Raw genomic sequence first — 113,635 nt, 5'->3', positions numbered from 1 at the left:
GAGGCCGGCGATCTGTTCGCCGATCGCCTTGCGGTTCGCCGCGTTCAGCGTGCCGGTCTTGGCCTGCGTCACCAGCTCGGTCGCGCTCTGCAACTGGTCGGTGATCGCGGAGAGGCTGGTGTCGCCCTGCTTCAACACCGATTCTGCGGTGCCGAGATTGGCGGCATAGGCCTTGTCGTCAACGGCATCGCGCTTGATCCCGGCGAGCCGCTGATACGCGGCGCTGTCCGACGACGGCGCCGACAGCTTGGTCCCGGTCGAGATCTGGTTCTGCAACGCATCCGCCTTGGCGCCGAGCGAAGTCATCGACGCCGAAGCGCGGTCGTAGAAGAGGCGAGTCGCGATCTGCATGGGCGTTACCGTAGATCGAGGATGGTCTGGAGCGTATCGCGCGCAGTCTGGATCACGCGGCTCGACGCCTGATAGGCCTGCTGGAAGCGCAGCAGGTCGACCGCTTCGCTATCGAGATCGACGCCCGACGACGACGCGAGTGAGTTCACCGCACCGTCGCGGATTGCGGCCTGCGCGTCGGCGACCACCTTGCGCTGTTCGAGCGCGGCGGCGTTGCCGGCGATCAGCGTCGTGGTGCGCGTTTCGAAGCCACCGCTGGTGCGGGCTCCCTGCAACGCGGAGAGATTGGACGCATCGCGCTTGCCGCCGGTCGCGCTCGCCGAAGCGATCCCGCGCCCGTCGGCGAGTGCAACCGAGATGTCGGTCGGCGTAGTGCCGGTCGCGAACATCGCAACTCCCGCATTGCCGTCGAGATCGCGACCCTGCGCCTGCACCGCGTTGATCTTGCCCGTGAAGTCGGTGGCGATCGCATTGAGCGATCCGCGCGCCGCGGCGATCCGCTGTGCGCCTTCCGCGAACCCGGCGAGCGCGCCACCGGTTGGCGACAGCGCAGACGTGACATTGCCGCGCGTCACCGCGAACTGGACCGCACCCTCGTCGTTGCGCGCATAGGACGCCTGCGCGCTCTCGCCGCCCGCGACGAAGACCGAGCCCGCCGCGCCGCCGAGCCGCACGGTGGTCCGCCCGAGATCGTCGAACGACGTATTGATGTCGGTGATCGTGCTCATCTGTTCGAGCATCTGGTCGCGCTGGTCGGCGAGTTGCGCCGCAGTCGACGATCCCGGCGCGGTGCGCGCGATGCCGTCGTTGATCTTGGCGAGCGCGGTGCCGAGCGCATTGAGCGACTGCACCGCCTGCGATGCGGTCGAATCGAGATCGGCGGCCGCGGTATCGAGCGCCGCGCCGGTCGCCGTGAACGCCGCCGCCGCCGTACCGGCCGATTCAAGCATCACCGCACGCGCGGGCTCCGAAGTCGGATCGGCGGCGAGTTTCTGCGCGGACGTGAAGAAGCTGGTGAGCCGGTCACCGAGCTGGTTATTGCCCAGCGCCGTCTCGATCCGGTTCATCCAGGTGACGCCGGCTTCGGTCTTGGCGAGATCGGTGCCTGCCGAGCGAACCGCCTGCGACCGGTATGCATCGGCGCTGCGGCCGATCCCCGTGATCGTGACGCCGTTGCTGCTGACCGACTTTTGCGCGTTCAGCCCGCCATTGACCGACGACACTTCGGAAAGCGTCGTCGTCCGCCGGGTATAGCCCGCATTGCCGGTGTTCGCGATGTTCTCCGACACCGTGGACAGCGCGGTCTGGTACGCGCGCACGCCCGAAGCGCCGATCGAAAGGAGATCGCTCATGGCGGCGAGTCTGCCGCGCCCTGGTTAAGATCGGATTGAGATTTGGCGAGAAAATCGGTCATCGCCTTGCCGATGCCGAGCGGCGTATGCTCGGCCATCGACTTCGCGATCAGCCCGTCCTGCATGTCGGTGAAGGTGTCGATCGCCTTCGAATCGAACAGCGGGTCCGCCAGTTTCGCCTGGCGCATGCTCTTCAGCATCATGCCGGTGAAGACCGCCTCGAACTTCTCCCCCGCCTTGTCGAGATTGTCCTTCGACTTGAGGCGGCTCGTATCGGTCGAGATGCCGGTCGTAGGTGCGACGGCTGCGGGTGCGTTGAGCGGGCTCACAGGACGATCAACTCGGCCTTGAGCGCGCCGGCTTCCTTCAGCGCCTCGAGGATCGCGACCAGATCGGCCGGCGACGCGCCGATCGCGTTGACCGCCTTGACGATGTCGGCGAGCTTGGGACCGGGGTTGAGCAGGAACATCGGGCGACGCTCCTCCTCGACCGCGACGCGGCTGTTCGGGGTGATCGCGGTCTGGCCCTGGCTGAACGGCGCGGGCTGGCTGACCTGTGGCTTCTCGTCGATCCGCACCGTCATCTTGCCGTGCGTGATCGCCGCAGGCCCCACGCGGACTGCCGAGTTGATGACGACGGTGCCGGTGCGCGCGTTGACGATCACCTTGGCGGACGGCTCGGCGGAGACGACGTCGAGATTCTCGATCGTCGACATCAGCGTTGCACGGATATCGGCGCCGATCGGCGCACGCACCGCGACGGAGACCGCGTCGATCGCCTGCGCGCTGCCGAAGCCGAGCTTCGAATTGATCGCACCGGCGACGTTCTGCGCGGTCGTGAAATCGGCACGCGCGAGGTTGAAGGTGAGAGTCGGCGCGCTGTCGAACCCGGTCGCGACCGCGCGTTCGACGGTCGCACCCTCGGGAATGCGGCCGGTCGAGGGCACGTTGACGACGATCTTCGACCCGTCCGCGCCTTCTGCTCCGAGCCCGCCGACCGCGAGATTGCCCTGCGCCATCGCATAGATCTGGTTATCGGCACCGAGCAGCGGCGTCATGATCAGGCTGCCACCGCGGAGCGACTTGGCCTTGCCCATCGACGCGACGGTGATGTCGAGGCGCTGGCCGGGCTTGGCGAACGGCGGCAGTTCGGCGGTGATCATCACCACCGCCGCGTTCTTCATGCCTGGGTTCGCGGTCGGCGGCAGCTGGAGACCGAAGCGCGATGCGACGGCCTTCAGCGACTGGACGGTGTATTCGAGATTGTCGTCGCCCGTGCCTGGCAGGCCGACGACGATGCCGTAACCGGTCAGCTGGTTCGAACGGATACCCTGGAACCCGCCCAGGTCCTTGATCCGGTCGGCCGAGGCCGGCGCGGCGATCAGGAGCGATGCAAGAAGGGTCGTGAGGAGACCTGCGAAAGTACGAAACACGGTCTTTAGTCCTTTGCCGTTCGTGCTGAGTAGCGACCGAGTAGGCGCGCAGCGGCGTATCGAGGGTGCGTATCGAAGCATGGGTTTCGCGCGCCAACCTATCCTTCGATACGAGCCCTCGATACGCGCCTTCGGCACTACTCGGTCTCTACTCAGGACGAACGGGTTGGCGCTGATACGCGTGCCCTCACCCTTCGCCGCCTTCGGCGTCTCTCCCTCTCCCCTGAGGGGAGAGGGAAGGGGCCCGGCCGGCGCTTGCCGGGTGGGAAGGGTGAGGGCACGGGTCAACGAACGCATCAGAACGGGCTGACGACGGAGAAGAAGCGGCTGAGCCACCCCTGGCGGCCGGCGCGGGCGACGTCGCCCTTGCCGGTGTACGAGATCTGCGCGTCGGCGACGCGGGTCGACAGGACGCGGTTGTTCGCGTCGACGTCGGCGGTGCGGACCAGGCCCTTGATCTTGAGGAACTCGTCGCCGCGGTTGAGCGTGACGCGCTTCTCGCCTTGCACCAGCATCGTCCCGTTGGGATAGACTTGCGCCACCGTGACGCTGACTTCACCCGACAGCGAGTTGGTCTGGTCGGCCGCCCCGGTGCCATTGAAACTACGCCCGCCGCTCAGCGTCGCGTCGCTTTTGTTGAACAGATTGAGGAAGCCGGTGGTCGGCGGCGTGATGCTGCCCGAGCCGTTGCTGTCGAGCTTCGACCCCGACGACTTCGACGCAGCGGTCCGCTCGACCAGCACGATCGTCAGCGGATCGCCGACTTTGCGCGCGCGCCAGCCTTCGTACAGCGCGGCGTAACCGTCCTGCGCCTGGAAGATCGAACCGGTAGCGACGACCGGCACCGGCTGGACCGGCAAGGGCCGCGCGACCGAGAAATCCTCGGGCGGGGCCTTCTTGCCGAACAGGCTGGCGTCCACCGGGGACGCGCCGAGCCCGGCGATGAAAAGCGTGCCGACGAGCGCGGCGATAGGGGCGTTACGCATCACAGGTTCTGGTTGACGTATTTGAGCATGTCGTCGGTCGCGGAGATCATCTTCGAATTGACCTCGTACGCGCGCTGCGTCTCGATCATGTCAACCAGCTCCTCGACGACGTTGACGTTCGATGCCTCGAGCATGCCCTGCTTGATGCCACCACGACCGTCCTGCCCCGCAACGCCGACGTTCGCCGCGCCGCTCGCTGCGGTCTCGACGAGATAATTGTCGCCGGTCGCCTGGAGCCCTGCCCCGTTCGGGAAGCTCGCGACCTGGATCTGGCCGATCTGCGACGCCTCGGTCTGGCCGGGGACCATCGCGGACACGGTGCCGTCGCGGCCGATCGTGATCCCGGTCGTCCCCTCGGGCACGGTGATGCCGGGCTGCACCTGATAGCCCTCACTGGTGACCAGCAGGCCCTCGGCCGAGCGCGAGAAATTGCCGGCGCGGGTGTAGCCGAGCGTGCCGCCGGGCATCTGCACCTGGAAATAACCGTCGCCGTCGAGCGCGAGATCGAGGCTGTTGCCGGTCGTCTGCATCGCGCCCTGCGTGTCGATCCGCGCGGTGCCCTGGATGCGGACGCCGGTGCCGAGGTTGAGCCCGGTCGCGTATTTGGTCTCGGCGGTGCTCTGCGTGCCGGGCGTCGTGACGGTCTGGTAGGCGAGCGTCTCGAACGCCGCACGGTCCTTCTTGAAGCCCGTCGTGTTCACGTTGGCGAGATTGTTCGAGATGACGCGCATGCGCATGTCCTGGGCGTCGAGCCCGGTGCGCGCGATATGCATGGCTGCGGATGACATTCGTCTGTTCCTTCTAGCTCGGCAGGCGCATCAGCGATGCACCGCTCTCGTCGATTTCCTTGGCGGATTTCATCATGTTGGCCTGGACTTCGTAGCTGCGCTGGTTCTCGATCATGTCGACCAGCGCCTGCGTCATGTTGACGTTCGATCCTTCGATCGCGCCGCCCTGAACCTTCGCGTCCATGTCCTCGGGCAGCGCCCCGCCGCCCCGCACGCGCAGCAGATTGTCGAGGCCCTTCACGGTATCCGACCCCTTGGTGTCGGCGAGCTTGAGCTTGTCGATCACCTGCGTATCCTTCGCATCGCCACCCAGCGGCACGATCGAGATCGTCCCGTCGGAGGAGATAGTCAGCGACTGATAGGGCGGCAGGGTGATCGGCCCCCCCGAACCGATCACCGGATGCCCGTCGCCGGTCTGCAGCACGCCCGACGGCGCGACCTCCAGGTCACCGCGGCGCGTATACGCCTCCGACCCGTCCGACGCCTGCACCGCCAGCCATGCGGTGGTGCCGGTGATCGCGACGTCGAGCGGACGCCCGGTCAACTGGATCGCGCCCGGCGAGCGGTCGGCGTCGGTTACCTCTTCCGAGGTCGGCGCGCGCGCCTCGATCGTCGAGCCGTCGCCCTTCAGGTTGAGCCGGTCGAACACCACGCGATCGGCGCGGAAGCCGGTGGTCGACGCGTTCGCCATGTTGTTGGCGATCGCCGCCTGCGCCGCCATGTGCGCGCGCAGGCCCGTCGCCGCGGTGTAGACCAGCTTGTCCATTCAGAATCCCCTGCTCGCTCTTGCTTAGCTGCGGATGTTGAAGATGGTTTCGGAGATCTGGTTGGCCGTATCCAAGGCCTTCGAGTTCGCCTGGAAATTGCGCTGTGCCGCGATCAGGTTGACCAGCTCCTCGGTGATGTCGACGTTCGATCCCTCGATCGTTCCCGACATCAGCTTGCCGAAGCCGTTGGTGTCGGCCGAGCCGAGCTTCGCCGAGCCGGAGATGCCGGTCGACTGCCAATAGCTGCTGCCGAGCTGGCGCAAGCCTTCGGGATTGGAGAAATTCGCGAGCATCACCTGGCCCAATGCCTGCGTGTCGCCGTTCGAGAAGCTTGCCTGCACGACGCCCTTCTCATCGACCGTCACGCCCTGGATCTGGCCGACCGCCTTGCCGTCCTGCGTGCGCGAGGCGACGCTGAACGCGGTCGACAACTGGGTCGTGCCGGTGCCGAAGGTAAAGTCGATCTGCTGCGGCGCGGTCGAGTTCGCGGTGGTGAACTCGTCATATTTGATCGTGCCGGCGGGCGCGGTCATCCGGCCCGACCCATCGAACGTCATCTTCGTACCCGCGGTACCGCCGGCGGTCAGTTCCTTGTCGCCGACGAAGCTGTGGACTTCCCAACCGCTGTCGGCGTTGCCCGTCGTCGGGGCGGACACGCGCTTGAAGTAATTGGTCAGCGTCATCGCGTTGCCGGCGGCGTCGTACACAGTGGTCTGCGCGGACTGGTTGTAGCTCGACGGATCGAACCGGTCGAACGTCGCGGTCTTCGGAATCGCCGAATTGGCGTTGAGGTTGAGCGTCATCCCGACCGCCTTGGTCGGTAGCGGCACGCCGCTCGTCTCGGGCAGGCGAAGGCTGAGCGCGGCATCGACGCCGGTCGCGACCACGGTGCCCGAGCCATCGACCGGGAACACCTGGAGGTGCGAGCCCTGCGCGTCGACCACGTAGCGATTGGCGTCGACCAGGAAGCCGCCGTTGCGCGTGTAGTTCACCGTTGCCGATTCCGCGTTCGGCTTGACCGCAAAGAACCCGTCGCCCGACACGGCGAGGTCGAGGCTGTTCGACGACTGGATCAAATTGCCTTGCGCGAATTGCTGGCGGTTTGCCTTGACGACCGTACCCGAGCCGACCTGCTGCGACGGCGCAAGCGACACGCTCGACGCGATGACGTCGGCAAATTCCGTGCGGCTCTTCTTGAAGCCGTTGGTCGCGACGTTCGCGAGGTTGTGCGAGATCGTCGACATCTCGGTCTGAGACGCCTGGAGACCGGAGAGCGAAGTGTAGAAGGACATGGCGATTTAGCTCCTGGAAACTCTGGGTTCAGCCGATCTGGCGGACGGCGCTGGCGGGGATTTCGCCGAGGCCGGGAAGCGTGAGGATGGCGGCACCGGTGGTGGTCGACACCGACTGGACGGGCGCCCAGACCAGGCTGGTCGCACCGACCGTGGTGCCGGCGTTCTGCGCGGCGACCTGCACGGTGAACGGCCCGCTGCCGGCATCCGCACCGGCGGCGTCCTTGCCGTCCCAGTCGTAGCCGATCGTGCCTTTCGCTTGCTTGCCGAGCGACATGGTCTTGAGGACCGCACCGTTCGCATCACTGATCGTGACGTTGACGTCGGTCGCAGCGCCGGCCAGCTCGACCGATCCGGCGATACCGCCCGCCGCGCGACCGTAAGCGGTGCTGCCCTCGGTGAGCACGGTCTTGCCGACATAGCCCATCGCCTCGCCGGTGCTGGTGATGCCGAGCTTGTCGGCGATCGCCTTCATCGTCGTGTTCATCTCGGAGATGCCCGAGGTGGTCGAGATCTGCGCCATCTGCGCGACCATCTGGGTGTTGTCGACCGGGTTGAACGGGTCCTGGTTCTGCATCTGCGCGGTCATCAGCTTCAGGAAGTCGGACTGGCCGAGCGCGGTGGACGACTTGGTCGTGGTGGTCGCCGCCGCGGCGGCCGAGGAGCGCGTGATGCCGAGATTGGACAGCGTGGTATCGAACGATGTTGCCATGATCAGCGGCCTAGCTTGAGGGTATCGATGATGAGCGACTTGGCCGTGTTCATCACTTCGATGTTGTTCTGGTAGCTGCGGGCGGTCTCCATCATGTCGACCATCTCGCGGGTTTCATCGACCGCCGCCTCGAAGATGTTGCCATCCTTGTCGGCCATCGGATTGTCCGGGTCGTACCGCTTCGTTGGCGCTTCACCGGCCGTGACGACGCGCTCGACGTCGACCGTCGACATGCCGCTGGCGGCGTCGAAGCTGGTGCGGAACACCGGCTTCATCGTCTTGTACGCGGTCTCCGCGGAGCCGGTGGTGCCGCCGGCGTTGGCGAGGTTCGAAGCAGTCGTGTTCATCCGGACTAGCTGCGCGGACATCGCGCGGCCGGCGACCTGGAATATCGTCATGGGCTGGTTGGACACGGCTTACTCCCCCTTCAGCGCGCGGGTGATCTGGCCGATCCGCCCGTTCAGGAACGACAGCGTCGTCTGGTACTGGACGGCGTTCTCGGCGAACGCGGTCTGCTCCTGGCTCAGCTCGACGGTGTTGCCGTCCATCGAGGTCTGCGTCGGGATGCGGTACTTGGTCGCCGCATTGGTGCTGCCGTCGTTCTCGACCGAGGCGAGCGCCGACCGGAAGTCGATGTCGCGCGCCTTGAAGCCGGGCGTCGAGGCGTTGGCGATGTTCGACGCGAGCACACCCATGCGCTGCGAGCGCACCTCGAGCGCCGCCCCGTGAACTCCGAAAAGCGTGTCGCCTGACACAAGCCCGTCTCCTGGCGCACCGATTGCGCATCGAGACATTAGCAATGGGCGTGCCAGTTTTGGGCGCGAGGGTGGGGGATGGTGGTTTGCCGGGTGGTGGAGGGCGGGCGGCAAGGTAGGCGGCAAGAGGTTGCCGGTGTTGCAGGGGTGGGCGGCAAGGGGGTTGCCGGTTGGTGCGGTGCCCTATTGAAAGCGGCAAACCGAACTGCCGGCCCGCACGGCCACTATGTTTCCCCGCGAAGGCGGGGACCCAGACTGGGCTCCCGCCTTCGCGGGAGAACAAGGAAGCAGGCGCCGCCGCTCACCCACTGCCCCCACCCCGGCGAAGGCCGGCCCAATTGAAGAGGTCGCAGTCATGGAGCGCCCGCGCAGTTAGCGACGTCACCCAATTGGGCCCCGGCCTCCGCCGGGGTGGTGCTAAGTGCCTACAAGCATGACCCTTCTTCCCCCCTCCCTCGTGAAGGGGGGGCCGGGGGTGGGTGGGCCGCTTGGCGAACTCCAGCGCCTGCAACGAACCCACCCACCCCTAGCCCCTCCCTTCACGAGGGAGGGGAACAGAAGAGTGAGCCCCAGGCATGACGAAAGGCGGCGTTCCCCCCGACAACTGGCCCACCCCTTGCATCACCCCACGCACATGATCACGCTCGCCCAATTCCTCGACCCCGCAGCGCTCGCCATCGTCGCCGGCGGAACGACGCTCGCCGTCGTCCTCCGCACCCCCCTCCGCGACCTCGGCCGAGCCCTCGCCGCCGTGACCACGCTGGGCCGCGGCCGGTTCGACGCGGACCCGCTCCTCCTCCAGATCACTGCCCTAGCCCGCATCGCCAAGCGCCACGGCGTGATGGCACTCGATCGCTCGGTCATCACCGACGCCGATATCGCCGCCGGAATCGCCGCGATCGTCGACGGCGACTCCGCGACCGACGTCGCGACGCTGGTCCAGCATCGCCGTCGCGCGCGGATCGAGCGCCACGTCGCCGCCGCCGACGTCTGGGCGGGCGCCGCAGAGATCGCCCCCGCGATGGGCATGGTCGGCACGCTGATCGGCCTCGCGCAGATGTTCGCGACGATGAGCGATCCGGGCGCGATTGGCGGTGCGATGGCGGTCGCGCTGCTCGCCACGCTGTACGGCGCGCTGTTCGCAAACCTGCTCTTCATGCCGATCGCCAACCGCCTCCGCGCGCAAGGCCGTAACGAAGCGTTCGAACGCGCGCGCATCGAAGCACCGCTCGTGGCCCTCGCCGAACGCGAGACGCCGCGCGGCTATGTCGCACCCAGTTCGCCGCCGACGCTGGCCACCGTCGCGTGAACGCCAGCGAATATCCCGACGCACCGACCGGCAAGCCGCTCTGGCTGATCACGCTCGCCGACCTCGCCTTGTTGCTGGTCGGCTTCCTCGTACTCCTGCAGGCGACACAGCATATCGGCGGCAAGGATCTGGCAAAGGGCATCCGCGAGGGCTTCGGCGCAAACGATACCGAGCCGACGCCGATGCCCGTCGCGGCCGCCGGCATCCTCGATTTCGCGCCCGGCTCGGCAATCCTGCCGACGACGCCGGGCGCGCTCGTCGCCTGGGCGCGCGAGGCGGCGCGCGATCCCCGCGTGATGCTCACCGTCACCGGCTCCACCGACGGCACGCCCGACGATACCGACCGCGTCACCGGTAGCGCCGCGATCCTAGCCGCCGACCGCGCGCGCACCGTCGCCGCCGCGCTCGCCGCGGTCGCGCCGTCTCGCGTGGCGATCGTCACCGCGACCAAGCCCGGCCGTCGTGCCGCCATCGTCTCCGTCGCCTTTGTCGGCGAAGCCCCGAGGACCGCTCAATGATCATCCCGTTCCTGCTCATGGCCGCGAGCTTCCAGGATACCGCCGCGCTCGACGCATCGGTCGCCGCGTTCACCGGTCGCCCTACCGGCGCCGAGGGCGGCGCGCGTACGCCGGTCGATGCGCGGTTGCGGCTCGCGACCTGCCCGACGGTGTCGCTGTCGTGGCGCTCCGAACAGCATGACGCGGTCGTCGTCTCATGCGCCGGCCCCGCGTGGCGGATCTTCGTGCCGGTCATCCGCCCGGCCAATGCGCCGGCCGCGGTGGCGGCCTCGTTCGTGCCAGTCGCGAAGGCCGCACCCGTCATCAAGCGCGGCGATCCGATCGTGATCGAGGCCGGCACCGAGGGCTTCTCGATCAGCCGCGAAGGCGTCGCGATGGGCGATGCCGCGCCCGGCGGCCGCTTCATGGTCAAGGTCGACGACACGCGTACGCCGGTCCAGGCGATCGCGGTCGACGCCGGTCGCGCGACGCTTCCCGGCTGGTCGAACTAATTTCGGACGAACAGATTAATTTTGCTAAAGGTTTTCCGCGTGCAGCCGTTTCTCCTGATGTCAGCGCAAACCAGAGGATGCGGACATGGTGGACTCGATCGGCGCGAAGCCGTCAGTAGCAGGAGATCGCTCCGTCGCGCGCATCGCCGCGGCGGCGCCGACGACGGTCGTACAAACGCCGGTTCTGCCCAGGCAGACGTCGGTGGTGCCGGAATCGATCGCGCTCGCCAAGTCGATGGCCGCCTCGCCGCCGATCGATGCGAGCCGCGTCGCCGCGATCAAGAAGGCGATCGCGGCGGGCACCTTCCCGATCCTCCCCGCGACCATCGCCGATCGCCTGATGGCGCTTCGCCTGGACTGGAATTCCAATGAAACGGCGTGATGCCCTGATCCGCGTGATCGACGCGCTGCACGCCGAGATCGCCGCGCTGAAGTCGAACGACGTCGCCAGCCTGGAGCGCGCGACCGCGGACAAGCTCGCCGGGATCGAACAGGTGGCATTGCTCGGCACCGGGCCTGCGGGTACCGAGATTCGTGAGCTGGCGGACGAGGCGAACCGGCTCAACGAGACCTGCCGGATCTACACCAATTTGATGGCGGCAAATGTTCGCCGCCGCCTGCAAACCCTGACCGGCGATGGTGCCGTTGCCGGCTATCGGCCGGGTCTGCGCGCGGCGTACGCTTAAGTAGCGCGCTTACCCCTCCCCATCTCCGTCATCCTGACGAAAGTCAGGATCCAGGGTAAAGGGGGACGGCGCTACATGGCTCTGGATCCTGACTTTCGTCAGGATGACGGCGTTACGGGAACCAAACACTAAAACTGGCACGCCCCTTGCTGAGCATCCCCTGAACCAGGGGCACCGCACACGGGCATGACCGTCAATCCTATCACTACCGGCCGGATCCAGTCCGCGATCGCGCTTGCGAGCAGCAAGACGGGCGTGGATTTCGACTATCTGCTGGGACAGGCGAAGCTCGAGAGCGGGCTCAACGCCAATGCCAAGGCCGGCACGTCGAGCGCATCCGGTCTCTATCAGTTCATCGAACAGAGCTGGCTCTCCGTCGTCAAGAAGCACGGCGCGGAGCACGGCATGGCCTGGGCTGCGAACAGCATCGGCCAGTCGTCGAGCGGCCGCCTCTCGGTCGGCGATGCCGGCACCAAGGCGGCGATCCTCGCGCTGCGCAATGATCCCAATGCCGCCTCGCTGATGGCCGCCGAATACGCGTCGGACAACAAGGCCTCGCTCGAAGGCACGCTGAACCGGCCGGCCTCGGGCACCGACCTGTATATGGCGCACTTCATGGGGCTCGGCGGCGCGACCAAGTTCCTGAAAACCATGCAGGCCAACCCGCAGGCGAGCGGCGCCGCGCTCTTCCCCGCCGCCGCGCGCGCGAACCACAACGTCTTCTACGATTCGAACAACCAGCCGCGCACGCTGTCGGCGATCTACGACCGCTTCGCCGACAAGCTCGGCGGTGCCGCCGCGGGGGCAAGCGCGACCGCGACGCCCGCCAATTACGCCGCGCAGGCGCTCGACATGAACGGCAATACGGTCATCACCGGCAACAACGAAAGCGCCGACGACGCGCTCGCCTGGGCGACGACGGCAATGGGCACCGCGATGGGCAGGTTCACCGGCAAGACGACGCAGGCCGCCGCGAGTATCCTGCGCCCGACGCCCGACACCGCGCGGCTCGCCTACATGATGCTCGCACGGTTGGGCGGCTAAGCCATGAACCGCATTCTCTCCAACGCGCGCGCGTCGGTCCTGCCGCTCGCGATCCTGCTGCTCGTGCTCGTCATGGTCGTGCCGATCCCGGCGTTCATGCTCGACATCTTCTTCGTGGCGAACATCGCGATCAGCCTGGCGGTGCTGATGGTCGCCTTGAACGCGCAGAAGCCGCTCGATTTCTCCGCCTTCCCGACCGTCCTCCTATTCGCCACGCTCTTCCGCCTAGGCCTCAACGTCGCCTCGACCCGCATCGTGCTGGTCCACGGCCACGAGGGCGAGAGCGCGGCGGGCCACGTGATCGAGGCGTTCGGCACGTTCCTGATCGGCGGCGATTACGTCGTCGGCATCTTCGTCTTCGCGATCCTGATGATCATCAACATGATCGTCGTCACCAAGGGCGCCGGTCGCGTCTCCGAAGTCAGCGCGCGCTTCACGCTCGACGCTTTGCCCGGCAAGCAGATGGCGATCGACGCCGACCTGAACGCCGGCCTCATCACCCCCGACGAAGCCAAGGCGCGCCGCGTCGAAGTCTCCACCGAAGCCGATTTCTACGGCTCGATGGACGGCTCGTCGAAGTTCGTGAAGGGCGATGCGGTCGCGGCGATGCTGATCCTCGCCGCCAACATCATCGGCGGCCTGATCCTCGGCCCCGTCAGCCACGGCATGACGATCGCGGATGCGGCGCACAATTACATCCTGCTCGCGATCGGCGACGCGCTGGTCGCGCAGCTGCCGAGCCTGATGCTGTCGATCGCCGCCGCCTCGATCGTCACGCGCGTCACCTCCGACAAGGACCTTGCCGGCCAGATCGGTGGCCAGTTCGGCTCGCCCCGCACCTGGACCCCGGTCGCGGTCATCCTCGCGCTACTCGGCATCCTGCCCGGTATGCCGCACATGGTGATCCTGCCGGCAGCCGCGATCGCCGGGTTCGCCGCGTGGAAGCTCCGCCAGATCGAACGCCGCCCCGCCCCCGTCGTCGTCGTCCCCGTCGAGACGATCGACCAGTCGAAGATCGGCTGGGAGGAAGTCACCGACGGCATGCAGGTCAATCTCGACATCGGTTACGGCCTTGTGCCGCTCGCCGACGAGCGTCGCGGGTCGCCGCTGATGGGCCGGATCACCGGCGTCCGCCGCCAGTTGTCGAAGGAACTCGGCTTCGTCGTGCCGCAGGTCCGCGTCCGCGACGACATCAATTTGGCCCCCTACGTCTACCGCATCCTCGTCAACGGCGTCGTCGTCGGCGAGGACACCGTGTCGCCCGACGAGATGCTCGCGCTCGACACGGGCCAGGCGTTCGGCGATCTGTTCGGCAAGAAGGTCAAGGACCCCACCTTCGGGCTCGACGCGACCTGGGTCGACGCGGGCGATGCCGATGCTGCGACCGGCGCGGGCTATCTCGTGGTCGATCCCGGCACGGTGATGGCGACGCATCTCAACCATCTGCTCGGCCAGAACGCGGCCGAACTGCTTGGCCAGGACGAGGTGCAGGCGCTGCTCGACGGCCTCAAGGAGCGCGCCGCGCAACTGGTCGCCGCACTCGCGCCGCTGCCGATCACGACGCTCACGCAGGTCCTGAAAGGCCTGCTCGCGGAGAACGTGCCGCTCAAGGAATTCCGCCGCATCGCCGGCGCGATCGCGGTCGCCGCGCAGCGTACGCAGGACGCCGAGGAGATCATCGAGACGATCCGTCCCGAGCTCGGCGCGCTCATCATCCAGAAACTGTGCGGCGTGCGCGAACCGCTGCGCGTCATGACGTTGGAGGGTCAATTGGAAGGTCTGCTCGGCCAGGCGATGCGCGCCGATCAATCGCGCCGCCACGTCATCGAACCCGATCTCGGCCGCCGCATCGTCGAGGCGCTGCAACGCGCCGCCGAACCGCTGATCGCCGAGGCCAAACCCTTCGCGCTGGTCGTCCAGCCGACCATCCGCATCGCCATCCGCAAGCTGGTGCGGACGTGCCTGCCCGACACGCCGGTGATGTCGTTCTTCGAAGTGCCCGAGGAGAAGGCGGTCGAAGTCGTCGCGGTCATCGGTGCCTCGCAACAGGCGCTCGCAGCATGAGCGCCCTCCCGATGCGCGGCGCGTTCGACGATGCGCAGCCCTTCACAGGCCAACCCCTCACTTACCGCCCGCATCAACGCCCCGGCGGCGACGCGGACCAGCTCGTCAAACAGCATCTCCCGCTCGTCCGTCGGATCGCCTGGCATGTCCACGGCAGCATGAGCAGCAGCGTCGAGGTCGAGGACCTGATCCAGGTCGGCCTGGTCGCGCTGGTCGAAGCCGCCGCGAATTTCGACGAACGGGGGATGCCGTTCAAGACCTACCTCATCACCCGCCTCCGCGGCAGCATGATCGACGAACTCCGCCGCCAGGCGACGTCGACGCGCGGCGCGATGCGTCGCCGCCGCCAATATGCCGAGGCGATCTCGACGCTCACCGCCCGCACGGGCAAGGCTCCCGGAGAAGACATGATCGCAGAGCATATCGGCGTCACGATCGAGAAACTCCGCACCGACTACGTCACCGCCGACTCGATACGCTTCGACTCGATCGACGAGATGTACGCCGACGACCTCCCCTGGTTCGCCGACGACACGCCCGACGCATTCGAGCAACTCGCCGACAGCGACATGCGCGAAGCCCTGATCGCCGCGATCACCGCCCTGCCGGAACGCGAGGCGCAGGTGATCCAGCTTTATTACGTCGAGGAACTCAACCTCGAGGAGATCGGTGAAGTCTTCGGTGTCGGCTCCGCGCGCGTGTGCCAGATCAAGGCGTCGGCGCATGCCAAACTCAAGAAGGCGCTCGCCCGCCAGGTTTAGCGGCAGGCCAAGGCCGCGTAAGACGATAGCTCAATCAGGTTCCCATCCGGATCGCGGACATAGACAGACCTGATAGGGCCTCGTGCGCCGTTTTTGGTAACTGGTCCGACCTCGATTTCGACGTCGCACACCTGCAAATGTGCGACGACCGCGTCGGGGGTGAAGCTTGTCAGGAAACATAGATCCTGGCCGCCAGCGCATGGCGTCGCCCCTGTGAACCATTCGTCCTGTGATGCATCGATCGGCCGCAAGTTTATCTTGTTACGCCCGAACGTCACGCTGGTGCGCAACGCTCCACTGTCCGACGGCGCATCGATGCGTGCCATGCCCAGAACCTGCTCGTACCATCTTGCCGACGCTTCCACGTCACGTACGTTGAAGACGATATGGTCGATGGCATCAACGATCACGATCCGGTCTCCGACAAAGTGCGCATATGCAGGAACGCACAGGCCCAAGTTTCGCGCCATACGCCACCACATACAGGCGTTCGCTCCTCGACCGGTCCGTGAAGTCGGGTAACGCCATGAAGCTATCGGCCAGTAGCCATGTGCCGTTGCTACTTTCAACCCGAGGCTGGCGACGCAGTCCTGAACGCGTTCCGCCTCTTGTACGGAAACGCAAAAAACCCCGGCAGCTTGCGCCACCAGGGTTTTCTCCGCCCCCGCTTTCAGGAAGCGAGGCGGGTCCGACCGGCACCGTCACCCTGCGGGGGGCTGGTGCCGGTGCCGGTCCGGATTAGCCGAGCAGCTTCAGCACGCTCTGCTGGCTCTGGTTCGCCTGGCTCAGCATCGCGGTCGATGCCTGGCTCAGGATCTGTGCCTTGGCGAGCGCGGTGGTCTCTGCCGAGAAGTCGGTGTCTTCGATGCGGCTCTTGGCGTCCGACAGGTTGGTCGCGTTCGAGGTCAGGTTGTTGACCGCCGACTGCAGCTGGTTCTGCGATGCGCCGAGCGATGCGCGACGGTTCGAGACGAGCGCGATCGCGTTGTCGTAGTCCTTGAGGATGCCATCAGCCGAACCTTCGGTCGATGCACTCGATACGTCACCAACAACCTTGACGACATTGCCGATGCCGCCGCTTGCGGGAGCGTTACCGACTCCAGCGGTATAGGCCGCAGTTAAATCGCTACCCAGATCGAGCGAGATCGCGTCGCTCTTGTTCGCACCGGCCTGGATCGACACGGTAAATGCCTCTCCGTTGATCTTCATTGCACCACGTGCCTTTACTGCGGCGGCCGCAGCAAGCGCGGTCGAATTCGCGGTTTCAGTCAAGCCTGCAGTCTTAGTGTCGTCCTGATTGGCCGCAAGTGCATCGGCGGCGGCTTTCGCAGCGCCGTTTTTCGTCGCCACGAGATCAGTTGCGTCTTTTACGTCCTTGCTATCAGCCGCGAGACCGCCAGTCGTGCCCTTGAAAAGCGACGTGTTGTTGAACTTGGTATTGCTCAGCACATTGGTAATTTGCTTGGCGAGCGCGTCCTGCTCTGACTTGATGTTGGCCTTGTCGGTCTCCGAGTAAGTACCGTTACCCTTCTGAACTTCCAGCTCGCGCATGCGCTGCAGATTGTTGCTGACCTCGTCGAGCGCACCTTCTGCGGTCTGCGCCATCGAGATGCCGTCATTGGCGTTGCGGATGCCCTGGTTCATGCCCTTGATCTGCGACGTCATCGACGACGTGATCGCGAGGCCGGCTGCGTTGTCCTTGGCGGAGTTGATGCTCTTGCCGGTCGACAGGCGCTCCATCGAGGTGGCGAGCATGTTCGAGGCCTTGGTCGACGCGTTGGTCGCGCGCAGCGCCGAGATGTTGGTACCGATGACAGTCATTGCGAAATCTCCGTGATCTTCGACGATCCGCGCCGCCCCCATGGCGAAGTGCCGATCCGTCAATGTGGGTAACGGCCGGTTCGGGACGGACTTAAGCGAAAAAATGCAGCCGGGGCCGGGCTTCGCACACGCCCGTACGGGAGCCCGCGCGCGCGATCGTGCGTCCGAGCGAGCGCCAGTGTGCCCGCGGAGACGCGCCCGGAAATAATCTGCCGGGAGCGGCAGGGTTTAACCGCGCGTTTACCACCAATACCGCATTCCCCGAATCGTTCAGGGGGAACTCAATGCGTTCAATTTTTCCATCGGCCGCAGTCACTTCGCGGAAATATGCGCTCGTTTCGTCGCTGCGCGCGCAGGGCTTCGGTGTGGGCTCGTTCGAGACCACGCAGCCCGGCGCGAACGACCTGTTCCTGGTCGCGGATGGCGAGGGCGTAACCGCCCCCGCGCGCACCGTGGTGATCGGCTGCGAAGGGCGTGAAGTGACCCCCTCGCGCGACGGTTCGCCGGCGCGGATCAGCTTTGCCGCAGAGGACACCGCAGTCGGCAACGGCTTCGCGCGCGCCCTGATCGGTGGCGCCGACATGCCGACCGCTGCCGACCCCGAATCGCTCGCGCTGCTCGCGCTTGCGGAACGCGTCGCCGCCGCCGACATCACCGTGCTGATCAACGGTCCGACCGGCACGGGCAAGGAGGTGCTCGCCCGCGCGATCCACAACGGCTCCGCGCGGAAAGACAAGCCTTTCATCGCGATCAACTGCGCCGCGCTCCCCGAATCGATGCTCGAGGCTCTGCTGTTCGGGCACCAGAAGGGTGCGTTCACCGGCGCATCGAGCGGTGGCGACGGGTTCTTCCGCGCGGCTAACGGCGGCACGATCCTGCTGGACGAGATCGCCGAGATGCCGCTCCAGTTGCAGGCAAAGCTGCTCCGCGTGTTGCAGGAGCGCGAGGTCGTGCCGCTCGGTGCTTCGGTGCCGCAGCCGATCGACGTGCGCGTCATCGCCTGCGCCAACCGCGATCTTCACGCCGAAGTCGCCGCCGGCCGGTTCCGCGCCGATCTCTATTACCGCCTCGCCGTGTTCCCGCTCGCGACCAAGTCGCTGGCCGAGCGCCCGCAGGACATCCCCGCGCTCGCCGCGACGCTGATCCTGCGTCATGCCGGCAACCGCAACGTCATTCCCTGGCCGAGCCACGCCGCGATCGAGCAGCTGATGCTGCACGACTGGCCGGGCAACGTCCGCGAGCTGGAAAACGTGATCCAGCGCGCGCTGCTGTTCTGCGGCGGCGACACGATCGAGGCGAACCACATCGTGTTCGACCGCCCGGTGACGATGACCTTCCAGCGCACTGCGGTAGTGACGCCGATCACGCCCGTCGCAGCGCCTGCGGAGCCAGAGACGCCCCCCGGGACCTTGGGCAACATCGTCCAGATGAGCGAGTTCGCGGCGATCCGCGAGACGCTCAAGGCGTGCAACGGCAGCCGGATCGAAACCGCAAAGCGCCTCGGCATTTCCGAACGCACGCTGCGCTACCGCCTCGCCAAGGCGCGGGAGCAGGGCGACGATATCGGCAGCGTCCATAACTGGGCGGCCTCGGCATGAGTGGCATCTCAGGCATTGGCGGCGGCGCGATGAGCGTCGACCGCGTCATGGCGCTCAGGTCGCAGATCCTCGAACGCAACCAGGCGCTCTCGCGTGCCGGGGCGTCGGGCAATGTCGCACCGACCGATACGGTCAAGCCGACCAGCTTTGCCGACACGATGGAAACCGCGCTGAAAAGCGTCAACGACGGCCAGACCCAGGCCGCCAAGCTCAGCGAAAGCTATGAGCGCGGCGAGACGGTCGACATCGCGAAAGTGATGCTCGCCCGCCAGCAGGCGTCGGTCGGGTTCGAGGCGACGTTGCAGGTCCGCAACAAGCTGCTGTCCGCCTACAAGGATATCATGAGCATGCCGGTCTGACATGAGCACCGCACTCATCCCCACATCCGGCGCGACCGAACGGTTCGCCAATCCCCTCCAGCAGATCAAGGGGGCGTTCGCGCAGCCCGCGGTCCGCCGTTCGCTGCCGATGGCGCTGATGGTCGGCCTCATTGCGGCCGCCGCGCTTGCGTGGATGAGCCTGTCGACGCCGACGCAGAAGACGCTGTTCAGCGGCCTGCCCGATTCCGACAAGGCCGCGGTCACGTCCGCGCTGACGACCGCCAACATCAAGAGCCATATCGACGAGGGCACTGGTGCACTGACCGTCGGCGAAGAGGATTACAGCCGCGCAAAGATGCTGCTTGCGGGCCAGGGCCTGCCGAAAGCAGCGCCGGGTGGATATGCGATCCTCGACCAGCTGCCGATGGGCGTATCGCGCGCGGTTGAAGGCGAACGCCTCCGCCAGGCGCGTGAATCCGAGATGGCGAAGTCGATCGAGGAGATCGACGCGGTCGCCGAAGCGCGCGTGCATCTCGCGATGCCCGAAGCCTCGGTGTTCGTCCGCGACAACGCCGCGCCGTCGGCTTCGGTGATCCTGAAGTTGCAGGGTGGCCGGTCGCTGAGCGATGCGCAGGTCAGCTCGATCATCAACCTCGTCGCCTCGTCGGTGCCGGGGATGAAGCCCGAGGCGGTGACGATCGTCGACCAGATGGGCGCGTTGCTCACCAAGGCCGGCGGCAACGACGGCGCGGGTGCAGCCAGCGACGCGCGGATCGACATTCAGCGCCGCGTCGAGGACAAGTATCGCACCCAGCTGATCGCGCTGCTTACGCCGTTGGTCGGCGCGGGCAATTTCACCGCGGAAGTGCAGGCCGATGTCAATCTCGACGAGAGCCAGGCGACGCGCGAAAGCTATGAGAAGCAGGGCGTGCTTCGCGCCGAGACGGGTAACTGGACCGGTAACCAGAAGGACGGCGCGGCTAGGGCTCCGGGCGGTATTCCGGGTGCGTTGAGCAATACGCCACCGGCGGCAAGCACCTTATCGACGCCGCAAGCCGCTAACGGCGCGTCGGGCAGCGCTCAGCCGGTCGCTGGCGGCGCTGCACCCGATGCGATGAAGCAGTCCGACCAGTATCAGCGCGCCTACGACCTCGGCCGCGAAGTGTCGGTGACGCGCGCCACGCCGGGCGGGGTAAAGCGCCTGTCGGTCGCCGTTCTCCTGCGCGATCCCGACAAGGGCCGTCGCACCGCGATGGAGATCAACCAGATCAGCGATCTCGTGAAGAGCGCGGTCGGCTTCGACCAGGCACGCAACGACAACGTGACGGTCATCAGCCGCAAGTTCGCTGGCGCCGATGCGACCGCGACGAGCGGCCCGGCGTGGTACGACAATGCCTGGCTGCCGGTGCTGGCACGCAATGGCACCGCGATCCTGATCGCACTGCTGGTGCTGCTGCTCGGCGTCCGCCCGATCGCCAAGGCACTGATGAAGAAGCGCGACGACGCCGGCACGCGCCCTGCGCTCGGCCAGCCAAGCGGCGCGGCGAGCGGAGACGGCATGGCGGTCGCCGCCCCCGTAAGCCTCGACCAGCTCGAGAACACGCGCGGCTATGACGACCGGATCGGCGCGGTCCGCGGCTTCACCCGCGACAATCCGACTCGCGCAGCTCTGGCGGTGCGTGACATGATCAAGGCCGACGCCAAGTGAGCGACGTTGCGATCCGCACTTACACCGGTGTCGAGCGCGCTGCGGTGCTGATGATGCTCGTCGGCGAGGAGGAGGCTGCGGCCATCCTCCAGAAGCTGGAGCCCGAGGAAGTCCGCCAGCTCGGCGCGGCGATGTTCAAGGTCGCCGACGTGTCGGAGCAGGAGGTCGAGGACGTGCTCGACGATTTCGTCGGCCGCGCCCGCGAGCGGACCGCGATCGGCTTCGACCCGCGCCCGCAGATCGAGGCGGTGATGAACCGCGCGCTCGGGCCTGAGAAAGCGGAAAGCGTACTCGCGCGCATCACGCCGCCCGAGGCCGCGTGCGAACTCGAACTGCTCGACTGGCTCGACGCGCCTGAGATCGCGGCGATGATCGAGAAGGAGCATCCACAGATCGCGGCCGTGCTGATCGCCAATCTCGACGCGTCGATCGGCGGCCAGGTGCTCGAACTGCTGCCCGACGCGGTGCAGCCCGACATCCTCCACCGCATCGCGCGGCTGGGTCCGATCACGCCCGAGGCAGTCGAGACGCTGAAGATCGTGCTCGCCAACCGTACCACGGCCGCGCCCGGGTCGGTCGGCGTCACGCTCGGCGGCACGCGCGAGGCCGCCAAGATCCTGTCGGGCGCGCGCAAGGCCACCGAACAGCGCGTCATGCCGAAGCTGTTCAAGATCGACCGCGAAGTGGCCAAGGCGATCGAGGAGGCGATGTTCGTCTTCGACAATCTGCTCGCGCTCGACGACAAGAATCTCGGCGCGCTGATTCGCAACGTCGACAGCGAGATTCTCACCAAGTCCTTGAAGGGCGTCGATGAGGGCGTCCGCAACCGCTTCCTCGGCTGCATGTCGGCGCGCGCCGCTGACGGCATCCGCGACGAGATGGAGGCACGTGGGCCGATGAAGCTCGCCGAAGTGCTCGAGGCGCAAAAGGCGATGATCGCGATCGCGCGTGGCCTCGCGAAGGACGGCACGATCCAGATGGGCGGGGGGGAAGACGATTATGTCTAACGGCTTCACCGCGGGCTTCGCGTCGCGCCACACGACGACGGCCAACGTCCTGGCGAGCGCATTTGCACCGCCCGCCGGGTTTGCGGCTGCGGATATTCGAGAGCGTGCGACTTTGCGGCCCGCGAACTTCGCGGCGCCGAACTTTTCCTCGGAGCCAAGCGCGCCACGCCACTTCAGCCCGGCGGACAAGGACGTGAACCCGACCGCCGGCTGGGATCCGCTCGATCCGGTGAGTGAATCGTCGTTCATCGATCCGCTCGCCGACGCGCATGCTGCCGGTTATGCGGAGGGTCTCGCCGCTGCGGCCGCGGCCGCACAGGAGACGGCTGCACGCGATGGCGCGTTGCTCGGCGACCTTGCCACCGCGCTCGGCAACGACCGGATCGACCGCGATCGCGTTGCGGCGCAGCTTCGCCAGACTGTGCTCTTCCTCGTCTCGAAACTCGTCGGCGAAGTCGGCATCGCGCCCGACGTCCTTGCGGGCCGGATCGAGACCGCCGCCGAACTCCTGTCGGACTCTGCCGAATCCGCGCTGCTCCGCGTTCATCCCGACGACGTCGCATTGCTCGAAGGCCGGTTGCCCAAGACCATTTTCGCCGCAGGCGATCCCGGCGTCGCGCGCGGCAGCTTCGTGCTCGAAAGCGCGTCGACCATCGTCGAGGACGGCCCGGAACTCTGGCTCGATCAACTTGCGCAGGCGATCGACCGCGTGCCGGTGCCCAAATGCTGAACCGCTTCACCGCTGACTATCTCGAAACCCTCTCCAACGCCGATTTCACCGCCAAGCCAAAGGTCTCCGGCCGCCTCGCCTCGTTCGACCGGCTCCTCATGGAAGCAGTCGGCCTCACGCTGCCCGTCGGCACCGTCTGCCAGGTCGGCGAAGGCGCGGCGAGCGTCGAAGCGGAAGTCATCGGCTTCCGCAACGGCCGCACGCTGATGATGAACCTCGGCGGCGCCGCCGCGCTCCTCCCGCGCGCACCGGTCAAGCCGATCGGCGCGCCGGGCGAGGCCGAAGTGGGCGCGGCCATGCTCGGTCGCGTCGTCGATGGCGCCGGCAAGCCGATCGACGGGCTCGGCCCGATCCGCGGTGCCGGGCGCTGGCCGCTCGCCGGCAAGCTTCAGTCGCCGCTCGATCGTGGCCGCGTGCTCGAACCGCTCGACGTCGGCGTCCGCGCGATCAACGGCCTGCTCACGATCGGCCAGGGCCAGCGCGTCGGCATCATGGCCGGCTCGGGCGTCGGCAAGTCGGTGCTGCTCGGCATGATCGTCCGCGCAGCACAGGCCGACGTGATCGTCATCGGCCTGATCGGCGAGCGCAGCCGCGAAGTCGCCGACTTCCTCGAAACCAAGGTCGCCGGCGCTGCGCGAAAGCGTTCGGTCGTCGTTGCGGTCCCCGCCAACCACTCCCCCGTCCTCCGCATCCGCGGTGCGTTGCGGGCGCACGCGATCGCCGAATCCTTCCGCGACGAGGGCAAGAAGGTCTTGCTGATCATGGATTCGCTGACCCGAGTAGCGCATGCCGGTCGCGAGATCGGCCTCGCGCTGGGCGAACCCGCGTCCGCGCGCGGCTATCCGCCCAGCGCCATCGCGATGCTCCCGAACCTGATCGAACGCGCGGGCGTCGACGTCCACACCGGCGGTTCGATCACCGCGATCTACACGGTGCTGGCGGATGGCGACGACGGCAACGACCCGGTGGTCGACTCCGCCCGCTCGATCCTCGACGGCCACATCGTCCTCAACCGCCACCTCGCCGAGCGCGGCGTCTATCCCGCGATCGACATCGGCCCGTCGGTCAGCCGCGTAATGACCGACATCGTCCCCCCGCACCACGCCAAGGCCGCGCGCACGCTGCGCCGTCACCTCGCGACGTACGAGGAAAACCGCGATCTCGTGCTGATGGGCGCGTACCGCCACGGCGCCGATCCGGCGATCGACGCCGCCATCGCCTGCCACCCGGCGGTCATGGAATATATCCGCCAGGACGCCGACGAGAACGTCTCGCTGAACGATGCGGTCGCCGAACTGACCGGCGTGTTCGGCGGCTGACATGGCGGATGCCCGCGGCAAGACGCTGGCGCGCATCCACCGCGTCCGCACGCTGCAGCTCGGTTTGACCCGCGCCGACGAAGCGCGCGCGCACGACAAGTTCGCCAGCGAACAGGCGTTGTCGGGCCGCATTGCTCTGCTCGCCGAAGCCGTCGCGCCGGTGCACGAAACGCAGGTCGCCGTGTCGCTCGGCGCCGCTGCACATTACCGCGATCGCCTGCAACAGTCCGCCAACGCCGCGGTCGAGCGCGTGCAGGCGGCCGAATATCATGTCGAGCGCGCTGCCGAGGCCACGCGCGCCGCCAAGCGCGACCAGACCGCCGTCGAGAAGCTGCTCGCCCGCGCCGACGCCGATGCCGTGCTGAAAGCGATCCGCGCAATGGAAGACGCACCCGCCTTCCGGAAGGTTCGGCACGATCCTTGCTGAGCGAGGAGCATGAGCCCGAACGCGAGTGTCAGAATGATCCAGACCGCGACCCTTTCCCGTACCGTCCCCCTCCACCCTCGCGCCTCTGCTGCAAAGAGTGGCGGCGAGTCGGGCGATTTCGCGGGTACCTTCGAGCAGGTCAGCGACGAGGCGAAACCCGAACCTTCCGCCGCAGCGCCGGAAGACGAGCCCCGGCAGGACGACGCCGCGACCGGCAACGCCTTGCCGCCGCCTGTCATCGCGCCCGATCCCGCGTTCGTGTGGCAGCCGATCGTCGCGACGCCCGCCCCTGCCCTGGAGGTTTCCCTTCCCGGTGCACGCATCCTTGATGCAACCAGCAACCAACCAACTAGCGTGCAGCGACCGACATTCGCGCAATCGCAGCCGCAGGCCGGCACGCCTCCTCCGGCCGAGCCACAACCACCCCTGCCCTCCGCACCCGCCCAAGCCGGCGGCACACCCGCAACGCAGCTCGCCGCTGCGATCATGGCTGCGATGCCACCGGTAAAGACGGCCGTGCAGACGCCGGTGGACACGCCGACGACCGACGCGCCGCGTTGGGCCACCCTGGATACGGCCCCCGTCGCCCTCGCCATCGCACAACCCGACATCGTCCAGCCGCAACTCGGTACGGTCGCGTCGGCGGCAATGGTGTTCGGCGCAGCGATTCAGGCGGCGACCAAGAAGCGCGACGAGTCCGATACCCCCGCCGCCCCATCCGATACGCCACTGACTCCGGTCGGCGCGACCGCAACGCATGAAATCAAGGTCGCCGACTCGCAGCAGGCGCCACTCGACATGCGCCAGGAGCGATGGCCGCACGCGATGATCGAGCGGATCGAGATGCTCCGCGACGCCGCCGACGCGGTCGACACGCGTATCCGCCTCGTCCCCGACGCGCTCGGCGCGATCGACGTATCGGTAAAGACCGATGGCGACACGGTGCGCGTCCACTTCATCGCCGAGCAAGCCGCGACGCGGACGTTGCTGGCGGACGCGCAGCCACGGCTCGCCGAACTCGCCGAAGCACGCGGGTTGAAACTTTCGCAAGGCTCGCTCGGCGACAGCGGCGCTCAACAGCAGCGCGCGCCCGCGACTCCGCAAACCCCGAGTCGCACCGCTCCGGTCTCGACCGTGATCGCGGACGCCCCCGACGACATCCGAATCGCTTGAACCGAAGGACCCTGAAATCATGAGCGACACAAAAGAAACGCCCGACGCCGCCCCGAAGAAAAAGGGCAAATTGAAGACGATCCTGATTGGCGGCGTAGCGCTGCTGGTGCTGGTCGGCGGTGGCGTCGGCGCGGGCGTCTATGCGTCCAATGCAGGGCTGCTCGGCGGTGGCAAGCACGCGACCGAAGCAGAGGACGGCAAGCCCAAGCTCGTGCCCAAGAGCGAGCAGAAGCACCCGACCGAGGGCGGCGAGGGCGGTGGTCATGGCGGCGAGGAAGCAGCCCCCGAAAACCATGGGATGAAGCCCCCCGCAGGGCAGGGCGGCGACAAATACGCCTCGACCTATTACCCGCTGGAGAAGGATTTCACCTCGAATCTCCAGGACTCGGTGCACTTCGTCCAGGTGGGCGTCGCGGTGTCCACACCGTACGACGACACCGTCATCACCAACCTGAAAACCAACGATATCGCGGTCCGGTCGGCGATCCTGATGGCGCTCGGCGACACCACCGAGGAGCAGGTGATGAGCAGCGACGGCAAGCGCCAATTGCAGGTCCGGCTGGCGAAAGCGATCAACGATACGCTCAAGCAGAAGGAAGGCTTCGGCGGCATCGGTAACGTTTACTTTACCAGTTTCGTTGTTCAGTGAGGCATGGTTAACGAGGCCTCAGCAAAGACACGCGAGCGACGCGACCGGGACCGCTCCGGCGCGCCCAAGGACGGCGTGCTGCACCAAGGCGTGCTCGGCGCGGCCAAGCTCAATCCGTTCGGCGATCTGCATTCGTTGCAGCATCTCTCGGCACGCTTTGCCCGCGGTTTGCGCGGCGTGTTCGAGCCGTTGCTGCGCCAGGAAGTCCGCTGCTGGGCCGAGCCGCTGGTGGTCCAGCGCTTCACCGATTACCGGGCGGAACGCAGCGATGCGCTGACCGCGTGGCTACCGCTGATCATGACGCCGGGGATGGCGCAGGCGCTGTGCATCATGGACGGCAAGTTCGTGCTCGAGATGCTCGACATGTTCTTCGGCGGCACCGGTGCCGCGCCGCACGTGCTGCCGACCGAATTCTCGCCCGCAGCCGAGGCGATGGTCGCGCGGATCGGCCAGATGATCGCCGCGCCGCTGAAGACCGCGTGGGAGCCGATGGCGCGGTTCGACTTCTTGCCGACCCGCGTCGAGGTGAACCCGGCGATGATCGCCGATCTCGACGGCGAGGACGCGATGATCGTCACGCGCTTCGGCATCGCCGCGGGCGCGGGTTCGAACGGGGGCAAGCCGGTGTTCCTCGACCTCGTCTACCCCGTCTCCGCGCTGAAGCCGCACGCACCGTCGCTGACCGCGAAGGTCGTCGGCAAGTCGGCTGAGCCCGATCCGGCCTGGCGCACCGAGCTGACTCGGGCCGCGATGAACGTGCGCTTCCCGATCCGCTCGGTACTCGCCGAGCCGGTCGTCAAGCTGACAATGCTGATGGACCTGAAGCCCGGCGACGTGATCCCGATCACCATCTCGGGCGACGTGCCGGTGATGGTCGGCAACAACCGGCTCGGCTGCGGTACGGTCGGCACGTCCAACGGCTTCGCCGCCATCCAGCTTACCTCGATTACCCGTTTCGACGAAGGAATTGCAGCATGAACGACATGACCGGAGGCTTCCCCGTAGATGCTGCCGTCGCCGCCAATTTTCGGCTGCTCCAGGATGTCGACGTCAAGCTGACCGTCGAGATAGGCTCGACCAGCCTGACGCTGCGCGAGCTGCTCGCGCTCGGCGAATCCAGCGTGATCGAGCTCGATCGCCAGGCCAACGAACTGCTCGACGTCTTCGTCAACGGCACGCTGATCGGCCGCGGCGAAGTGGTGACGGTCGGCGAGCGCTTCGGCGTGCGGATGACCGAACTCGTGTCGCCCGACAAGCGCGGCTGAACCCGATGCTCTGGACGTACATCCTCAAGCTCGTCATCCTGCTGCCACTGGTGTGCGGACTGATGTTCGGCTGCCTGTATCTGTGGCGCAAGTTCGAGAGCCGGATCCCGGGCAAGCCCTCGACGCGGCTGATCGGCGTCAAGGAAACGATGATGATCTCGCCGGGCCTGCGCCTCGCGGTGATCGATTTCGAGGGCCGCCGGCTGCTCGTCTCAGTCGGCCGCGGCGGCGTGCACCTGATCGACAAGGTCGACGCATGAGCGCGGTCGCTCGTCCGACGGTGACGCGCAAGGGCTCGGGTCCTTCGCTGTTCCTCGCTCCCAAACCCTCCCTGTTTTCCCGCGAACGCGGGAATCCAGGAGCCACGAACGGTGCGCTCCGTAACCCTGGATCCCCGCGTTCGCGGGGAAACAGCTTGGTGTGGATAGGCCTCGCGATCCTGCTCGCCCTCTTCCTCGCGATGCCCGCCTTTGCGCAGGCCGTCCCCGCCCCGACCAACCCCGCCGTCGGCGACGCGGTCGATCGCGCGCTCGGCCAGCTCGGAGGTCAGGCCGCGGGCAATACCGGCCAGAGCGGCTCGCTGTCGCTCAGCCTGCAAGTCCTCATCATCATGGGGCTGCTCACGGTCCTGCCGGGCATCCTGCTGATGATGACCAGCTTTACGCGGATCATCATCGTGCTCGCGATCCTGCGCCAGGCGCTCGGGCTGCAACAGACGCCGCCGAACCAGGTGCTGCTCGGGCTGTCGCTGTTCCTGAGCTTCTTCATCATGGCGCCGACGATCAGCCAGATCAACACGACCGCGATCCAGCCCTATGCCGCGGGGCAACTCGCCGGCACGCAGATGATCACCACCGCTGGCGTCCCGCTGCACGCGTTCATGGTCAAGCAGACGCGGATCAAGGACGTCACGATGTTCGCGCAGATCGCGAAATCCGGCCCCTACGCGACGCCCACCGACATCCCGTTCTCGGTGCTGCTCCCCGCGTTCGTCACGTCCGAGCTGAAGACCGCGTTCCAGATCGGTTTCCTGATCTTCTTGCCCTTTATCGTCATCGATCTGGTCGTCGCGACCGTGCTGATGTCGCTGGGCATGGCGATGCTGAGCCCGACGATCATCTCGATGCCGTTCAAGCTGCTGTTGTTCGTGCTGGTCGATGGTTGGGCGCTGACGATGGGCAGCCTCGCCAACTCGTTCGCGACTTGAGAGCATGGACGCGCAATATTTCCTGACCGTCGCCAATCAGACGATGTGGGTGCTCGCGCTCGCCAGCGCGCCGATCCTGATCCCGGCGCTGCTGGCGGGGCTGATCCTCGGGATGATCCAGGCGGCGACGTCGATCAACGAGCAGACCTTGTCGTTCGTGCCAAAGCTGGTGGTCGTGGCCGTGTCGATCCTGATCTTCGGGAGCCTGATTCTGGGGTTGCTGAGCGATTTCACTATCGGAATCTTCGAGCGCATTCCGGACTTGGTTAAGTGAGGCGCAGCCCCAGCGCGGCCACGTCCGCGCTGCCAGCGCAAGCCCGGCCGGCCTCGGCACGGCCGAGGTCCGACGACGCGGCTTTGCCGCGGCGGGACCATGCTGAACACGCGACCACACTTACTGCTCCCCTCCCGCTTGCGGGAGGGGTCGGGGGAGGGGCGTGCCCCACCGACCGGACGCCAGTACGTACGTCGCGCCCTCCCCTGACCCCTCCCGCAAGCGGGAGGGGAACTTACTGATGCTAGGCTTCGGCCTTTCTATCGAGCCACAGCTCTGGGCGCTCGTGTTCGTGATGATCCGCATCGGTGCGACGTTCATCGCGGCACCGGTGTTCGGCAACGTCTCGGTGCCGCTCACCGTACGCGTCACGCTGTCCGGCGCGATCGGGTTCCTTGTCCTCGCAGCCCACCCGATCACCCCACCGCAGAACATCTTCGCGGTCACCACGATCCTTTCCGCGGCCGCCGAAGCGCTGGTCGGCCTCGCGCTCGGCTTCGTGCTCCAGATCGCGTTCGCCGCGCCGATGATCGCGGCCGAAGTGATCGGCGGCGCGATGGGGCTCGGGTTCGCGTCCTCGATCGATCCGCAGAACGGCAAGTCGTCCCCTGCCCTCGGCCAGTTCTTCTCGATCATGCTGACGCTGCTGTTCCTGTCGGTCGACGGCCACCTGATCCTGATCGACCTGCTCGTGAAGAGCTACGACGTGCTCCCCCCCGGCGCCGCGTGGATCGGCGTCGAGCGCCTGAAGGCGATCGCGTTCTTCGGCGGTTACGCGTTCCTCGCCGGACTGTTGCTCGCGCTCCCGGTCGGCTTCCTGCTGCTCTGCCTCAACATCGTCGTCGGCATGCTGAGCCGCGCCGCGCCCTCGCTCAACCTGTTCGCGGTCGGCCTGCCCGCCAGCCTCGCGGTCGGCGTCGTCACGCTGGCGATCGCGTTCCCGACGATGGGCGACTACATGCTCGTGATCGTCCGCGAAGGCCTCGCCGCCACCGAAAACCTGGTGCTCGGCTGATGTCGGAAGATTCGGGCGAAAAGACAGAAGCACCAACCGCCAAGCGCAAGAAGGATGCGGGCGAGAAAGGCGACATCCTCAAATCGCGCGATTTCGCGACCGCTTTGAGCATGCTCGCCGGCGTTGCCTGGCTGATCTACGCGGGGCCGACGTTGATCACCGCCTGCAAGGCGATCATGACGTCGAGCTTCCAGTTCACGCATGCCGATGTCGAGGATTTCTCCCCCTGGCACCCGCTGATGGAAGCCGGCGGCAAGCTCGCGCCATCGCTCATAACCCTGTTCATCGTCAGCATCGGCGCCGCGATCCTGAGCCAGGCGGGGCTAGGCTCACTCGGCTTCAACGGCGGTCTGCTCGCGCCCAAATACAGCCGTGTCGATCCAGCGGCTGGACTCAAGCGCATCTTCGGCGCGAACGGCTGGATCGAACTTGGCAAGTCGTTGCTGAAGGTGATCCTGCTCGGCACGATCGGCGGCTGGATGCTGTGGAACGCGGCGCATTCGACGATGGGCCTAGCCTCGTCCGCCGATCTCAACCAGGCGCTGTCGACGCTCGGCGGGATCTTCAAGGGCATCCTGATCGCGATGGCGTTCGGGCTGTGTGCGATCGCCGGCATCGACCTGCCGATCCAGATCATCCGCCGGCTGGGCAAGATGCGGATGTCGAAGCAGGAGGTGAAAGACGAGCACAAGTCGACCGAGGGCAACGGCGAGGCGAAGGGCCAGATGCGGGCCAAGATGCGCGCGATGGCGAGCGGCGGCTTGCGGAAATCGGTCGCGGAGGCGCATGTCGTGCTGACCAATCCGACGCACTTCGCGGTGGCGCTGCGCTATGATCGTGGCAAGGACCAAGTGCCGGTGGTGGTCGCCAAGGGGCGCGGCGCGACCGCGCTGGCGATCCGCGAACTGGCCGGCGAAGGCCGCGTGCCGATCCTCGAATATCCGACGCTCGCCCGTGCCGTCTATTACACGAGCAAGGAAGGCCAGGAGGTCCGCGACGACCTCTACACGGCGATCGCGACCGTGCTGGCGTTCGTCTTCGGGCTGAACGCGGCGGCGGGCGGCACGGCCGGCGGGGTTCAACCCTTCGTCACCGTGCCGAAGGATGCGCGGTTCGACGAAAACGGCATGAAACAGGCCTAAACATTCGCGCCGCATGGCCGTTCTAACAGACGAGCGCGCACGTGCAGGGATTTCACGATGGTAACTTCGACCACCAGCACGACCGCCACGCCGACACCGACACCCACTCCTACCGCGCAAAGTGCCGTCAACGACGCGACGCAGGCACTGCTGAAGGGGCTGAGCGCGGGCTCCGGCGTCGATACCGGCACGTTGGTCACCTCGCTGGTCTCCGCACAGTTCGCCGCGCGGACGGCCGCGTTGAAGACCAAGTCCGACACGCTCACCGCGCAGATCTCGGGCGTCGGTACGCTCAAGAGCACGATGACCGGCTTTTCGACCGCGCTCGCCAATCTGGTGAAGGGCGGCAGCTTGCAGACCCAGCCGACCAGCTCGAATGCCGCGATCCTGTCCGCCACCGCGACCTCGGGCGCGAAATTGTCAGGGCTGTCGTCGAGCATCACGGTCACCCGCCTCGCCACTGGACAGGTCGCGCGGACGACGACCGCCGTCGCCGCTGCGGATCGCGCCACATCGCTCGGCACCGGTGCGCTGACGCTGACCGTCGGCGGCAAGGACACCGTAATCGACGTCGGCGACGGCAGCATCGACGCCGTCGCCGCCGGTATCAACGCGTCCAAGACCGGCGTCACCGCCTCGGTCGTGACCGACGCGAACGGCGGCGCGTATCTCTCGGTCAAGGGCGCGACCGGCAGCGCCAACGCCTTCACGCTTAAGGGAGAGAAGGGCGACGCGCTCGACATCGGCGGCAGCACGGCGACGAAGACCAGCCTCGTCTCCACCGCGCAGAACGCGCAGCTGACCGTCGACGGGATCGCCGTCGAGCGCCCGAGCAACACCGTCAGCGACCTGGTGACCGGCGTGACGCTCCAGCTCAACGGCATATCCACCGTCCCCGTTTCGCTTACCAGCACGCCCCCGACCGACGCGCTGACGCAAGCGGTCAACGATGTCGTCACGACCTATAACGAGGTCCTGAAGACGATCACCGAACAGACCGATCCGATCACCGGCAACCTTCGCGCGGACCCCGCCGCGAAATCGCTGCTGCGGTCGTTGCAGGCCCTGGTGTCGAAGCCGCTGGTCGGTGGCGCGATCGCCGGGCTTCCGCGATCGTTGTCGGAGATCGGCGTCGCCACCAACACCGACGGGACGCTGCGGGTCGATTCCGCGCTACTCGCCAAGCAGCTTGCGGCGAACCCCGACACGATCGAGGCGATGTTCGCTCCGTCCGGCACCAATGCGCTCGGCCTGTCCGCGACGCTGACGGCGTTGACCACCAGCGCGACCAGCACGGTGACCGGCCTCGGCGCATCGACCGTGCGCTACACCGCGGCGGAGGCCGATGTCGCCAAGCAGCAGGACAAGGTCACCGACCAGTCCGCGCAGCTGACCACACGCCTGACGCAGCAATATGCCAGCATGAATTCGCGCGTGTCGGCGTATAAATCGACGCAGACCTTCCTCACCAACCAGATTGCCGCGTGGAACAAGGATTCGTGACCTACGCCAGCACGTTGATGCGCGACCCGTTCGCGACCTATCGCCAGATCGACGCGGTCGGCCAGACCGCTACCGCCGACGGCCCTGCGCTCGTCCAGTTGCTCTACAAGGAACTGGTCGCCGCCCTGCGCGCTGCCGCCTGGGCCTGCGAAAAGCGCAAGTTCGCGATCAAGAGCGAGCGGATCACGCGCGCTACCGCGATCCTGTTCGCACTCGAAGCCGGGCTCGACTTCGAGAAAGGCGGACAAGTCTCGGAAACGCTCGCGCGACTATATGGCGGCGCGCGGAAAACCGTGATCAACGCCTCGCTCGGCCACGACCCGCAGCCGTTCCGCGACTCCGCCGACATGCTCGACGAGATCGCGCAGGCGTGGCGGACCGCCAGCGCCGCGTAGACGCTACCGCTTGAACCAGTGGCGCATGGAGAAATAGGCCACGACACCGACCGCGATCAGCACGCAGGCTCCGGCGATCGCGTCGAAGGCCCACGGCTCCTCGGCATAGGGCAGGCCCTTCACGTTCATGCCGTAGAGGCCGGTGAGGAACGTCAGCGGCAGGAACACCATCGCCGCGATCGAGATGATCAGCGAGCGGTTGTCGATCTGTTCGGCGCGCAGGTCGGTCAGCGTCTCGTGGATTAGCGCCGAGCGTTCGCGGATCGATTCCAGCTCCTCCGCCATCCGCGCGGCGCGGTCCGCCGCCGCCGCCAGATGCAACCGGTCGTCGTCAGCGAGCCAGTCGCCGGGTAGCGCGGCGAGCTTCTCCAGCGCCGCGCGTTGCGGGCTTAGGAAGCGTTTGTAGCCGATCGCCGCGACGCGCACCTTGCTGACCGCGCGGCGCAGTTCGAACACGCGGTTGGCGTCGAGCTGTTCCTCGCAATCGTCGAGTTCGTCACCGAGCGTCGCCACATCGGGATCGAGATCGGTGGTGATCGCGGTGGCGAACGCGGCAATCAGGTCGCCCGGATCGCGCACCTCGTGACGCTCGACCATCTTCTCGACCTCCGCGACCGCGATCAGCGGCTTCCGCGTGACCGAATAGACGCGGCCCTTCACCGCCCAGATCCGCACCGACGCGAGCAGGTCGGAGGTGTCGAGTTCCTCCTTCGATCGCCCGCGCAAATTGAGGAACGCGCCATCGCCAACCGCCTCGCAGCGCGGTCGGGTCTCGGTCGCGGTGAGCGCGTCGACGACATAGTCGAGCAGCTTCGCCTCGTCGCGGAGCCAAGCCTGCGCATGCTCGGCGGTGGTCGACAAATGCACCCAGACGAGGTCGGCGGTGCAGGTGAGCGCTTCCTTGACGTCGACGCGCGTCGCTTTCCCATCGACGATCCGGAATGCGAAACCGCTCATCGTGCCATCTCGACTTCGACCGACAGGCCGGTGCCGGGATCGGCGGGCATCGCCTCGCACAGCCGCGCGGCATCGGCACGGGCGCGGTCGAGGATCGCCGCGGGTACGTCGGGGCGGTGATAGACCCGGTCGGCGCTGGCGAGAGCGCGAGCCTGGCGGAGCGTCAGGTCCTCGGGATCGTCGGACAGGAGAACGAGGGTTATCGCTACGTCGCGCTTTCCAGCGGGCGCAGCAGTCGGGGCCAGCCATGCGTCCACGTCATGCGTCGGCGACAGCGGGTCGAGCATGCCGCCCGCCCCCATCGCCGTCGCCAGCGCACGGCGACGCTCCCCCATATCGGGCCAGCGCTTGCGCAAGGCCCCCCGCGCAGCCTGCAACGCCAGTGCCAGCTTGCCGAGATCGGCGGGGATCAGCGCCTCCAGCCGCTGCCGCAACGCCGCCGCCAGCCCGGCCGACACGCCGCTGGTGCCGATCGCGATGAGCACCGGCGCGCGATCGACGATGGCGGGCAGCGTGAAGTCGCACAATGCGGAACGATCGACCGCGTTGACCAGGATGCCGCGCGCCTTAAGTCGCGCGACCGCCGCTAGAGCTTCGTCCTCGTCGTCGATCGCGACGATCGCGAGCGACGCCAGAGCATCTTCGCCGACGACATCCGCGCCGGCACGATCGAGCAACCGCCGCTTCGCATCCGCCGCCTCGCCCTCGCCCAGCAGAATGACCGGGCGCCCTGCCAGCCTCACGAACAGCGGCAGGCTCTGGAGTATCACCGCTTGAGCCATTCCGGCACGCGCTCGGCAGCCAGGATCGTCTCCGGGTGGATGCGGTCGGCGACCACCGCGAACCGGTCGCCATCGACCAGCACTTCGGGCACCAGCGCGCGGCTGTTGTAAGTCGACGCCATCGTCGCGCCGTACGCTCCGGCGGTACGGAAGATGCCGAGATCGCCCGACTTCACCGCGTCGATATCGCGGCCCATCGCGAAGGTGTCGCCGGTCTCGCACACCGGCCCGGCGATGTTGGCGATCATCCGATCGCCGCTCGGCTCGACCGCGACGAAGTCGTGATACGCGTCGTACATCGCGACGCGCGCGAGGTCGTTCATCGCCGCATCGACGATCACGTACGGGTTCACGACGCCAGGCTTCACCCAGATCACCTCGGTGAGCAGCACGCCGGCATTGCCCGCGATCACGCGGCCGGGCTCGAACATGAGTTCGACGTCCCAGTCGGCGGTCGCGCGTGCGACCATCGCGCCATAATCCGCCGGGCTCGGCAGCACGTCGTCGGGCTTGTAGGGCACGCCGAGACCGCCGCCGAGATCGACGCGGCTGATCGTGTGCCCCGCCGCGCGCAATTCCGCGACCAACTCGCCGATCCGCGCATACGCAGCCTCGAGCGGCGCGAGGTCGGCGAGCTGGCTGCCGATGTGGATCGCGACACCGCGCAGGTCGAGCCCGTCATGCTTCGACAGGCGGTCGAACATCGCTACAGCCTGGTCGATCGCGACGCCGAACTTGTTCTCCTTGCGCCCGGTCGAGATTTTCGCATGCGTGCCGGCGTCCACGTCGGGGTTCACGCGCAGCACCGCCGGCGCGCGTTCACCGCGCGCATGGGCCAGGGCGGCGAGGACTTCGCCCTCCTCCTCCAGCTCGAGATTGAACTGGCCGATCCCCGCGTCGAGCGCCTGCGCCAGTTCGCGCCGCGTCTTGCCGACCCCCGAGAACACGATATCCGAGGCCGGGATCCCCGCCGCGAGTGCGCGCTGCATTTCGCCCGCGGAGACGACGTCGGCGCCGTAGCCCTCGTCGGCCAGTACGCGCAGCACCGCGACGTTGGGGTTCGCCTTGATCGCATAGGCCAGGTGCACGCGCCCGGCGCCCTTCAGCGCGTCGCGGAACACCTGCGCGTGGCGGCGGAAGGTGGCGGTCGAATAGACGTAGACGGGCGTGCCGACGGCCTCGGCGATCGCCGGCAGGGCGACGTCCTCGGCGTGCATGACACCGTCACGATAGGCGAAATGATCCATGGTTCAGGTCTTCAATTCGGCGGCGGCAGGTCGAACTCGTCGCTGCGGCGCGGCTGGGACGTGGTGAGCAGCTCGTCGCTGCGCTGCGGGCGCTGCTGCGTCGTGGGGGTCAGCAACTGCTCGGGAGTCGGCGGCGTTTTCGCACCGTAAGGCGCAATCGGGAGCGTCTTGCCCTCCGCCGGGACAAGCCCGTCCGCTGCGCCGCAGCCCGACAAAGCCAGTGCCAGTCCCACGATGCCAAAAAGCCGTTTCATGCCGTTTCTCCCCCCGCCGTCTCTGCACGCGCTGCACGGATCGCAGCGCGCACATTGTCGGGCGCAGTGCCGCCGAAGCTGGTCCGGCTGGCGACCGACGCATCGACCGAAAGCACGCCGTACACGCGTTCGTCGATCCGCGCATCGATTGCCTTCAGGTCCTCGATCGGCAGCGCATCGAGCGCGACCTTACGCTCCTCCGCGAGCTTCACCGCGCGGCCTGTCACGTGATGCGCCTCGCGGAACGGCAGCCCGGCCTCGCGCACCAGCCAGTCGGCGAGATCGGTCGCGGTCGCGAAGCCGCTCTCGGCCAGCCCGCGCATCCGATCGGTGCGGAACGTCGCGCTCTCGACCATGCCCGTCATCGCCGCGATCGACAGCGCGAGCAGGTCGTGCGCCTCGAACACCGGCGGCTTGTCGTCCTGCATGTCCTTCGAATAAGCGAGCGGCAGGCCCTTCATCGTCACCATCAGCGCGGTCATGCAGCCGAGAATGCGCCCGGCATGCCCGCGCACCAACTCGGCGGCGTCAGGATTGCGCTTCTGTGGCATAATCGAGCTGCCAGTCGACCATTGATCGCTCAGCGCGACGAAGCCGAACGGCTGCGACGCCCACAGCACGAATTCCTCGGCGAGCCGCGAAAGGTGAAGCGAGGTCTGCGTCGCGGCGGTCAGATACTCGATCGCGAAGTCGCGGTCGCTGACGCCGTCGAGCGAGTTGGTCATAGGCCCGTCGAACCCGAGCGCCTCGGCGGTCATCGCGCGGTCGATCGGAAACCCCGTGCCCGCCAGCGCCGCCGAGCCCAGCGGCGATCGGTTCATCCGCCCCCGCGCATCGGCAAACCGGCCGATATCGCGCGAAATCATCGCATGATACGCCATCAGGTGATGCCCGAGCGTCACCGGCTGCGCGGACTGCAAGTGCGTGAAGCCAGGCATCACGCTAGCCGCATGCTCTTCCGCCCGCGCAAGCAATGCCGTCTGGAACCCCGCCAGCGCCGCCAGCGCCTGGTCGATCGCATCGCGCACCCACAGCCGGAAGTCGGTGGCAACCTGATCGTTGCGCGAGCGTGCGGTATGCAGCCGCCCCGCCACCGGCCCGATCGCATCGGCCAGTCGCGCCTCGGTCTGCATGTGAATATCCTCGAGGACCAGATCCTCCGCGACGCCGTGCTCGGCATAATGCGCCGCGACCGTATCGAGCCCCGCCGCGATCATCGCGGCGTCCTCCGCCGAAACGATGCCCTGCTTGCCGAGCATTGCGACATGCGCCTTCGAGCCGGCAATATCCTGCTGCCAGAGGCGCTTGTCGAAGGGAATGGAGGCGTTTATCTCGCGCATGACCGCTGCCGGCCCTTCGGCGAACCGCCCGCCCCACATCGAATTGGAACCGTCCATGTTCTCGAATCCTGTGTTCAATTCGCTGTTAAAGTCTGGGCCGATCGCCGCCGTGATGGGGATGGGCCTGCTGGTCGCCGGCTGCGATAGGAAATCGCCCGCCCCGGAGCAAGCAAACGTCGTCGCCGCAAACGCCGTGTCCGCCGACGAGGTTACGTCCGGACCAACTCCCGACGAAGCCACCGGCCCTGCCGCCAGCACCGAAAAGCTCGACCGCAGCCACAAGGGCGAGACCGGCCCGACGGTCGCCTTCACCGCGCCCGACGGCAAGCCGGTCACGCTCGCCTCGTTCAAGGGCAAGCCGTTGCTGCTCAACATGTGGGCGACCTGGTGCGCGCCGTGCGTAGCGGAAATGCCGACGCTCGATGCCGCCGCCAAGTCGCTGGAGGGCAAGGTCCAGGTGATCGCGGTCAGCCAGGACATGCAGGGCGCGGAGAAGGTGACGCCGTTCTTCGCCGAGAAGAAGTTCACGACGCTCAAGCCGTATCTCGATCCGAAACTCGGTCTCAGCCTCGCCTATCAGGCGAACCTGCCGACCACGATCCTGTACGATTCGGCGGGCAAGGAAGTCTGGCGGATGACCGGCGGCTATGAATGGAACACGCCCGCCGCCGCAAAGCTGATCGCCGAGGCATCGTAACGCCCTGATCTTGCGCTTGTTGGCTCTTCCATTTTGCGACCGTCTCGCATTCATCCGATGTCTGGAATGGGACGGAAAGCGGACCGTCCGCTTTGGGCGCCACACCGCAGGAAACCGACCACTGAACGGGTATCCTAAATGCATCAATATTTTCCATCGCTGGAGCCGTCGGTTCCTGCCGTTTTTGGGCCGACGCGAAATCCGTGAATTTTGCATCACGAACGCGGAAAATTGGTGGGGAGCGGACCTGACCGCTGGACTGCGAAGGAGGGCTTGTGAAGCCCGCTTCGGCGTGAGACGGTTACGAAATGCTCTTTCGCTCGGTCCTTTTGGTGGCGATTTCCGCCTTCGCGTTGCTCTACTGGCAAATGGTCTGCGACGTGACTGGTGCCAACGAGCCTTGGGACGCTGCGGACTTCTTGACCAAATGGTATCCCGTCGCGTTAGCCGCTTCCGCCGTCAGCGGTTTCTGGCTGCGGTTGTGGGGATGGTCTGCCGGTGTGATCATAATATTGGCGCAGCTTCCAGTGACACTGCTAAATTCGGGGACCGGCCCGCTCTTGGTAGTTGGTCTGTTCTTTCTCGTCGGACTCGCCTTTCCCGCTGTTCTACTTTCAGCCGCTGCCGGTCAGATAGCTACGTTGGTCGCGCCGACCAATAAGGAAGTGTTTTAGGGCCGGCTGTTGGGCGGAAGCGGAACGGCCTGAACGGAGCGGAGAGCGGAACGGCGGCTTTCGAGAGCGGGCAACACGGGCCGACTGTCAGTGCGGAGCGGAAAGCCGACCCGTTATAGCGTGTATGGATATTGGTAAGCACGCCGGACCTGCCCGGATTTATCCACTTCGAACAAGAGAGAGCGGTCCGATACCCCCCAAATGCCGAAGGCAAGTAGGTATGTGGATGCAGTAAGATCCCGTGCGTCCTCAATTTTAAGTTGCCGCATTGTAGTTTGCGCTGGGTATGTAGCCCAGCAACGATAGACTTCTGCTATCACAACTGGAGGTATATTGCCTTCCATCACAGGCAGTCGGCTAATGTAGCCTTTGTAGGTCGGAATATTCCCAGCCAAATATTTACAGGATTGAGCGCGCCGCAAAGTTTGGGCTTTCCAACCCAACAAGGCGGAGCAGGAAGAAAGCAGCACGCCAGCGATAATTAGCCGCACCATCGTGGTTACATCCTTCGCTGCTTGGAAGGCCAGAAGACTGAACGAATGACCGGAGTAGGGCAAGCGCCGCGAAACGCTGAATGACCGCAAGTGGGCGTTTTCAGACATTGGCGTATCACGGTTCACACCTTGCATACCAACAGCAGGTTGTGCCGACCCGCCTTGGTGACGAGCCAAAGGTTTATGGCGGGCCGGCACGCTCCCTTAACGCCTCGATCGATGCCAAAGGTGTAAACAACATCGAAATGCGATGAACCGACTGGAAATCTACTGATGGCGAAGGCAGACACGACATCTTGCGGTGGCCTACCAGTAGCGGCTGCCGGGCACGCCCTTGAACGGTCCGGCGAGATCGGCCGTGATCCAGCCGCCGTAGAATGCCCCGGGCTGAGGGATGACGCGTTCGCCATCGACGAAGCATCCGTCGAACGGGCCTGCATAGAACGCTATATGGTCGCGCAGGGTAGCAAACGCAGCGTTCGGCGTCGGATAGCTCCAGGCGACGTCGCGCATAACGTCACCCGCGATCTCGACGTCGTAATAGACCGCGTTGCCCTTCCATTCGCAGAAGGATTGCCGCGTGGAGCGCCGGAGCGCCGACATCAGGATATCGGAGGGCGGGATATAATAGCTCGGCGGATGGCTCGTCTCGATCGTGCGGACGCTGTGCCGCGTGTCGGCGAACGTAACCCCGCGGTGCTCGATCAAGACATGACGATCGCTGCGCTGCGCGATCGCCGGACGCGGATAATCCCAGACGCTCTCCTGGCCCGGTCGCGCGGTATCGGGAACGGCCGGCCTCATGCGGTGCGATCCACCTTCCGGGCGAACGACTGCAAGCGAGGCCGGACGTGGAGAAACGCCCGATACACCCGTTCGAGGCCAGCCAGGACGACCGGGTTGCGCGCTGCCAACCCCAGCGGTCGCAGCAGCGGGATGGCGCGCCACATCGCTGCGAAGGCCGCGGCGCCGGACAGCATCCGGTCCCCTTCGCGCGCATGGAACCGCGCCAGCATCGCAGCTCGATCGATCGGGCAGCTCGTGTCGCCGTCGCTGGCATCGACGAAATCGATCGCACCCCGACGATCGAGGCGACGCATCAGCGCGATCTCGCGTCGGCACAGCGGACATCCGCCATCGTGCCAGACCGTCAGGCGAGTCATGCCTTGTCCGGGCCGTCGGACCGGTTCCGCGCCCAGATGCGCTCAGCAAGCACGGTCGCGAACCCGAGCCAGGCTACGAACGGGACCGCAGTGGCCGCCGCGGTGCGATCGACCTTGGCCGCGGCCGCGACATATCCGGCGCCGCTGGCGATCATCGCACCCGACGCGACCGCGCTGGGGCCGAGTGCCTTGCGTCGAAAGAACAATTCGGTCCAGCCGCCGACCATCCCCGTGTTCAGCAACCAAAGTCCGACCGCAAGGTTGCGCGGCGCATCGGCGGGGCGGCGCAGCAACCGGTAGCCGCCGACCGCGAGGCCGGTTTCAAGCACCGGCCATACCGCCCCGAACGCGGCGTCGGGCGGCGTGTAGGCTGGTTTGTCGAGCCGTTTGTACCAGCGGCGAATACCGGGATGCGACGGATCGGGCGCGTTACGGCGCCCAAGCACCGCGCTGGCGCCGAGCACGACTGCAACGACCGCCAGGGCGGCGGGTCGGGACAAACCGCCACCGCGCTCTTGCGTGATCGCATCGCGTACGTCCTGGGTCATGCTCGCCGTCCTCATCCTGGGCCCGCTGCCCGCTCCGACCATAGCGAAGCAGCGCCCCCGACGTTCCGCACAGACGGTCCGCGCGACGCGATCGATGTGGGTTAGCGGCGCGTCGTTCGAGAATATCCGTCCGAGCCCGCCTCACGCACTGGGGGCTAGGCTGGCAGATCGTCCTCTATGTCCGAAGCGTTTGCGATAATCGCTGGGACTGAGCCCGGTCTGCTTCGTGAACGTCGTCCGGAAAGAGGTCGGGTCGGCATAGCCCGACTCCCATGCGATCTGGCCGATCGGCGCGACAGTCGTCTCGAGCAGTTCGCGCGCTTTCTCGATCCGCAGGCGCTGATGATATTCGTTGGGTCGCAAACCGGTAGCACCGTGGAAGCGGCGACTGAAAGTCCGCGCCTCCAGCCCCGACCAGGTCGCCATATCCGCGACCGTCGACCCGACCGGACCGCGCGCCTGCAATTGCCGCTGCGTCTTCAGGATCGCTGCGTCGCCGTGGCCCATGTCCGGCGAGAAGGTCTTGTAGAAACGCTGCTCCCGCCCCGGTGGATCGATCATCATGAACCGTGCCGTCTCCATCATCGCGGCGGCGCCCAGCAAGCGCCGGACGACGACGAGGCCGAGATCGGTCCACGCCATCACCCCGCCGACCGTGATCAGATCGTCCTCTTCGGTGAGCAGCGCATCGAGATCGACGTGGACAGCCGGAAACATGGTCGCCAGGTCGGGCGCGCAGAGCAGGTGCGTCGTCGCTCGACGGCCATCCAGCAGGCCGGTCTGCGCCAACAGGAAGGTGCCGCCACAGATCGACCCGAGCACCGCCCCCTCGGCATGGCGGGCCGTCAGCCAGTCCGACCATTTACTGTTACCCTCGATGCCCAGCGCGGCGGTTTCGCACGGCGGAATGATGATGACGTCGGGAACGTCCGACCGCTCCCGGCTGGTTTCATCGGGCGCAGTATCGAAGATACGCATGACTCCGCCGGCGCCAGTATCGGCGAAATGGCTGAGCCGGACGACAGGCGCATCCGTGCCGAGGCGTACCCGGCTGAGATCGTCGGTGATGCGAAACAGGTCGGTCAGGCCGTGGACGATGCCGAGCATGACCTTGTCGCGCAGGACGATCGCGATCTCTACGGGCCGGCGTGGCGGGATGGGCTCGGCGTCCATTTGTCAGTTTTCCCCCGAAGTTTGTCCGTTCGGCCGATCACTCTGCCGATAGATGCAAGTTAATACTCTCATGGCGGCAACAAAGCCGACACTATTCGGGGGTCAGACCATGCCGGAGTTCAATAATTCCGAAATACAGCCACTTATCAGTGGTTCGCGGCGCGATATTCTTTTGGGTACCGCGATCGTAACCGCGCTGGCACTTGGTGGCGAAAGCCTGGCTGGTCCGCCGAAACCTGTTCGACACTCGCTGGGAGACAAGACCATGAGCACGATAACCGTCAAGGATGGCACCGAAATCTTCTACAAGTCGTGGGGCGCGGGTCAGCCGATCGTCTTCCACCACGGCTGGCCGCTGAGTGGCGACGACTGGGATTCGCAAATGATGTACTTTTCCGAGCGCGGCTACCGCGTCGTCGCGCACGACCGCCGCGGCCACGGTAGGTCAAGCCCCGCGTCACAGGGCAATGACATGGACACCTATGCCGCAGACGTCGCCGCTGTCACCGCGCATCTTGGCCTGCGCAACGCGGTCCATATCGGTCACTCGACCGGCGGCGGCGAGGCGATCCGCTACGTCGCCAAATACGGCAGCAACGGCCGCGTCGCCAAGGCGGTGCTGATCGGTGCGATCCCGCCGCGGCTGACGCGTTCGCCGACCAATCCGAACGGCGTGCCACCCGAGGCGATCGACGGCATCCGCGCCGGTACCGCCGCTAACCGCGCGGACTTCTACAACGGCTTTGCGACCGGACCGTTTTACGGCTTCAACCGCGCCGGCGCGAAGGTGCTGCCCGCGGTCTCTGCCAACTGGATGCGGCAGGCGATGGTCGGCGACATCAAGGCGCAATATGATTGCATCACCGCCTTCGCCGACACCGACTTCACCGCGGACCTGCAATCGATCGACCAGCCCGTGCTGATCCTGCACGGCGAGGACGATCAGGTCTGTCCGATCGACACGACCGGGCGGCTGGCGGTGAAGCTGCTCAAGCACGGCTCGATCAAGACCTATCCCGGCTACCCGCACGGCATGGCGACGATCCACGGCGACGTGTTGAACCCGGATATCCTGGCCTTCATCCGGAGCTGACGCTCTAGCGATCAAGGCGGTGGGCGGGAGTATCTCCTGCCCACTGATCTTCGGGCGCTTTCCTTTCACTCGCGACGCAATCCGCGCGCGCAACGTGAATCCAGGGCGGATTGACGAAGTCTCTCGACGCAATACACTTCCGCACATCTCCACCGCGCAAACGTTTACCCGCGTCGGGTGCAATCATCGCAAGTATCAATTGCCGGATGGTAGCGCTCACCTTAGCATCCTCCCTAATAACGATAAACAGGGAGAGCGAGCATGATTCGCATGATGAGCGTTACGGCGGCGTGTCGGTGGCTGCGCGCCTGCATTTCGCCGCTGGGGGTGGCTGCGGCCATGGTATCGGCAACACCGGTCTGCGCACAAACCGACAAGATGGTACCGATCGCCGTCCCCGCACAGTCGGACGCGGTCGAACTGGGAACCGGCAAGCTGCCCGGCGCGACGGCCCCTGAAGCGTGGCATAGTCAATATGGCAGCGTGTTCGCCCGCAACGTTACCGTCGCGACGCTGACGCCGTTCCTGCCCGATCCCGCGAAGGCAACGGGAACCGCCGTCATCGTTGCACCGGGTGGCGGGTTTCGCACGCTATCGATGGAAAATGAAGGCTGGGACGTGGCACGCGCGTTGGCCGCGAAGGGCGTGGCGGCGTTCGTGCTGAAATACAGGCTGAACCCGACACCGGTCGAGATGCCCGCGTTCGAACGATCGATGACCGCGATGTTCGCCCCCGGTGCCGCGCCGCCGCGCCCGAAGCCGGAGGCGATGATGGCCGGTCTCGCACCGCAGATCGCGGATGCGCGCGCCGCCTTCGCGCTGGTGCGCAAGCGGTCTGCGGAGTGGCACGTCGATCCGACGCGTATCGGCATGGTCGGCTTTTCCGCTGGTGCCATGCTGACCCTCGCGACGACGGTTGCGGGCGGTGATGCGAAGCCCGCGTTCATCGGCAACATCTATGGCCCGCTCGCGGCCATGACGGTGCCGGCGGACGCCCCGCCGATGTTCGTGGCCCTAGCCGCGGACGATCCGTTCTTCGGTAACGCCGGGTTCGGCCTGATCGAAAGCTGGCGCACGGCGAAGCGTCCGGTCGAGTTCCATTTGTTTGAGCAGGGCGGCCACGGTTTCGGAATGTATCCAAAGTCGACCACGAGCACGGGATGGTTCGAGGAGTTCACCCGCTGGATGGCGATGCATGACTTGCTGAAGCCAGCGCACTGAGGAGCGGCGCGTGCCAAAGGCCGGCTTCGCCAACGGGAAAGCGGTCGGGGGGAGGCACCGTTTTCAGGACTTTTCGGCCCCTGCCCGCTTACCTCGTAAAGCGGTTCAAACTGAAGGAATCAGGATCAATGCGTCGACTGTTCGCCTTCGCGGCGCTGATGGTTGCGACACCGTTGGGTGCGCAGGCTCCAGCATCACAGGCCGATCCCGCACCACAGGCGGTCGCCAGCTATACGTCGATCCCGTTGTGGCCGAACGGTGCGCCCGACTCGGCCGCGCGTCGCAGCGAGGCGGAAGTCGGGCGTGATTACTGGGTCCGCAACGTTCACGAACCGTCGCTGATCGCGTTCCCGGCGGCGCCTGCGCACCGCAACGGTGCGGCGGTCGTCGTCATACCTGGAGGCGGTCACAAGCTGCTGGTCTGGACCAACGAGGGCACGAAGGTCGCGACCGCGCTCAACCGAATGGGCGTGACTGCCTTCGTGCTCAAATACCGGTTGGCGAACGAACCCGGTTCTTCCTATTCGGTCGATGGCAATGCGGCGGACGACGCGCGCCGTGCCCTGCGCTGGGTCCGCGCGCACGCCGCCCAATACGGTATCGATCCCGCACGCGTCGGCGCGATGGGGTTTTCGGCCGGCGGCGAACTCGTGTCGCTCATCGCGGACAATCCCGAACCTGCCGGACGTCCCGTGGTGGACGCGATCGATCGCCAATCGGCACGCCCGGATTTTCAGGTCCTCGTCTTTCCGGGACCACGCGGCATTCCCGCGACCGCGATCAATTCTGCGCCACCGGCGTTTCTGGTCGCGGGCAGCCTCGACCCGTGCTGCGCGGCACCCACCGTCACGCTGTACGAGCAGCTGCGGAAGGCCGGCATTTCTGCCGAACTCCACATGTATGCCGATAGTGGACATGCGTTCAATCTGGACGAGTCGGACCGGATCTCTGTTTTGCACTGGCCCGACCGGCTGAACGACTGGCTGGCGGACGGTGGATGGCTGTCCCCAAGATCGGCCGGCACCGTGGCGATACCGAAGAGCAAATGAACGCCGCCCGGGCCGACCTCACGCGGCCTCGTACGCCCCCCGCCGCATGACGTAATCGCGCGTCTCGTACGGGGCGGCGAGACCCTCGACCCACGCGCCATGCGCGTGCGTCAGCGCGACCAGTTCCATCGCCCGATCGCCCAGCCAACCGCGGACACGGACCTCATGTCGGTGGAGATCGCGGTTGGGCTCCATCATCACCCAGCCGAGCGGCCTTTCGACCGTCGCCCGCGCGCCTGCCGCCTCCATCGCGATCCGGATCCGCTCGCGGGAGGTCGCCGGCAGATACTGCCACACCACCGAATGCATCAGCACGCGCGTGACGCCCTCGGGCTGCGGCTCGGCCAATTGCGCTTCGACCCAGTCGGCTGCATCGCCTTCGACCAGATCGACGCCGCCCTCGCGCACCATCGCGATCGCCGCCGCCAGCCGCGCCTGTCGCTCAACCGCATCGACCCAGACATACGCCTCGAGCCGTGCCGCCGCGACCGGATCGGCGACGTCCACCGGGTGGATATCGACGCCGCGTGTCGACTTGATCTCCACCAGCGCGCTTGGCGGCGGCGCGCCCCGCCATTCGGGCCGGATCGTCACCGGCGATGTATCCGGCCCGACCGTCACGTCGCCAAGGTCGAACCGATAGCGATCGATCAGCAGATTGAGTCCCGCGCTCGATCCGATCTCCAGCACCTCGAACCGCGGCCCGTACCGCTCGGCCAGGTGCAATATGCCGGTCATCATTCCGGCGGACCGCGCAGCCTCGTTGGTCTGCGGCGGTCCGTCGAGCCAGGGCAGCAACGCCGCATCGTGCGTGACGAGCGTTCCCTTCAACGTCGCCGACACAGGCGATGGGTCGGTCTCTGCGCCGGAGAATACGGCAGAAAGCGCCGGATCGACACCCGCGCGGTGAAGCGCATGCAGCCCGCCGACCAGCCGCAACGCCAGCGCATCCGCGACCGGCTCGCCCGGCCAGTCGAGCACCCGCCGCCCCGTCTCGCTGTCACGCTCAAGCGCATCCGCCAGCGCGGTGCAGACGCGAGCCGTGATGGGCGCGTCCATCGCGGTGCAATAGCCCGCCTGGATGTCGAACGCCGCGCGGTTCTCTGCTTCGTTTGCCATGCGCAGGTTGTTGCACCTGCCAAGCCCCCCCCGTAAAGCCCGGCGCGTGCCAGATTCTCAGATCATTATCGCCGTCCCCAAGGGACGCATCCTCGCCGAGGCCCTGCCGTTACTCGCGCGCGCGGGGGTGCATCCCGAAGCTTCGTTCTCGGACGAGAATTCGCGCGCGCTCCGGTTCGCGACCAACGATCCGGCGATCTCGCTGATCCGGGTGCGCGCGTTCGACGTCGCCACCTTCGTTGCGCACGGTGCGGCGCAGTTGGGGATCGTCGGGTCGGACGTGATCGCCGAGTTCGGCTATTCGGAACTGTATGCGCCGGTGGACCTCGGCATCGGCCACTGCCGGCTGTCGGTTGCCGAGCCTGCCGAGATGGCAGCGCAGGACGACCCACGCGGCTGGAGCCACGTCCGCGTCGCGACCAAATATCCGCATGTGACGGCGGCGCATTTCGCCTCGCGGGGCGTGCAGGCGGAGTGCGTGAAGCTCAACGGTGCGATGGAACTAGCGCCGACGCTGGGGCTGGCACCGCGCATCGTCGACCTGGTTTCGTCCGGCCGCACGCTGCTGGAGAACGGCTTGGTCGAAGTAGAGACGATCATGGAAGTCACCAGCCGCCTGATCGTCAACCGCGCCGCGATGAAAACCCGCAGCCGGGTGGTGCCGCTGGTCGAGGCGTTCCGCCGCGCGGTAGAGCAGGAGATCGCAGCATGACGGCGCTCTTCTGCTCCCCTTCCCGCAAGCGGGAAGGGGTCGGGGGTTGGGCTCGCGCCATCCTCAGCCGTAACGCTGGAGGTGAGCGCGTGCCCACCCCCAGCCCCTCCCGCATGCGGGAGGGGGGCAAGTGATCCGCCTCAACACCTCGGACGCGGATTTCGCCCCCCGCTTCACCGCGCTCGTCGAAGACCGCCGCGAATCCGACGCCGGCGTGACGCAGGACGTCGCCGCGATCATTGCCTCGGTACGCCGCGACGGTGAAACCGCACTCCGCGACCTCACGCAGAAACACGACCGTCACGACCTCGAAACCACCGGCTGGCAGATCGACGTCGCCGACTGCAAGGCCGCGTTCGATGCACTCGACCCGGACCTGCGCACCGCGCTGGAACTCGCCGCCACCCGCATCCGCGCGTATCACGAAAAACAGCGCCCGCTCGACAGCGACTCGGTCGACTCCGCAGGCGTCAGGCTCGGCGCACGCTGGTTGCCCGTCGATGCCGCCGGCATCTACGTTCCCGGTGGACGCGCCGCCTACCCATCGTCGCTGCTGATGAACGCGATCCCCGCCAAGGTTGCGGGCGTTGGCCGTCTCGCGATGGTCACGCCGACCCCGGATGGCCAGATCAATCCGCTGGTCCTCGCAGCGGCGCACCTCGCGGGCGTCGATGAAGTCTGGCGGGTCGGTGGGGCACAAGCCGTGGCAGCGCTCGCCTACGGAGCAGGCCGGATCGAGCCGGTCGACGTCATCACCGGCCCCGGCAACGCGTGGGTCGCCGAAGCCAAGCGCCAGGTCTACGGCGTCGTCGGCATCGACATGGTCGCGGGCCCGAGCGAGATCGTCGTCGTCGCGGACACGCTCAACGACCCCGAATGGACCGCCGCCGACCTGCTCAGCCAGGCCGAGCACGACGTGACCACGCAATCGATCCTGTTCACCGACGATGCCAAGTTCGCCGACAAGGTGGCGGACGCCGTGGATCGCCAGTTGCGCGACCTCGCCACCGAAGCCGTCGCGCGCGTCGCGTGGGACACCAACGGCGCGATCGTCGTCGTCGATACCTTGGTGGACGCGATCCCGCTGGTCGACCGTCTCGCCGCCGAGCATCTCCAGCTGGCGATCCCCGACCCACAAGGGTTCTTTGACCGCATCCGCCACGCCGGGTCGGTGTTCCTCGGCCGCTACACCCCCGAAGCGATCGGCGATTACGTCGCCGGCCCGAACCACGTCCTCCCCACTGGCCGTCGGGCGCGGTTTGCCAGCGGACTGTCGGTGCTCGACTTCATGAAGCGCACCAGCTTCCTTGCGCTCGACGAAGCGGCATTGCGCGAACTCGGCCCAGCCACCGTCGCTCTTGCGAATGCAGAGGGACTGCCGGCTCACGCAAAATCGGTGGCGCTGCGGCTGCGGCTCAACAGCTAGATTGTTCACGCGGAGACGCGGAGGCGCGGAGGTGTTGCGTACGGCGCAGCCGCGTCGACTTCGTCATCGGCCGATGATTGGAGGGCCGCTTCGCGGCAAGGTCGACACCTACGCGGCTCCGCGTCTCCGCGTGAACCATTCTTCTTCGACTCCCCGCACCGAAACGCAAAGGGCTGACACACACGCCCCCCGCGCCTACAGGCAACCGCTTATGACTCGAACCGCCCCCCGCACCAAGGCGCGTGCCGCCGCTCGCCTCGCCGCCGTCCAGGCGACTTACCAGCACGAAATGGAGGGCACCGCGATGCCCGTCCTGCTCAACGAATTCCACCAGCATCGCCTCGGCGCGACGATCGAAGACGTCGAATATGCCGAGGCCGACGTCGATTTCTTCGACGACCTGGTGACCGGCGCCAACGCGCGCGCTGGAGAAATCGATGTGCTGATCGAGGGCAAGCTCGCCAAGGGCTGGACGCTCGCGCGGCTCGACAAGCCGATGAAGGCTATCATCCGCGTCGGCACCTACGAGTTGCTGGCGCGCAAGGACGTGCCGGTCGCCGCGGTGATCAGCGAATATGTCGACGTGGCGCACGCGTTCTATGACAAGCGGGAGTCTGGCTTCGTGAACGGACTGCTCGACGGTATCGCCAAGGAAGTGCGGGCCTGACGGACTCCCTCTCCCCTCCGGGGAGAGGGTCGGGGTGAGGGGCAGCCAAGCAGTGCGGCGCCTGGAACAGCCCCCCACCCCCAGCCCTCTCCCCGGAGGGGAGAGGGAGCAGATAGTGACTGAGGCCGAGTTCATTGCTGCACTACGTCGGCTTCCGCTCCATCCTGCCGCGCGTGGTCTCGACGACGATACCGCGTTGCTCGACGCGGGTGCGCTCGTCGTAACTACCGACACGCTGGTCGAAGGCGTGCACTTCCTCCCGACCGACCCCGCGCAGGACGTCGCGTGGAAGCTGGTCGCTACCAACCTCTCCGATCTCGCCGCCAAGGGCGCGAACCCCGAGGGTATCCTCCTCAACTACCCGCTCGGCGACGACACGTGGGACCGTGCGTTTCTCGAAGGGCTCGCGGGAGTTCTGACGGCCTTCGATACGCGCATCATCGGCGGTGACACCGTGACGCTTCCACCGCATGCGCCGCGAGTCCTGACGGTCACCGCGTTCGGCAGCGACGCCGCCGCCCCTGCCCGCAACGGCGCACGGGTAGGCGACGCGCTCTACGTCACCGGCACAATCGGCGATGCCGGTGCGGGGCTAGCCATCGCACTGGGTGCGCAAGGCCCAGCGGAACTGCTCGCCGCATACCGGCGCCCGCAGCCACGGCTCGGCGACGGCCGCATCCTCGGTCCCCAGGTCCATGCTATGATGGACGTCTCCGACGGGCTGCTCATCGACGCGTCCCGCATGGCGCTCGCCAGTGGCCTCGCCGTCAGCATCGACATCTCGCGCATTCCCCTCTCCGACGCCTATCGCACCTTCTCCGGCGACCGGCTTGCAGCGACTACTGCGGGAGATGACTACCAACTCCTTTTTGCTGCACCGCAAGATTTCATCACTGACGCTGTTCGTATCGGTGGGTTTTCTACCGGCTCCGGCCTTAGCCTTCACGACTCCGGCAAACCCGTCCCGCTCCCGCCAAGTCTAGGCTATGAACACAGCCCCCGAGGATAACTTGCGCAATGCCCCTGCACTGATAAGTTCCTTACATCGGGACTCGGCAAAGCCGGGACCGGAGAGGACCTGACAAGAGGGATAGCGCCGTATGACGACCGTCTATTTGGCCATGATCTGCGGCGTCATCGCCGTCCTATATGGTTTCGTCACCAGTCGACAGGTGCTCGCCGCCTCACCCGGCAACGAGAAGATGCAGGACATCGCTGCCGCCATCCAGGAAGGCGCGAAGGCCTATCTCGGGCGCCAGTACACCACCATTGCCATCGTCGGCGTCATCGTCGCGATCATCTTGCTGGTCACGCTCGGCTACATCTCCACCATCGGCTTCGTCATCGGCGCGGTGCTGTCGGGTGTCGCGGGTTATGTCGGCATGAACATCTCGGTCCGCGCCAACGTGCGCACCGCCGAGGCCGCGCGGACGTCGTTGCAGGCCGGGCTGACGATGGCGTTCCGATCGGGCGCGGTGACCGGCATGCTCGTGGCGGGTCTCGGCCTGCTCGCGATCAGCGCGTTCTTCTGGTACCTCACCGGCCCCGCGGGCCACGCGCCCAACGACCGGATCATCGTCGAGGCGCTGACCGCACTCGCGTTCGGCGCGTCGCTGATCTCGATCTTCGCGCGGCTCGGCGGCGGTATCTTCACCAAGGCGGCGGACGTCGGCGCGGATCTGGTCGGCAAGGTCGAGGCCGGCATCCCCGAGGACGACCCCCGCAACCCGGCCGTCATTGCGGACAATGTCGGCGACAACGTCGGCGATTGTGCGGGCATGGCCGCCGATCTGTTCGAGACGTACGTCGTCACGCTGGGCGTCACGATGATCTCGATCGCGCTGCTGATCCAAGCGAGCGGCGCCGAACTGATGCGGCTGATGACTCTCCCGCTGCTCGTCGGCGGGGTGTGCATCGTTACCTCGATCATCGGCACGTACATGGTCCGACTCGGTGGCGGCAGCATCATGGGCGCGCTGTACAAGGGCTTCTTCACCTCGACGATCCTGTCGATCCCGGCGATCTATCTCGCCACGCAGTATGTGCTCGGCGACCTTCACCGCGTGATCGGCGGCGCGGGGTTCCTCGATCCCGCGACCGACGACCTGACCACGCAGGCGGCACCTTCGCTGACGCAGAGCTTCACCGGCATGGACCTGTTCTGGTCGATGATGATCGGCCTCGTCGTCACCGGGCTGATCGTATGGATCACCGAATATTACACCGGCACCAACCACCGCCCAGTCCAGTCGATCGCGAAGGCATCCGAGACCGGCCACGGTACCAACGTCATCCAGGGCCTCGCGATCAGCTTGGAATCCACCGCGTTGCCGACGCTGGTCATCGTCGTCGCGGTGATCGTCGCGTACCAGTTGGCAGGGATCATTGGCATCGCCTTCGCGGCGACCGCAATGCTCGCCCAAGCCGGCATGGTCGTCGCGCTCGACGCCTATGGCCCGGTCACCGACAACGCCGGCGGCATTGCGGAAATGGCAGGCCTGCCCGACGACGTCCGCCAGCGGACCGACGCGCTCGATGCGGTCGGCAACACCACCAAGGCGGTGACGAAGGGCTATGCGATCGGCTCGGCCGGGCTCGCCGCGCTCGTGCTGTTTGGCGCGTATACCACCGATCTCGCAACCTACTTCCCCGACGTCACGGTCGATTTCAGCCTCAGCAACCCGTACGTGATCGTCGGCCTGCTGCTGGGCGCGCTGCTCCCGTATCTGTTCGGGGCGTTCGGCATGACCGCAGTGGGTCGCGCAGCTGGCGCGGTCGTCGAGGAAGTCCGGGAGCAGTTCCGCAACAACCCCGGCATCATGCTCGGCACCAGTCGTCCCGACTACGCGCGCACCGTCGACTTGGTCACCAAGGCGGCGATCCGCGAGATGATCGTGCCCTCGCTACTACCGGTGCTGTCGCCGCTCGCGGTGTACTTCATCATCACCGCGGTCGCAGGTCAGGCCGCCGGCTTCGCCTCGCTCGGCGCGATGCTGCTGGGCGTGATCGTCTCCGGGCTGTTCGTCGCGATCTCGATGACCTCGGGGGGCGGCGCCTGGGACAACGCCAAGAAGTACATCGAGGACGGCAACCACGGCGGCAAGGGTTCCGAGGCGCACAAGGCTGCGATCACCGGCGACACCGTCGGCGATCCGTACAAGGACACCGCCGGCCCCGCGGTGAACCCGATGATCAAGATCACCAACATCGTGGCCCTGCTGTTGCTCGCGGCGCTCGCCGGCGGCGGGGTGGGCTGATCTGCAAGCGATCGCCGAGCGGCCAAATTACGCTGGCCGCTCGGCGATGCGGGCATTGTCCGGTCCTCGAATATTTCCGTCTAGTTTGGCAGCCTGGTAAAATTCGCGGAATGTGCGCGAACTCAGTTCAAACTTGATCGACTTCGGGCGCGCGCCAATACGTAACGGCGCGGCACCTCTTGTACCGACTGGCGAACGCGATACTCTGCACCGACCGGTCGTTGGGGAATGGCCGGGGGGGACTGATAATGATGTGGCGTATGGGCCTGCTGGCCGGTGCAATGATACCGGCGATCGCGGTCGCGCAGACTGCGCCGCCGCCCGCTTCCGCGCCGAAGGCGAACGCCACGCTCTCGGACCGGGTGCCGGTCGAAACCTTTGCCAAACTGCCCGGCATCGCCAATCCCAAGCTGTCGCCCGACGGCACGCGTATCGCCGCGAAGATGGCGATCGACGGCGTCCAGGTGCTGGTCGTTGCGCCGCTGTTCCCCGGTGGCAAGCTTGCCGCGATCAAGGTCGGGGCGACGGTCGACATCAACTGGTGGCGCTGGGTCGGCGACGACTGGCTCGCGGTCGGCATCGGATCGCAGGACATGCTGTACGGTGAGGACATCTACGTCACGCGCACGCTGGGCGTCAAAGCCGACATGACCAAGATCAACCGGATCGACTGGAAGAATTCGGGTGTTCGTGCAGACGAAATCCTTTGGACGGCGCGCGACGGGACGCCGCGTGTCTTGCTGTCGCGCCAGACTGGGATCGAGAGCGAAAGCCAATGGTATCCCGCGGTCGCCGAAGTGGATCTGTCGACCGGAAAGACCAAGACCGTCGCCGGCGGCCAGACGAACGTCTTCGACTGGTATGCGGATGGCGCAGGCGTCGTCCGGATGGGCTATCGCTACGACGACGACACCCGCAAGAGTTCGCTTCTGTATCGCAGCGCCAATCGCGATCCGTTCAAGGTCATCGCATCGGCACGCGGCAAGCAGGATATCGTCATCCCGGTGACGTTCCGCGCCGACGGCACGGCCATCGCCACGGACGATTCCGGCGGTCGCGACGAGGTGTTCGAGGTATCGATACCCGACCTGAAGCTCGGCAAGAAGCTGTACAGCGCGGATGGCTACGACGTCGATGGCGTGATCGAGAACGCGACCGGCGACGACATCGACGGCATCACCGTCACCGATCGCTTCGGTCATATCGTCTGGCTGAACCCCAAGCTGAAGGAAATCCAGGACGCGGTCGATAAGGCGGTCGGCGAGCGACGCGCGCGTATCGTCTCGTGGGATCGCACCCGGTCGAAGTTCCTGGTGCAGGTCGGCTCGCCGTCGCAGGCGGGGGCTCTGTATTTCTACGATCCCGCGAACGGATCGATGCAGCGCTATTCCTGGCAGAACAACGACTTGAAAGCGCGGACGTTGTCGCCGGTGTCGACGATCCGGTACAAGGCACGCGACGGCGTCGAGATCGAGGCGCTGCTGACGCTGCCGCGCGGACATAGCCCAAAGAACCTGCCGCTGATCGTGTTGCCGCACGGCGGCCCGTTCGCGCGCGATTCGGAAGATTGGGACTGGTGGACTCAGTATCTGGCGGAAACCGGCTATGCCGTCGTCCAGCCCAATTACCGCGGGTCGTCGGGGTACGGCACCAGTTTCGCCAAGCTCGGCGAGGGGCAATGGGGCCTGAAGATGCAGGACGATCTCGACGATGCGATCACGCATCTGGCCAAGCAGGGGATCGCCGATCCGAAGCGCGTCTGCATGGCCGGCGCATCCTATGGTGGCTATGCGGCTATGCGCGCGGCGCAGCGGAACGGCACCGGCGACGCCGCACCCTATCGGTGCGCGATCTCCTACGCCGGCGTGTCCGATCTGCAGGCGATGCAGCGCTATGACGGCAAGTTCCTGTACGGCAAGACCCGCGGCGACTGGCTGAAGAAGCAGGCGCCCGATTATCGCAGCGTCTCGCCGCGTTTCGGTGCACAGACCTTCTCGATCCCGATCCTGATGCTGCACGGCAAGGAAGACAAGCGCGTCCCCGTTAAGCAATCGCGGATGATGGCAGCGGCACTCAAAGAATCAGGCAAGCCGTTCGAATATATCGAACAACCGTTCGGCGATCATCATTTCACGCGCGGCGAGGACCGGCTCGAATTCCTGAAGGCAATGGGTGCATTCCTGACAAAGTATAATCCAGCATAACGCACGGATACTGCCCGCCAAAACTCCATAATGGAGTATATACGCCGACTGTGGATGCATCTTGTTTGGACGAACGGAGTTTTGTCTCCGCATCATCACCGGATGCGCAACCGTCCTGAGAATCACCTCTTCTACGGCGACAACCTTGCCGTCCTGCGCAAGGAGATCGCCGACGAGAGCGTCGACCTGAGCTACCTCGACCCTCCGTTCAATTCGAACGCCAATTACGGCATCCTGTTCAAGGAGCCCGACGGCAAGTCCTCCAACGCGCAGATCGAGGCGTTCGAAGACACCTGGCACTGGAACGAGACCGCCGAGGACGCCTTCGACCAGGTCGCGCGGAGCGGTAGCACCAAGGCGTTCGACCTGCTCAACGCGATGCGCGGCTTCCTCGGCGACAACGACATGATGGCGTATCTGGCGATGATGGCGGTCCGGCTGCTGGAGTTGCACCGCGTGCTGAAGCCGACCGGCAGCCTGTATCTCCACTGCGACCCGACCGCGAGCCACTACCTGAAGCTGCTGCTCGACGCGATCTTCGGCAAGCGCCAGATCGCGAACGAGATCATCTGGTGCTACCGGCGCTACACCGCGGCCAGCAACCGGTTCCAGCGGCTGCACGACACGCTGCTGTTCTATGGCAAGTCCGATCAGAGGCGCTTCAACGACATCCGCATCCCGTATGGCGAAACGTCGGGCAAGAAGGACTCGCACTATCGCCAGGACGGCGACGGCCGCTGGTTCCGCTGGCAGAAGCGCAAGGACGCCGAACCCTACCGCATCTATCTCGCGGACGGGGTCAGGCTGGGCGACTGGTGGGACATTCCGATCATCAACGCGTCATCGAAGGAGCGTCTGGGGTATCCGACGCAGAAACCGTCCGCGTTGCTGGAGCGGATCATCGCCGCCTCGTCGAACGAAGGCGACGTCGTGCTCGACCCGTTCTGTGGCTGCGGCACCGCGGTGCACGCGGCGGAGAAGCTCAAGCGGCAATGGATCGGGATCGACGTCACGCATCTCGCCATCTCGCTGATCGAGAAGCGGATGAAGGACGCGTTTCCCGGCGTCACGTTCACCGTCGAGGGCACACCGAAGGATCTCGCCTCCGCCTATGATCTCGCGCTGCGCGACAAATATCAGTTCCAGTGGTGGGCCGTCTCGATGGTCGACGCGCTGCCGTACGGCGGCAGGAAGAAGGGCGCGGATGGCGGGATCGACGGGCTGATCTACTTCAACGATCATGATCAGGCGTCGGGCAAGATGGTGACGCACCGCGCGATCGTGTCGGTGAAGGGCGGACTGAACCCCGACAACGCGATGGTCGAGACGCTCGCCGCGACGATCGCGCGTGAAAAGGCACCGATCGGCATCCTCATCATGAATGCCAAGCCGACACGCGAGATGGAGCGCCGCGCCGCCGCGGTCGGCATCTACCGCGCGGGCGTCGAGGAGGCGTTTCCGAAGCTCCAGATTCTGACGCTGGCGGACCTGTTCCAGGGCAAGCGCCCACGCATACCCAATGTCGACCGGGCAGCATTCCGGCGTGCGGCGCGCGAGGCCACCGCGCTCCAGCCCAGCCTGTTGTGATAGCGTCCCAATCTATCGCTCTTGTTCAATGGCTGTCGAAGGCCGATATACGGAACACGCAAGCGGGTTCGGGCATCACGCCCGTATCCGCCTTCGGCCGTGCTTTCCTTTTTCGCGAACCTGCGGTAAGGGCGCTCGTCCCGAAATTCCCCCAATTCAGAGATTATATTTGGCCAAGGAAGAACTGCTCGAGATGCGCGGCCGCGTGGTGGAACTCCTCCCCAACGCGATGTTCCGGGTTCAGCTCGAAAACGACCACGAGATTCTCGGTCACACCGCCGGCAAGATGCGCAAGAACCGCATCCGCGTGCTGGTCGGCGACGAGGTGCTGTGCGAACTCACGCCGTACGATCTGACCAAGGGTCGCATCACCTACCGCTTCAAATAAGCGCCACGCGCCGTTCGTACGGTGCGTAGCCCAAGCATCGAGGCACCAATGCTGGTCCTGGCCTCCTCATCGCCCCGCCGCCGCGACCTGCTCGCGCGGCTCGGCGTCGTGCCGTCGCGCGTGGAATCCCCCGACATAGACGAGAAACCGCGCAAGGCTGAACCGCCCCGCGCTTATGCACTGCGCCTCGCGGTCGATAAGGCGAGTGCCGTTGCTCGCGCGGAGGGCGAGATTGTACTCGCTGGCGACACCACAATCGCGCTTGGCAGCCGCATCCTGCCGCCCGCCGATACGCTCGAAATCCAGCGCGACCTGCTCGGCAAGCTGTCGGGTAGACGCCACCATTGCCTGTCCGCGGTCTGCGTGATCGACGCGACCGGCAAGGTCCGGACGCGGATCGCCGGCACGATCGTCGCGTTCAAGCCGCTCTCCCCCGCCGAAATCGACGATTATCTCGCGTGCGGCGAAGGCCTCGGCAAGGCGGGCGGCTACGCGATCCAGGGCCGCGCCGAGGCGTTCGTGCGCTTCCTGTCGGGCAGTCATTCGGGTGTGGTCGGCCTGCCGCTATTCGAGACGCGGGCGCTGTTGAAGACGGCGGGCGTCGCGCTTGCCTGAAACCGGCCTCACGTGGCTTTATGAGGCTGGCATCGGCGAAGCGCGCGCCGCGCTGGTAGACGATGACGAGATTGTCGAAGCCGCGATCGAGCTCGACGACGGAAACGCCCTGAAGGTCGGCCTCATCGCCCGCGCGCGGCTCGTTGAGCTATCACCCGGTCGTCGTGGCCGCGTGACGCTCGACGGCGGCGAGGCGTTGATCAACCACCTCCCCCCCGGCATCACGCAGGGCGCCAGCCTCACCGTCGAGATCGTCCGCGAAGCCCTCCCCGAAGCGGGCCGTGCGAAGCTCGCCAAGGCCGTCCCCAGCGACCTGCCGCCCTGCCCCGCCCCAACACTGTACGAGCGCCTCGTGGCGACCGGCCTGCCCGTCCGCAGTCCGCGCGCCCACGAACCCGACGCGCTGGAGGCGGCGGGCTGGTCCGAACTGCTCGACGAAGCCGTGAGCGGCGAGATCGTGTTCCCGCTCGGCGCGCTCCGCCTCTCACCGACGCCGGCGATGACGCTGTTCGACGTTGACGGCGCACCACCGCTCGACGCGCTCGCAGTCGCCGCCGCGCATGCCGTGGCGCGGGCGATACGCCGACATGGCATCGGGGGTTCGATCGGGATCGATTTCCCGACGATCGCCGGCAAGGCGCAGCGCAACGCCGTCGCGGTCGCGATCGACGAGTCCCTGCCGCAACCGTTCGAGCGCACCGCGATGAACGGCTTCGGCTTTCTCCAGATCGTTCGGCCAAGGCCCCGCGCGTCGATCCCCGAGATTCTCCTCGCCGATCCGGTCGGTGCCGCGACCCGAGCAACGCTCCGCACGCTCGAACGCACGCCGCCGACCGCCTCGCGCCGCCACACCCTGCCCGCAGCCGTCCATGCACGTTTGATGACGCGCCCCGACTGGCTCACGGAACTCGCGCGCCGTACGGGCGTCGTCCACGAACTGGAGAGCGCCCGATGACCGCTACCGCCCCGACCATCAAATGCCCGATCTGCGACCAGCCTGCGGTCGCCGACTTCAAGCCGTTCTGCTCGAGCCGTCACCGCGACCGCGACCTGCTGCAGTGGCTCGGCGAAGGCTATCGCATTCCCGGCCGATCAATTGCGCAAACGGGGCTGGACAGCGCCGAAGACCCCGACTAAATGCGCCCTTCCGATCGCAAGGTCGGACGCTTCTCCGGTCCCAGACCGGACGTGCCCGGATAGCTCAGTTGGTAGAGCATGCGACTGAAAATCGCAGTGTCGGCGGTTCGACCCCGTCTCCGGGCACCACTTTCTTATTATACCGATCGCGCTGACTGTGCTCAGATCAGCCTAGTCGGAGCGGCGCGCTTAACTCGCTGCCGACGGTCAAAGTTTCCCCACTCCCGTTCGTGCTGAGTAGAGACCCAGTAGCTCCGTAAGGAGCATATCGAGGGCTCGTATCGAAGCATGGGTTCCGCGCGCCAACCTGTCCTTCGATGCGCCGTCTCGATACGTCGCCTGCGGCGACTACTCGACGGCTACTCGGGACGAACAATGCGGTCAAGATGACGTCAAGTTCGGTTCAACGGACGATCCGCGTGACGTGGCCCATTTTGCGCCCCGGTCGCGCGGTGCCCTTGCCGTACAGATGCAGGTGCGCGCCTGATTCGGCTAGCAACTCCGCCCAGCGATCCGCGTCGTCGCCGATCAGGTTTTCCATCGTCGCTTCACGGCCGGTCAGCGTTGTCGCGCCCAACGGCAGACCGCAGATCGCGCGGATGTGGTTTTCGAATTGCGAGCATTCGGCGCCTTCGATCGTCCAGTGGCCGGAATTGTGCACGCGGGGGGCCATCTCGTTGAAGACCGGGCCGTCGGCGCCGACGAAGAACTCGCAGGCCAGCACGCCGACATAGTCGAGTTCAGCCGCGATCCGCTGGGCCAGCGCGGCGGCTTCGTCGGCCTGCGCCAGCACGACGGCAGGTGCGGGGACGGTCGAGTGGCGGAGGATCGCGTCGCGATGGACGTTGAGTGGTGGATCGTAGCGCGCGATGCTGCCGTCTAGACCGCGGGCGATCAGGATCGAAAATTCGTGCTCGAACGGGACGAACGCTTCTAGCACTGCGGGCCCGCCGATCGTGTCCCAGGCGGCCTGCGCGCCATCGGGCGTGTCGATCTTGACCTGGCCCTTGCCGTCATAGCCGAAACGGGCGGTCTTGAGGATGGCGGGGGTGCCGATCGCTTTCAGGCCCGCCTGCAGGCTTTCGAGGCTGTCGACCGCGGCCCAGGGTGCAGGGCGGCCGCCGACGCTTTCCACGAAGCGTTTTTCGCCGATCCGCTCCTGGGCGACGCGGAGCGCGCGCGGGCTTGGGTGGACAGGGACGCGGTCTGCGAGCCATTCCACGGGCTCGACCGCGATGTTCTCGAACTCGTAGGTGATGACGTCGCAGGCGTCGGCGAAGTCGGCGAGCACGATGCGGTTGTGGTAATCCGCGCGCGTCATCGTCGAGGCGGACTGGGCGGCGACGCTCTCCTGGTCGGGCGCGAGGACGTGCGTGTGATAGCCGAGCTGGGCCGCGGCGGTCGCGAGCATGCGGCCGAGCTGACCTCCGCCGAGGATGCCGATGGTCGATCCGGGGGGAAGCGGCGTCATGTCTTGGCGTCCTTGAGGCGGGCTTCAGGCGGGGTCGGTGGCGACGGCGTCGGTCTGTGCGGCCCGCCAGGTTTTCAGGCGCTCCGCGAGTACGTCGTCCGAGGTCGCGAGGATCGCGGCGGCGAGCAGGCCTGCGTTGATCGCGCCGGGTTTGCCTATGGCCAGCGTGCCGACCGGGATGCCGCCGGGCATCTGAACGATCGATAACAGGCTATCCATGCCCTTCAGAGCCTTCGATTCGACGGGGACGCCGAGTACCGGAAGGTGCGTCATCGAGGCGGCCATGCCGGGGAGGTGCGCCGCGCCGCCGGCACCGGCGATCACAACCTTGAGGCCGCGGTCGGCGGCGGTCGTCGCATAGTCGTAGAGGCGTTGCGGGGTGCGGTGCGCGGAGACGACCTTGGTCTCGTAGGCGACGTCGAGCGCGTCGAGCGTCTCGGCGGCGTGGCGCATCGTCTCCCAATCGGAGGTGCTGCCCATGATGATGCCGACTAGAGCCATTTCCGTCCCCGGATCAAAGGAGCGCCGTGCCTAGCGACGTGGGGGGGCTAGGGCAACGTTGTTGGTGGGCAGTAGGCGCTACGTAAAACCGCACCTCCCCGGCGGAGGCCGGGGTCCAATTGGGAAACGGAGCTAACCGGTGGCGGCGCTCCGTTACTGCCACCTTTCCAATTGGGCCCCGGCCTTCGCCGGGGTGGTGCTACTTGAGGACGTCGTCAGCGCTCGCTGAGGTAGTAGCGGTCCGTCGCGGTCAGGTCGGCGTCGAGTTCGTAGACGATCGGCTGGCCGGTCGGGATCTCCAGGCTGGTGATCTCGTCGTCGGGGATGTTGGAGAGGTGCTTGACCAGCGCGCGGAGCGAGTTGCCGTGGGCGGAGATCAGGATGCGCTGGCCGTCCTTGAGCGCAGGCGCGATCCGCTCGTCCCAATAGGGGAGGACGCGGGCGATGGTGTCCTTGAGGCTCTCGGTCCTGGGGATCGCGATGCCGTCGTAGCGCCGGTCCTTGGACAGGTCGAACTCGCTGCCGTCGTCGAGTACGGGCGGCGGGACGTCGAAGCTGCGGCGCCAGATATGGACCTGCGCTTCGCCGTGCTTGGCGGCGGTCTCGGCCTTGTCGAGGCCGGTTAGGCCGCCGTAATGCCGCTCGTTGAGGCGCCAGTCCTTCTCGACCGGGAGCCAGAGCCGGCCCATCGCCTCCAGCGCGATGTTGAGCGTCTTGATCGCGCGGGTCTGGAGGCTGACGAAGGTCTGGTCGAAGTCGAGGCCCTTGGCGGCCATCAGCTCGCCGGCGGCCTTGGCCTCGGCCTCACCCTTGGCGGTCATGTCGACGTCCCACCAGCCGGTGAAGCGGTTCTCGAGGTTCCAGGTGGACTGGCCGTGGCGGATCAGGACTAGGGTCGGCATTCGGGCTCCTGCGATGGCGAAACTGAACGGAAGCGTTCAAAGGTTAGGATAAAGTTGGGCCAACGCACGGTCCGCAGCGCTTGAACCCAAGCCTCCAGACCATGCCAAGCCGTTGTTATCAGGTCAGATTTCGTCGATCATGCCGGCGAGCGTCTCGAGCATCGCATGCGCGAGCTGTTTCGAGCGCTCGGGCGACCAGCCGAACTCGGGGTCGGCGTTGGCGTCGTGATCCTTGAACGGCATCTCCAGCGTCATCGACACCGCGCCGAAGCGCTCGGCGAGCTGGTTGGTCGACATCGACAGGTTCGCCGAGCCCGGTGCGGACTTGGGATAGCCCTTCTCGGTCTGGAAATCCGGCGTGTGCGCCGCGAGCCGCCGGCCGTATTCGTAGAATTTCTCACCGTGCGCATCGGTCCAGGAGGGGATGCCTTCGAACCCGGCGATGAAGTTCGCGGGGATCGCCTCGTCGCCGTGGATGTCCATCGCGACGTCGACGCCGGTCAGGTCCATCGCGTTGCGCACGCACAGGACCTCGGGGCTCTTCTCCGGCGTGGGCGTGTGCCATTCGCGGTTGAGGTTCACGCCGACCGCATTGGTGCGCAGGTGACCCCGGCGCGTGCCGTCCGGGTTCATGTTGGGAACGACGTTGAAGGTCGCCTTCGCCAGCAGGTCCGCCGTAATCGGATCGGCCGAATCGGTCAGCCGCTCCAGCGCGCCTTCCATCCACCATTCGGTCATCGATTCGCCGGGGTGCTGGCGACCGTAGATCCAGACCTGCTTCGGGCCCGACCCGATCGTGAAGCAGTCGATCGCCTGCCCGTCGAGCGACTGGCCGAGTTCGCGGTGCGCAACGCCCGGCAGCAACGCGGTCCGCGCCACCAGAGCCTCGTGCATTTCCATCGTGTAGGGCGCGAAATAGGCGAACCAGGCGAGATCGGTATCGGCGGTGAACTCGAATTCGAGCACGCCATTGTCATAGCGCGTATCGATCATCCGCCACGCCTGACGATCGGTGCTGGCACGCGTCTTGTAGCCCGGCCAGCCGAACGGATAGGCCGACTTGCCCGCATTGAGGATGCGATAGGTCAGCGTGCGGCCGGCTGCGCCCGCCACGCGGAAGTAGAACCACTGGAAGAAATCGGACTGCAAATCGGTGACGATCTCCAGGTCGATTCGGTCTCCCTCGACGGCGACAACACGAATGTTGCCGCCATCGAAGGCTGCGTTGACGGTCGGGCTCATGGTTTGCGCGTTCATTTCACCTGAATAGTGCGACCGGACTCGCCGGGGAACCCCATGAACAATGCGCGCGCGAGCTTGTCGGCCTGGATATCAGTCCGGGCATCCTCCTTGCGAGCGTCGGCGAACGACTGGGCGCGGCCTTCCCAGACGGGCGACTGATCGGCGGTGCGCTTGATCGTCACCGACAGCTCGGAGACGAGGATCGCGGTGCTCCCGCCGCCGCCGATCGGGAAGCCGACCCCGCCGCCGAGCCCGACGCCACCACCGCCACCACGACGACCACCGCCACCGCTGAAGCCTCCGCCACCGATGCCGATGCTGATCGGCGACTGCTTGGGCGGCCCTGCCTGCGTGGTGCGGGTGAAGCCTACGGTGGCGACCAGCAATGGCTTGGCGCCGGGTGCGGGGACGCTGTAGCCGGCTTGGAGCAACTGACCCTGCACGGCAGCTGCATAGGTCTTGAACTCGATGCTAGCCGGGCCGCCGGCGGTCAGCGGCTGGACGGCGATGGTGCCGCGGTCGATCGGCTCGCCGAGATGATAGCGCAGCACTTCGGTCGGCGGCAGCGACGGGCCGGTCGCGCACGCGGTGAGGGATGCGCTTGCCAGCGCCAGGACCAGGATCGAACGAACCGCCATCGGTACTTCCTTAGAATGTTGCGCTATAGTAACGCTCCGACCAGCCGAGTGGGTTCCCGGATGGCATGAGCGTGTCCGTTGCTTGACTTGGACACACCCCGCCATTAGGCGATCCCGTCTTTCCGCACACCTAGAATTGAAAAGAAGCGAATCGATCATGAAGATCCGCAATTCCCTGAAGTCGCTCAAGGATCGTCACCGCGATAACCGCGTGATCCGTCGTCGTGGCCGTACCTACGTCATCAACAAGACCAACCGTCGCTTCAAGGCACGCCAGGGCTAACGCCCTGATTACCGCCGTCATTTTCGACGTCGGTCGTGTCCTGTACGACTGGGATCCGCGGATCCTGTACGAGCGCCTGATCGACGACGATCGGGCGCTCGACGCGTTCCTGCGCGACGTCGTGACGATCGACTGGCACTTCCAGCACGACGCTGGCCGCGACTTCGCCGACACCTCGGCGGAGCTGGCCGCGTTGCATCCGCAGCATGCCGACCTGATCGCTGCCTGGGGGCCGCGATTCAACGAGAGCATCGGTGCGCGAATCGCGGGAATGCAGGAGATCGTCGAGGAACTGGACGCGGCGGGCGTACCGCTGTTCGCGATCACGAACTTCAGCCATGAGTTCTGGCCACCCTTCCGCACGCGTGAAGCACAGCTGTTCGACCGGTTCCGCGACGTGGTCGTGTCGGGCGAGGAGAAGATGGTGAAGCCGGATGCGGCGATCTATCGGCTGGCGCTGGAGCGATTCGGGTTGGCGGCGGAGGAGGCTGTGTTCGTCGACGATAACGCGGCGAATGTGGCGGGCGCGCAGGCGTTGGGGATCGAATCGGTGCTGTTTACCGATGCGGCGGATTTTCGTGCGCGGTTGGTCGAGCTTGGACTTCCGATCGCCCAGCACCCGTCATCCTGACGAAAGTCAGGATCCAGAGCCACTAGCGCCAGGGTCCGTTACTCTGGATCCTGACTTTCGTCAGGATGACGGGGTGGCGTTGCTCACTGCTCCAGCGAGATCGACTGGCGCAGGTTCGCCACCGCCGTCTCCTGATCCGCGACCGGCGCCTCCGGCATCACGCCACCCTCGAAATCGTCCGTCACCGTCACGGTCGTCCCCAGCGTCGTCACCCCGAACAACTGCTTGGCAAAGCCGAGCGGGACGCGGATGCAGCCGTGCGAGGCGGGGAAGCCCGGGTTGCGGCCCGCGTGAATCGCGATGCCGTCCCAGGTCAGCCGCTGCATGAACGGCATCGACGCATCGTCATATAGGCTCGACTTGTGGACCGCGTTCTTCTGCAGGATCGGATAGGTGCCGACCGGCGTATCCTTGCCACCCTTGCCACTGGAGATCGTCGTCGCCGCGATCATTACCGACCCGCGATAGACGAACGCGCGCTGCTCCATCAGGCTGACGACGACGCTGACGGGTTCGCTGGAGCCATTGTCCTTCCAGACGAACTGGTTCGGCGAGAGTTCGGTCGCGGCCTGTTCGATCGGCATCGCGGCGATGGCGGCAGCCGATGCGGCCTGCGCGGGATTTGCACCCGCGAGGATCGCAAAGGTCAGCCCCATTGCCATGAAAGACCGCGCCGTCCCGTTCGCCATCTTGCCCATCGTCGCGTCCTCGAATCCCGATATTTTCGCCCAACGCGCGATTCTCGAAAACGTGCCGTCGGAGGATTGAGTCGACGAACCGACCCCAAGCCGGGGTAGTTCGAGGGAACGGACCCACAACCAGTGGAAATGGTTGCAGAATATTCACGGAAAATCGGCTATAGGATGTTCCAAGAAACGGGGCAATTTCGGGAAAATCGATGCACGACGAGCAAGGTCTTGTGCGCGAACGACGCGCGCTTCTGAAGAATGGTTTGGTATTGGCGGGGGCTCTGGCGGTGCCGGGGGCAGTGTCGGCGACGACGCGTCTCGGACGTCCGCTGACCGCACGTGATTTGAAGCCGATGACGCAGCCGCCGCTGCCGCGCACGACGGTCGCACTGACGTCGCCCAAGGTGGTTCGTCCCGACCTGCTGCGCCAGGCGATGGCGTCGCTCAGCCGTCACGGCAGCCGCATCCAGCATCACGACCGGATCGCGATCGCCGATTTCGCGGCGCCGTCGGGCAAGCCGCGGTTCCACTTCATCGACCTCGCCAGCGGGCGCAGCACGTCGCTGCTGGTCGCGCACGGCAGCGGCTCGGATCCGGCGCATACCGGCTATCTCGAGCGCTTCTCGAACCGCTTCGGCTCGAACGCCTCGTCCGAGGGCGCGTTCGTCACCGACGATTATTATGTCGGCAAGCATGGCCGCTCGCAGCGGCTGATCGGGCTCGATCCGACCAACGACAACGCGCTCGATCGTGCGATCGTCGTGCATTCGGCATGGTACGCGAACAAGGACATGATCGAGAGCCACGGGATGCTCGGTCGCAGCCAGGGCTGCTTCGCGGTCGGCGAGCGCGATCTCGACCAGGTGTTCGCGCGGCTTGGTGCCGGCCGGATGATCTACGCCGCGAAGGTCTGAAATACCGGCCCGGACCGCGCTACTCCGCGGTCTGGGCCATGCGGCTCTGCTGCATCCTCCGGCGGGCGCGACGTACGCCGCCGATGAGCCCCGACCACAACAGCGCTTCGACGCCGGCATAGCCGAGCCCGAGATGATCGGGGCGCACCGCCAGCACGTCTTGCAGGCTGACCGTTCCGGCACGCAGCCCTGCGCGGCCGATATCGCCCCAGCGTCGCGCGGTCTCCCAGCGGATCAGGCGGATGTCGTGTGCCGAGCAGTCGTGCGTCGCCAGGAAGTCCGCCTGGATGACGCTCAGCGCACTGCCGAGCGTGGCCAGTGCGGCGCGATCGGGAACTGGGCGCTTGGCCATGTTGTGCAGCATGATCAGGCGCGCAATCCGCTCCGCGCGATCGTCGAACAGCCGGGCATAGCGTTCGGTCAGGACGCGGACCGATGCCGCCTCCATCGTATCGACGAACCGCTTCGAGACGCCGCCGGGGTGGACGCGGTACAGCACCAGCGCTTCGTCCAGCCGCGCGATCGCGCCGAAATGCTGGATCCGCTGATACAGGTCGAAATCCTCGGCATACAGGAGCTCCGGCCGGGTCACCGGGTCGAGCTGTCGTGCCACCTCGGTCCGCATCATCGTCGACGACCAGACGAGCGGGTTCTCGATACAGGTGAGCCATGCGACCAGCGCGGGCGTGGTGGTCGGCGCATAGCTGGACGGGCCGACCACGCCGGCGGTCAGGAGTTCGGCGGCGGTGCCCAGCAAGACGGTGTTTGGATGCGCGTCGAGATACGCCACTTGCCGCTCGAAGCGATCGGGGCGGCAGATATCGTCATGGTCGAGCGCGGCGATGTAGCGGCCGCGTGCTTCTGCGAAGCCGCGGTTGCGGGCGAGCACCGGGCCGCCGTTCTTCGCCATCTGGACCAGTCGCACGCGGGGATCGCGCCAGGCGCGCACCACCTCGCGCGTGTCGTCGGTCGAGCAGTCGTCGACGACGATCACCTCGAAATCGGTGAAGGTCTGTGCCTCCAGGCTGGCGAGCGTCTCCTCGATCAGCCCGGCGCCATTATACGCGGCCATGACCACGCTAACGACGGGGCTAACGGCGGGGCTCACGGCGGGATCAGCCGTTCGATCGTCCGACGTCACGCTGCTGCCAGTGCCTTCGATGCCATCACCTGATCGATTATCATCAACCCCACGTCGTTCTGCCAGAGCCATAAGCCATTGGCTTGCCCGGAGAAACTGGATTCGCCACCGAGAGCACCCCAGGGCACGAAGCCGGCGGCCAGGCCGAGCCCGTACAGGCCTGGGATCGGCGTGCCCTGATCGTCGACGATCCGGCAGTGGCGGTCGACCATCGGCTTTCCGTCATGCGCCGCCAGCGGCATCTGCGCGCCATCGCGGTCGGCGATCGGCATCGCGATCGGGCGATAGCCGAGCGCCGCGATGACGAGATCGGCGTCCGCGATCGTCGTCCGTGCGACCGTATCGTCGTCGCCCGTGATCCGGTGCGGTGCCACGCGGGGATCGGGCGTGCGACCGTCGATGGCGAGCATCCGCAACACGAGGTCGCGCGCTTCGAGGCGGAAGCCCGCGAGGCGGTAGACGAAGCCGGACACCGCGCAGATGTCGTCGGGGCCGAAATCGGTGAACCCCTCGCCATGTGCGGCCTCGACCGAATGATAGAAGGGACGCAGCGGCTTGCGGTGCAGGAGCGTGATGGCCCCTGCCCCCAACGGCAGCGGGGGCTGGCTCTTCAGCAGCAGCGCGATCGTGGTCAGTGCGCTGGTCGAACCGCCGACCACCGCGATCTTCGGCGCGCGCTTGCCGGTCAGGATATCGGCGACCTTCTCGAACCCGCCAGTCGTCAGCACGTCGTCGGACTGGAGCAGGCGTCCGCTTGCCAGCTCGATCAAGCCGGCCCCCGCGACCCGCTGCGTGGCGAGCCGGTCGAGCGGCTGGTGACCGCCGGTCGCGACGACGATGTTGCGCGCGAGTTGCTCGAAGACATGGCCGTCGGCGAGGCGCCGGACCTGCACACTCCACAGGCCTTCGCCGACGCGTTTTGCGCCCAGCGCCTCGTGCCCGGTCAGCACGACGCCGCCATTGGCGCGGACGATATCGGTCAGGCGGTCGCCGGTCGCGCGCAACAGCGGCCCGACCTCGGTCAGCGGCACGCCGAGCGCGCCCTCGTGCGCCGCGACCGCACGTCCGGCGGGATGATCGACCAGCCGCGCGAGTTCGGGGTGCACATTGTCTCGGACCGCGGTCAGGAACGTCTGTGCGGTCGAATCCGACGTGATCGCATAACGCCCGAGCCGCCCGCCACCGATCGCATTGCCGCGCTCGATCACCATCAGCCCCGACCCGGCGAGATCGGGGAGCAGGCCGCGCTTGGTCGCCGAGGTGAGCATCGCCGTCCCCGCGGGGCCGCCGCCGATCACGATGACTGAGGCGATCTTGCCGCCCGCCCCTCGCACCGACGCACGCCGGTCGCGCGGCCGGACGATCGCGGCGCAGGCGTTCGCGAGCGCCTCGGCAGCGCGCCGCGCGTCTTCGACCGACATCGCATCGGTGATCGGTAGCGACAGCATCCGCCCGGCGATCCTGTCGGCGACCGGGGTGGGCTCGATCATCGCGGTCGCCTGGAACCAGGGCTGTTCGCCGAGGTGCGGGCTGAAATAGCGGCCGCAACCGACGCCGTCCGCCTCGATCGCCTCGACGATCGCATCGCGATGGTGCGCGATGTGCTCGGGGAGCAGCACCGGCATGAACTGCATCGAGCGACGCCGGCCCGACACTGCCTGGAACTGGAAATCGGGGAGCGTGGCGCGGTAGGTTTCCTCCAGCACGGCGCGGTGGTCGGCGATTCTGTCGATCTCGGCCAGCTTGGTCTGCGCCATGATCGCGGTGATCTCGGGCAGCTTGGCGTTGATGCCGGGCAGCGTCGCGTTGCGGCTGCCTTCGAACCCGAAATTGCCCATCGAGCGGAGCGTGGCGATCAGGTCGACGTCGCCGCTGTGGATCAAGCCGCCCTCGCCGACTGCGAACGTCTTCGTCGCGTGCATCGAATGGACCACCGCGAACGGCGCGCGTGCGCCGAAGCCGAGCCCTGCGTCGTCTAGCGTGCCGAGCGAGGAGGCCGCGTCGATCACGATTCCGACGCCGTAGCGCCGCTGGAAATGGACGTAGCGGTCGAGGTCGATCGCGTTGCCGAACGTCGCATAGGGCACGACCACGCCGATCCGCTCGCCGTGGCGTTGCAGCAGCCGCTCTTCCTCGAGCGCGCATGCACCCCAGTCGTTTGCGTCGATGTCGCAGACCAGCGGCGTCAGCCCCGCCCATGCCGCCGCTTGCGCGGTCGCGGCGAAGGTGAGTGCAGGCATCAGCGCGAGCGTGCCCTGCTTGGGGTTCAGACCACCGGTTCGCATCCCCGATGCATGGCGGATCGCGAGCATCAGCCCGAGCGTGGCATTGCCGACGGCGAGGCTGGCGCCGTGGCCGCCGAAGAGCTTATCGGTGACGCCGGCCTCGAACGCGCGAACCTCGGGGCCGTTGTTGCTGAACACGCCCGACGCCTCGACGCGGCGCAATGCATCTAGGTGCTCGCTCAGCCGCGGCGGGTTCGGCGCGATCAGGGGGAGGCGTTTCATCGGCGATCCGGTCTGTTGTGCCGCAGACCTATGATCCACGGCCTCCTAAGAACCAGTTACGCTGCCACATTCCGACCGATGCAGGGCGATGTTTTCCTTACATCATCCCGGAACGTATCCGGGATGATGTAAGACTAATCAACGTATTAGCGGAAGGCTGATGTAGCTTTCGTCGGGTCCGGCGACCGTCACCTTCTGCGTCGCCTTCACGTAATCCTTCGGTTGCGCAAAGAAGATGTTCGGGACGAAGGTCTGCGGATTGCGATCGTAGAGCGGGAACCAGCTCGACTGAACCTGCACCATGATCTTGTGCCCGGGCAGGAAGACGTGATTGGTGGTCGGCAGCGCGAACTTGTATTTCAGCGGCACGTTGGCGGCGATCGGCTTGGCCACGGCGAGGTCCTCGCGGTAGCGGCCGCGGAAGATGTCCATCGCCACCGACAGTTGATAGCCCGCCATCGCCTTGTCGCCGGGATAGACGTCCGGATACACGTCGATCAGCTTCACCACCCAGTCGCTGTCGGTGCCGCTGGTCGAGGCGGTCAGGTTCACCTCCGGAACACCCGCGATCGTGGTCGGCGTGGTGAGCGCATCGGTGGTGAAGGTCAGCACGTCGGGGCGGCCGGAGACGGCGCGCTGGTCGTCGACCAGCCACTGTTTCCAGGTCGATCCGCTTGCATAGGTCGGCAGCGTCGGGCGCACGCGGTAGCTGACCGGCGTGGCCGGATCGGAGATATAGTCCGCGGTCGTCGCCGCGCCGCCAGCCGCCTGGAACCCGAGCGTGCCACCGGGCTTGAGGTAGAGTGGCGTGCCCGCGGTCGGCGCGGTCGGCCACTTGTCGAGCCTCTGCCATTCGTTGCGGCCCGACTGGAACATCGTCACCGGGGCGACGTCCATCGCCGGCTGGTCGCTCTTGAGATAGTGCGCGAGGAACGGCGCGAGGACGTGCCAGCGCCACCATTTCGCGGTGTCGGCGTCCCATTTGATCGCGCCGAGTGCGCTGCCGTTGCCGACCTCCTGCCCGTGATACCAGGGGCCCATTGACAGGTAGACCATGCCGTTGGCGGTGTCCTTGGGCTCCAGCGCGCGATAGACCGCGGGCGCACCGTAGATGTCCTCCTGATCCCACAGGCCGCCGACGATCAGCGTCGGCACCTTGAGTGGCTGGCCGGCGAGCACGGTGTCCATCGCCTGGCTCGACCAGAACGAATCGTAGGCGGGATGCTGCGTGATCTTGCGCCAGAAGCCGAGCTGTTCGAGGCCCTGCGCCTTGCCGATCGCGCCTGCCGAGCCGCCCTTGAGATAATAGTCATAGTCGTCGGCGGTGTCGGTGATCCACGGCGTGCCGGCATCCTTGGTCGCCTCCTGGCCGAGGACGTAGGGCATCATACCCTCGCGGAACGCGCCATTGTGGAACCAGTCGTCGCCGCGCCAGCCATCGACCATCGGGTTCATCGGCACCGAGACCTTCAACGCCGGGTGCGGATTGATCAGCGCCATCAGCGGCAGGAAGCCGTCATAGCTGATCCCGCTGATCCCGACGCGGCCGTTCGATTCGGGGACGTGCTTCACCAGCCAGTCGATCGTGTCGTAGGTATCGGTCGAATCGTCGGTCTTGGTCGGGTTCTGCGCGGTCCCGGCGCGCGCGGGGTTCATCATGTAGATGCCCTCCGAAGCGTGCATGCCGCGGACGTCCTGGATCACGCGGATATAGCCCGCCGCGGCAATCACGTCGCCCGCGCCGTCGCCGTGTTCGAGGATGCCGGCATAGGTGCCGCTGTCGACCTTGGTCTGGCCGTCGGCATCATAGGGCGTGCGCGTCATCAGGATGCCCGCGTCCTTCGCGCCCTTCGGCACGATGATGACGGTGTGGAGCTTGACCCCGTCGCGCATTGGGATCTCGACGACCTTGCGCACATAGTCGTAGCCGACGTCGCGCGGCGCCATCTTAGCGGGGCGTTCGTCGTAATTCTGTGCGGTCGCGGGGGTGGTGGTCGCGGTAGCCAGCGCGGCGAGCGCGCAGGCGGCAAACAGATGGGTCGTCGATTTCATTTTCTTCTTCCTTCCCTCCCGGACTGAAAAAGAAAAAGGCCCGCCTTTCCGTGTGGAAAGACGAGCCCCTCTCATAGCAATTCAGGCGATCAGGCCGTCCGCGTGCCGGTCAGCGGGAAGCTGCCGAAGGCGCCGGCCGCGACGCTGCCCTTGAGAACGTCGTCCTCGACAGTCGCCTTGCAGTCGAGCGTCATCGGCATCGGCACGGTCATGCTCTGCTTCCAGGTGATCGTGTCGCCATCGACGTCACCGGTGACGTCCATGCCGCCCATCGCGCCCGACACCGCACCGGTGAAGGTGTTGCCGGCGCTGTTGACGGTCAACGTCATCTTCTGGTCGCCCAGCGGCGACTTGACCACGCAATCCCAGCTGCCATCGACGTTTGCCATTGCTCTCTCTCCTGAATCACCGCCCGGCAACGCCCGGGCTCTTGAACCTAATTGGCGCCGGCTACCGACGCCGCGGGAATGACCTCGACCGGGAGGCCGATGCTGTCAAGCTGCGGGCGCACCGTCTTCGCATCGCCGACCACCACCCAGATCGTCTTCTTCGGGTCGAGCGCCTGCTGGATCGCGGTGTTGAGTTGCGGCAGGTTAAGCCCCTGGTATCGCTGCGTGATCGTCGCGTAGTAATTGTCGGGCCGCTTGAGCAGATCGTTCTGCTGCATCGCGCCCAGCACCGCGTCCGACGTCTCAAAATTACCCGAAAGCGAGCGGATCGCGCCGTTGATCGCCCGGTCGAACTCCGCCTGCGTCATCGGCTCCTTGCCGAGGAACGCGCCGACATCGTTGCGCAGCGCCGTGATCGACGGACCGGTCTGGTCCGCTTGCACGGGGGCCGACAGTATGTACGGCGCGGCGTTTTCCGACTGCTGGAAGCGACCCGAGACGCCGTAGGACCAGTGCTTGCTCTCGCGCAGGTCCATGTTGACGCGGCCGAGGAAGCTGCCGCCGAGCGCATCGTTCGCGGTCGCGATCGGCAACAGGTCCTGCGTGCCCTTCAATCCGGTCGGCACGCCCGCGATAATCAGCGACTGCGGGCTGTCGGGCCGGTCGATCAGCACGATCTTCGGCGCGGACGGCGTCACGGTCGCCGGGAACGCCTTCACGCCCGCCGCCCCGGTCGGCCGCCACGTCCCGAAGCGCGCATCGAGCGCCGCCTTCACCTCGGCGAGCGGACGATCGCTGACGACGAAGATCTTCGCCTTGTCCGGCCGCAGCCATGCCTGCTGGAACGCGACCAGATCGGCACGGGTCAGCGCAGCCACCGCCTTCGGATCACCACTGCCCTGTGCCTTGGCATAGGGCGAGTTCGGCCCGAGCAGCGGCGGCAGGACACGCGTCGCCAGACCCTGTGGGCTGGTCAGTTCCTGCGCGATCTGTGCGAGTTGCTGGTTCTTGACGCGCGCGACTTCGGCATCGGCGAACGCGGGGTTCTGCGCGATGTCGGCGAACAGGTCGACAGCAGGTGCGAGATTGGCACTCGGCACCTGCAACGACAGGAAGGTCCGGTCGTTCGACGCGCCCGTACCGATCTCCGCGCCGAGACGCTCCTTCGCTTCGGCCAGCGCGACCGAATCGCGCGTCGGCGTGCCCTCGTCCATCATCGACAACGTCAGCTGCTGCGTACCGAGCTTGCCGGGGACGTCGGCCGCGACGCCCGCGTCGAAGCTGAGCACCGCCTGCGTGACGGGAACAGCCGTGCGCTGTGCGTAGACCAGCTCGATACCGTTCGCGAGACGGGTACGCTGGACCGCCGGGAAGCTGAGGCCGGCAACCGTGCCGACGCCGGGCAGCGGCCCGCGCGTGCCCTTGAACGGCACGTCTGCGGCGGGTGGCACGTCGACCTTGGGCGGGACGACCGCGTTGGCATAGGCATCGCGCGGTCCGGGCACGACGGTCAGCGAATAGGCCGGGCGCGACAGCCACTTGGCTGCGGCGGCCTTCACACTCGCGGGCGTTTCGGCTGCAAGCTGCAGGAGCTGTTTCTTGTAGAAGCCCGGATCGTTCGAATAGAGCGCGCCCTCGGCCAGCGTCACCGCCTTGCCGCCGAACCCGCCGACGGACTCGAGCCCCTCCATCGTGCTGGCCGCGGTCGTCGTCGCGACGCGGCTGACTTCGTCGGCGGTCGGCCCGTTCTTGATGAAGTCCGCCATGATCTCGTCGATGCGCTTCGACACGAGCGCGGGGTCGACGCCCTGCCGGACGATCGCGCGGATGCCGAACATGCCGAGCTGGCTGAAGCTGCGATTATAGGCGGAGATGCTGACGACGAGCTTCTCCTTCTTGACCAGCGCGGTGTCGAACCGGCTACTCGCGAGGCCACCGAGTACGCCCGCCGCAACATCGAGTGCGGTGCCGTCCTTGTCGTTCAGGCCGGGCACGACCCAGTTGCGGCTGACCATGACGGCGGCGACGCGGTCCTTGATCGTCTCGCTGACCGGAGCAGGCAGGGTCGGGATCGGCGCGGGCGGGACGATGCTCTCGGGGCCCTTCGGGATGCCGCCGAAATACTTCTCCGCGAGCCGCTTGGCGGTCGCCGTATCGACGTCGCCGGCGAGCACCAGGACGGCGTTGTTCGGCCCATAATGATCCTTGAACCAGTCCTTCACGGTCTGCAGCGACGCCGCATCGAGATCCGCCATCGAGCCGATCGTGGTGTGGCCGTAGGGGTGATCCGCGGGGAACAGCCCCTCGGTGATCTTGTACTGGGTCAGGCCGTAGGGCTGGTTGTCACCCTGGCGCTTCTCGTTCTGGACGACGCCGCGCTGCTCGTCGAGCACGCCCTGCGTGATCGCGCCGGTGAGATAGCCCATGCGGTCGGATTCGAGGAACAGCGCGCGATCGAGCGCCGCGGTCGGCACGGTCTCGAAATAATTGGTGCGATCGAAATAGGTGGTGCCGTTGAAGTCGGTCGCGCCGACCTGCTTCAGCGGTTCGAAGAAGTCGCCGGGTGCGTTCTCGGAGCCGTTGAACATCAGATGCTCGAACAGATGCGCGAAGCCGGTCTTGCCCTTGGGTTCGAACTTCGAGCCGACATTATACCAGACCGACACCGCCACGACGGGCGCCTTGCGATCGGTGTGCACGACGACGCGGAGGCCGTTCTTCAGCGTAAACTGCTGGTAGGGAATATCGACCGACTTGACGAGGTCCGCGACCGGTGCAGGCTTTGCCGCGGGGGTCGCTGCGCGCTGGCCCTGACCGAATGCGGGCGAGACGAGAGCAATTGCGGCGACGCCGGCAAGCGCGGTCATTTTCAAAGCCATATGCGAACATTACCCCGTGTTTCAGAATGATATCGTCGCAGCATAGCCACGCTTTGTCGCCGGGCAACAGATAGATATATCGAATTTCGAGGCGGTTCTCGACCGTACATCGTACGCCTTACAGGTACCGCCACCACCAGCCGGTATGGGTCCGTTTGAACCGTCCGAACCACCGGCACGCGAACCAGCACGGCACGGCGGCGGCGGCGGCAACGAGCCAGATCGAGGCGACGTTCGGAACGCTGACCAGCCCCTCGGTCGCACCGCCCGTCACCGCACCGATCAGGCTGTTCACGCCGTGGAGCAGATAGAGGTGCAGGATATAGAAGAACAACGGCGCCGATCCGAACACCACCAGCACGCCGTTCAACCGCGCCAATGTGCGCTCGAACGCCGCCATAAGCAGCATGCCGATGCCGAGCGTGAGCAGGATGAAGTCCGCGGACGGCGGATATTTGGTGAGGTTGAGAACGCTCATGACCGTTGCGAGCGGCGTCGTACCGACCTGCCACGGCAGCGGTTCGCCGTAGCCGTTGAGCGCGCGCAGCACCGCGAACAGCGCGAGCGCCGCAGCGCCGGTCAACACCAGGCGGCGGCGACGAACGTCTTGGTCGACTTGCCGCGCGAACCACGGCCCGATCGACCAGCCGAGCGCGATGACGCCGATCCAGGGCAGCAACGGATAGGACGTCCGCGCCCGCGCGCCCAACGGCAGGTCGATGAACCCGCGGTCGTGCAGCATGCTCCAGGCGACGTAGCCCGGCTGGTCGGGTGTGAACGTGATCGGATCGAGCAGATTGTGGCCCAGCACGATCGCCAGCCCGAGGACGAGCACGGCGATGCGCGGAAGATGGACCAGCGCCGCCAGTGCGATCATCGCCAGCCCGATCACCCAGATCACCTGGAGATAAACGATCGCGGGGGTGGGATCGAACGACCAGGCGAAATTAACGACCGTCACTTCGAGCGCGACGAGGAACAGTCCGCGCTTCAACAGGAACGACGACGCCGCTGTCCTGCCGCCGCCAGCATCTCCGCCGCGCGAGTCCGCGTACAACGATGCCGCGAGCCCGGTCAGCAACACGAAGACGGGCGCGCACAGATGCGCCGTGAGCCGCGTGAAGAACAGGGACGGCGGCGTCGCGGGCAACGCCATCGGGTCGCTCACCTGCATGTGGTAATAGAAGAGTTCGCGGGTGTGATCGACGAGCATCAGCAGCATGACGAACCCGCGCAGCGCATCGACCGAGACGATCCGCGACCGCTTGGACTGCGCGCCCGTCGGAGCTTGCACATGGGTATCAGATGCTGAGGCGCGCGTTCCGGCGACGTTGGGCATGGGACTGAAAACGGTTGACAAGATCGAAGCACCTCCGCCAATCGCGATGTTACATCATCACAGAGAAGGCAACATTTTTTGTCGACGCGTCCACGATCGATCGCCTTCGCGAGCACGTTTTTTCTACTCACCTGCCCCGTTCCTGCCGAGGCGCAGGACAAGACCGACCGCGAGCCGGAGCGCGAGGAACGACGGGTTGAGGGCGAGGCCGAGACGATCGTCGTTCTCGGCACGCGCAGCACGCGGGCGGATCGCACCCTGTCGTCGGACCTCGCCACCGAACGCATGTCGCAATCCAGCCGCTCGCTCGAGCGCGACCTGCTCACCGCCGCGGGGACGTACCGGCTCGGCGACGCGCTCGAACTCGTCAGCGGCGTCAGCAACCAGAACAACCGCGGCGGCTTTCTCGACAATTTCGCGATCCGCGGGTTTCTCGGCACGCCCGACGGCGGCGCCGAATATTATGTCGACGGGTTCCTCGCCAATCGTGGCCTCGCACCGCCGCGCGATCCGGCGACGACCGAGCGGATCGAGGTGTTGAAGGGCCCGGCCGGCGCGCTGTTCGGCGACATCGATCCGGGCGGCCGCGTCAACATCGTCAGCAAGACGCCGCGCTTCACGCCCAGCGCAACCGCGACGTTCACCTATGGCTCGTTCGACACGCGCCGCGTCGAGATCGATGCGACCGGCCCGCTGTCCGACACGATCGCCGCGCGGATCGTCGTTGCCACCGAGGACAGCGATGGCTGGCGCGATTTCGTCCCGTTGCGCCGCCGCGTCGTCGCCCCCTCGCTGACCTGGGCGCCACGCGATGGCCTTCGGCTGACCTATGTCGGCGAGATCACGCGATTCGACGCGCCGTTCGATCGCGGCATCCCGGCGATCGGCGGCGACGCCAACGCGCTTCCCCGGTCGCGCTTCTACGGGGAGCCCGGCGACGGCACGACGCGGTTTCGCAACCAGCGTCACCAACTGACCGGCGAGGTGCGGCTCGACGACCGTCTCTCGCTCAATGGCGGCGTGGCCTGGCGGACGGGATCGCTCCGCGGGTTCTCGTCGGACCAGTCGCGGCTCGTCGGTGGCCAGACGCTCTGGCGTCAGCGGCGCGCGCGCGACTATACCGTCGACGACCTGTCCGCGCGGCTGGAACTAACCGGACGGTTCGGCGCGCACCGTGCCAGCGTCGGCGTGAAGGGCTATACGCTCGACTATCACGAGGGACTGTTGCGGCGGAACCCGACCGCGGCCAACCCGTATGCGATCGACGTGTTCGCGCCGGTTTACGGCGGGCAGGCGCTGCCGCTGGCGCCGTTCACGGACAATGACGAGACGCGGCGGTCCGCCACGCTGTATGCGCAGGACATGTGGGACGTGACCGATCGGTTCACGCTGACCGGCGGCGTCCGCTTCGATGCGTATCGCCAGCAGATCCGCAACAACCGGACCGGCGTGGTCGGGCGCACGGTCGACGAGCCGGTGAACTTCCGGCTGGGTGGCCGATACGCGCTGAACGACGTCTTCGCGGTCGATGCGAACTGGGGCGAGAGCTTCCTGCTCAACTCGGGTACGGGGCGCGACAATCAGGGATTCTCACCCGAACGCGGCAAGGGATACGAGATCGGCGGCACGGCCGCATTGCCGGGCGTGGACATTGCGGTAACGTATTTCGACATCGCCAAGCGCGACATCCTGACCAACGACCCGGTCGACCCGAACTTCCTCGCGCCGGTCGGCAAGCTGTCGAGCAAGGGGATCGAGTTCGACGCGTCGGTTCGCCTCGCGAAACGCTGGCAGGTCGTCGCCAACTATGCCTGGACGCGCGCGCGGACCGACGACAGCATCTTCGCGACCGACCGCGTGCTGAACGTGCCCGAACATGCCGCGACGCTGTTCGCGATCGGACGCTTCCTCGACGACGAGGGGCGTGGGCCCTCGATCAGCGCTGGCGCCAGCTACATAGGCAAGCGGGCGGGCGCGATCGACACAAGCGGGCTCGTCCTGCCCGACTATGTGAAGGCTAAGGCGGCGGTCGAATACGCGGTCTCGCGGCGCCTGTCGGTGCGCGCCGAGGCCGACAATCTGTTCGACGCCCGGTTCGCGCAGAGTTCGTACAGCCCGGTGTGGATCTTCCCGGGGGCGCCGCGGACGGTGCGGCTGTCGGTTCGCTTGAGCCAGTGATCCGCGGCGACCTCGGTCCCCGTTAGAAGAACAGTTTGCGGATGCTGAGGCGGACGGTGCGGCCGAGCGGGTCGAGATAGTCGGGCTGGTAGGTGTTGGGAACAACGCCCGTCGCGTCGGTGACGCGCTGGCGGGTGTTGAAGACGTTGTCGACCGACAGGCTGACGCGCATGCCGCGCAGCCATGGATGCGCCTTCACCCATTCGAGGCGCTGGCCGAGATCGGCGAACAGGCGGGCGTTGGCGGTGGCGAGGCCGCCGAAGTTGAGCGTCTCGGGCGCGGCGATCGTGCCGCCGTTGACGCGCGTGCCGGTCGCGTAGTTGGCGGATATGCGCGCGCCGAGGCCGTTGTTGGTGTACCCCGCCTGCGCCTCCAGTTCGTGACGCGCCTGCCCGCCGCTGTTGCCGATCGCGTCGCCGTTCAGCAGGTTCAGGCTAGGCCCGCCGTCTGCGACGAGGACGCGGTCGGTGAAGTGCCAGGTGTGGTAAACCGCGAACTGGATGCGGCCACCGGCTTGCCCGCCACGCCCGCCGAAGCCACGCCCGCCGCCTCCGCCGCCGGGACCACCAGCGCCGGGACCACCAGCGCCGGGACCACCGGCACGCGCACCGTCGCCGCGCGCACCCTCACCGCGCGGTCCATCGCCGCCTGCGCCACCGGGACGACGGCCGCCGGGGGGTTGCAGGCCTTCGAACGGGTTGGGACCGGTGCCGGCACGATACGCCTCGAGTTCACGCTGGATCTTCGACTTGAGCGGTGCGGAGAAGTTGATCCCCCAGCGCAGTTCGGAGCGATCGCTGCGCGCGAAATTGATCGGCCGCCGATCGACCTGCAATAGGTTGCCACCCGCGTCGCGCTGGAAGCGATCGGGGAACGCCGCCTCGATCGCCGCGGTCGCTGCCGGGAAGGCTGCGATCGGGTTGTCGACCCGGCTCTCGACATAATTGGCGGTGATCGAGAGGTCCTTGGCGGACCAGGGCTTCAGCGTTAGCCCGACTTTCTTGACGTGATTGTTGTCCGCGACCAGCCCGGGATTGCCGCCGCTGATCGTCGTGACGGTCGCGGTCTCGCCGCGCACGTAATCGAACACGCGGACGTTGGGCGTGGTGATCGACGGGTTGCCAAGCTGCTGTGCGGTGGGCGCCTCGTCGGTGTCGGTTACGGATGCGATCACGCGCACGCCCTCGATCGGCGACCAGTTCGCGCCGTAGCCAAGTGTTTGCAGCGTGCCGAAGTCCGACAGACGGTCCTCGGCGAGGTTGAAGTTCGCCGACAGCGTGCCGAGGAACGGCAGCACGTCCTGCGACCGGCTCGTCAGCGGCACGTCGACATTGACCTGGCCATTGACCGTGTCGCGCGACACCCGCCCCTGCGTATCGACCCCCAGGAGATTGACGGTGCGGTACGAGCGGCTTTTGAAATCGGCGGTTTCGGCACCGAGCTTGATCGTCGTCGAGACCGAGCCTGCGGGCAGCGAGAAGAGGTTACCGTTCGCCACCGCGTCGACTTCGCCGGTGCTCTGCGTCGCATAGGCGCGGTTGCCGGGCAGTGCGCCGAAGTCGCTCGCGCTCAGGCGGCCGAACGGGTTGGCGGTCGGATCGCCAGCGCGGATGCGGGCAGCGAAAGCGCTCGCGTCGACGCCGGTCTCGGTGAAGGTCTGCGTGTCGCTGCGATCGTAATTGCCCGTCACGTTCCACCGCCACGTGCCGATATCGCCGTTGAGCGTGGTGCCGAGATGCGCGGCGATCGACGAGGTCCGCTGGGTCAACGGCAGGACGCCGTCGTCTTCGATCGCGCGATTGACGGACGTGGTGCTGCCGAACGGTGTCAGCGCGACGACGGGCAGGCCGCTGAGGCTGCGGCTGTCGGTCGATTCGAGGCGGCCGTTGATCGTCGCGCCGATATTGCCGAAGATGTTGCGCGCATAGACGCTGTTCGCGGTGAAGCTGCTGGTCGCGGACTGGAGCGTGCGGAACGGCCGCTGGTCGACGACATTGCCATCCGCGCCGAGCCCGCTGTTCGCGGTGCGCTGAGGCTGGAGGATGTCGCGCTGCGATTCGGTGAGCGGCTCGCTCGACGTGTATTCGACGTGCAGGTTGAGCCGGCGATCGCGCGCGATGTTGAGCATGTCTAGCGAGCCCTTGGGGGTGTTGCCGCCGCCCTCGGTCGCCTGCGTGTCGGCGGCCTCGGCAGTCACCGCGCGGAAGCGGCGGCGCAGGACGAAGTTCACGACTTTCTGGTCGGCGCGATAGCCGTATTTGAGCGCGACCTCCTCGGGCAGGATCTCGACGCGCTGGATCGCCTCGGTCGGGATGTCGCGAATCTCGCTGAAGCTGGAGATGCGGCGGCCGTTGAGCAGCACGACCGGCGCGCCGCCGCTGCCGCGACCGCTGGTGGTCTGCGGACTGAGTTCGTTGAGCAGGTCGGAGACCGTGCTGACGCCGTAGGAGCGGATCTCGGCCTGGCCCAGCGTCTGGTCGGGCGGGATATCGCCGATCACCGCGCCGGGCAGTTTGCGCGAACCCGTGACGACGATCTCCTCGGATTCTGCGCTCTCGTCCTGCTCGGGCGCTTGCGCGGCGGGCGCGGCGGCGGGACGCGACGGTGCCTGCTGCGCGGCCACCATTGCAGGCATGCTCACTGCCAGAACCAGACCCAAACTGCGCATACCCGTTCCACCCCGATGATCGATCATGCCGATTAGGCGGCAATTGTCGCAGGATTGTGCCGGTTCGGCGGCGCTTTCGTCACATGCGCGGGTTATCGCGACATATGCGCTTCCATCTCCTCCAGCGGCACGCCCTTGGTCTCGGGGAAGTAGAGGAACACGGTGACGAACTGGACGGCCATCATCGCCGCGAAGAACAGGAACGGCGCGCCTGCCGACCATGCTGCAGCGATGGGGAAGACCTGCGCGATCACCGCGTTCCAACCCCAGTGGCTCGACGAGCCGATGCTCGATCCGCGCGCGCGGACGTTCTGCGGGAAGACCTCCGAGATATAGACCCAGATCACCGCGCCCGAACCCGGCGCGAAGAACATGATGAAGACGATCAGCGAAGGCAGCAATAACCAGCTTGGCAGCACGCCGAGCAGCGCCAGCCCGCCGACGGTCAGCGCCGCAGTCATGCCAGCCGAGCCCCAGAGCAACAGAGTCCGACGGCCGATCCGGTCGATCAGCAGCATGCCGAGCAGCGTGAAAACCATGTTGGCGACCCCGATCATCACCGCCTGGAGATCGGGCGAGAGGCTGCCGCCCGACGCCTTGAAGATGTCGTTCAGGTAATAGAGGAACGCGTTGATGCCGCTGAACTGGTTGAACATCGCGACCAGGAAGGCGAGCGTGATCGGCTTGCGGTGGCGCGTCCAGGACAGCGACGCATCGCCCTTCGGCGCATCGAGGTCCGCGCGCGCGACGTCGGGGCTCATGCCGACCAGCGCCAGCACCTGCTTCGCCTCGACGTCGCGGCCCTTGGCGAGCAGCCAGCGTGGCGAGTTAGGGATGCGGAACAGCAGACCGAAGAACACCAGCGACGGTGCTGCGACGATCCCGAGCTTCCACCGCCACTCGACATCGCCGAGATCGAGCGACCCGATGACCGCGTTCGAGACATAGGCGAGCAGGATGCCGAGGATCACCGCGAACTGGAACCCGCCGACCATCTTGCCGCGCTGCGCCGGCGGCGCGAGTTCCGCAATATAGGCGGGCGCGAGTACCGACGAGCCGCCGATCGCGATGCCGTTGATGAAGCGGAAGCCGATGAAGCTGTGCCAGTTCCACGCCAGTGCACAGCCAAGCGCGGTGACGACGTACAGGAAGGCGAGCATTCGCAGCACGTTGCGGCTGCCGTAGCGATCACCGAGCGTGCCGATAAACAACGCACCGATCAACGTACCCCAGAGCGCGGACGACACGGTGAAGCCGAGCCACGCCTCGCTGAGCGCGAACTTGGCCTTGAGTGCGCCGGTGACGCCGGCGATCACCGCGGTGTCGAAGCCGAACAGGAGGCCGGCCAGCGCGGCGGTGGCGACGCTCGCGATCAGGACGGTGCCAGGCTGGGCCGAGGGGCGAGATGCGGTGGGCACGATCGTCATGTCCGGCACGTTTCAACAGTTTGACGGCCGCCGCAAGCGCCGCAAGGCCGCCGACACCCTCACGATGAGCCGGTTCGACGAAAACACCCATTTCAGGTCTTTGAAAGCGCGTTAACAAATCACCCCTAGCCCGTGCACATTGACAGGCACAAAGGGGCGAGACGTTGCCGACCGCAGTGATGAGAATCGTGATGGCAGCTGCGGCGTCGGTGGCGGCGATCACCGTGCCGGGGACCGCCTGGGCTGCCTGCGGTGTCGCGAAGACCTCTTCCGCCGATGTCGGTACCTTCTCGCCGGCCGCGCTCTATTCGACCGACACGGTGCCGTCGGCGATGCCCTACGTCGCGACCACCGAGTCGTTCGGCTGCGCCAACACCACGCTGCTGGCGCTGATGTCGAACGATTCGCTGGTCGCGACCGTCAAGGCGGGTACGGTCCTGACGCTGAAGTCCGGCACGTCGACCGCTACCTACCTGTTGGCGGCGGACCAAAGCGGCCAGTATCCGCTCGTTCCGGGCACGCCGCGCACGCTCGTCAACGGCACCGGCTTGGCGCTGCTCAGCAACGGGCGCGCTGCCGTGCCGATCTACCTGAAGGCGCGGAGCACGACCAGCCTGGCACCCGGTGTCTATACCGGCAGTTTCGAGGTGAAGTGGGACTGGTCGTTCTGCACGCTGCTCGGGCTGGACGCGCTTGGGCTCGTGAATATTTGCTTGAACCGCGATAGCGGCAGCGCCAGCGGGACCGTCGCCGTCACCATGACCGTCGCCGAAAAGGGCGCGATCGTCTCCGTCTCGCAGCGGACCACATGGGAAGCGTCCGCATCGACCAACAACCCCAAGGCCATCCCCGGCTCGAAATTGCGGATCATGATGCGGATCGAGAATCCCGACATCGTGCCGCTCGACCTCAATACGCTCGCCGTGACGCTGCCCACCCCCGCCGGGCTGCGCATCGCGCTCGACGGGGACGGCACGGGCAACGGCCCGGTCGTGCGGGGTGACGATACCACCGGCACGACCGGGTTGCGGTTCAGCTATGTGTCGCCATCGGACGGCGGCGACGACGTCGATTTCGCCACCGGCAGCAACGTCTGGGGCTACACCCCGGTCGCCGGCGATGCGACGACGCAAGGGCTGGTCACCGCGGTAAAGTTCAATCCGAAGGGCAAGATGGCCGCCGGCACCGCCTACACGATCTCGATTCCCTATTCGGTCAAATGATCAGGCCGGCACGTCGGTAGCAGGCGAAGCAGGCATGCCGCCGACGATCTCCATCTTGGTCGCGGTCGAGCCGACCTCGATCCCGGCCTCGCGGAACTGGCGGAGCAGCGTGAACAGCAGTTCGCTGCGCATCGGATAGGCATCGCGCGGGCTCGCGACGTACGCGAAACAGTTGAACTTGGCGCGGCCGGCGTCGATCGAGTCGATGAACACCTTGGGCTCGGGATCGTCGAGCACCTCGTGCTTCTCCGCGAACGCCGCGAACAGCATCGTCCGCACCGCATCGAGATCCTCCTCGAGCGGCACCGAGAATTGCAGCTGGATCCGGCCGATCGGTGCGGCCAGCGTCATGTTCTGGATCGTCTTGGTGATCAGCTCGGAATTCGGCACGATCAGCGTCGAGCGGTCCGCCACCTGGATCTCGGTCGAGCGGACGTTGATGCGCTTCACGTCGCCCTCCATGTTGCCGATCCGGACGAGGTCGCCGATCTTGACCGGGCGCTCGGCGAGGAGGATCAGCCCGGAGACGAAGTTCTGCGTGATCGCCTGGAGGCCGAAGCCGATCCCGACCGACAGCGCACCGAGCACCACGGCGAGCTTCTCCATGCCGATCCCGAGCGCGCCGAGCGCCCACAGCACCGCGGCGATGATCCCGGCGTAACGCGCGACCATCATCACCGAATTCTGCGCGCCGGCATCCATCGCGGTGGTCGGCAGATAGCTGTTTACCAGCCAGTGCTGCAGCCCGCGCATGATCGCGAGCGCGACGAACAGCACCGCGATCGAGCGCAGCACCGCGCCCGGCGAGATCGTGACCTGGCCGATCGTCACGCCGTTCGCGACCGTGCCGAACAGCTCGAACGCAGAGCCGACGCCCGCCCCGAACGGCGCCATCACCGCGCCGACCGCGAGCAGGATCAGCAACAGCCGGAGCACCGCGGACAACAGCACGCCGATCTGGTCGACGGTCTTGTTGTCGACCCCGAACCCGCTGTTCGCCGACCGGCCGAGCCGGTTGCCACTCGACAGCAACGTCCGGCACGCGTCGTCGGTGAAGGTCATCATCAGGTACAAGGTCGCCCCGACGATCGCGCCCCACAGCAGCCACGTCGCGACCTTGAACGCGAAGTTCACATAGCCGATCAGCCCGGCGATCAGCGTGACGACCAGGACCAGCCAGACCAGCGTCGCGACGATCGCGAGCAGCGTGTTGCGGGCGGGTTTCGTCGGGTCGGGCAGCGCGGCGGCGCGGAGCCGTCCGAGCGTCACGAGGATCGCGCCGAGCAGGACGATATGGAGCAGCGCGACGACCGCGTTGGCGGCGCTCGATGCAGGTGCGCTGATGCCGATCAGCATGTTGGTCGCGATCAGCAACTGGCCGAAGAAGATCAGCCCGGCGGCCATCCAGGTGTACGGGCGCAGCGCCTGTGCGGCCGGGTCGCCGATCGGCAGCAACCGCCATGTGGACTGGCCGCGCAGCAGGAGCGCGCCGCCGAGCGACGACACGAACGCGCAGAACCATGTGATCCCGACGAAGAGCGCCCCGAACCGGCTCCAGGCGGGCGACACGAGGCCGGCCCAGCGCAGCGACGCGACGATCGCCCAGGCGGCAAGGCCGGGTAGCGCGGTGCCGATCACGACCAGCCACAGCGCGTATGCCGAGCGGCGCAGGCGACCGCCGGGCGCGTGGTTGGTCGCGTACCGCCGGCCGACGCCGTGCAGCCAGCGTCGTAGCGGCACGATCAGCACCAGCGCGGTTAGGATTCCGATGAGCAGACCGGTGCCGGCGCGCATGTCGAACCGCGTACCGAACTGGCGAATCTCGACATTGGCGAACCGCATCATGCGCGCGGTGTCGCGCGGCAGGTGATCGACGATCGCGGCCCACAATGTTGGCGACAACGGCGAGCCGGTGTTCTCGGACAGTTGTTGGCCGAGTTCCTCCGCCTCGGCAGCACCGATGTCGTCGATCTGCTGCTTGGCCTCGATGCCGATGAGGCGCGCGCGCTTGATCGCCGAGTCGATCGCGGACTGGCTCTGCGCGAGGAGCTTGCGTTGCTGGCGGATCTCGGGCGCTTCGACGACGCCGGGGGTGGCGGCACCGAGTTCCGCGACGCGCGCCTGGACGAGCGCCATCTCGGGGGTGAGCGTGCGGACGGCGTCGGCGGCGGTGGTCTGCACGGTTTGCGCGCGGGTCCGGAGGGCTTGCCGCGCCTTGTCGTCGCGCGCGGCGGGCGTGGCGTCGTCGATCGCCTGGAGCTCGGCAGAGGCCTGGGTAAGGCTCGCTGCGACGGTCGCGACCTTGGGCTCGTCCTGCGCGATTGCGGGGAGCGCGGTGGCTAGAAGGAGGAGCGCGGCGAGGTAACGGAGGATGGTCATCCGGGGTGTTGTACAGCGATGGGGCTGGAAACGGGAGGGGGCGGCGGAATCACAGGATTGGGATGCCTGCCGTTCCGAGCCTCCAAACCACCCCGGCGAAGGCCGGGGCCCAATTGGAGGCCGATAATGATCGAGGTCAGCGCTCCGTTACGATGACCTTTCCAATTGGGCCCCGGCCTCCGCCGGGGTGGTAACACTGTTGGAACGCGACCCCGAGAATACAGCCGTACCCTCATCTCCTTGTTCTCCCGCGAAGGCGGGAGCCCAGTCTGGTCCCCGCCTTCGCGGGGAAACAAGAAGTGCGGTCCGCTGCGCCAGGATCAATAGGAACGCGCACCCTTCCCCACTCCGTCACCCCGGCGGAGGCCGGGGCCCACCGCCCCGCAGACTCAATTCTATCGAGTGTGCGGAACGGTGGATGCCGGAACGAGTCCGGCATACCGGGCGGGACGAGTGAAGCGCTAACTCAGTCGAGTTCGAGGATCACCTGATCCACTGCGAGGCTATCCCCGGTCTTCGCAGCAACCGACTTCACCGTCCCCGTCTTCTCGGCGCGCAGGATGTTCTCCATCTTCATCGCCTCGACCACCGCGAGCGGCTGCCCCGCCTCGACCTTGTCGCCCGCAGCCACATCGAGCCGCACCAGCAGCCCCGGCATCGGGCAGATCAGGAACTTCGACAGATCGGGCGCGACCTTCTCGATCAGATGCGCGGTGTACGGCGCGACGCGGGCGGGAAGCACGCGGGCGACGTGGCTAGCCCCTCGCGCGGTAAGCTTGAAGCCGGCGCGGGCCTTGGCGATGCGGATCGTGAGGTGTTCGTCGCCATCTGTCCCATGACCGTCGGCGACCACCATGCGGTCGCCCGGCGTATATTCGAGCGCCAGGTCGAGGTCTTCGCCATCAACCATGATGCCGTCGGTCGAGACCGTCACCGCGTGGTCGGTCTTGTCGATCGTCACCGACCAGTCGGCGGGCGGGCGGAGGCGCTTGCCGAGCTGGCCGTCGATCCGGCGTGCGCGGTCGGCTTCTGCCGTGGCCGCGAAGGCTGCGACGGCGGCGAGCGTCTTCAGCAATTCGGCGTCGGCGGGGGCGCCGTGGAAGCCTTCGGGATATTCCTCTGCGATGAAGCCAGTGGTGAGCGCGCCCGACTGGAAGCGCGGGTGCTGCATGATCGCCGAGAGGAAATCGATGTTGTTGCCCGGCCCCTCCAGCTCGAACGCGTCGAGCGCGGCGATCTGCGCGGCGATCGCGCCGCCGCGGGTGGGTGCCCAGGTGACGAGCTTGGCGATCATCGGGTCGTAGAAGATGCTGACCTCGCCGCCCTCGCGCACGCCGTCGTCGACACGGACTCTCGCTTCCCCCCCTCCCTCAAGCGGGAGGGGGCTGGGGGGTGGGCTCGCACCGTCCTCGAATGCTGCCGTTGCGTTGGAGGAAAGCGCGTGCCCACCCCCGGCCCCTCCCGCTTGCGGGAGGGGGGACGTTTCGGGCGGGTTGTACCGTACCAAGCGACCGATGCTCGGCAGGAACCCGCGATACGGGTCCTCCGCATATACGCGGTTCTCGATCGCCCAGCCGTTGAGCTTCACCTCGTCCTGCGTGAACCCGAGCGGTTCGCCAGCCGCCACGCGGATCATCAGTTCGACGAGATCGAGCCCGGTGATCTCCTCGGTCACGGGATGCTCGACCTGAAGCCGGGTGTTCATCTCGAGGAAGTAGAACCCCTCCCCCGTCGTATCCGCACCCGAGACGATCAGCTCGACCGTGCCCGCCGAAAAATACCCCACCGCCTGCGCCAGCGCGACCGCCTGCTCGCCCATGGCTTTCCGCATCTTCGGCGTCACGAACGGCGACGGCGCCTCCTCGACGACCTTTTGGTGCCGCCGCTGGATTGAGCATTCGCGCTCGTTGAGGTAGACGATGTTGCCGTGCTGGTCGCCGATCAGCTGGATCTCGATATGGCGGGGGGATTCGATGAACTTCTCGATGAACACGCGGTCGTCGCCAAAGCTGGCGAGCCCCTCGCGCTTGGTCGCCTCGAAGCCTTCGCGGACGTCCTGCTCGCTGTAGGCGAGCCGCATGCCCTTGCCGCCGCCGCCGGCCGATGCCTTCATCATCACCGGATAGCCGATGCCCGACGCGATCTCGACCGCGTGGTCGGTGCTGTCGATCTCGCCGAGATAGCCCGGGACGACGTTCACGCCCGCGGCCTTGGCGAGCTTCTTCGATTCGATCTTGTCGCCCATCGCGGCGATGGCCTTGGGAGGAGGTCCGACGAAGGCGATCCCGGCCTCGGCGCAGGCCAGCGCGAAACTCTCGCGTTCGGAGAGGAAGCCGTAGCCGGGGTGAATACAGTCCGCGCCGGTTTCCTTGGCCGCGAGCAGGATCAGCTCGGCCTTGAGATAGCTTTCGGCGGCGGGTGCAGGCCCGAGCCTCACGCTTTCGTCGGCCATCAGCACGTGCGGCGCACGCGCGTCGGCATCGGAATAGACTGCGACGGTCTTGATGCCCATCGCCTTGGCGGTCCGCATGACGCGGCATGCGATCTCGCCCCGATTGGCGACCAGGATTTTCTTGAACATCACTCGCCCTAATCTGTGCCGTCTTGCCGGACGCGGTCCGGGTGCGGACTGGTTATTGGTACCAAATCATCGTCTTGAGCTGCTTCGTGCGGGCCTGCGTCAGGTCGGTCCTACACCCCGCGATCGTCATGCCCTGTGCCGAACCGCCGGCATATTGCCCGCCTTCGATCACGCATTGCGTATCGCGGAACTTGAGCCACGCACGCTGGCTCTCCAGCAGCGCGGCCGCATAGCCGAACCCGCCGCCGCGCGACCCGTCCTGCGCGTCGCGACCCTTCATGTAGGCGTAGGTCCGCTTCCACTGCGCAGCCATCGCCGCATCCGCCCGCGCGTAACTCGTACTGGCGGAAGCGTTCATCGTCGCCTGCGATTGCATCGGAGCAGCCGCAGTCATCAGAAGCGCGATCAGCAGCATGTCTTGGCCTCCCGCATCGGCTCGGGGCCGACCATCGGTTTCATCCCCAGCTTCGCCAGCAGTGTCGCATCGGCGCTGTCGCCGGCGTTGCCGGTGGTCAGCAGCTTGTCGCCGGTGAAGATCGAGTTCGCGCCCGCCATGAAACAGAGCGCCTGCGTCGCCTCCGACATACTCTCGCGCCCCGCTGACAGGCGCACCATGCTCAGCGGCATCGTGATCCGCGCGACGGCGACCGTCCGGACGAACTCGATGTCGTCGATCTGCGCCATCGGCGTGCCGGCGAGCATGTCGCCTAGCGGCGTGCCCTTGACCGGGACCAGCGCGTTGACCGGCACGCTCTCGGGGTGGCGCGGCAGCGTGGCGAGCGCGTGGACGAAGCCGACGCGGTCGCTGCGCGTCTCGCCCATCCCGACGATCCCGCCGCAGCAGACCGAGATCCCTGCGTCACGCACGTTCGCCAGCGTCTCCAGCCGATCGCCGAAGGTGCGCGTGGTGATGACGTTGCCGTAATTCTCGGGCGAGGTGTCGATGTTGTGGTTGTAGTAATCGAGGCCGGCGTCGGCGAGCTGCTTGGCCTGATCCGCGTCGAGCATGCCGAGCGTCATGCACGTCTCGAGCCCCATCGCGCGGACGCCTTCGACCATCGCCACGACCTTCGGCATGTCGCGCGGCTTCGGGTTGCGCCAGGCGGCGCCCATGCAGAAACGCTGCGATCCGGCGGCCTTGGCCTGCGCCGCGTCGGCGAGGACGGCGTCGACGTCCATCAGCTTTTCCGCCTTCAGGCCGGAGTCGGACGAGGCGGACTGCGAGCAATAGCCGCAATCCTCGGGACAACCGCCGGTCTTGATCGACAACAAAGTGCAGAGCTGGACCTCGCCGATCGCGTGGTGCGCGCGGTGGACGGTCTGCGCGCGGAACATGAGTTCGTCGAACGGGAGGTCGAACAGCGCGGCGATTTCCGGACGGGTCCAGTCGGTGCGGGAAACGGGAGCATCGCGCACCAGGCTCGGAGCCACTGCATGGGCGAGAGTACGGAGGAGGGTATCGGTCATTCGGCGGCTTCCTCTTGCGGGGCCATGTTGTGGCCGAGGAGTTTCAACACGTCCTCGGCGGCCTGGATCAGGTTGGTGCCGGGTCCAAAGATCGCCTGGACCCCGGCATCGCGCAGCGCCTGATAGTCCTGTGCGGGGATAACGCCACCCGCGATCACCTTGATATCGGCGCGGCCCGCCTCGCGGAGGTAGCCGATCAGCTCGGGGATCAGCGTCTTGTGGCCGGCGGCGAGTGACGAGGCACCGACGATGTCGACGTCCTTTTCGAGCGCGAGCGCGGCGGCTTCGGCCGGGGTCTGGAACAGCGGGCCTGGCACGATCTCGAAGCCGAGGTCGCCGAACATCGACGAGACGAGGTTGGCGCCGCGGTCGTGGCCGTCCTGACCCATCTTGGCGACGAGCATGCGGGGTTTGCGGCCCATCCGGCGCTCGGTGGCCTCGACGCCATCGGTGAGGCGGGTCCAGCGGGCGTCGTCCTCGTACGCGCCGCCGTAGATGCCGGAGACGGGGGTGGGTTGCGTGCCGTAGCGGCCGAACACGTCCTCCATCGCGGAGGAGATTTCGCCGAGCGTGGCGCGGGCGCGGGCGCATTCGACGGCGAGGGCGAGGAGGTTGTGCTCAAATCCTCCCCGTTCCGAGGAGGTGGCGGCCGCAGGCTGACGGAGGGGGGCTTCCTCAGGCGTATCCGTTTGTGGGACGCCCCCTCCACCAGCCGTTGGCTGGTCCCCCTCCCCGTTCCGGGGAGGAATTCGCGCGCCTTCACGGAGGGCATCTAGGGCGGCTTGGCACTTCGCCTCGTCGCGGGTGGCCTTGACCCGCTCGATCCGTTCGATCTGGCCAGCCCTCACCGCGACGTTATCCACGTCGAGAATCTCGATCGCGTCCTGTTCGGCGAGCTTGTACTTGTTGACGCCGACGATGACGTCCTCGCCGCGATCGACGCGCGCCTGGCGTCCGGCCGCGGCTTCCTCGATCATTGCCTTGGGCCAGCCCGCCGCGACTGCCTTCGCCATGCCGCCTTCGGACTGGATCCGCTCGATCAGGCTCCATGCGCCGTCGACCAGCGACTGCGTCAGGCTCTCGATATAATAGCTGCCGCCGAGCGGATCGACGACCTTGGTCATCCCCGTCTCTTCCTGGATCACGATCTGCGTGTTGCGCGCGATCCGTGCCGAGAAGTCGGTCGGCAGCGCGATCGCCTCGTCGAGCGCGTTGGTGTGGAGCGACTGCGTGCCGCCCAGCATCGCCGCCATCGCCTCGATCGTCGTGCGCATGACGTTGTTGTACGGATCCTGCTCGGTGAGCGAGACGCCGCTGGTCTGGCAATGCGTACGCAGCATCTTCGAGCGCTCGTCCTGCGCGCCGAGCTGCGTCATCGCGCGATGCCAGAGGACGCGGGCGGCGCGGAGCTTGGCGATCTCCATGAAGAAGTTCATGCCGATCGCGAAGAAGAAGCTCAGCCGCCCGGCGAACTTGTCGATATCGAGCCCGCTCGCGACGCCGTATTTCACATATTCCATGCCGTCGGCGATCGTGAAGGCGAGCTCGTGGAGCTGCGTCGCTCCCGCTTCCTGCATGTGATAGCCGCTGATCGAGATGCTGTTGAACTTGGGCATCTCACGCGACGTGTAGCCGAAGATGTCCGAGATGATCCGCATGCTCGGCTCGGGCGGGTAGATGTACGTGTTGCGGACCATGAACTCCTTGAGGATGTCGTTCTGGATGGTCCCGTCGAGCAGCTTTCGGTCGACGCCCTGCTCCTCGCCGGCGACGATGAAGAAGGCGAGGATCGGGATCACGGCGCCGTTCATCGTCATGCTGACCGACATCTTGTCGAGCGGGATGCCGTCGAAGAGGATCTTCATGTCCTCGACCGAATCGATCGCGACGCCTGCCTTGCCGACGTCGCCGGTGACGCGGGGGTGGTCGCTGTCGTAGCCGCGGTGGGTGGCGAGATCGAACGCTACCGACAGGCCCTTCTGGCCGGCGGCGAGGTTGCGGCGGTAGAACGCGTTCGAGGCTTCGGCGGTGGAGAAGCCGGCATATTGGCGGATGGTCCAGGGGCGGCCCGCGTACATCGACGCGCGGACGCCGCGGGTGAAGGGGGCGAAACCTGGGAGGCCTGGGTCGGTGGTAACGTCTTCGGCAATGTAGAGCGGTTTGACGTCGATGCCTTCTGGGGTCGGCCAGGTGAGGTCGGCGCCCTTTACTTCCTTGGCGGCGAGCGCCTGCCAGTCGGCGAGATTGGGGTTCGGTTTGTCAGTCATGCGGAGAACACCACCCCGGCGAAGGCCGGGGCCCAATTGGAAAGGTTGCTGTAAAGGAGAGTTGCACCGGCCAAAGAGCCGTTGCCCAATTGGGCCCCGGCCTTCGCCGGGGTGGTGGTTAGAAACGCCACGGTGGTGTTGGAGGCGGAGGTCACTTGCCCGTGAACACCGGCTTGCGCTTTTCGAGGAAAGCACGGCCGCCCTCCATCGAATCCGCCGACCCCCGCGCGTCACGCTGGTTCGCCGCCTCGGCCTGCATCGCGGTCGCGTAATCCGTCTCGTACGCCGCGGTAATCGCCCGCCGCATCAGCCCGAGCGCAACCGTCGGCATCGCCGCAAGCCGCTCGGCCAGCGCAAACGCCTCGGCATCCAGCGCAGCGTCGGCGACGACCTTGTGGACCATCCCCCAGTCGAGCGCCTTCGCCGCCGGAACCCGCTCACCGAGCATCATCATTTCCGTTGCCCGCGCGCGCCCGATCAAGCGAGGCAGCATCCACGACGCGCCGCCGTCCGGCACCAGCCCGATATTGACGAACGCCTGGAGGAAATACGCCGTCTCGCTACCCACACAGAAATCGGCGGCGAGCGCGAGGCTGCAGCCGATCCCCGCCGCCGGGCCGCGCACTGCGCTCACCACCGGCACCGACAGGTCGGCGATCGCCATCATCGTCGGATTGTAGCTGCCGGTCAGCGCCGCGAACGTCGCCTCGCCCGGATTGTCCGAACCAAGCGCGCCGCCGCCGACATCCGCCCCCGAACAGAACGCACGCCCTGCGCCCGCGATCAGTACCGCCCGCGCCCCATCCAGATCGCCCAGCGCCGCGCGCAATTCCTCGAACATCGCCGGCGGTGCGGCGTTCAGCCGGTCGGGCCGGTTGAGCGTCAGTACCAGCACGTCGCCGCGCCGTTCGCTCAGGATATGCTCGTACGCGGCCATCAGATCTCTCCTAGTGCGCGCCGGTATCGCCCGGCGTCTCCATCAACTCGACCAGCATGCCGCCGAAGTCCTTCGGGTGCACGAACACGATCGGCGTGCCATGCGCCCCGATCCGCGGTTCGCCCAGCACGGTCGCGCCTTTCGCCTTCAGGTCGGCGACCGCGGCGGCGATATCGGCGACCTCGAAGCAGACATGATGCTGCCCGCCTGCCGGGTTCTTGCGCAGGAAGCCGGCGATCGGCGAACTCTCGTCATACGGCTCGATCAGCTCGATCTGCGTATTCGGCGCATCGATGAAGCACACCTTCACGCCCTGCGCGGGCAAGTTGAACGGCTCGCCGATCGCGGTCGCGCCGAGCAGCAGGCGATACGTCTCGACCGACTTCGCGATCGACGGCGTCGCAACTCCGACATGATTGAGGCGGCCGAGCGTCATTGGGCATCCTTCGGTGGTGGCGGTGCAACCGGGACGACACCCAGCGTGTAACCGCACGCACCGAGCACCTGCCGGATCATCGCATCGCCGGCCGGCGCGACGAAGTTCGCCTGCACTGCGAAGTTAGCGCCGTTGGTGGTCTCGACCCGTACCGTCTTCGACTTCACGAGAAAAGTCGTCAGCCTGGTGATCGCTTCAGGATCAGTGACGTAGGTGCCGGTGCCCGGAAACTGCCAGTTGTAATTGAACGCAGGCCCGCCGTCGAACCGCACCGCGACAGGCTTGTCCGGCCCCTGCCCGAGCGGTTGGGGCTGGATGAACTGGATCGACACGATGGGCTCGGACGCGACGTCGCACTTTACGACGAAGCGCGACAGACCGTCATTGCCGGTGACCGACGCGGAGATGCTGCGCACGCCCGCCTGATTGGTGCGATCTGCGAGCTTCCAGGTTGGTGCAGGTGCCGCCACGGCTGCGGCTTGAAGCAGAAGAAACGCGATCATCCCTCAATCCTCCGCTGCTGGGCCGCCGCCATTGCGGCACCTTCGATCACCCCCTCCAAGCGAGACACTCGATCGCGGAGATCACCATGCGCGCCGGCAAGACCGGCAAGTCGCCCGCCAAGCTGGGCCACGTCCCGATCAAGGCCATCCAGCTGATCCTTCAGCGTCAGGATCGTCTTGAAAACGCCGAATGCTTTCTCACCCGCACTCACGGTCTTTCGCCCGCCAGCACCGCATCGACCACAGCGCAGGTGCGCGCGATATTCTCACGCATCGACTGGATGGACATCTTCATGTCGTCGACAGCGGCCTCGATCTCCGGTGCGAGAAACGCCAATGCCGCTTCCTCGTCGCGCGACGCCGGTGCGGCAATGTACCGCGTTGTCGCTTCACGCACGACGCGGCCGACGGACATGCCGCTGTTCGCCGCGAACGCATCGAGCGCTGCCTTGTGATCGGGCGTAGTCAGAAACGTCACGCGTTCGGTCTGCATGTCACGACTCCTTCGCATAACATGATAATGTGCTTATCATCATGCAACAAGCCGCCGGATCACAACGGGATGTTGTCATGCTTCTTCCACGGATTCTCCAGCGCCTTGCCGCGAAGTTTCCGTAGGCCGAGCGCGATGCGGCGGCGGGTCGAGTGGGGCTGGATGACCTCGTCGATAAAGCCCTTCGACGCGGCGACGAACGGGTTGGCGAAGCGCGCCTCGTATTCCGCGGTGCGTTCGGCGATCTCTTCGGGCGTCTTGCCGCGGAAGATGATCTCGACCGCGCCCTTGGCTCCCATCACCGCGATCTCGGCGGTCGGCCATGCATAGTTGAGGTCGCCGCGCAGGTGCTTCGATGCCATCACGTCGTACGCGCCGCCATACGCTTTCCGCGTGATGACGGTGATTTTCGGCACGGTCGCCTCAGCATAGGCGAACAGCAGTTTCGCGCCGTGCTTGATGATGCCGTTATGCTCTTGGGCGGTGCCAGGCAGGAAGCCGGGGACGTCGACGAAGGTCACGATCGGGATCTCGAACGCGTCGCAGAAGCGCACGAACCGCGCCGCCTTCTTCGACGAATTGATGTCGAGCACGCCCGCGAGCACCATCGGCTGGTTCGCGACGAAGCCGACCGTGCGGCCTTCGATGCGGCCGAAGCCGGTGATGATGTTGGCGGCATGCGCCGGCTGCGTCTCGAAGAAATCGCCTTCGTCGACCGTCTTCCGGATCAGCTCGTGCATGTCGTAAGGCTGGTTCGCCGACGCCGGGATCAGCGTGTCGAGGCTCTCCTCGATCCGGTCCCATTCGTCCGCCGTCGGACGCTCGGGCACGCCGTCCCGGTTCGACGCAGGCAGGAAGTCGAAGAAGTCGCGTGCGGCGAGCAAAGCCTCGATGTCGTTCTCGAACGCGTTGTCGGCGACCGACGTCTTGGTGGTGTGCGTCACGGCGCCGCCGAGCGCTTCCTGCGTCACAACCTCGTTGGTCACCGTCTTGACCACGTCGGGGCCGGTGACGAACATGTAGCTCGAATCCTTCACCATGAAGATGAAGTCGGTCATCGCGGGGGAGTAGACCGCGCCGCCCGCGCACGGCCCCATGATCAGCGAAAGCTGCGGCACGACACCGGATGCAAGCGCGTTGCGCTGGAACACCTCGGCATAGCCGCCGAGCGAGGCGACGCCCTCCTGGATGCGTGCACCGCCGCTGTCGTTGAGGCCAATGATCGGTGCGCCGACCTTCATCGCGCTGTCCATCACCTTGCAAATCTTCTGCGCGTGACGTTCGCTGAGCGACCCGCCGAATACGGTGAAATCCTGGCTGAAGACGAACACGAGGCGGCCGTTGATCGTGCCCGAGCCGGTGACCACGCCGTCGCCGGGGATCACCTGGTCCTGCATGCCGAAATCGACGCAATTGTGCTCGACGTACATGTCGAGTTCCTCGAACGATCCCTCGTCCAGCAGCACGTCAAGGCGCTCCCTCGCGGTGAGCTTACCCTTGGCGTGCTGCGCTGCGATCCGCTTGAGGCCCCCGCCGACTCTGGCGGCTTCGCGGCGGCGTTCAAGCTCTTCGATCGTGGATGACATCGTCTCTCCGTCCTGCTGACTGCCTTCACAGAGCGGGATGCGATGCGCAAATGCAATGTTGCAAACTTGTCCGAGGCATGTTTGCAAACTAGGCGGGGATATGACTTTGCCCGCTCGTCGCCTCTTCGTCGGACACCGCCTGCGCGACCTGCGCCGCGTTCTTGGAATTAGCCAGGCCGCGATGGCCGTGCGGATCGGGTTGTCCGTCAGCTATCTCTCGCAGATCGAGAATGGCGACCGCCCGGTGACCGAGGGCGTACTGATCACGCTCGCGCGCGAGTTTCCGGCGGATTGGGGGAGCATCGACGCGGCGGACGACACCGCGTTGCTGATCGCGACGCTGGAGGCGGTGTCGGATACGAGTGTGGAGGCACCTGCGCTCGACGAGACGGCGGTGCGGCGAGCGGTGAAGCACCAGCCTCTGTTGGCGCAGCGCCTCGTCGCGATGCACGACGCGTACCGGCGGGCGCAGGAGCAGTTGCGCGCGCTCGACGATCGGCTGGTGGCGGGATCGGGCGCGCCGGGGTTGCTGCCGTGGGAGGACGTGCGCGACTGGTTTCATGCGGCAGGCAATTATGTCGATGCGCTCGATCGGCGGGCGGAGGAGATCGGCGAGACGCTGGGGGCGGATCGGATTGCGGCGTTGGAGGCTCGGCTGGCGGCGCGCGGCGTGTCGGTCGCGATCTCGGGCGCGCTCGCTGCACCTTTGCGCGACTATGACGGCGCAACGTTGCGGCTCGACGGGTCGCAGCCGGGCGAGACGACCCTGTTCTCGCTCGCGCACCAGGTTGCGCGGCACGAGTTCGGCGACGTCATCGGGGGGATCGTCGCGGCGTCGGAGATGGCGTCCGAAACGGCGCGCGCGCTGCTGACCGCGGGGCTGACCAATTATGCGGCGGGGGCGATCGTCATGCCCTATACGCGCTTTCGGACGGAGGCGCGGAGCGTCCGCCATGACATCGACCGGTTGCGGCGGATCTTCGGGACGAGCTTCGAGCAGACGTGTCACCGGCTCTCGACGTTGCAGCGCCCCGGGGCGCTCGGCATCCCGTTCTTCTTCTGCCGGGTCGACATGGCGGGGAACATCACCAAACGGCACTCCGCCACCCGGTTGCAGTTCGCGCGGTTCGGGGGCGCGTGTCCGTTGTGGATCGTCCACGAGGCGGTGGCGATCCCGGACCGGATCCTGACGCAGCTGATCGAAACGACCGACGGGATCCGCTACGTCTCGATGGCGAAGGGGCTGGTGAAACCGTCCGAGACGTACACGCGGCCGGCGCGGCGCTATGCGGTGGCGCTCGGGTGCGAAGAGGCGAACGCGTCGGAGTTCATCTATGCCGATGCGCTAGGCACCGGAGGCATCGCGACGCCGATCGGGACGTCATGCCGAATCTGCCTGCGCACCGACTGCGACCAGCGCGCGTTCCCGCCAGCCGCCAGCGAGATACGCGTCGATCCCGACCGCCGCGGCGCTGTGCCCTACGAGGTGGTTTAGCCCCCCCCTTCTGAACTCGATCGAAGTACCACTTCGATCGACATAAAAAAGGCCCGGTGTGTTTCCACACCGGGCTAAGGTTGTCCGCAGGAGGAACGTCGTGGGTGCGGGCTCGACTGGCCCGCTACCGATCAGTTGTAGGCGCGCTCGCCGTGTTCGCCGATGTCGAGACCCTCGTGCTCGACTTCCGGCGATACCCGCAGGCCGGTGACGGCCTTGGCGACGTAGATCGCGATCGTGGTGCCGATCGTGGCCCAGATGATCGTCACGATCACCGCCTGGAGCTGCACGAAGAGCTTGGCGCCCATCGCATAGTCCGCAGCGCCAGGGCCGCCGAGTGACGGGGCGTAGACCACCGCGGTGCCGATCGCGCCGATCATGCCGCCGATGCCGTGGATCCCGAAGGCATCGAGCGAGTCGTCGTAGCCGAGCATCGGCTTGAGCTTCGACACTGCCATGAAGCAGACGAGCGAGGCGATCGCGCCGAGGACGATGGCGCCGAACGGGCCGGAGTTGCCGGCAGCAGGCGTGACGGCGACGAGACCGGCAACGATACCCGAGCAGAAGCCCAAAGCCGAACCCTTGTGACCCGAGAGCTTCTCGGCAAGCATCCAGAACAAAGCAGCCGACGCGGTGGCGACGAAGGTGTTGAGCATCGCGAGCGCCGCAGACCCGTTCGCCTCGAGCGCCGAGCCGGCGTTGAAGCCGAACCAGCCGACCCAGAGCAGCCCGGTGCCGATGCCGGTCATGACCAGCGAGTGCGGTGCCATCGGCTCCTTCGGATAGCCGATGCGCTTGCCGAGAATCAGGGCGGCGACCAGCGCCGAGACGCCGGCGTTGATGTGGACCACGGTGCCGCCAGCGAAGTCGAGTGCGCCTGCCTTGAAGAAATAGCCGCTCGATGCCCACACCATGTGCGCTACGGGCAAGTAGACGATCGTCAGCCAGACCAGGCCGAACACCATCACCGCCGAGAACTTCATGCGCTCGACGACCGAGCCCAGGACAAGCGCGACGGTGATCGCGGCGAAGGTCATCTGGAAACAGATGAAGACATATTCGGGGATCTCTACACCGGCCGTGAAGGTCGCTGCCTGCGATGCGGGCGTGACGCCGGCCAGGAACAGCTTGCCGAAGCCGCCGATGAAGTTGCTGAGCAGCGCGCTGCCATTGTCGCTGCCGAGTGCCAGCGAATAGCCCCACATCACCCAGACGAGCATCGCGAGCGCCGCGACGGCACCGATCTGCGTCATGGTCGACAGCATGTTCTTCGACCGTGTGAGGCCGCCGTAGAACAGCGCGAGACCGGGCAGGATCATCATCAGGACGAGGATCGTCGAGGTCATCATCCAGGCGGTGTCGCCCTTGTTCACGGTAGCGACCACGGGCGCCACCACCGGTGCGGCTGCGGCTTGTGCCCAGGCGGGTGCGGCGGCGATCATCGCTGCTCCGAACCCTAGCGCCGCGACGGCGGATGTCTTCATATCAAGCTTCATTTCGTCCCCCCTCAGAGCGCTGAATCGTCGGTTTCGCCGGTGCGGATCCGCACCGCCTGGCCGACGTCGAGCACGAAGATCTTGCCGTCGCCGATCGCGCCGGTGTTCGCCGACGCCTGGATCGCCTCGACCACGCGGTCGGACAGGCTGGCGGCGCAGACCACCTCGATCTTGATCTTCGGCACCATGTTGGTGCTGTATTCGGCCCCGCGATAGATCTCGGTCTGGCCCTTCTGACGGCCGAACCCCTTGACCTCGGTGACCGTCATGCCCGCCACGCCGATCGTGGTGAGCGCTTCGCGCACCTCGTCGAGCTTGAACGGCTTGATGATGGCAATGACGAGTTTCATCGCGCCCCTTCCCCTTGTTACGGGAGTCGCCTCGCAATGTGCGTGCCAGTTGCGGTGTGGAGGGGTGGGGGGTGCTCGGGGAGCGGGCAGCGGGGGTTTTGGGGTTAAAACTTGTGCAGTGCGGTGCGGGTGCCTGTTTTATGTGCAACCTCTACACCTTCGTCATTCCCGCGAAGGCGGGAACCCATACCGGCTAGCTTCAGCGATTATCGCCAGCCTTTGCCAGTAGGGTCCCCGCCTTCGCGGGGATGACCGTAGTGGTGAGGGTCGAACTCAGTGGCGGAAGTGGCGCATGCCGGTGAAGACCATCGCGAGGCCGGCCTCGTCCGCTGCCGCGATGACGTCGGCGTCGCGGATCGAGCCGCCGGGCTGGATCACCGCGGTCGCGCCGGCTTCCACCGCCGCCAGCAACCCGTCGGCGAACGGGAAGAACGCATCCGACGCGACCGCCGAGCCGATCGTGCGCGGGGTGGACCAGCCGGCCTTCTCCGCCGCGTCCTTCGCCTTCCACGCGGCGATGCGCGCGGATTCGAGGCGGTTCATCTGGCCGGCGCCGATGCCGGCGGTGCTGCCGTCCTTGGCGTAGACGATCGCGTTGGACTTGGTGTGCTTGGCCACCGTCCAGGCGAAGCGGCAGTCGAGGAGTTCCTGCTCGGTCGGCTGGCGCTTGGTGACGACCTTCAACTCGCCAGGCGTCCCGTTGTCGCGACCCTGGACGAGCCAGCCGCCGGCGATCGACTTGGCCGTCAAGCCGGCGCGCGCGGGATCTGGGAGGTCGCCGGTGAGCAGCAGGCGGAGGTTCTTCTTGGCGGCGAACAGCGCGATCGCTTCCTCGTCGGCATCGGGGGCGACGACGACTTCGGTGAAGATGCCGGTGATTGCGCGCGCAGTCTCTGCGTCGAGCGTGCGGTTGACGGCGATGATGCCGCCGAATGCCGACACCGTGTCGCAGGCGAACGCCGCAGCATAGGCGTCGGCGAGCGTGGTGCCGGTCGCGACGCCGCAGGGGTTGGCGTGCTTGACGATCACGACCGAGGGCGCGGCGTCGCGGAATTCGGCGATCAGTTCGAGCGCGGCGTCGGCGTCGTTGAGGTTGTTGTAGCTGAGCGCCTTGCCTTGGAGTTGGCGGGCCTGGCCGATGCCGCGGACCGAGCCGGTTGCCGTATAGAAGGCGGCGGACTGGTGCGGGTTCTCGCCGTAGCGGAGCGTGTCGCCGCGCTTGAGCGTGATCGGCAGGGTGGCGGGGAATTCCTCGGCTTGGTCGACGGTGCCGAACCACGTTGCGATCGCCGAATCATAGGCGGCGGTGGTGGCGAAAGCCTTGGCGGCGAGCTTCTTGCGGTCGTCGAGCGTGGTGGTGCCGCCCGAGACGAGCGCATAGTCGGCGGGGTCGGTGACGATCGCGACATAGGCGTGGTTCTTGGCGGCAGAGCGCACCATGCTGGGGCCGCCGATGTCGATGTTCTCGATCACGGTGTCGCGGTCGGCGCCCTTCGCGACGGTCGCCTCGAACGGGTAGAGGTTGACGATCACGAGGTCGATCGCGCCGATCTTGTGCTCGGCCATCGAGGCGGCATGGCCGGCGTCGTCGCGGACCGCGAGCAGGCCGCCATGGACCATCGGGTGGAGCGTCTTGACGCGGCCGTCCATCATTTCGGGGAAGCCGGTGAGTTCGCTGACGTCGCGGACTTCGAGGCCGGCGGCGCGAAGGGCGGTGGCGGTGCCGCCGGTCGAGACGAGTTCGACGCCGTGGCTGGCCAGCGCCTTGCCGAGATCGACGATCCCGGTCTTGTCGGAAACGGACAGGAGCGCGCGCTTGATCGGGATGCTGGTCATGAGGGGTCTTTCGTCGGGGGGTCGCCGTGCGGCGGTGCCTTAGCGTCGGTTGACGTTGGGGAATAGGGGGCGGGGAAAGCAGAGGGCGCGTTGAAGGTAGCGGTCCATCATTTCCCGTCATCCTGACGAAAGTCAGGACCCAGAGCCACGAAGGCAGTCGTTTGGTATCCTGGGTCCTGACTTTCGTCAGGATGACGGAGGTGGGTTGGAGAGCGTGAGTCTTAGAACTGCACGCGGGCAGACGTTAGGTCAGGCCTTTTTCAGCGCCCAGCTAACGCTCGCGCCGCCGGCTGCAGCTTCGCCGGTGATCATCAGCTGCTGCGTCGCGACCGGGCGGCCGTCGGCGTCGATCCAGACGCTGTCCTCGACCACCAGCGCGCCGCCGCGGCAGCGGAACTGCCACAGGGGACCGCCGGGGAGGCGGAGGATCGCGCCGAGGCCGTCCGCGGTGGGGGAGACTTGCACCCCCTCCCCCAAATGGAAGCGGATCGCGAACAGCGACAACCCCGCCCGGCGCTTGCGGCCTTGCGGTAACAGCGCGTCCTCGCCGCGGAGTTCGCGGCCGTCGCCGGTCAGCATCAGCTGGCGGCGGTGGAGGAAGCCCCAGCGGCGGACATAGCCGTCGTGGCTCGCCTCGATCCGGCTGGCGGCGTCCGATTCCTGGCGGCTCAGTTCGACTTCGCCGACGCCGCGGCCGAGCGTGCCGTCGGCTAGGATCGCGGTCGAATTGCTGTCGGCGATCGTCAGCGTCGAATGCGCGGCGGTCGAGCGCAAACCCTCGACCATCGCGGGCGGGAGCTGCGCGATGCCGGCGCGGGCGCCGCCGCAATTGACGACGATGCGTGCCGGGCCGTCGGAGAATTCGAACGCGAGCGTCGAGGCGCAGCCGCCTTCGACGAGACGCGCGATCGGCGGCGGGGCGGCATCGACGATCAACACCGCGGTGCCGGCGGCGAGGCGTTGATAGCCCCAATCGCGGGCTTGGCGGAGCGGGCGGGTGCGGACGCCGCTGGCTTCGATGACCGCGGCGACCTGCGTTTCGCTGGCGGGGCCACCGCCCTGCCAGCTCGACAGGCCGCGATCGGCGTGCGCGACGCCGAGCAGTGCCGCGACCATCCGCGTGAGCGTGACCGCGACCGTCTCGGGCAATTCGGCGCTGCGCGCGGCGTAGCTTTCCTGGAGGAGCGTGAGCAGCTGGATCGAATCGAGCAGCATCGCCGGGCTGCGCGAGACCGAGCCGCCGTCGTCGAACAGGCCGGTGCCGAGCGCGCGGAGCAAGCCTGCCTCACCAAATGCCTGCCGCGGTTCGCCGCCGGGGATGAGGAGTCCAGCCGCGACGACACCGCACCACGCGGCGATGCGCGGCGCACCGGCCGGCGCCTTGTCGGCGGTGCGATCGAGGTGGAGGGCGCCCTTTGCGAGCGCGTTGAGCACCTTCGAGCGGTAGATCTGGTCGGAGGACGACAGGATCAGCGGCGCATGCGCGGTCCAGGCGAGGATGCGACGGCCCCACATGTCGGGGCGCCATGCGATCCCTCCCTGGGTGTCGGCGTGCGCGGTCAGCCAAAGCCCCATGAGGTATTCGGCGATCGGAGCGCCCCGCGCGCGGGTCGCGACGGTCGAGAGGTCGCGTAGCCACGCGAAACTGTGGAGATATTCGCCGAACGGTTTGGGCAGCGGTTTCGAAAGATCGAGCGTCTCGATGTCGCGCGCTTCGCCGCGGAACGAGAGCACGCCTTCGAGGAGCATATGTCCGCGGGGGATGTCACCAAGGATTGGATCTTCGGGGACCGCGATCAGCTTCAGCGGGTAGCGGCCCTTGAGGCGCAGCGTGTGGAGCGGGGTGCGCCACGTCAGGCGGTGGAAGCGCTCCGCCAGCCGGTCGGCGAGCGACAACCCCTTGTCGCCGCCGAGACGGATCAGGCGGCGGCCTTCGTCGATCCCGTCGGGGGCGGGATCGGTCACGGGATCACGCGAACCGTTCACCCCCGCAACGCGGCGATGTTGGCGGCGTAGTGGTCGGGGCCGCCGCGGAACACCGAGGTGCCCGCGACCAGCGCGTCGGCGCCGGCCTCGATGCAGCGCTTGGCCCACTCGGGATCGACGCCGCCATCGACTTCGAGATCGATCGCGCGGCCGCTCTTTTCGATCATCGTGCGGATCGCCGAGATCTTCTTGAGCTGGCTGGGGATGAAGCTCTGGCCGCCGAAGCCCGGGTTGACGCTCATCACCAGCACGAGGTCGACCATGTCCATGAGGTAGTCGAGCATCTTCGCTGGCGTGCCGGGGCAGATCACGACGCCCGCGCGCTTGCCGAGGCTCTTGATGTGCTGGAGCGAGCGGTGGATGTGCGGGCCGGCTTCGTAGTGCACGGTGATGCAGTCGGCGCCGGCCTCCGCGAACGCGTCGAGATAGGCGTCGACGGGCGAGATCATCAGGTGGACGTCGAACGGCTTGGTGGTGACGCCGCGGACCGACTTCATGACCGCGGGGCCGAACGAGATGTTGGGGACGAAATGGCCGTCCATCACGTCGATATGGATCCAGTCGGCGCCGGCCGCGTCGATGGCGCGGACTTCCTCGCCGAGTTTGGAGAAGTCGGCGGAGAGGATCGAGGGGGCGATGCGGACGGGTTGCATGGGATTGTCCTAGCGCGGGATTCGTGCGGTGCGAAGTCCCTGTCGATCCTCCCCCGCAAGGGGGAGGTGGCACCGCAGGTGACGGAGGGGGAGGAACACGCAACCTGAGTTGTCGCCCCCTCCCCCTCCGTCTGGCGAGTGCCAGCCACCTCCCCCTTGCGGGGGAGGATCAGTTAGGCGCGCTTGAGGCGGGTGATGAAGAAGCCGTCGCAGCCGCCCTGGTCGGCGAGCATGCCGGGGAGCGTGCGGATCGTGCCCGCTTCCGTGGGCGTGATGCCGGCGGGGAGTTCGGACTGGTCTACCGGGGCGATCGTGTAATCGCTGCGCGCCGCGAGGAACGCGTCGAGTTGCGCTTCGCCTTCCGACGGTTCGAGCGAGCAGGTGGCGTAGACGAGCGTACCGCCTGGCTTCACCCAGTCCGCCGCCCTGGCGAAGATGCGCGCCTGCAACGCCGCGGTCTCGGCGATGATCGAGGGGCGGACGCGGTGGAGGACGTCGGGGTGGCGGCGGAAGATACCCGTAGCACTGCACGGCGCATCGATCAGGATCGCGTCGGCGGGCTCGGCGGGGGCCCATTCGAGGATGTCGGCGTTGACGACCTCGGCCTTCAGGTGCGTGCGGTAGAGGTTTTCGCGCAGGCGCTTGATCCGGCTCTGCGAATTGTCGACCGAGGTGACGGTCCAGCCCGCGCTCGCGAGTTGCAGCGTCTTGCCGCCGGGCGCCGCGCAGAGATCGAGGACGTGGCCGCCACCTTCTGACGGGGCCTTCCCCAGCAACCGCGCGGGGAGCGAGGCGGCGATGTCCTGCACCCACCAGGCGCCGTCGCCGAACCCGGCCATGTCGGGGACCGAATCATGATCACCCAGGCGCAGATGCCCGGGCATGAAGCTTTCGCCGCCGAGCTTCTCGCGCCAGCCTTCGGTCTCGGACGGGTCCGCGATCGTCAGGTCGAGCGGCGGCACCTGCGCGATCGCGCGGCCGGCGGCGTCGACCATCTCCTCGCCCCACGCCGCTTCCCAGCGCAGTTCGACGGGGGCCGGCAAGGTCGGCACTTCGGGAAGCAGCATGTTGGCGCGGAACAGCGTGCCGAACACGCCGTGGACGAGTTTGCGCGGGCCGCCGTCGACCAGCGGCAACACCGTCGAGATCGCGGCGTGCGAGGGGGTGCCGAGGATCAGCACCTGGACCAGCGCGATCCGCAGCGCCATCCGCGCCTTGGCATCGTCGGGGAGGTTGGTCTTGGTGACCGAATCGATCATCGCGTCGAGATCGGGGAGGCGGCGCAGCGTCTCGGCGGCGATCGCATGCGCGAGGCCGCGGTCGGGGCCGTGGATCGCGCGCGTGGCGGCCGGCAAGGCGGATTCGAGCGACTCGCCGCGACGCAGGACGGCGTCGAGCAGGCGGAGTGCGGCGCGGCGGGTGGGGACGCCGAGCGGCTCGGGGGCGTGGGTATAGTCGGGCATATGAAGGTCCTTCGCGTTCGGTTTGTCGCGCTGCTGTTATGGCAAAGCGGCGCGGCAGGGCCCATGTGGCGGTTACGACGCCAACACACAAATCCGGAGAGCCGCGATGGGCCAGCGCCCCGACCATGTGAAGCCACCCGAATATCTCGCGAAGAATACGCCGGTCCCGAAACCCGAGGCGATCGTGCCCGACAAGGATCCCGAGCCGCGCGATCCGACGCGCTATGGCGATTGGGAGCTGAAGGGCATGGCGATCGATTTCTGAGGACCGATCGTCCCAGGCGTATCAGTCCTTAGGGTCGGTCTTCGGGAAGAAATGCTCGACGACGCTGTTCGCCAGCCGCGACGGGCGCAGCGTCTCGGCATCGAGACAGCACCAGCTCGACTTCACCTCGGCCAGGACGTCCTCGCCGCGCTTGATGATCGTCTCGTAGAACGCGCGCGCGCCCTGGACCTTCTCTAGCAACACCGTCGCGATGACGTCGTCGTCGAGGAACGCCGGTTTCCGATACGTGATCTCGTGCTTGAGCGCGACCCAGAGGTGCCCGGCCACCGCCTCGGCGGGCGCGAGACGCTGCCAATGGTCGATCACCGCGGCCTGTACCCACTTCAGATAGTTCGCGTTGTTGACGTGACCCATGAAGTCGATGTCGGCCGGCTCGATGCCGATGGCGTAGGTATGGGGGAGCGCTGTGGACACGCGCTGCATATAGCATGCGAACCTGAACATAGCGATGACGGCGGCGCTTCGATACCGACAATAAACGCTATTCCGGATGCCTCGCGCTCGCCCTAGCATCCGACCTGCGCCCGCCTCTTGTGTTGCCCAAATACAACACCATCTTTCGGCCAACGCCGAACCAATCCCACAGGAATTCGTCATGAACATCGACAAATTCACCGACCGCGCGAAGGGCTTCCTGCAATCCGCGCAGACCGTCGCGATCCGCATGAACCACCAGCGGATCGCCCCCGAACATCTGCTGAAGGCACTGCTGGAGGACGAGCAGGGCATGGCCGCCGGGCTGATCGCGGCCGCGGGCGGCGACGCCAAGCGTGCGACGTCCGAGACCGATCTCGCGCTCGCGAAGATTCCCGTCGTGTCGGGCTCGGGCGCGCAGACTACGCCGGGGATCGACAACGATGCGGTGCGCGTGCTCGACCAAGCCGAGCAGATCGCGAGCAAGGCGGGCGACAGCTTCGTCACCGTCGAGCGCCTGCTGGTTGCGCTAGCGCTGTCGCTCAATACTGCCGCGGGAAAAGCACTAAAGGCCGGCGGCGTGACGCCTGAGGGGTTGAACACCGCAATCAACGGCCTGCGGCAGGGTCGGTCCGCCGACACCGCGGGCGCCGAGGACCGCTATGATGCGCTGAAGAAATTCGCGCGCGACCTCACCCAGGCTGCGCGTGACGGCAAGCTCGACCCCGTGATCGGCCGAGACGAGGAGATTCGTCGCACGATCCAGATCCTCGCGCGTCGCACCAAGAACAACCCCGCGCTGATCGGTGAACCCGGCGTCGGGAAAACGGCGATCGCCGAAGGGCTGGCGCTCCGGATCGCCAATGGCGACGTGCCCGACACGCTGAAGGATCGCCGGCTGATGTCGCTCGATCTCGGCTCGCTGATCGCGGGTGCCAAATATCGCGGCGAGTTCGAGGAGCGGCTGAAGGGTGTGCTCGACGAGGTGAAGGCCGCCGAGGGCGACATCATCCTGTTCATCGACGAGATGCACCAGCTGATCGGCGCGGGTAAATCCGAGGGTGCGATGGACGCGGGCAACCTGCTGAAACCCGCGCTGGCACGCGGCGAACTCCATTGCGTCGGCGCGACCACGCTCGACGAATACCGCAAGTATGTCGAGAAGGACCCGGCGTTGCAGCGGCGGTTCCAGCCGGTGATGGTCGGCGAACCGACCGTCGAGGACACGATCTCGATCCTGCGCGGGCTGAAGGAGAAGTACGAACTCCATCACGGCGTGCGGATCACCGACGGCGCGATCGTCGCCGCCTCGACGCTGTCGAACCGCTACATCACCGACCGCTTCCTGCCCGACAAGGCGATCGACCTGATGGACGAAGCGGCAAGCCGAATCCGCATGGAGGTGGAATCGAAGCCCGAGGCGATCGAGAACCTCGACCGGCGGATCATCCAGCTCAAGATCGAGCGCGAGGCGTTGAAGCGCGAGACCGACGACGCGTCGGTGGACCGGCTCGACACGCTGGAGGGCGAACTCGTCAATTTGGAGGAGCAGTCCGCCGAACTGACGACGCGCTGGAAGGGCGAGAAGGACAAGATCAACGCCGAGGCGCGGCTGAAGGAACAGCTCGATGCCGCGCGGCTGGAGCTGGAGCAGGCGCAACGCTCAGGTGACTTGGCGAAGGCAGGCGAGCTTTCCTACGGGACGATCCCGGGGTTGCAGCGCCAGCTCGACGAGGCGGCGGGGGCGACCAAGGGCGCGATGCTGCGTGAGGAAGTGACCGCGGACGACATCGCCGGCGTGGTCAGCCGCTGGACCGGCATTCCGGTCGAACGGATGCTCCAGGGCGAGCGCGACAAATTGCTCGCGATGGAAGCGACGATTGGCAAGCGCGTGATCGGCCAGGCGCATGCGGTGAAAGCCGTCTCGACTGCAGTCCGCCGCGCGCGGGCGGGGTTGCAGGATCCCAACCGGCCGCTCGGCTCATTCCTGTTTCTCGGACCGACCGGCGTCGGCAAGACCGAGCTGACCAAGGCGCTGGCCGAATTCCTGTTCGACGATCCATCGGCGATGGTCCGCATCGACATGAGCGAGTTCATGGAGAAGCACGCGGTCGCGCGGCTGATCGGCGCGCCTCCGGGCTATGTCGGATACGAGGAAGGCGGCGTGCTGACCGAGGCGGTGCGGCGGCGTCCGTACCAGGTGATCCTGTTCGACGAGGTCGAGAAGGCGCACGGCGACGTGTTTAACGTGCTGTTGCAGGTGCTCGACGACGGGCGGCTGACCGACGGCCAGGGGCGCACGGTGGACTTCAGCAACACGCTGATCATCCTGACGAGCAACCTCGGCAGCCAGTATCTGGCGAACATGGGCGAAGGCGACGACGTGTCGTCGGTCGAGCCGCAGGTGATGGAGATCGTCCGGTCGCACTTCCGGCCGGAGTTCCTCAACCGGCTCGACGAGGTGATCCTGTTCCACCGCCTCGGCCAGTCGCACATGGCACCGATCGTGGATATCCAGGTGAGCCGTGTCGACAAGCTGCTGGCGGATCGCAAGATCGTGCTGGACCTGACCGACGCCGCGCGCGCGTGGCTGGGTCGGGTCGGCTACGACCCGGTGTACGGCGCGCGGCCGTTGAAGCGTGCAGTCCAGCGCTATCTGCAGGACCCACTCGCCGACATGATCCTGCGCGGCGAGGTGAAGGACGGATCGACGGTGAAGGTCGACGAGGGTGACGGCAAGCTGGTGCTTCGGGTCGCCTAACAAAAAAAGGGCCGCTCCGATGTGGAGCGGCCCAGAGTGCCTTGGCGTGACAGGCGTTTTAGAAGCCGACCTTCACACCAGCCTTGAAGTAACGACCCAGGATGCCCTCGCCGCCCTGCACGGGATTGTAGCCGTTCGCACCGTAGGTGACGGTATCGATGGGCGGGAAATCGTCGAGGATGTTCTGCGCCGTGAAGTAGAAGGTGAAGGCATCGTTGATCTTCACCTGGGCGGTCAGATCCACCGTGACGTAATCGCTGGTGTGGCATGGCAGCGAACCATCGTTCAGACCGCAATCCTTGTAGCCGGTACCCTGATCGGTTGCCGACAGATCATACCCGTCGAAATAGTTGGCCGTACCGCTGAGCAGGAAGGTGTCGTCGATATCGATCGTCGACGTCAGCGTACCGCGCCACTTCGGCGTGCCCGAACCAGCCGTCAGGTTAAAGTTACCCAGCGTACCATCGTAGCGCTCGACCGTCCCATCCGGGAACTCAGTCTCAAGCTTCAGGATGTACGTCGCCTGAGCGTTGGTGCTGAACTTGACATGCTGCCCGATCGGGAACTGCACGTCTGCCCCGAAATCAATACCAGACGTCTTGAGCGTGTTGGCGTTGATGAAGCCCGACTGGACGAACGCGATACGCGGCGTGGCGTTCGGGTTGTTCACGTCGACGGCATCGGGAATGATGTTGTAGCCCGCAGGAACGGCCTGACCGCTGTAGTACGCCTGGATCGCCGGCGAGTTGTTGGCCGTCGTGATGACGTTCGTCTTCTTGATGTTGTAGTAGCCCGCCTTCAGCGTAACACCGCGGATAGGCTCCAGGATCGCACCACCGGTGAAGCTGCGCGACTTCTCCGGCTTGAGCTCCGGATTGGACAACGACGTGGCGCCATAGGAAGCGGAGGTCAGATAGGATGGGCACGTCGTGTACGTTGCAAGCGAACAGCCATATTGGCGCAGGTACGCGTCGTTATAGATACCCCGGCTCGCCGTGACGTAGCCTGTCGTCGGGAACGTCGCACTCGACTCGCCGAAGCTGGGGATACGGAACCCGCGCGAATATGTGCCGCGCAGCGTCAACTGGCGGACCGGCTTGAAGACGATACCGGCCTTCGGCGAGAAATTATCGATACCGTTGGGGTACCGATCGTAACGACCGCTGGCACTGAGCGTAACCTGGTCGATGATCGGTGCGTTCAACTCGCCGTACGCCGAGAATACCGTCCGGCTACCCTTCAGTGCGAACCCGTTCAGCGTAAAATAGCGCTGCGTGGGGCCGTTGAGGTCCGAATTGATGCTTGGCGAATCGACGGCTTCGTAACGAACCGCGCCGCCGACAGCCAACTGGAGCGGACCGCCGGGAAGATCGAAGAGCTTGCCGGTCACGCTGGCATCGAACTCGTCCAGGTCCGACGTGGAGTTACCAATTGCGGTCGGCGCGATGAGTGCCAACGTCGCAGCGCTGTTTGCCGCAGGATCGCGGAAGTTATAGCTGCCCGTGTTGATCGCGTTCAGCAGGTTCTGGATGTAAGGATACCCGTCGCTTTTGCGGCGCAGATCGATGTGCATCGCGGTCGCGCTGATGTTGTACTGCCAATCGCCGGTCAGCGTGCCCTTTGCCCCAATCGCGGCGCGATATCCACGGGTTCGGGTCTCGTCATGCGTCGGCAGGTTGGGAATGCGCCCACCTAGTGCCGCCGTGAAGCCCTGTGCGGCGTACGGGTTGTTGGGGTTCAGGCGGCGATCCGCTGCCGCTGCGCAGTTGACGCCCGAAGCACAGACATAAACCGGAAGCTGCAGGATCGTGTTGTTGCCGTACGCAGCGACGTTCGACGCCGTGCTGTAGCGCGGGAAGTAGAACGGCGCCGGTGCGTTGTTACGGATCGCAACGGGTGCGCCATCGACCGCCGTGTCCGTCTGCACGAAATTGAACGCAGCGTACGCCTCGCCGTCATTGCCGTACTTTGCAGTGACACGGGCGGAAGCACCGTACCGCTGGATGAAGGGGTTGATGACGCCGTAGCGGTTGACCAGATCTTCCTGGCAAACGGTGTTTGGCGAAGCGGCGTTGACGGCGTTTGCCCGATCGGCAGCGGTCAGATTGTAGGGGGTCGAACCGTTCGTGCAGCCGTTGAGATACTGGTACTGGCTGCTGACGCCCGGAATCGCTGCGCCGGTCGCCGCGTTGCGCGGACGCACGACAAGCGGAGTGCCGAAGTTGAACCCGTTGAGCCCACCGTCCGCCTGAACACCGTTGATGGTGTTGTTTACGCCCTGGGTTCCGTCCTGCGAAACACCGCGGAAATCGTTGGTGTTGTACGGGTACTTGCGGTCGCGATTGAACAGCTGATCCTGCTGATAGTAAAAGCCGCTGACATAGGCATTGTAGCCGTTTTCACTCAGATCACCGACGCCGGCGGTCATCGACAGGCGATACTGCGACGCGTCGCCGCGCTCCGAGATGCCACCTTCGGCACGACCCGAAACACCCTTGAACGACTTCTTCGTGATGATGTTCACCACGCCGGCGATCGCGTCAGCACCGTAAGTCGACGAAGCGCCATCGAGCACCGTGTCGATACGATCGACGATATCGTCAGGAATGGTGTTGAGATCGACGAACGCGCGCGTGCCGTCATCGGCCAGCGGGTAATAGGCGGCGCGCAGACCGTCGAACAACACGAGGGTCGAATTGGTCGACAAGCCACGCAGCGACACTGCGGAAGCGCCCGATGCGAATGCACCGTTGGCGGTAAAGCTGTTCGTCAGTGCCGGACCGTTGTTCGCCGAAAGACGCTGAATGCCTTCCTGGATGGTGCTGATGCCGCGCTGGTCCAGATTTTGCGCCGTGATGGTGGTGACCGGCGATGCGGTAGTGTCGGTACCGCGGAACAACGTACCGGTGACGACAATATCCTGACCGTTATCAGCTGCTGCGGCCTGCTCGGGCGCCGTCCGCGTGCTCTGAACCGCGGTTGCGGTCTCGCTACCGGCGGGATCCTGAGGAACAGCCTGGCTGTCGCTCGGCGACGCCGCGGGAGCGGCTGCGACCTGCGCCATCGCGGGTGCGGATATTGCGAAGACGAACGGTGTCGCTGCGGCCAGCAACAGCGCCTTGGACGTGAAACGAGACATTGTAACCACGTAGCTTCCCCTTGTTCAGTTCTCGACAGCCGCCCTGACGATCCGCTGCGAGAACCACTAAAACTCCGAGTGCCGATTTCGGCGGTTGCACGGAATATGAACCAAGAGTGAAGCCCTGTCTTGAAACTGTAAAGGTGCCCGTTTCCGCCTAGTGCAGTTTGTTTTCCGCTAGTGTTAGAAATGACACATGACTGGTAAACCAACGGCCTTGATCGCCAGATTATTACTCCCATCCCCATAAGCGCGCACGATAATGAGCTGATCGTATTACCGCATTGCCTCGGCCGCCAGAATCGGGTCGAGCTTGGCGTCGTTCCAGCGTAGCGCCCAGTGGAGGTGGGGGCCGGTGGCGCGGCCGGTCATGCCGGAGGCGCCGATCGGCTGGCCCTTGGTTACGTGTTCGCCGGGCTTCACGTCGATCCGCGACAGATGGAGGAACGCGCTGTTCAGGCCCATGCCGTGGTCGAGCATCAGCAGGTTGCCCTCCAGTGTGAAGGGGTGGTCTGCGGCGAGGATCACGACGCCGTCGGCGGGGGCGGTTACGATCGTGCCGGTCGGGATGGCGACGTCCGTGCCTGAATGATAGCTGCCGGGTTCGCCTTTATAGACGCGTTGCGATCCGAACAGGCCGGAGATGCGACCGGTGGCGGGCCATGCGAAGGACTGCCGCCAGCCTTGCGCGTCGGTAATGCGCGCGCGGGCGGCGACGATCTGCGCGAGTTCGGGCGGGCGGAGCTTGGCGAAGACCGGGTCTGGCGTGGGGAATTTGGGGAGCGTGTTCAGCCGCTCGATCCGCCACGCCCGCGGTGCGATCGAGAGGCTTTGCGTGACATTGCGGCCGTCGGCGAGTGTCGCGATCAGCGTCGCTTGCGGGCTGGCGTCGCGGTCGAAACCGGCGATGAAGCGGCCGTCGGGGGAGAGCGCGACCGGCTTGCCGTCGAGCATGAGCGTGCGGGTACCGGTGGGGGCGGTGCCGAGGATCAGCCCGCCCTGGCTGAGCGTGCCGGTCCAGCGGAATGTGGACTGGAGCGCGGTATTCGAGGGCGGTGCTTGCTGGGCGGCGGCACCGGATGCAGCCAGCAGGACGAACACCGCCGCGCGGATCATCGTGGCGCCATCGCTTCGCTGGCGGCGGCGGCGGTGGCGTAGGCTTCCTGGCGCGCGACGCTCCAGTAGCGCAGGTCTTCGAGCGCGATGCGGTGGCCGGTGGCGGCACAGGCGACGTGGTCGCCGGGGCTGAGCACGCGGAAACCGTTGGCCATGTAGTGCAGCCGCGCGGCGCGGTCGGAGTTGGACATCAGCATTGCGGGTCTTCTCTACAGCAGGGTCGGCTGGCGCGGCGTCGGGTCCGACGCGGGC

General features: G+C 66.4%; 109 protein-coding genes and 1 tRNA gene (2 of these 110 only partly in view). 52 read left to right on the top strand and 58 right to left on the bottom strand.

What is annotated here, in order from left to right:
* The 11 genes from O6X71_RS07615 to O6X71_RS07565 all read right to left on the bottom strand — a co-directional run.
* A protein-coding gene (locus O6X71_RS07615; protein ID WP_353465295.1) for a flagellin crosses the window boundary here: on the bottom strand, positions 1 to 351 show its 5' portion. 570 nt of this gene lie to the left of the window's left edge; the window shows 351 of its 921 coding nt (coding positions 1-351); its start codon is at positions 349 to 351; its stop codon lies off the left edge, out of view.
* Between the two features lie 5 nt (positions 352 to 356).
* Positions 357 to 1,703 (bottom strand): flagellar hook-associated protein FlgK, encoded by a 1,347-nt coding sequence (gene flgK / locus O6X71_RS07610; protein ID WP_353465294.1) that lies wholly within the window; start codon positions 1,701 to 1,703, stop codon positions 357 to 359.
* Positions 1,700 to 2,032 (bottom strand): rod-binding protein, encoded by a 333-nt coding sequence (locus tag O6X71_RS07605; protein ID WP_353465293.1) that lies wholly within the window; start codon positions 2,030 to 2,032, stop codon positions 1,700 to 1,702. The genes flgK and O6X71_RS07605 overlap by 4 nt, the downstream gene beginning before the upstream one ends.
* Positions 2,029 to 3,135, bottom strand: a complete 1,107-nt coding sequence (locus tag O6X71_RS07600) for a flagellar basal body P-ring protein FlgI (RefSeq protein WP_435368457.1) — start codon at positions 3,133 to 3,135, stop codon at positions 2,029 to 2,031. Before O6X71_RS07600 ends, O6X71_RS07605 begins: the two co-directional genes overlap by 4 nt.
* A 296-nt stretch (positions 3,136 to 3,431) precedes the next feature.
* On the bottom strand, positions 3,432 to 4,121 hold the full coding sequence (locus O6X71_RS07595) for a flagellar basal body L-ring protein FlgH (RefSeq protein WP_353465292.1): 690 nt from the start codon (positions 4,119 to 4,121) through the stop codon (positions 3,432 to 3,434).
* Positions 4,121 to 4,909, bottom strand: a complete 789-nt coding sequence (gene flgG / locus O6X71_RS07590; RefSeq protein WP_056061573.1) for a flagellar basal-body rod protein FlgG — start codon at positions 4,907 to 4,909, stop codon at positions 4,121 to 4,123. The genes O6X71_RS07595 and flgG overlap by 1 nt, the downstream gene beginning before the upstream one ends.
* A 13-nt stretch (positions 4,910 to 4,922) precedes the next feature.
* Positions 4,923 to 5,675, bottom strand: a complete 753-nt coding sequence (flgF, locus tag O6X71_RS07585; RefSeq protein ID WP_353465291.1) for a flagellar basal-body rod protein FlgF — start codon at positions 5,673 to 5,675, stop codon at positions 4,923 to 4,925.
* 24 nt (positions 5,676 to 5,699) lie between these two features.
* Entirely contained in the window at positions 5,700 to 6,968 is a 1,269-nt protein-coding gene (locus O6X71_RS07580) for a flagellar hook protein FlgE (RefSeq protein WP_353465290.1), read from the bottom strand.
* Positions 6,969 to 6,996: 28 nt separating this feature from the next.
* Complete coding sequence (locus O6X71_RS07575; RefSeq protein ID WP_353465289.1) at positions 6,997 to 7,680, bottom strand: flagellar hook assembly protein FlgD; 684 nt, start codon at positions 7,678 to 7,680, stop codon at positions 6,997 to 6,999.
* A gap of 2 nt (positions 7,681 to 7,682) precedes the next feature.
* On the bottom strand, positions 7,683 to 8,078 hold the full coding sequence (gene flgC, locus O6X71_RS07570; protein WP_107952494.1) for a flagellar basal body rod protein FlgC: 396 nt from the start codon (positions 8,076 to 8,078) through the stop codon (positions 7,683 to 7,685).
* 18 nt (positions 8,079 to 8,096) lie between these two features.
* Positions 8,097 to 8,435: a flagellar basal body rod protein FlgB gene (locus O6X71_RS07565; protein ID WP_353465287.1), complete on the bottom strand. Its 339-nt coding sequence runs from the start codon at positions 8,433 to 8,435 to the stop codon at positions 8,097 to 8,099.
* A gap of 634 nt (positions 8,436 to 9,069) precedes the next feature.
* On the opposite strand from O6X71_RS07565, the gene O6X71_RS07560 reads away from it, so the two are divergent.
* The 8 genes from O6X71_RS07560 (at position 9,070) to O6X71_RS07525 (ending at position 15,308) form a co-directional block, all read left to right on the top strand.
* Entirely contained in the window at positions 9,070 to 9,744 is a 675-nt protein-coding gene (locus O6X71_RS07560; protein WP_353465286.1) for a motility protein A, read from the top strand.
* Complete coding sequence (locus O6X71_RS07555; protein ID WP_353465285.1) at positions 9,741 to 10,262, top strand: hypothetical protein; 522 nt, start codon at positions 9,741 to 9,743, stop codon at positions 10,260 to 10,262. The genes O6X71_RS07560 and O6X71_RS07555 overlap by 4 nt, the downstream gene beginning before the upstream one ends.
* The gene (locus tag O6X71_RS07550) at positions 10,259 to 10,753 is read left to right on the top strand and encodes a flagella basal body P-ring formation protein FlgA (RefSeq protein WP_353465284.1); all 495 of its coding nucleotides are present in this window, start codon (positions 10,259 to 10,261) and stop codon (positions 10,751 to 10,753) included. The genes O6X71_RS07555 and O6X71_RS07550 overlap by 4 nt, the downstream gene beginning before the upstream one ends.
* Before the next feature lie 85 nt (positions 10,754 to 10,838).
* Positions 10,839 to 11,135, top strand: coding sequence for a flagellar biosynthesis anti-sigma factor FlgM (gene flgM, locus O6X71_RS07545; protein ID WP_353465283.1), 297 nt, complete (start codon positions 10,839 to 10,841; stop codon positions 11,133 to 11,135).
* Positions 11,122 to 11,439: a hypothetical protein gene (locus tag O6X71_RS07540; RefSeq protein WP_055881695.1), complete on the top strand. Its 318-nt coding sequence runs from the start codon at positions 11,122 to 11,124 to the stop codon at positions 11,437 to 11,439. The genes flgM and O6X71_RS07540 overlap by 14 nt, the downstream gene beginning before the upstream one ends.
* A gap of 186 nt (positions 11,440 to 11,625) precedes the next feature.
* On the top strand, positions 11,626 to 12,483 hold the full coding sequence (locus tag O6X71_RS07535; protein WP_353465282.1) for a lytic transglycosylase domain-containing protein: 858 nt from the start codon (positions 11,626 to 11,628) through the stop codon (positions 12,481 to 12,483).
* Between the two features lie 3 nt (positions 12,484 to 12,486).
* On the top strand, positions 12,487 to 14,547 hold the full coding sequence (gene flhA / locus O6X71_RS07530) for a flagellar biosynthesis protein FlhA (RefSeq protein WP_121885746.1): 2,061 nt from the start codon (positions 12,487 to 12,489) through the stop codon (positions 14,545 to 14,547).
* Positions 14,544 to 15,308 carry a FliA/WhiG family RNA polymerase sigma factor gene (locus tag O6X71_RS07525; protein WP_353465281.1) on the top strand — a complete coding sequence of 255 codons (765 nt, stop codon included), beginning with the start codon at positions 14,544 to 14,546 and terminating at the stop codon, positions 15,306 to 15,308. The genes flhA and O6X71_RS07525 overlap by 4 nt, the downstream gene beginning before the upstream one ends.
* Here the strand turns inward: O6X71_RS07525 and O6X71_RS07520 are convergent.
* Together O6X71_RS07520 and O6X71_RS07515 are read right to left on the bottom strand one after the other, a co-directional pair.
* Positions 15,305 to 15,718: a VOC family protein gene (locus O6X71_RS07520; RefSeq protein WP_353465279.1), complete on the bottom strand. Its 414-nt coding sequence runs from the start codon at positions 15,716 to 15,718 to the stop codon at positions 15,305 to 15,307. The genes O6X71_RS07525 and O6X71_RS07520 overlap by 4 nt on opposite strands.
* Before the next feature lie 328 nt (positions 15,719 to 16,046).
* Positions 16,047 to 17,129 (bottom strand): flagellin, encoded by a 1,083-nt coding sequence (locus O6X71_RS07515; RefSeq protein WP_353465277.1) that lies wholly within the window; start codon positions 17,127 to 17,129, stop codon positions 16,047 to 16,049.
* Positions 17,130 to 17,413: 284 nt separating this feature from the next.
* Between O6X71_RS07515 and O6X71_RS07510 the strand changes: the two genes are divergently transcribed.
* From O6X71_RS07510 to O6X71_RS07425, 18 genes are all read left to right on the top strand, one after another.
* Positions 17,414 to 18,727: a sigma-54 interaction domain-containing protein gene (locus O6X71_RS07510; protein ID WP_353465276.1), complete on the top strand. Its 1,314-nt coding sequence runs from the start codon at positions 17,414 to 17,416 to the stop codon at positions 18,725 to 18,727.
* A complete protein-coding gene (gene fliE / locus O6X71_RS07505; RefSeq protein ID WP_353465275.1) occupies positions 18,724 to 19,086 on the top strand; it encodes a flagellar hook-basal body complex protein FliE in 363 nt (120 codons plus the stop codon). Before O6X71_RS07510 ends, fliE begins: the two co-directional genes overlap by 4 nt.
* 1 nt (position 19,087) lies before the next feature.
* Positions 19,088 to 20,755 carry a flagellar basal-body MS-ring/collar protein FliF gene (gene fliF, locus O6X71_RS07500; RefSeq protein WP_353465274.1) on the top strand — a complete coding sequence of 556 codons (1,668 nt, stop codon included), beginning with the start codon at positions 19,088 to 19,090 and terminating at the stop codon, positions 20,753 to 20,755.
* A complete protein-coding gene (gene fliG, locus O6X71_RS07495; RefSeq protein ID WP_353465272.1) occupies positions 20,752 to 21,762 on the top strand; it encodes a flagellar motor switch protein FliG in 1,011 nt (336 codons plus the stop codon). Before fliF ends, fliG begins: the two co-directional genes overlap by 4 nt.
* Positions 21,755 to 22,492, top strand: a complete 738-nt coding sequence (locus tag O6X71_RS07490) for a FliH/SctL family protein (protein ID WP_353465271.1) — start codon at positions 21,755 to 21,757, stop codon at positions 22,490 to 22,492. The genes fliG and O6X71_RS07490 overlap by 8 nt, the downstream gene beginning before the upstream one ends.
* A complete protein-coding gene (locus O6X71_RS07485) occupies positions 22,486 to 23,811 on the top strand; it encodes a FliI/YscN family ATPase (RefSeq protein WP_353465269.1) in 1,326 nt (441 codons plus the stop codon). The genes O6X71_RS07490 and O6X71_RS07485 overlap by 7 nt, the downstream gene beginning before the upstream one ends.
* 1 nt (position 23,812) lies before the next feature.
* Positions 23,813 to 24,238, top strand: a complete 426-nt coding sequence (locus O6X71_RS07480; protein ID WP_353465267.1) for a hypothetical protein — start codon at positions 23,813 to 23,815, stop codon at positions 24,236 to 24,238.
* A gap of 33 nt (positions 24,239 to 24,271) precedes the next feature.
* Positions 24,272 to 25,411, top strand: a complete 1,140-nt coding sequence (locus tag O6X71_RS07475) for a flagellar hook-length control protein FliK (protein ID WP_353465266.1) — start codon at positions 24,272 to 24,274, stop codon at positions 25,409 to 25,411.
* Between the two features lie 19 nt (positions 25,412 to 25,430).
* Positions 25,431 to 26,060 carry a flagellar basal body-associated FliL family protein gene (locus tag O6X71_RS07470; RefSeq protein WP_353465265.1) on the top strand — a complete coding sequence of 210 codons (630 nt, stop codon included), beginning with the start codon at positions 25,431 to 25,433 and terminating at the stop codon, positions 26,058 to 26,060.
* Between the two features lie 3 nt (positions 26,061 to 26,063).
* A complete protein-coding gene (locus tag O6X71_RS07465; protein ID WP_353465264.1) occupies positions 26,064 to 27,038 on the top strand; it encodes a flagellar motor switch protein FliM in 975 nt (324 codons plus the stop codon).
* Positions 27,035 to 27,325: a flagellar motor switch protein FliN gene (gene fliN, locus O6X71_RS07460; RefSeq protein WP_056054132.1), complete on the top strand. Its 291-nt coding sequence runs from the start codon at positions 27,035 to 27,037 to the stop codon at positions 27,323 to 27,325. The genes O6X71_RS07465 and fliN overlap by 4 nt, the downstream gene beginning before the upstream one ends.
* 5 nt (positions 27,326 to 27,330) lie before the next feature.
* Complete coding sequence (locus O6X71_RS07455) at positions 27,331 to 27,585, top strand: flagellar biosynthetic protein FliO (RefSeq protein ID WP_056054129.1); 255 nt, start codon at positions 27,331 to 27,333, stop codon at positions 27,583 to 27,585.
* A 200-nt stretch (positions 27,586 to 27,785) separates the two neighbouring features.
* The gene (fliP, locus tag O6X71_RS07450; protein ID WP_258191442.1) at positions 27,786 to 28,532 is read left to right on the top strand and encodes a flagellar type III secretion system pore protein FliP; all 747 of its coding nucleotides are present in this window, start codon (positions 27,786 to 27,788) and stop codon (positions 28,530 to 28,532) included.
* 4 nt (positions 28,533 to 28,536) lie between these two features.
* Positions 28,537 to 28,806 carry a flagellar biosynthesis protein FliQ gene (fliQ, locus tag O6X71_RS07445; protein ID WP_055874447.1) on the top strand — a complete coding sequence of 90 codons (270 nt, stop codon included), beginning with the start codon at positions 28,537 to 28,539 and terminating at the stop codon, positions 28,804 to 28,806.
* A 241-nt stretch (positions 28,807 to 29,047) separates the two neighbouring features.
* A complete protein-coding gene (gene fliR, locus O6X71_RS07440; RefSeq protein WP_353465263.1) occupies positions 29,048 to 29,821 on the top strand; it encodes a flagellar biosynthetic protein FliR in 774 nt (257 codons plus the stop codon).
* The gene (gene flhB / locus O6X71_RS07435; protein WP_353465261.1) at positions 29,821 to 30,963 is read left to right on the top strand and encodes a flagellar type III secretion system protein FlhB; all 1,143 of its coding nucleotides are present in this window, start codon (positions 29,821 to 29,823) and stop codon (positions 30,961 to 30,963) included. The genes fliR and flhB overlap by 1 nt, the downstream gene beginning before the upstream one ends.
* Before the next feature lie 57 nt (positions 30,964 to 31,020).
* Positions 31,021 to 32,466 carry a flagellar filament capping protein FliD gene (gene fliD / locus O6X71_RS07430; RefSeq protein ID WP_353465260.1) on the top strand — a complete coding sequence of 482 codons (1,446 nt, stop codon included), beginning with the start codon at positions 31,021 to 31,023 and terminating at the stop codon, positions 32,464 to 32,466.
* Positions 32,463 to 32,861 carry a flagellar protein FliS gene (locus O6X71_RS07425; protein WP_082441390.1) on the top strand — a complete coding sequence of 133 codons (399 nt, stop codon included), beginning with the start codon at positions 32,463 to 32,465 and terminating at the stop codon, positions 32,859 to 32,861. The genes fliD and O6X71_RS07425 overlap by 4 nt, the downstream gene beginning before the upstream one ends.
* A 3-nt stretch (positions 32,862 to 32,864) precedes the next feature.
* Here the strand turns inward: O6X71_RS07425 and O6X71_RS07420 are convergent, their stop codons facing one another.
* From O6X71_RS07420 to argH, 5 genes are read right to left on the bottom strand one after another with little or no spacing between them, the layout of a single operon-like run.
* The gene (locus tag O6X71_RS07420) at positions 32,865 to 33,818 is read right to left on the bottom strand and encodes a zinc transporter ZntB (protein ID WP_353465259.1); all 954 of its coding nucleotides are present in this window, start codon (positions 33,816 to 33,818) and stop codon (positions 32,865 to 32,867) included.
* Positions 33,815 to 34,588: a precorrin-2 dehydrogenase/sirohydrochlorin ferrochelatase family protein gene (locus O6X71_RS07415; RefSeq protein WP_353465257.1), complete on the bottom strand. Its 774-nt coding sequence runs from the start codon at positions 34,586 to 34,588 to the stop codon at positions 33,815 to 33,817. The genes O6X71_RS07420 and O6X71_RS07415 overlap by 4 nt, the downstream gene beginning before the upstream one ends.
* On the bottom strand, positions 34,585 to 35,847 hold the full coding sequence (lysA, locus tag O6X71_RS07410; RefSeq protein ID WP_353465256.1) for a diaminopimelate decarboxylase: 1,263 nt from the start codon (positions 35,845 to 35,847) through the stop codon (positions 34,585 to 34,587). The genes O6X71_RS07415 and lysA overlap by 4 nt, the downstream gene beginning before the upstream one ends.
* An 11-nt stretch (positions 35,848 to 35,858) precedes the next feature.
* On the bottom strand, positions 35,859 to 36,101 hold the full coding sequence (locus O6X71_RS07405) for a hypothetical protein (RefSeq protein ID WP_056061645.1): 243 nt from the start codon (positions 36,099 to 36,101) through the stop codon (positions 35,859 to 35,861).
* Positions 36,098 to 37,498, bottom strand: coding sequence for an argininosuccinate lyase (gene argH / locus O6X71_RS07400; RefSeq protein ID WP_353465255.1), 1,401 nt, complete (start codon positions 37,496 to 37,498; stop codon positions 36,098 to 36,100). The genes O6X71_RS07405 and argH overlap by 4 nt, the downstream gene beginning before the upstream one ends.
* Here argH and O6X71_RS07395 point away from each other — a divergent pair.
* The gene (locus O6X71_RS07395; RefSeq protein WP_353465254.1) at positions 37,497 to 38,138 is read left to right on the top strand and encodes a TlpA family protein disulfide reductase; all 642 of its coding nucleotides are present in this window, start codon (positions 37,497 to 37,499) and stop codon (positions 38,136 to 38,138) included. The two genes, argH and O6X71_RS07395, sit on opposite strands and share 2 nt — an antisense overlap.
* 308 nt (positions 38,139 to 38,446) lie before the next feature.
* Positions 38,447 to 38,812: a hypothetical protein gene (locus O6X71_RS07390; RefSeq protein ID WP_353465253.1), complete on the top strand. Its 366-nt coding sequence runs from the start codon at positions 38,447 to 38,449 to the stop codon at positions 38,810 to 38,812.
* An 800-nt stretch (positions 38,813 to 39,612) separates the two neighbouring features.
* On the opposite strand, the gene O6X71_RS07385 is transcribed toward O6X71_RS07390, so the two are convergent.
* The 4 genes from O6X71_RS07385 to O6X71_RS07370 form a co-directional block, all read right to left on the bottom strand.
* Positions 39,613 to 40,110, bottom strand: coding sequence for a DUF427 domain-containing protein (locus O6X71_RS07385; protein ID WP_353465252.1), 498 nt, complete (start codon positions 40,108 to 40,110; stop codon positions 39,613 to 39,615).
* The gene (locus tag O6X71_RS07380; protein WP_353465251.1) at positions 40,107 to 40,469 is read right to left on the bottom strand and encodes a thiol-disulfide oxidoreductase DCC family protein; all 363 of its coding nucleotides are present in this window, start codon (positions 40,467 to 40,469) and stop codon (positions 40,107 to 40,109) included. Before O6X71_RS07380 ends, O6X71_RS07385 begins: the two co-directional genes overlap by 4 nt.
* On the bottom strand, positions 40,466 to 41,017 hold the full coding sequence (locus O6X71_RS07375) for a TspO/MBR family protein (protein ID WP_353465250.1): 552 nt from the start codon (positions 41,015 to 41,017) through the stop codon (positions 40,466 to 40,468). The genes O6X71_RS07380 and O6X71_RS07375 overlap by 4 nt, the downstream gene beginning before the upstream one ends.
* Positions 41,018 to 41,158: 141 nt before the next feature.
* On the bottom strand, positions 41,159 to 42,190 hold the full coding sequence (locus O6X71_RS07370) for a GlxA family transcriptional regulator (protein WP_353465249.1): 1,032 nt from the start codon (positions 42,188 to 42,190) through the stop codon (positions 41,159 to 41,161).
* A 265-nt stretch (positions 42,191 to 42,455) separates the two neighbouring features.
* On the opposite strand from O6X71_RS07370, the gene O6X71_RS07365 reads away from it, so the two are divergent.
* The 3 genes from O6X71_RS07365 (at position 42,456) to O6X71_RS07355 (ending at position 45,553) form a co-directional block, all read left to right on the top strand.
* Positions 42,456 to 43,283, top strand: a complete 828-nt coding sequence (locus tag O6X71_RS07365) for an alpha/beta fold hydrolase (RefSeq protein ID WP_353465247.1) — start codon at positions 42,456 to 42,458, stop codon at positions 43,281 to 43,283.
* 339 nt (positions 43,284 to 43,622) lie between these two features.
* Positions 43,623 to 44,504 carry an alpha/beta hydrolase gene (locus O6X71_RS07360; protein WP_435368467.1) on the top strand — a complete coding sequence of 294 codons (882 nt, stop codon included), beginning with the start codon at positions 43,623 to 43,625 and terminating at the stop codon, positions 44,502 to 44,504.
* Between the two features lie 128 nt (positions 44,505 to 44,632).
* A complete protein-coding gene (locus tag O6X71_RS07355) occupies positions 44,633 to 45,553 on the top strand; it encodes an alpha/beta hydrolase (protein WP_353465246.1) in 921 nt (306 codons plus the stop codon).
* Positions 45,554 to 45,571: 18 nt separating this feature from the next.
* On the opposite strand, the gene O6X71_RS07350 is transcribed toward O6X71_RS07355, so the two are convergent.
* Complete coding sequence (locus O6X71_RS07350; RefSeq protein ID WP_353465244.1) at positions 45,572 to 46,672, bottom strand: DUF2332 domain-containing protein; 1,101 nt, start codon at positions 46,670 to 46,672, stop codon at positions 45,572 to 45,574.
* A gap of 46 nt (positions 46,673 to 46,718) precedes the next feature.
* On the opposite strand from O6X71_RS07350, the gene hisG reads away from it, so the two are divergent.
* The 12 genes from hisG (at position 46,719) to O6X71_RS07290 (ending at position 58,794) form a co-directional block, all read left to right on the top strand.
* On the top strand, positions 46,719 to 47,384 hold the full coding sequence (hisG, locus tag O6X71_RS07345) for an ATP phosphoribosyltransferase (protein WP_353465243.1): 666 nt from the start codon (positions 46,719 to 46,721) through the stop codon (positions 47,382 to 47,384).
* A gap of 130 nt (positions 47,385 to 47,514) precedes the next feature.
* Positions 47,515 to 48,810: a histidinol dehydrogenase gene (gene hisD / locus O6X71_RS07340; RefSeq protein ID WP_353465242.1), complete on the top strand. Its 1,296-nt coding sequence runs from the start codon at positions 47,515 to 47,517 to the stop codon at positions 48,808 to 48,810.
* Between the two features lie 211 nt (positions 48,811 to 49,021).
* Complete coding sequence (gene nusB, locus O6X71_RS07335) at positions 49,022 to 49,477, top strand: transcription antitermination factor NusB (RefSeq protein ID WP_056488135.1); 456 nt, start codon at positions 49,022 to 49,024, stop codon at positions 49,475 to 49,477.
* A 115-nt stretch (positions 49,478 to 49,592) separates the two neighbouring features.
* Entirely contained in the window at positions 49,593 to 50,486 is an 894-nt protein-coding gene (gene thiL / locus O6X71_RS07330) for a thiamine-phosphate kinase (RefSeq protein ID WP_353465241.1), read from the top strand.
* Between the two features lie 91 nt (positions 50,487 to 50,577).
* Entirely contained in the window at positions 50,578 to 52,734 is a 2,157-nt protein-coding gene (locus tag O6X71_RS07325; RefSeq protein WP_353465240.1) for a sodium-translocating pyrophosphatase, read from the top strand.
* A gap of 248 nt (positions 52,735 to 52,982) precedes the next feature.
* Positions 52,983 to 54,938, top strand: a complete 1,956-nt coding sequence (locus tag O6X71_RS07320) for an alpha/beta hydrolase family protein (protein WP_353465239.1) — start codon at positions 52,983 to 52,985, stop codon at positions 54,936 to 54,938.
* A 102-nt stretch (positions 54,939 to 55,040) separates the two neighbouring features.
* Complete coding sequence (locus O6X71_RS07315; protein ID WP_353465238.1) at positions 55,041 to 56,525, top strand: site-specific DNA-methyltransferase; 1,485 nt, start codon at positions 55,041 to 55,043, stop codon at positions 56,523 to 56,525.
* A 169-nt stretch (positions 56,526 to 56,694) separates the two neighbouring features.
* Entirely contained in the window at positions 56,695 to 56,913 is a 219-nt protein-coding gene (gene infA, locus O6X71_RS07310) for a translation initiation factor IF-1 (RefSeq protein WP_031441079.1), read from the top strand.
* A gap of 48 nt (positions 56,914 to 56,961) precedes the next feature.
* Positions 56,962 to 57,528: a Maf family protein gene (locus O6X71_RS07305; RefSeq protein ID WP_353465236.1), complete on the top strand. Its 567-nt coding sequence runs from the start codon at positions 56,962 to 56,964 to the stop codon at positions 57,526 to 57,528.
* Positions 57,521 to 58,483: a ribonuclease gene (locus O6X71_RS07300; protein ID WP_353465234.1), complete on the top strand. Its 963-nt coding sequence runs from the start codon at positions 57,521 to 57,523 to the stop codon at positions 58,481 to 58,483. Before O6X71_RS07305 ends, O6X71_RS07300 begins: the two co-directional genes overlap by 8 nt.
* A complete protein-coding gene (locus tag O6X71_RS07295; RefSeq protein WP_353465233.1) occupies positions 58,480 to 58,665 on the top strand; it encodes a DNA gyrase inhibitor YacG in 186 nt (61 codons plus the stop codon). Before O6X71_RS07300 ends, O6X71_RS07295 begins: the two co-directional genes overlap by 4 nt.
* A 53-nt stretch (positions 58,666 to 58,718) precedes the next feature.
* Positions 58,719 to 58,794: transfer RNA gene (locus tag O6X71_RS07290), tRNA-Phe, on the top strand.
* Positions 58,795 to 59,068: 274 nt separating this feature from the next.
* Here the strand turns inward: O6X71_RS07290 and O6X71_RS07285 are convergent.
* The 5 genes from O6X71_RS07285 to O6X71_RS07265 form a co-directional block, all read right to left on the bottom strand.
* Positions 59,069 to 60,136 carry a 5-(carboxyamino)imidazole ribonucleotide synthase gene (locus tag O6X71_RS07285; RefSeq protein WP_353465232.1) on the bottom strand — a complete coding sequence of 356 codons (1,068 nt, stop codon included), beginning with the start codon at positions 60,134 to 60,136 and terminating at the stop codon, positions 59,069 to 59,071.
* A gap of 24 nt (positions 60,137 to 60,160) precedes the next feature.
* The gene (purE, locus tag O6X71_RS07280) at positions 60,161 to 60,637 is read right to left on the bottom strand and encodes a 5-(carboxyamino)imidazole ribonucleotide mutase (protein WP_353465231.1); all 477 of its coding nucleotides are present in this window, start codon (positions 60,635 to 60,637) and stop codon (positions 60,161 to 60,163) included.
* 215 nt (positions 60,638 to 60,852) lie between these two features.
* Entirely contained in the window at positions 60,853 to 61,539 is a 687-nt protein-coding gene (gene gpmA, locus O6X71_RS07275; RefSeq protein WP_353465230.1) for a 2,3-diphosphoglycerate-dependent phosphoglycerate mutase, read from the bottom strand.
* 123 nt (positions 61,540 to 61,662) lie between these two features.
* Positions 61,663 to 62,781 (bottom strand): M14 family metallopeptidase, encoded by a 1,119-nt coding sequence (locus O6X71_RS07270; RefSeq protein ID WP_353465863.1) that lies wholly within the window; start codon positions 62,779 to 62,781, stop codon positions 61,663 to 61,665.
* Between the two features lie 11 nt (positions 62,782 to 62,792).
* Complete coding sequence (locus O6X71_RS07265) at positions 62,793 to 63,419, bottom strand: DUF4136 domain-containing protein (protein WP_056063889.1); 627 nt, start codon at positions 63,417 to 63,419, stop codon at positions 62,793 to 62,795.
* A gap of 157 nt (positions 63,420 to 63,576) precedes the next feature.
* Here O6X71_RS07265 and ykgO point away from each other — a divergent pair, with 157 nt between their 5' ends.
* Positions 63,577 to 63,702 carry a type B 50S ribosomal protein L36 gene (gene ykgO, locus O6X71_RS07260; RefSeq protein ID WP_003046794.1) on the top strand — a complete coding sequence of 42 codons (126 nt, stop codon included), beginning with the start codon at positions 63,577 to 63,579 and terminating at the stop codon, positions 63,700 to 63,702.
* Positions 63,703 to 63,706: 4 nt separating this feature from the next.
* Positions 63,707 to 64,333: an HAD family hydrolase gene (locus O6X71_RS07255; protein WP_353465862.1), complete on the top strand. Its 627-nt coding sequence runs from the start codon at positions 63,707 to 63,709 to the stop codon at positions 64,331 to 64,333.
* Positions 64,334 to 64,416: 83 nt separating this feature from the next.
* Here the strand turns inward: O6X71_RS07255 and O6X71_RS07250 are convergent, their stop codons facing one another.
* On the bottom strand, positions 64,417 to 65,031 hold the full coding sequence (locus O6X71_RS07250; RefSeq protein WP_353465228.1) for a L,D-transpeptidase family protein: 615 nt from the start codon (positions 65,029 to 65,031) through the stop codon (positions 64,417 to 64,419).
* A 200-nt stretch (positions 65,032 to 65,231) separates the two neighbouring features.
* Between O6X71_RS07250 and O6X71_RS07245 the strand changes: the two genes are divergently transcribed.
* A complete protein-coding gene (locus O6X71_RS07245; protein WP_107963506.1) occupies positions 65,232 to 65,936 on the top strand; it encodes a murein L,D-transpeptidase catalytic domain family protein in 705 nt (234 codons plus the stop codon).
* 19 nt (positions 65,937 to 65,955) lie between these two features.
* On the opposite strand, the gene O6X71_RS07240 is transcribed toward O6X71_RS07245, so the two are convergent.
* The 6 genes from O6X71_RS07240 to O6X71_RS07215 all read right to left on the bottom strand — a co-directional run bounded on the left by O6X71_RS07240 (position 65,956) and on the right by O6X71_RS07215 (position 76,198).
* A complete protein-coding gene (locus tag O6X71_RS07240; RefSeq protein ID WP_435368456.1) occupies positions 65,956 to 67,044 on the bottom strand; it encodes a glycosyltransferase family 2 protein in 1,089 nt (362 codons plus the stop codon).
* Between the two features lie 29 nt (positions 67,045 to 67,073).
* Positions 67,074 to 69,584 carry a DegT/DnrJ/EryC1/StrS family aminotransferase gene (locus O6X71_RS07235; protein ID WP_353465226.1) on the bottom strand — a complete coding sequence of 837 codons (2,511 nt, stop codon included), beginning with the start codon at positions 69,582 to 69,584 and terminating at the stop codon, positions 67,074 to 67,076.
* Between the two features lie 138 nt (positions 69,585 to 69,722).
* Entirely contained in the window at positions 69,723 to 71,636 is a 1,914-nt protein-coding gene (locus tag O6X71_RS07230; RefSeq protein WP_353465225.1) for a CocE/NonD family hydrolase, read from the bottom strand.
* Between the two features lie 89 nt (positions 71,637 to 71,725).
* Positions 71,726 to 72,025, bottom strand: a complete 300-nt coding sequence (locus tag O6X71_RS07225) for a hypothetical protein (protein WP_056063904.1) — start codon at positions 72,023 to 72,025, stop codon at positions 71,726 to 71,728.
* Between the two features lie 47 nt (positions 72,026 to 72,072).
* The gene (locus tag O6X71_RS07220; protein ID WP_353465224.1) at positions 72,073 to 74,904 is read right to left on the bottom strand and encodes a M16 family metallopeptidase; all 2,832 of its coding nucleotides are present in this window, start codon (positions 74,902 to 74,904) and stop codon (positions 72,073 to 72,075) included.
* Positions 74,905 to 75,022: 118 nt separating this feature from the next.
* Entirely contained in the window at positions 75,023 to 76,198 is a 1,176-nt protein-coding gene (locus O6X71_RS07215) for a DUF1624 domain-containing protein (RefSeq protein WP_353465223.1), read from the bottom strand.
* A gap of 123 nt (positions 76,199 to 76,321) precedes the next feature.
* On the opposite strand from O6X71_RS07215, the gene O6X71_RS07210 reads away from it, so the two are divergent.
* Positions 76,322 to 78,421, top strand: coding sequence for a TonB-dependent siderophore receptor (locus O6X71_RS07210; protein ID WP_353465222.1), 2,100 nt, complete (start codon positions 76,322 to 76,324; stop codon positions 78,419 to 78,421).
* Between the two features lie 22 nt (positions 78,422 to 78,443).
* On the opposite strand, the gene O6X71_RS07205 is transcribed toward O6X71_RS07210, so the two are convergent.
* Entirely contained in the window at positions 78,444 to 81,056 is a 2,613-nt protein-coding gene (locus O6X71_RS07205) for a TonB-dependent receptor (protein WP_353465220.1), read from the bottom strand.
* 125 nt (positions 81,057 to 81,181) lie between these two features.
* The gene (locus O6X71_RS07200) at positions 81,182 to 82,516 is read right to left on the bottom strand and encodes a sugar porter family MFS transporter (protein ID WP_353465219.1); all 1,335 of its coding nucleotides are present in this window, start codon (positions 82,514 to 82,516) and stop codon (positions 81,182 to 81,184) included.
* Here O6X71_RS07200 and O6X71_RS07195 point away from each other — a divergent pair.
* Together O6X71_RS07195 and O6X71_RS07190 are read left to right on the top strand one after the other, a co-directional pair.
* Positions 82,500 to 82,631 (top strand): hypothetical protein, encoded by a 132-nt coding sequence (locus O6X71_RS07195; RefSeq protein ID WP_353465218.1) that lies wholly within the window; start codon positions 82,500 to 82,502, stop codon positions 82,629 to 82,631. The genes O6X71_RS07200 and O6X71_RS07195 overlap by 17 nt on opposite strands.
* Positions 82,632 to 82,707: 76 nt before the next feature.
* Entirely contained in the window at positions 82,708 to 83,739 is a 1,032-nt protein-coding gene (locus tag O6X71_RS07190) for a spore coat protein U domain-containing protein (RefSeq protein ID WP_353465217.1), read from the top strand.
* Here O6X71_RS07190 and O6X71_RS07185 read toward each other — a convergent pair whose 3' ends face one another.
* From O6X71_RS07185 to O6X71_RS07140, 10 genes are all read right to left on the bottom strand, one after another.
* Positions 83,740 to 86,118, bottom strand: coding sequence for a DUF3772 domain-containing protein (locus O6X71_RS07185; protein WP_353465216.1), 2,379 nt, complete (start codon positions 86,116 to 86,118; stop codon positions 83,740 to 83,742).
* Positions 86,119 to 86,584: 466 nt separating this feature from the next.
* A complete protein-coding gene (locus O6X71_RS07180) occupies positions 86,585 to 88,702 on the bottom strand; it encodes an acetyl/propionyl/methylcrotonyl-CoA carboxylase subunit alpha (RefSeq protein ID WP_353465215.1) in 2,118 nt (705 codons plus the stop codon).
* A gap of 49 nt (positions 88,703 to 88,751) precedes the next feature.
* Positions 88,752 to 89,114, bottom strand: a complete 363-nt coding sequence (locus O6X71_RS07175; protein WP_353465214.1) for a lysozyme inhibitor LprI family protein — start codon at positions 89,112 to 89,114, stop codon at positions 88,752 to 88,754.
* Positions 89,105 to 90,166, bottom strand: a complete 1,062-nt coding sequence (gene bioB / locus O6X71_RS07170; RefSeq protein WP_353465212.1) for a biotin synthase BioB — start codon at positions 90,164 to 90,166, stop codon at positions 89,105 to 89,107. Before bioB ends, O6X71_RS07175 begins: the two co-directional genes overlap by 10 nt.
* Positions 90,163 to 92,433 (bottom strand): methylmalonyl-CoA mutase, encoded by a 2,271-nt coding sequence (gene scpA, locus O6X71_RS07165; RefSeq protein WP_353465211.1) that lies wholly within the window; start codon positions 92,431 to 92,433, stop codon positions 90,163 to 90,165. Before scpA ends, bioB begins: the two co-directional genes overlap by 4 nt.
* 151 nt (positions 92,434 to 92,584) lie before the next feature.
* Positions 92,585 to 93,370: an enoyl-CoA hydratase-related protein gene (locus tag O6X71_RS07160; RefSeq protein ID WP_353465210.1), complete on the bottom strand. Its 786-nt coding sequence runs from the start codon at positions 93,368 to 93,370 to the stop codon at positions 92,585 to 92,587.
* 10 nt (positions 93,371 to 93,380) lie between these two features.
* A complete protein-coding gene (gene mce, locus O6X71_RS07155; RefSeq protein ID WP_353465209.1) occupies positions 93,381 to 93,806 on the bottom strand; it encodes a methylmalonyl-CoA epimerase in 426 nt (141 codons plus the stop codon).
* Positions 93,803 to 94,309, bottom strand: coding sequence for a hypothetical protein (locus tag O6X71_RS07150; RefSeq protein WP_353465208.1), 507 nt, complete (start codon positions 94,307 to 94,309; stop codon positions 93,803 to 93,805). The genes mce and O6X71_RS07150 overlap by 4 nt, the downstream gene beginning before the upstream one ends.
* A 208-nt stretch (positions 94,310 to 94,517) precedes the next feature.
* Positions 94,518 to 94,802: a hypothetical protein gene (locus O6X71_RS07145; protein ID WP_133020236.1), complete on the bottom strand. Its 285-nt coding sequence runs from the start codon at positions 94,800 to 94,802 to the stop codon at positions 94,518 to 94,520.
* A 59-nt stretch (positions 94,803 to 94,861) separates the two neighbouring features.
* On the bottom strand, positions 94,862 to 96,388 hold the full coding sequence (locus tag O6X71_RS07140; RefSeq protein ID WP_121905054.1) for an acyl-CoA carboxylase subunit beta: 1,527 nt from the start codon (positions 96,386 to 96,388) through the stop codon (positions 94,862 to 94,864).
* A gap of 100 nt (positions 96,389 to 96,488) precedes the next feature.
* Between O6X71_RS07140 and O6X71_RS07135 the strand changes: the two genes are divergently transcribed.
* Positions 96,489 to 97,883 (top strand): helix-turn-helix domain-containing protein, encoded by a 1,395-nt coding sequence (locus O6X71_RS07135; protein ID WP_353465207.1) that lies wholly within the window; start codon positions 96,489 to 96,491, stop codon positions 97,881 to 97,883.
* 131 nt (positions 97,884 to 98,014) lie between these two features.
* Here the strand turns inward: O6X71_RS07135 and O6X71_RS07130 are convergent, their stop codons facing one another.
* The 6 genes from O6X71_RS07130 to O6X71_RS07105 form a co-directional block, all read right to left on the bottom strand.
* Positions 98,015 to 99,367, bottom strand: a complete 1,353-nt coding sequence (locus tag O6X71_RS07130; protein ID WP_353465206.1) for an ammonium transporter — start codon at positions 99,365 to 99,367, stop codon at positions 98,015 to 98,017.
* Between the two features lie 23 nt (positions 99,368 to 99,390).
* The gene (locus tag O6X71_RS07125) at positions 99,391 to 99,729 is read right to left on the bottom strand and encodes a P-II family nitrogen regulator (RefSeq protein WP_056053652.1); all 339 of its coding nucleotides are present in this window, start codon (positions 99,727 to 99,729) and stop codon (positions 99,391 to 99,393) included.
* 273 nt (positions 99,730 to 100,002) lie between these two features.
* A complete protein-coding gene (gene purH / locus O6X71_RS07120; protein ID WP_353465205.1) occupies positions 100,003 to 101,565 on the bottom strand; it encodes a bifunctional phosphoribosylaminoimidazolecarboxamide formyltransferase/IMP cyclohydrolase in 1,563 nt (520 codons plus the stop codon).
* 249 nt (positions 101,566 to 101,814) lie between these two features.
* The gene (locus O6X71_RS07115; protein WP_353465204.1) at positions 101,815 to 103,530 is read right to left on the bottom strand and encodes a heparinase II/III family protein; all 1,716 of its coding nucleotides are present in this window, start codon (positions 103,528 to 103,530) and stop codon (positions 101,815 to 101,817) included.
* Positions 103,531 to 103,547: 17 nt separating this feature from the next.
* Positions 103,548 to 104,204 (bottom strand): ribulose-phosphate 3-epimerase, encoded by a 657-nt coding sequence (rpe, locus tag O6X71_RS07110; RefSeq protein WP_353465202.1) that lies wholly within the window; start codon positions 104,202 to 104,204, stop codon positions 103,548 to 103,550.
* Positions 104,205 to 104,377: 173 nt separating this feature from the next.
* Entirely contained in the window at positions 104,378 to 105,667 is a 1,290-nt protein-coding gene (locus O6X71_RS07105) for an RsmB/NOP family class I SAM-dependent RNA methyltransferase (protein WP_353465201.1), read from the bottom strand.
* Between the two features lie 106 nt (positions 105,668 to 105,773).
* Here O6X71_RS07105 and O6X71_RS07100 point away from each other — a divergent pair, with 106 nt between their 5' ends.
* Positions 105,774 to 105,932: a DUF1674 domain-containing protein gene (locus O6X71_RS07100; protein WP_107963485.1), complete on the top strand. Its 159-nt coding sequence runs from the start codon at positions 105,774 to 105,776 to the stop codon at positions 105,930 to 105,932.
* Between the two features lie 21 nt (positions 105,933 to 105,953).
* Here the strand turns inward: O6X71_RS07100 and O6X71_RS07095 are convergent, their stop codons facing one another.
* Entirely contained in the window at positions 105,954 to 106,367 is a 414-nt protein-coding gene (locus O6X71_RS07095; RefSeq protein WP_056064733.1) for an acyl-CoA thioesterase, read from the bottom strand.
* 181 nt (positions 106,368 to 106,548) lie between these two features.
* Between O6X71_RS07095 and clpB the strand changes: the two genes are divergently transcribed.
* The gene (gene clpB / locus O6X71_RS07090) at positions 106,549 to 109,128 is read left to right on the top strand and encodes an ATP-dependent chaperone ClpB (protein WP_353465200.1); all 2,580 of its coding nucleotides are present in this window, start codon (positions 106,549 to 106,551) and stop codon (positions 109,126 to 109,128) included.
* Positions 109,129 to 109,186: 58 nt separating this feature from the next.
* Here the strand turns inward: clpB and O6X71_RS07085 are convergent, their stop codons facing one another.
* The 4 genes from O6X71_RS07085 to xseA form a co-directional block, all read right to left on the bottom strand.
* Positions 109,187 to 112,267, bottom strand: a complete 3,081-nt coding sequence (locus O6X71_RS07085) for a TonB-dependent receptor domain-containing protein (RefSeq protein WP_353465199.1) — start codon at positions 112,265 to 112,267, stop codon at positions 109,187 to 109,189.
* Positions 112,268 to 112,543: 276 nt separating this feature from the next.
* Positions 112,544 to 113,383 (bottom strand): M23 family metallopeptidase, encoded by an 840-nt coding sequence (locus tag O6X71_RS07080; RefSeq protein ID WP_353465198.1) that lies wholly within the window; start codon positions 113,381 to 113,383, stop codon positions 112,544 to 112,546.
* Complete coding sequence (locus O6X71_RS07075; RefSeq protein ID WP_055881745.1) at positions 113,380 to 113,580, bottom strand: DUF2093 domain-containing protein; 201 nt, start codon at positions 113,578 to 113,580, stop codon at positions 113,380 to 113,382. The genes O6X71_RS07080 and O6X71_RS07075 overlap by 4 nt, the downstream gene beginning before the upstream one ends.
* A 12-nt stretch (positions 113,581 to 113,592) precedes the next feature.
* Positions 113,593 to 113,635: the 3' end of an exodeoxyribonuclease VII large subunit gene (xseA, locus tag O6X71_RS07070; protein WP_353465197.1), read on the bottom strand. 1,382 nt of this gene lie beyond the right edge of the window; only the last 43 of its 1,425 coding nucleotides appear in the window; its start codon lies beyond the right edge, outside the window; it ends in the stop codon at positions 113,593 to 113,595.

Origin of the sequence: Sphingomonas faeni, from assembly GCF_040407505.1 — a bacterium.
Taxonomy (GTDB): Bacteria; Pseudomonadota; Alphaproteobacteria; order Sphingomonadales; family Sphingomonadaceae; genus Sphingomonas; species Sphingomonas faeni_E.
The sequence above is the reverse complement of the archived record's forward strand: the minus strand, read 5'-3'. Positions and strand labels throughout refer to the sequence as shown.

Coding starts and splice junctions, on each gene's coding strand:
- gpmA (WP_353465230.1), bottom strand. CDS start 61,539: ATGCCGACCCTAGTCCTGATCCGCCACGGCCAGTCCACCTGGAACCTC.
- O6X71_RS07420 (WP_353465259.1), bottom strand. CDS start 33,818: ATGAGCGGTTTCGCATTCCGGATCGTCGATGGGAAAGCGACGCGCGTC.
- O6X71_RS07235 (WP_353465226.1), bottom strand. CDS start 69,584: ATGAAACGCCTCCCCCTGATCGCGCCGAACCCGCCGCGGCTGAGCGAG.
- O6X71_RS07190 (WP_353465217.1), top strand. CDS start 82,708: ATGGCAGCTGCGGCGTCGGTGGCGGCGATCACCGTGCCGGGGACCGCC.
- O6X71_RS07540 (WP_055881695.1), top strand. CDS start 11,122: ATGAAACGGCGTGATGCCCTGATCCGCGTGATCGACGCGCTGCACGCC.
- O6X71_RS07315 (WP_353465238.1), top strand. CDS start 55,041: ATGCGCAACCGTCCTGAGAATCACCTCTTCTACGGCGACAACCTTGCC.
- nusB (WP_056488135.1), top strand. CDS start 49,022: ATGACTCGAACCGCCCCCCGCACCAAGGCGCGTGCCGCCGCTCGCCTC.
- O6X71_RS07305 (WP_353465236.1), top strand. CDS start 56,962: ATGCTGGTCCTGGCCTCCTCATCGCCCCGCCGCCGCGACCTGCTCGCG.
- O6X71_RS07080 (WP_353465198.1), bottom strand. CDS start 113,383: ATGATCCGCGCGGCGGTGTTCGTCCTGCTGGCTGCATCCGGTGCCGCC.
- fliP (WP_258191442.1), top strand. CDS start 27,786: ATGCCCGCCTTTGCGCAGGCCGTCCCCGCCCCGACCAACCCCGCCGTC.
- fliR (WP_353465263.1), top strand. CDS start 29,048: ATGCTAGGCTTCGGCCTTTCTATCGAGCCACAGCTCTGGGCGCTCGTG.
- O6X71_RS07485 (WP_353465269.1), top strand. CDS start 22,486: ATGCTGAACCGCTTCACCGCTGACTATCTCGAAACCCTCTCCAACGCC.
- O6X71_RS07265 (WP_056063889.1), bottom strand. CDS start 63,419: ATGGCGGTTCGTTCGATCCTGGTCCTGGCGCTGGCAAGCGCATCCCTC.
- O6X71_RS07145 (WP_133020236.1), bottom strand. CDS start 94,802: ATGCAGACCGAACGCGTGACGTTTCTGACTACGCCCGATCACAAGGCA.
- flhB (WP_353465261.1), top strand. CDS start 29,821: ATGTCGGAAGATTCGGGCGAAAAGACAGAAGCACCAACCGCCAAGCGC.
- O6X71_RS07405 (WP_056061645.1), bottom strand. CDS start 36,101: ATGAAACGGCTTTTTGGCATCGTGGGACTGGCACTGGCTTTGTCGGGC.
- O6X71_RS07250 (WP_353465228.1), bottom strand. CDS start 65,031: ATGGGCAAGATGGCGAACGGGACGGCGCGGTCTTTCATGGCAATGGGG.
- rpe (WP_353465202.1), bottom strand. CDS start 104,204: ATGCAACCCGTCCGCATCGCCCCCTCGATCCTCTCCGCCGACTTCTCC.
- clpB (WP_353465200.1), top strand. CDS start 106,549: ATGAACATCGACAAATTCACCGACCGCGCGAAGGGCTTCCTGCAATCC.
- O6X71_RS07360 (WP_435368467.1), top strand. CDS start 43,623: ATGGTATCGGCAACACCGGTCTGCGCACAAACCGACAAGATGGTACCG.
- O6X71_RS07355 (WP_353465246.1), top strand. CDS start 44,633: ATGCGTCGACTGTTCGCCTTCGCGGCGCTGATGGTTGCGACACCGTTG.
- O6X71_RS07490 (WP_353465271.1), top strand. CDS start 21,755: ATGTCTAACGGCTTCACCGCGGGCTTCGCGTCGCGCCACACGACGACG.
- mce (WP_353465209.1), bottom strand. CDS start 93,806: ATGACGCTCGGCCGCCTCAATCATGTCGGAGTTGCGACGCCGTCGATC.
- fliD (WP_353465260.1), top strand. CDS start 31,021: ATGGTAACTTCGACCACCAGCACGACCGCCACGCCGACACCGACACCC.
- O6X71_RS07390 (WP_353465253.1), top strand. CDS start 38,447: ATGCTCTTTCGCTCGGTCCTTTTGGTGGCGATTTCCGCCTTCGCGTTG.
- O6X71_RS07385 (WP_353465252.1), bottom strand. CDS start 40,110: ATGAGGCCGGCCGTTCCCGATACCGCGCGACCGGGCCAGGAGAGCGTC.
- O6X71_RS07285 (WP_353465232.1), bottom strand. CDS start 60,136: ATGACGCCGCTTCCCCCCGGATCGACCATCGGCATCCTCGGCGGAGGT.
- fliF (WP_353465274.1), top strand. CDS start 19,088: ATGAGCACCGCACTCATCCCCACATCCGGCGCGACCGAACGGTTCGCC.
- O6X71_RS07220 (WP_353465224.1), bottom strand. CDS start 74,904: ATGGCTTTGAAAATGACCGCGCTTGCCGGCGTCGCCGCAATTGCTCTC.
- purH (WP_353465205.1), bottom strand. CDS start 101,565: ATGACCAGCATCCCGATCAAGCGCGCGCTCCTGTCCGTTTCCGACAAG.
- O6X71_RS07130 (WP_353465206.1), bottom strand. CDS start 99,367: ATGAAGACATCCGCCGTCGCGGCGCTAGGGTTCGGAGCAGCGATGATC.
- bioB (WP_353465212.1), bottom strand. CDS start 90,166: ATGACCGATACCCTCCTCCGTACTCTCGCCCATGCAGTGGCTCCGAGC.
- O6X71_RS07125 (WP_056053652.1), bottom strand. CDS start 99,729: ATGAAACTCGTCATTGCCATCATCAAGCCGTTCAAGCTCGACGAGGTG.
- O6X71_RS07160 (WP_353465210.1), bottom strand. CDS start 93,370: ATGGCCGCGTACGAGCATATCCTGAGCGAACGGCGCGGCGACGTGCTG.
- O6X71_RS07365 (WP_353465247.1), top strand. CDS start 42,456: ATGAGCACGATAACCGTCAAGGATGGCACCGAAATCTTCTACAAGTCG.
- O6X71_RS07185 (WP_353465216.1), bottom strand. CDS start 86,118: ATGACCATCCTCCGTTACCTCGCCGCGCTCCTCCTTCTAGCCACCGCG.
- argH (WP_353465255.1), bottom strand. CDS start 37,498: ATGGACGGTTCCAATTCGATGTGGGGCGGGCGGTTCGCCGAAGGGCCG.
- O6X71_RS07395 (WP_353465254.1), top strand. CDS start 37,497: ATGTTCTCGAATCCTGTGTTCAATTCGCTGTTAAAGTCTGGGCCGATC.
- O6X71_RS07175 (WP_353465214.1), bottom strand. CDS start 89,114: ATGCTGCTGATCGCGCTTCTGATGACTGCGGCTGCTCCGATGCAATCG.
- O6X71_RS07270 (WP_353465863.1), bottom strand. CDS start 62,781: ATGAGCCCGACCGTCAACGCAGCCTTCGATGGCGGCAACATTCGTGTT.
- flgM (WP_353465283.1), top strand. CDS start 10,839: ATGGTGGACTCGATCGGCGCGAAGCCGTCAGTAGCAGGAGATCGCTCC.
- O6X71_RS07225 (WP_056063904.1), bottom strand. CDS start 72,025: ATGGCAAACGTCGATGGCAGCTGGGATTGCGTGGTCAAGTCGCCGCTG.
- O6X71_RS07455 (WP_056054129.1), top strand. CDS start 27,331: ATGCTCTGGACGTACATCCTCAAGCTCGTCATCCTGCTGCCACTGGTG.
- flhA (WP_121885746.1), top strand. CDS start 12,487: ATGAACCGCATTCTCTCCAACGCGCGCGCGTCGGTCCTGCCGCTCGCG.
- O6X71_RS07370 (WP_353465249.1), bottom strand. CDS start 42,190: ATGGACGCCGAGCCCATCCCGCCACGCCGGCCCGTAGAGATCGCGATC.
- ykgO (WP_003046794.1), top strand. CDS start 63,577: ATGAAGATCCGCAATTCCCTGAAGTCGCTCAAGGATCGTCACCGCGAT.
- O6X71_RS07525 (WP_353465281.1), top strand. CDS start 14,544: ATGAGCGCCCTCCCGATGCGCGGCGCGTTCGACGATGCGCAGCCCTTC.
- fliN (WP_056054132.1), top strand. CDS start 27,035: ATGAACGACATGACCGGAGGCTTCCCCGTAGATGCTGCCGTCGCCGCC.
- fliQ (WP_055874447.1), top strand. CDS start 28,537: ATGGACGCGCAATATTTCCTGACCGTCGCCAATCAGACGATGTGGGTG.
- O6X71_RS07325 (WP_353465240.1), top strand. CDS start 50,578: ATGACGACCGTCTATTTGGCCATGATCTGCGGCGTCATCGCCGTCCTA.
- O6X71_RS07245 (WP_107963506.1), top strand. CDS start 65,232: ATGCACGACGAGCAAGGTCTTGTGCGCGAACGACGCGCGCTTCTGAAG.
- O6X71_RS07550 (WP_353465284.1), top strand. CDS start 10,259: ATGATCATCCCGTTCCTGCTCATGGCCGCGAGCTTCCAGGATACCGCC.
- O6X71_RS07205 (WP_353465220.1), bottom strand. CDS start 81,056: ATGCCTGCAATGGTGGCCGCGCAGCAGGCACCGTCGCGTCCCGCCGCC.
- O6X71_RS07150 (WP_353465208.1), bottom strand. CDS start 94,309: ATGATCGCGTTTCTTCTGCTTCAAGCCGCAGCCGTGGCGGCACCTGCA.
- lysA (WP_353465256.1), bottom strand. CDS start 35,847: ATGGATCATTTCGCCTATCGTGACGGTGTCATGCACGCCGAGGACGTC.
- O6X71_RS07480 (WP_353465267.1), top strand. CDS start 23,813: ATGGCGGATGCCCGCGGCAAGACGCTGGCGCGCATCCACCGCGTCCGC.
- O6X71_RS07375 (WP_353465250.1), bottom strand. CDS start 41,017: ATGACCCAGGACGTACGCGATGCGATCACGCAAGAGCGCGGTGGCGGT.
- flgG (WP_056061573.1), bottom strand. CDS start 4,909: ATGTCATCCGCAGCCATGCATATCGCGCGCACCGGGCTCGACGCCCAG.
- O6X71_RS07515 (WP_353465277.1), bottom strand. CDS start 17,129: ATGACTGTCATCGGTACCAACATCTCGGCGCTGCGCGCGACCAACGCG.
- O6X71_RS07230 (WP_353465225.1), bottom strand. CDS start 71,636: ATGAAATCGACGACCCATCTGTTTGCCGCCTGCGCGCTCGCCGCGCTG.
- O6X71_RS07135 (WP_353465207.1), top strand. CDS start 96,489: ATGACTTTGCCCGCTCGTCGCCTCTTCGTCGGACACCGCCTGCGCGAC.
- O6X71_RS07560 (WP_353465286.1), top strand. CDS start 9,070: ATGATCACGCTCGCCCAATTCCTCGACCCCGCAGCGCTCGCCATCGTC.
- O6X71_RS07580 (WP_353465290.1), bottom strand. CDS start 6,968: ATGTCCTTCTACACTTCGCTCTCCGGTCTCCAGGCGTCTCAGACCGAG.
- O6X71_RS07510 (WP_353465276.1), top strand. CDS start 17,414: ATGCGTTCAATTTTTCCATCGGCCGCAGTCACTTCGCGGAAATATGCG.
- O6X71_RS07100 (WP_107963485.1), top strand. CDS start 105,774: ATGGGCCAGCGCCCCGACCATGTGAAGCCACCCGAATATCTCGCGAAG.
- scpA (WP_353465211.1), bottom strand. CDS start 92,433: ATGACTGACAAACCGAACCCCAATCTCGCCGACTGGCAGGCGCTCGCC.
- O6X71_RS07085 (WP_353465199.1), bottom strand. CDS start 112,267: ATGTCTCGTTTCACGTCCAAGGCGCTGTTGCTGGCCGCAGCGACACCG.
- purE (WP_353465231.1), bottom strand. CDS start 60,637: ATGGCTCTAGTCGGCATCATCATGGGCAGCACCTCCGATTGGGAGACG.
- O6X71_RS07380 (WP_353465251.1), bottom strand. CDS start 40,469: ATGACTCGCCTGACGGTCTGGCACGATGGCGGATGTCCGCTGTGCCGA.
- O6X71_RS07320 (WP_353465239.1), top strand. CDS start 52,983: ATGATGTGGCGTATGGGCCTGCTGGCCGGTGCAATGATACCGGCGATC.
- O6X71_RS07140 (WP_121905054.1), bottom strand. CDS start 96,388: ATGTCATCCACGATCGAAGAGCTTGAACGCCGCCGCGAAGCCGCCAGA.
- fliE (WP_353465275.1), top strand. CDS start 18,724: ATGAGTGGCATCTCAGGCATTGGCGGCGGCGCGATGAGCGTCGACCGC.
- O6X71_RS07535 (WP_353465282.1), top strand. CDS start 11,626: ATGACCGTCAATCCTATCACTACCGGCCGGATCCAGTCCGCGATCGCG.
- O6X71_RS07470 (WP_353465265.1), top strand. CDS start 25,431: ATGAGCGACACAAAAGAAACGCCCGACGCCGCCCCGAAGAAAAAGGGC.
- O6X71_RS07200 (WP_353465219.1), bottom strand. CDS start 82,516: ATGACGATCGTGCCCACCGCATCTCGCCCCTCGGCCCAGCCTGGCACC.
- flgF (WP_353465291.1), bottom strand. CDS start 5,675: ATGGACAAGCTGGTCTACACCGCGGCGACGGGCCTGCGCGCGCACATG.
- O6X71_RS07350 (WP_353465244.1), bottom strand. CDS start 46,672: ATGGCAAACGAAGCAGAGAACCGCGCGGCGTTCGACATCCAGGCGGGC.
- O6X71_RS07105 (WP_353465201.1), bottom strand. CDS start 105,667: ATGCCCGACTATACCCACGCCCCCGAGCCGCTCGGCGTCCCCACCCGC.
- O6X71_RS07465 (WP_353465264.1), top strand. CDS start 26,064: ATGGTTAACGAGGCCTCAGCAAAGACACGCGAGCGACGCGACCGGGAC.
- O6X71_RS07575 (WP_353465289.1), bottom strand. CDS start 7,680: ATGGCAACATCGTTCGATACCACGCTGTCCAATCTCGGCATCACGCGC.
- O6X71_RS07295 (WP_353465233.1), top strand. CDS start 58,480: ATGACCGCTACCGCCCCGACCATCAAATGCCCGATCTGCGACCAGCCT.
- O6X71_RS07475 (WP_353465266.1), top strand. CDS start 24,272: ATGATCCAGACCGCGACCCTTTCCCGTACCGTCCCCCTCCACCCTCGC.
- flgK (WP_353465294.1), bottom strand. CDS start 1,703: ATGAGCGATCTCCTTTCGATCGGCGCTTCGGGCGTGCGCGCGTACCAG.
- O6X71_RS07075 (WP_055881745.1), bottom strand. CDS start 113,580: ATGCTGATGTCCAACTCCGACCGCGCCGCGCGGCTGCACTACATGGCC.
- O6X71_RS07595 (WP_353465292.1), bottom strand. CDS start 4,121: ATGCGTAACGCCCCTATCGCCGCGCTCGTCGGCACGCTTTTCATCGCC.
- flgC (WP_107952494.1), bottom strand. CDS start 8,078: ATGACGATATTCCAGGTCGCCGGCCGCGCGATGTCCGCGCAGCTAGTC.